Below are 85,645 nucleotides of genomic sequence, written 5' to 3'. Positions count from 1 at the left end.
AACGGCGTTGGCGGTTCTCCGCTATTTATCGAACGAGCAGACGGTCCACTGATTTTTGATGCCGATGGTAAAGCGTATATTGATTACGTTGGCTCTTGGGGTCCAATGATTCTTGGCCACAACCACGCGGTTATCCGAGAAGCAGTAATTGATGCAGCGCAACGCGGTCTTAGCTTCGGTGCGCCAACAGAACTTGAAATCGCGATGGCAGAATTAGTTTCTGAGCTTGTTCCATCAATGGAGCAAATCCGCATGGTAAGCTCTGGTACTGAAGCTACGATGAGCGCGATTCGTCTTGCACGTGGCTTCACCGGTCGCGACAAGATCATGAAATTTGAAGGTTGTTACCACGGCCACGCTGACAGCTTGCTAGTAAAAGCAGGTTCTGGTGCACTAACACTAGGTCAACCAAGCTCTCCTGGCGTTCCTGCAGATTTTGCTAAGCACACGCTAACAGCAACATTCAACGACCTAGATTCTGTACGCGAGCTATTTGCTGCTAACAAAGGCGAAATTGCTTGTATCATCGTTGAGCCAGTAGCTGGCAATATGAACTGTATTCCACCAGTGGAAGGCTTCCACGAAGGGCTACGTGAAATCTGTGATCAAGAAGGCGCGCTACTAATTTTTGATGAAGTAATGACAGGCTTCCGTGTTGCTCTAGGCGGCGCGCAAGCACACTACAACATCAAACCCGACCTAACGACACTGGGTAAAGTAATTGGTGGCGGTATGCCAGTAGGTGCTTTCGGTGGCCGTAAAGAAGTGATGCAATACGTTGCACCTACAGGCCCAGTTTACCAAGCTGGTACCCTTTCCGGTAACCCTGTCGCAATGGCAGCAGGCTACGCATGTTTGAACCTTCTAAAAGAAGAAGGCAACGAAAAGCGCCTAACTTCTAAAACGAAACAACTTGCTGAAGGTTTTAAGTCTCTAGCAGAAAAACACGGTATTCCGCTAGTTGTTAACCAAGTGGGCGGTATGTTCGGCTTCTTCTTCACTGACCAAGAAAAAGTAACTTGCTACGAAGACGTAACGAAGTGCGATGTAGAACGCTTCAAGCGTTTCTTCCACTTAATGCTAAAACACGGTGTCTACCTTGCGCCATCTGCGTTTGAAGCGAGCTTTACTTCACTCGCTCATGGTTCAAAAGAGATTGATGCCACACTAGAAGCTGCTGACCGCTGTTTTGCTGTTCTTGCAGAAGAAGCGAAATAATCGCTAAAAACGGCGATAACGCATTTAGAAAAGGACCGTAACGGTCCTTTTTTATTGCCAATTCAAAATAACCAATATCGCTAATACCCCAACGACAATGCCAAACCACGGTATTCGCTTAGCTTTTTTCTCGGTTTGACACTTTTTATCACCGTTGCAACAACCCATAGCTCATCTCTTGATTGATAACCGACTGATTTGTAGTCATTATAGCAAGGTACATCGCCCTGCTCTAATTCGGCATTGTCATAAGCTTGAAAGAGTTAAGAGTGCAAAGTAATAAAGGTTACACGCCATATTGAAGGCATAAACCGTAAACGTCACCTGTAAGTTGGACTAATACCATGCCAAATAATGTAAAAATAACGTCGAGTCACCGAGTACTAATGATTGCTTTACTCGCCGCTGCTTTTGCTTGCTACTTATTGGTTGAGCCATATATCAATTCCATTGTGATGGCTTTTATCATTTCTTTGCTCATGTTTCCGATACACGAATGGTTTGAGCAGAAAATTCCCAAGCACCCAAATATGGCAGCACTGCTGTCATGTGTCGTCTTGACGTTTATTATTGTTATCCCGCTTTTATTTGTGTTTGCCGCCATTGTTCAGCAAGGCTCTGTTTTCTCACAAAATACATATAATTGGGTTACTAATGGTGGTATCCAAGATATATTCCAACATCCTTTCGTTATCAAAGGCTTAGCGATTGTTAATGAGTACTTACCTTTTGATAAAATCGAGCCCAAAGCCATCGCTGAGAAAATTGGGCAATTTGCCACATCGTTTGGCTCTAACTTAGTCGCTATCAGCGCAAAGATTTTAGGAGACGCAACCAACTTCCTAATGAACTTCTTCCTAATGCTGTTTGTGCTGTTTTTTCTGCTTCGTGACCACGACAAAATTATCTCTGCGATTCGTCATATCCTGCCACTCTCACGTAGCCAAGAAGACCGCATATTGACAGAGATAGAGCAAGTTTCTAAATCAGCCGTAATGGGCTCATTCATGACAGCGATTGCTCAAGGTCTGGCTGGCGGTATCGGTATGTGGCTAGCAGGCTTCCCTGGGTTATTTTGGGGAACAATGATGGGCTTTGCATCATTCATTCCAGTGGTAGGAACCGCGCTAATCTGGATTCCTGCAGCAGCGTACTTGTTCTTAACAGGCGATATGACTTGGGCTATCTTCTTGACGGTGTGGAGTGTAGTTATCGTTGGCTCTATAGATAACCTATTACGTCCGTTGCTAATGCAAGGCAGCGCCGGCATGAATACCCTTATGATTTTCTTCTCATTACTGGGTGGTCTGCATCTGTTTGGTTTGATTGGTCTTATCTACGGCCCACTTATTTTTGCCGTGACCATGGTACTGTTTAATATCTACGAGGAAGAATTCAAAGACTTCCTTAACCAACAAGACAACAGCTAGTCACCGCTTAATCACTTCAAGCTTGGGGCAGATTGTGCGAAAATCTGCCCCAAATTATTTCTGATGAACCAAATTTATGTCTGCTTATATCGCTCCTAGCCAAATAGCTCAGCGCCAACTTGAATACTTCAACGGAAAACACGTTTTAGTCGCTGGTGAAGTTGAAGACCTATTTCCTCTTGAGTTAGTGGCTCATTGTGAGTCTGTTGAAGTGTTTACTTCCAACTATAGCTACTACCGCCAAATTCAAACCTCTGACAAAGTGAAAAGTCATTTTGGCTCTGTGTTTGATGTTGAAACAAAAGCAGACATGGTCCTTTTATACTGGCCAAAAGCAAAAGCCGAAGCAGAATACTTGCTGGCGATGTTGATGGCGAAACTGGGCATTAACACCGAAATCGTCATCGTTGGTGAAAACCGCTCCGGCATCAAGAGCATCGAGAAGATGTTCCAAGAATACGGCCCTGTGAACAAGTACGACTCTGCTCGTCGCTGCTCATTTTACTGGGGTAATTGCCTCAATGAACCAAAACCTTTCAACCAAGCAGATTGGTTTAAGTCTTACACTGTTACACTCGGTGAGCAGTCGCTAGCGGTTAAGAGCCTACCTGGCGTATTCAGCCATGGCGAGTTCGACTTAGGTAGCCGATTGCTGCTTGAAACCTTACCTAAGCTGTCGGGCAAAGTGCTCGACTTTGGTTGTGGTGCAGGTGTGCTCGGTGCGTTTATGGCGAAAGCGAATCCAGAGATCGCGATTGAGATGTGTGACATTAATGCTTATGCGATCACTTCTAGCCAAGCCACATTAGAAGCGAATGGTTTATCCGGACGCGTATTTGCATCAGATATATACTCGGATACCGCAAAAGACTACCGCTTTATCGTCAGCAACCCGCCATTCCACAGTGGTTTAGACACAAATTACAACGCAGCGGAAACCTTGTTGGGCCAGGCACCACAATATCTAACCAAAGACGGTGAAATGGTGATTGTCGCGAATAGCTTCTTAAAATACCCACCAATTATCGAGCGGGCGTTTAATAATTGCGAGACGCTAAATAAGACCAATAAATTTTCTATCTACTACGCGAAAAAATCATAACTTCCCCCCGCGCAGGCACAAACCTGCGCGATTTTTTCTCATAAATTCAACACTCATAAGAAAAACTGCGTCACCCTGCACGCTTTACAACTAACTTTCTTGTCAAAGAAAAAAAACTCGTTAATTTTGTTAATTCTATCTAGTTGAACATCTTATCCGTTTTTAACGAGAACCTCGGCAGCGAAGTATGTTTTAGAACTGCCCATTATGAGTTGTAATCTTATCCATGTTTAAATTCTACAAAAAACAGAAATTTAAGCGCCTTCAGAGTACACTGATGACCGCATTTCTGGTGCTCAGTATCACACCTCTTACCATTACTGCGATCTTTTTCTTGCAGTCCCACAGTAAAGATCTGCAAGAACAAAGCACCTCGCACTTACTGTCTGTTCGAGATACAAAACAGCAGCAAATCATCGACTACTTTGAGGCACGAGAAACCGAAGTCATGGGCTTTGTGCGCTCAGAGTTGGCTTACGCCAGTGGTGGCCGATTCTACGGTCTCGTCAATGCTTTTAGTCGTTTAGGCAATGATATTGAAGAGTCTCGTAAAAACGCCCAACAGCGCTACATCGAGGGCAGCGGAGACCAAATCAAAACCTCAACGTTACCCGAGTCATCCAACTATGTAGGAAGTGAACGTTACCGGCTTTTGCATAAACGCTATCATTGGGCCTACTTGGAGCTCCTCAAGCGCTCTGATTTTAATGACATTTTGCTGGTCGACATCAATGGTAACGTCACCTACTCGATCAACAAAGACGATAACTACGGAACGAACTTGTTATCAGGCCCCTACAAAGACTCGGCACTTGGCAAAACTTTCAAGCGTCTCGCCGATGATGTGACTGAACGTCGAAAAGTAAACGAAGACTACACTCCTGTGATTGTGTCTGACTTCGAGCTGGAAGGGGGTAAATCAGTCGCTTGGCTAGGTGCACCAATTGTTCAGCAAGGTTATCTACACAGCTATGCCATGTTCCGCTTGCCAAATAATGGCATCACTAAGTTAGCCGCAGACGCTAATCGAGAGTCATCCATTAACACCCTGCTGGTTGGAAATGATCACCAACCTCGCACAATTAACACGAAACAAGACGACATTAAGAACAGTTTAGAAGTGATCGATAAAGCACTCTCTGGTGCATTTGGTGTCGGCACTTACACAAACGGTTTAGGTGAAGAGATCATCGCGGCTTATGCACCGATTGAAACTCGTGGTGTGATTTGGGCGCTCGTCGTACAGTTACCAGAAAACGAAGCTTTCGCTCGTATCCATCAACTCGAAAAACTATTCGTTATCGCTATGTTGATCGCCATTATCCTTGTGGTGATCGCTTCTCACTATTTATCAAACTTTATCACTTCTCCGTTGCTGAAATTGACTTGGGTTGCCGAAAAGGTCTCTGCAGGGGATCTTGATGACACGTCTTTTAATACGGTTCGTAAAGATGAAATTGGTCGGCTTGCGTTAAGCTTTGAACGAATGCAACGCTCTATTCGAGAGAAGATTCAAACCATTAAGAAGCAAAATGAAGAACTAGAAAGCAGCATACAGATCATTCAAAAACAGAATGAAGAACTGCAATTGGCCGATAAATTAAAAGATGAATTCTTAGCCACGACTTCTCATGAACTTCGTACACCGTTACACGGCATGGTCGGGATTGCTGAAACCTTAGCGTCCGGCGCCAATGGTGCGATCCCCGCTAGCCAGAAATATCAGCTTGATATCATCATTAAAAGTGGTCAGCGTCTCGCTAATCTAGTCGATGACTTGTTGGATTATCATAAAATGCGTTATGGAAGCATGGATATCCAGAAATCAGCAGTGAGTTTGGGCAGTGCAACACGATTGGTTTTAGAGCTTTCTAGCCATTTACTCGGAAGTAAAACCATCCGCATCATCAACCAAGTCCCAGCGGATTTAAAAGCAGTGTCAGCTGACCCGCAACGCCTTGAACAAGTGCTATATAACCTGATTGGCAATGCGATTAAATACACCTCAGAAGGTAAAATTGTTATCTCCGCTAATGTGGTAGATGATCATGTACGCGTACAAGTCGTGGATACTGGACAAGGAATTCCCGCAGAACAACTTGAACATATTTTTGAACCACTTATCCAAGCAGGGCAAGACGCGAGCCGTTATCGTCAAGGTGCAGGGCTTGGGCTCTCCATTAGCCGTCAATTGATCGAATTAATGGGAGGCTCGTTATACGTCAGTAGCCAACCAATGGTCGGAACTACCTTCAGTTTCACTTTACCGCTCGCCAGTGAAGAAGAAATCCAAGCAACCCAGACTCTAGCTGCGCACGGACACTTCCAAATCCCTGAAGTTAATGTAGAGAACAGTGAAGACTTATCACTTCCAGAGAACCCAGACGGCCCGTTACTGTATGTTGCTGACGATGAACCAGTAAACTTACGCGTGCTTGAAAGCTTTTTACGTTTAGAGGGCTATCGTGTGCGTACCGTCTCCGATGGGCCAGAAACGTTAGCGCTCGTCGAGCAAGAGAAGCCGGAACTTCTGTTATTGGATATCATGATGCCAGGCATGAGCGGCTACCAAGTTTGTAGTGAACTACGTGAAACCTATGATCATGCCGAGTTGCCAATCATTATGCTCACCGCACTCAGTCAAACAGAAGATCGTGTAAGAGGTTTTGAGGCAGGAGCCAACGACTATTTATCGAAACCATTTAATAAACAAGAGTTGGCGGCACGTATCCAAGCGCATTTAACGGCAAGTAAAGCAGAAATGCGCCATATGGAAAACAAAGTGCTAGAGTCTGAACTTAGACAGCGTGCAGTCGTTGAAGCAAGCTTACTTGAGACTCAAGGTCGTTTGTTGGAACAGCTAGAATCGGCTCCTGAAGCTATCATCTGTCTACGTGAAGACAAGCGTATTCGCTTTGCTAACGAAGCTGCTTGTAAGCTATTCAAGCGCAGCTTAGAACAGCTAAAGCGCTCATCTGCTGATGAGCTGATTGCCCCTAAATATCTGACCGTCAAACAACCTCATTACTGTGGCAAGATTGATATCTATATTGAAGATATTCGTCAGAACATCGAAGCAGACATTCTTAAGCTCCCTGAAGGTTCAGGGTTAGATATCATGTACATCTTTAATGTCGGCGGTGGAGCCAGTGCCGCTCGCATACATAATCTAGAAACCGCCGTAGAAGTGCTTTCAAGTTATGCATTTGATGGTGACAAAGACCAATTGCAAAAGCTAAAAGAGCTTGGCGGAGAATTTACGCGCCTTGCAGACAAAGCGCTCGGTAATAAAAAAGACAAGCAAGAACTTATGCGAGAAGTTCTAGTAGACGCAATGACACATGCTTTAGAGTATTGGGAATCTGTAACGGGTGAAAGTAAGTTCGCATTTGCAGAGCAAAGTGGCTTGTGGCGCGTTTATCTAGACCGTAGTACTTTGCAAACACGCACTTTAGATAAATACATGCGCATAGAAACATTACCCAAAACACCACGTTGGAGAACGGTGCTAAGCTCGATAGAGTTCATTCTCGAACACTGCAAAGAACAGAGCCCCGAGAGAGCATACATAGAGGCACAACGAGATAAACTACAGCGACTATTGACCAGCTAATATTTATCAAAAAAACTAGCCCAGCGTGCATGCTGGGCTTTTTTGTTATTCGAGTATTCCCTTCCTAGAGATAAAAGAGACCGCCTCTTCCTACCCCATTAACATATTTCCAATAACGAACATTCGGTTAGACATCGCTATCTATTGTTGGTCTTCAAAACGTACGATCTTATCCATTTAACTGGCCTTAATTAGGTAAGTTCGAGCAACCAAAAAACTTCATTCATACAATAAAAAAAGGACGACAAACGGAAGAAAACTGTCGATAAAAAAGGCCATTTTTCAGATAACAAGCGGATTTTGACGAACTATTGATAGAGATTGCGAACTTAATCACAACAGAACGGCAGATTAATTTTTAGCTGATTAATTAACACCATTTCTGCATGTGAGCGAGATCTCCGAACCTAGAAAACAAGCAGGAAACGTATATTTAAAAAGGACCAGCAGGTTAGTAATCACCAACACTCATTATTAACAAGGATATAAACTGCGACGCATATCAACGTTTATTTTTTGTCCCTCTACTGGTTAAAATTAGCCAAAATAACGTTTATAACGGAGAGCTCAGAGATTTTAACGTTTTTAACGGGAATCAAGTTTGATTATTTTATGGATAAGGTGTTTTCTTACTCCTGCCTAAGGCCTACAGGCCACTCTTGGCGAAACTCAATGTTGTAATGAGTAAGGCATGTACAAGAGGTAGGTCTTAGAGAGTGTTTATCAATTGATGACATTCAATTCCATTTAGTGAAATGAAAGCAAATAGTAAGGAACAGCTATGCTTGCCAATATTAAAAAAACAGCACTAGCAACAGCAATTATTGCAACGGCTACTACAGGTTTTGCATCGGTAGCTACTGCGGCTGAACGCAGTGAACTGACTATCCACCCTAAAGAGTTTACAACTTTCGTTCGTAACTTTAACCCTTTCTTGGGTGCAACTAACCTGCACACAACAACCGACTTTATTTACGAGCCGCTCGTTGTTTTTAACGAAATGCACGGTAACACGCCTGTATTTCGTCTAGCAGAAAACTTTACCATGGCTGATGACCTGATGAGCGTAACCTTCGATATCCGTAAGGGCGTAAAATGGTCTGATGGCAAAGCGTTTACCGCTGATGACGTTGTTTATTCTTTCAACCTAGTGAAAGAGAAGCCAGAGCTAGACCAGTCTGGTATCAACTCTTGGGTGACTGGCGTAGAAAAAGTTAACGACTACCAAGTTAAATTCCGTCTAAGCGAAGCAAACTCAAACGTTCCTTACGAAATTGCGAAAGTACCCGTCGTACCGAAGCACGTATGGAGCAAAGTAAAAGATCCAGCAACATTCACAAACGAAAATCCAGTAGGCAGTGGTCCATTTACCGAAATCGACACTTTCACACCGCAGCTATATATCCAGTGTGAGAACCCGAATTATTGGGATGCAGACAACCTAGATGTAGACTGTCTGCGTGTGCCGCAAATCGCGAACAACGACCAATTCTTGGGCAAAATCGTTAACGGCGAAATGGACTGGACGTCTTCATTCGTACCAGACATCGACCGTACGTACGCTGCAGCAAGTCCGAATCACCACTACTGGTACCCACCAGCGGGTACTCAAGCATTTGTAGTGAACTTCAAAAACCCAGACGCTGCGAAAAACGAAGCACTAACTAACGTTGACTTCCGTCGTGCGTTCTCTATGGCGCTAGACCGTCAAACTATCATTGATATCGCTTTCTACGGCGGCGGTACAGTGAACGACTTCGCATCTGGCCTTGGCTACGCATTCGAAGCTTGGTCTGATGAAGAGACGCACAACAAGTACAAGGGCTACAACACATACAACGCGGAAGGTGCGAAAAAGCTTCTAGCTAAAGCTGGCTTCAAAGATGTAAACAAAGATGGCTTTGTGGATACACCATCTGGCAAGTCTTTCGAGCTCCTAATTCAATCACCAAACGGTTGGACTGACTTCAACAACACAGTACAACTAGCCGTTGAGCAACTAGCAGAAGTGGGCATTAAAGCTCGTGCTCGTACACCGGACTTCTCGGTATACAACCAAGCAATGCTAGAAGGTACTTACGACGTTGCTTACACCAACTACTTCCACGGTGCAGATCCACACTTGTACTGGGATAGTGGCTACAACTCGAAGCTACAAGCTGGTGACGGCATGCCTCGCTTTGCAATGCACTTCTACAAGAACGATAAGCTAGATGGTCTTCTTAACAGCTTCTACAAGACAGCAGATAAGCAAGAACAGCTAGAGATCGCTCATGGCATTCAGAAGATCATTGCTCAGGACCAAGTAACTATTCCTGTGCTATCTGGCGCGTACATGTACCAATACAACACAACTCGCTTCACTGGTTGGTGGAACGAAGAAAACCCTAAGGGCCGTCCAAACATTTGGGCAGGTATCCCAGAGCGTCTACTTCACGTACTGGACCTAAAACCAGTTAAATAAGTAGAAGTTCATTTCAAGCGGCATACATCCCGTGTGCCGCCGATAAAAATCCCTTGTTAACGAAACCAATATGTGGCGCTCGTCGTCAGGGGATTTTTCGCTCTAAATTTCGCTAGGAGCGACCTGAAACCAGAAACAGGGAAAAAATCTGGGTGAGTAAGGTGTGAGTTATGGGTTATTTTTTAAGACGTTTGTCGTTCTATCTTGTCGCGCTCTTAGTTGCAGCGACGTTAAACTTTATTATTCCGCGAGCAATGCCTGGTGACCCAGTTACCATGATGTTTGCTAATGCTTCAGTACAGGTGACTCCAGAACGAATCGCAGCAATGAAAGAACTGCTCGGTTTCGTTGATGGGCCAATTTACATTCAGTACTTCTCGTACATTAAAAATATTCTAAGTTGGGAATTGGGCACCTCAATCCAGTTCTACCCACTTTCAGTTAATTCTTTACTAGGTAGTGCATTTGGCTGGTCACTATTTCTAGCTGGTACTGCGGTTGTACTTTCTTTCTCCATCGCTTCTGTCCTTGGTATTTTTGCCGCCTGGAAGCGCGGTAGTAAGTACGATGCATTCGTAACGCCTGGCACATTGATCATTCAAGCTATTCCACAAATGGTTATCGCAATGTTAGCGCTGTTTACCTTTGCGATTGGCCTGAAATGGTTCCCATCTGGCTATGCTTACACGCCAGGTACTATTCCTGATTGGACAAGCTGGGAGTTCATCAAGAACGTGGGTTACCACGCTGTACTACCTCTATTCTGTGCAACCATCGTTCAAATTGGTGGCTTCCTAGTTAACATGCGTAACAACATGATCAACCTTCTCGCCGAAGACTACATCACGATGGCTAAAGGTAAAGGGCTGAGTGAAAACCGCGTCGTCTTTAATTACGCCGCACGTAACGCACTACTTCCAAGTGTTACCGCACTGTCTATGTCTTTAGGTATGGCCATTGGAGGTCAATTAATCATCGAGATGATTTTCAACTACCCAGGCCTAGGTACTGTTCTATTGAACGCAATTCACGCTCGTGACTACCAAGTACTTCAAGGTCAGTTAATTATCATGACGATGTTCATGCTGTGCTTCAACTTAATGGCTGACATGCTGTACATGATTCTAGACCCTCGCCTACGTACGGGAGGCAAATAATCATGAAAGAACTATTCAAACTTATTTTAGGTAACGCATTTGCTCGCATTGGTCTTGGCATTGTTACGCTGTTCGTGTTCGTTGCGATTGCCGCTCCTTTACTTACAAAGCATGCGCCAGACAAGCGAACCGGTAACCCACACGAATACCCAAGCTTTGTTGTAAAACAGGCACAAAACAATCCTGATGGTTGGGTCGCTAAAAACCTAGCAGACGATCGTCGTACGCTGATTATGTCTAAAAAGGCCGACCACGTATTAGGTACTAGCCGAATGGGTCGCGATATCTGGTCGCAAGTGGCTTACGGTGCACGAGTATCACTGGGTGTAGGCTTTGGCGCTGGCATCATCGTGTGCTTCTTAGCAACAGTCATTGGTATATCGGCAGGTTACTTCGGCGGCAAAGTGGATGACGTATTGAGTGCCGCGATGAACATCATGTTAGTAATTCCGCAGTATCCATTGCTATTCGTGTTGGCGGCCTTTATCGGTGAAGCAGGCCCACTCACCATTGCCTTGATTATCGCTGGTACTTCTTGGGCATGGGGTGCACGTGTTGTCCGCTCTCAAACTATGGCACTACGCGAGAAAGAGTTCGTTAAAGCTGCCGAAGTATTGGGAGAGTCTTCATTCCGCATCATCTTCGTTGAGATTTTACCAAACCTTATCCCAATTGTCGGTGCGAGCTTCATTGGCTCAGTAATGCTCGCGATCAACACTGAAGCGGTCATTTCGTTCCTAGGTTTGGGTGATGCCAACACGATCAGTTGGGGCATCATGCTTTACAACGTGCAAACCTCATCAGCCATGCTGATTGGCGCATGGTGGGAAGTACTAGCACCTTGTATTGCCCTAACACTACTGGTTACTGGTCTTGCTCTGTTGAACTTTGCCGTTGACGAAATTGCGAACCCTCAACTTCGTTCTCACAAAGGCATGAAACGCTGGAAAAAACTAGCAGCAAAAGACAAGAAAGAGCGTGAGCCTGAACTGGCACCACAAAATGCACTATGGAGCGGAGATAAATAATCATGACTGCACCACTAATTTCCATCCGTAACCTATGCGTAGACTACATCACAGACGCGGGCGATGTCCGCGCCTGTAACAACGTGAGCTTCGACATTGCACCAGGTGAAGTATTCGGTCTGGCTGGTGAATCTGGCTGTGGCAAATCCACTGTTGCCTTCTCACTAATGCGCCTTCATAAGCCGCCAGCGTTTATCACAGGTGGTGAGGTGATCTTCAACGGTGAAGATATCCTTCAGTACAGCGATGATCGCATGCAAGCGTTCCGCTGGAGTGAAATGTCGATGGTATTCCAGAGTGCGATGAACGCTTTGAACCCTGTTCTAACCATGGAAGAGCAGTTCTGTGACGTCATCATGCGTCATACCAATATGACTCGCGCTCAAGCAAAAACACGTGCTGAAGGTCTGCTGGAAATCGTTGATATCCACCCTAGCCGATTGAGTGATTACCCGCACCAGTTCTCTGGTGGTATGCGTCAACGTCTAGTAATCGCAATCGCTTTGGCTCTGAACCCAAAAATGATCATCATGGACGAACCGACTACCGCATTGGATGTAGTGGTTCAACGTGAAATTCTACAAAAAATTTACGCGCTTAAAGAAGAGTTTGGTTTCTCAATTCTGTTCATCACACATGACTTGTCATTGATGGTCGAGTTCTCGGATCGTATCGGCATCATGTACTCAGGTGAGTTGATTGAAGTCGCGCCTTCTAAGCAAATTCTGGAAAGTCCTTACCACCCTTACACCAAAGGTTTGGGTAGCTCTTTCCCTCCACTAACTGGACCAAAGACCAAATTGACTGGCATTCCAGGTAACCCGTTGAACTTGCTAGAAGTACCACGGGGCTGCCGCTTCCAAGCTCGTTGCGATCGCGTACATGAAGCATGTACACGTGTACCAACCCAATTACGTCAAATTGAACCAGGTCGCCTCTCAAATTGCCATTTGTACGGCGACACCATTGCTCAAGCTAAGGTTTAACAACAAAAAAAACGCTAGCTAAGAACAAAAATTACACTGGAGAGAATTATGAGCAAACAATTCGGCGAACTGCTGATTGAGGGTAAAAATGTCGTTAAGGACTTCCCTTTAAACAGTAACTCAATCAAACAATCTAAGATGCGCGCAATCAACGACGTCTCTTTCAAAATGTACAAGAGCCGCGGCTTGTCAGTGGTAGGTGAATCTGGTTCAGGTAAGTCTACTACTGCAAAAATGATTGCAAAAATGTACGCACCAACCGATGGCATCATTGAATACAAAGGTCGTGATATCCAAGACATCACCTCTCGTCACGATTTAATGGCCTACCGTGAAGGTGTACAAATGGTGTGGCAAGACCCGTTTGGCTCGCTAAACCCAACGCACAATATCTTCCACCATATTGCGCGCCCGCTGCTGATTCATAAGAAAGTAGCACCGGGCAACAAGAAAGAACTGGAAGAGCGTGTGTACGACCTACTTGAACAAGTTGGTCTTATTCCACCAAAAGAAACGGCGCAAAAGTTCCCGCACCAGCTATCTGGCGGTCAGCGTCAGCGTGTCAACCTGGCTCGTAACATCGCGGTTGGAGCTGAAGTAGTCTTGGCGGATGAGCCAACATCCATGCTCGATGTATCGATCCGCGCTGGCGTTTTGAACTTGATGGAAGAGATGAAGTTCGAGAAACAAATGTCTCTGCTCTACATCACTCACGACATCGCAACAGCGCGTTACATTGCCGAAGATCTTGCGGTCATGTACGTAGGTCACATGGTTGAATGGGGCGATACTGAAGAAATCATTCACGACCCTCAACACCCATATACACAACTGTTGGTATCTGCGGTTCCAGATCCATCGAAGTCTATTCACGAGAAACTGAAAGGCAACAAAGGGGAAATCCCACTTTGGACACCAGAATCTGTCGGCTGTCCATTTGCTGGGCGTTGTGTACACGCTACCGACAAATGTCGCGAACGACTACCGGGCGTCACTCAACTGTCCGACAACCACTTTGTCCGCTGTTACTTATTTGAAGATTAATCATAACGAGGGTCAGGTTCAGCCTGGCCCATTCCTGTTTTTATCGTTTCCCGGAGACATTGAATGCTGCTACTGACTAACCACATTGGTTATGAACGTCTGGGCCCAAAGAAAGCCATTATCCAGACCGAACAACCACACTTGTCTTCTTACACTGCTCAATTGATTTGTGCCACTAGCGAGCAAACCGTGGCAACTTTTGCGGTTGAAGAACAAGGTAAAGTGGCGAACTGGCATCAGGGCTATTTCTACCTCATCGACTTTTCCTCTTTCACAACGTCAGGTGACTATTTCTTGCAAGTAGAAGATACGCGCTCTTCCTCTTTCATCGTTGGCGAACACATTCTGTTGGATCAAACTTTGTCAGATGTGATCCACTACTTCAAATCGCAACGTTGCGGCGGGATCTTCGATCAACAAGATCGACAACTTCCAGTACTAAACTCCAATAAAAAGGTTGATGTACACGGCGGCTGGTACGACGCATCAGGAGACGTTAGCAAGTATTTAAGTCACCTTTCATACGCGAATTATTTGAATCCTCAACAAACCCCAATGGTGGTTTGGAACATCCTAAAAGGGGTTTCGTTGCTTGAAGGAAGCGAAGACATTGCAGCTTTCACACGTACACGTCTGATTGAAGAAGCCCTGTTCGGTGCAGACTTTCTTGTGCGTATGCAAAACGAAAAAGGCTTTTTCTACATGACGGTCTTTGACAAGTGGAGCAAAGATACTGCGCAACGCGAGATTTGCGCGTACGAAACTCAACTTGGTCACAAATTTGACGACTATCAAGCAGGCTTTCGACAAGGTGGCGGTGTCGCCATTGCAGCGCTAGCGGCAGCATCGCGTTTAAGTGTTCACGGTGAATACGATCAACAAAAATACCGCAACGCTGCCGAAAATGGTTACTGGCACTTAAAAGAGCACAATACGCAGTACCTCAATGATGGGGAAGAAAACATTATCGACGAATACTGTGCGCTACTGGCTTGTGTAGAACTGTTTAAAGCAACCAAAGAAACTCGCTACTTGGAAGAGAGCCGTTTGTGGGCGCAACGTTTAGTTGCACGCCAAATGAGCGACGAACAGATTCAACACTTTTGGTCAGCAAACCAAGACGGCAGCCGTCCATATTTTCACGCAGCCGAAGCTGGTCTACCAGTTATTGCCCTATGCGAATATCTATCAATTGAAGACGACTTAGCACGAGCGGAATCGGTAAAACGTATCGTAAACCTAGCGTGTGAGTTTGAGATCACAATATCGAATAGAGTGATCAACCCATTCGGTTACCCTCGCCAATATGTTAAAGGCGTAAATGAGTCAAAACGCGAGGCATTTTTTGTCGCGCACAACAATGAATCCGGCTATTGGTGGCAAGGCGAGAATGCTCGACTGGGCTCACTCGCGACCATGGCGTACCTTGCTCAACCGCATATAGCGTCGCAAGAAGTACAGCAACAACTTTCTGTGTTTGCTCAAGATGCATTGAACTGGGTTGTAGGCTTAAACCCATACGACATGTGCATGCTAGATGGCCATGGTCGTAACAACCCTGATTACCTCCCTCAATATGGTTTCTTCAACGCAAAAGGTGGCGTGTGTAACGGAATCACTGGCGGCTTTGAAGACGAGGAAGACATTGCATTTAACCCACCAGCACAAAAAGAAGACGTGTTACAAAACTGGCGCTGGGGCGAACAATGGATCCCGCATGGCGCTTGGTACTTACTCGCGATAATGAGTCAAGCTCAGCATGTTTCTCAGTTGGCGACCTCTAAAAATATGAAGGAAGAATAATCATGGGAATGTATTTTGTCGGTATCGATGGTGGCGGCACGTCATGTCGAGCCAGGATTAAAGATTCACAAGGTAATTTTCTTGGCGAGGCCAAAAGCGGCAGTGCCAACATCATGCTAGGTGCTGAAATAGCAATGGCTTCGATTCTTGAATCCATCACTTCGGCTACCGAGCAAGGCGGTCTGACACAACAAGATTTCGCGTCGATGCACGTCGGCTTAGCCCTTGCTGGCGCAGAGCACAAAGCATCTTGGCAAGCCTTCATGTCTCTTCCTCATCCATTTGCCAGTATGACTCTGAATACCGATGCTTACGGTGCGTGCGTTGGTGCGCACAATGGCGAAGATGGCGCAATCATGATTGCGGGAACCGGTTCTTGTGGCATCTACCTTAACGGATTGGAGCAACATGTTGTCGGTGGTCGTGAGTTCCCTATTTCGGATCAAGGTGGCGGCGCAGTGATGGGGCTACGCCTAGTTCAGCAAGTTTTGTTAGCTGAAGATGGCATCAGAGAAAAAACGCCCCTAGCACAACACGTTATGACGCATTTCGGAAATGAGGTCGACAACGTGGTGGCGTGGTCAAAACAGGCGCTTCCTCGTGATTATGGGCAGTTTTCTCCGGCTATTTTCCAACATGCGGAACAAGGCGATGCACTGGCCATTGAAATGCTGAAGCAAACCGCAGCGGATATAGAAATGTTTCTCGTGGCATTAAACAAGCGCGGCGCAACACGTATTTGTTTAATGGGCAGCATAGCTGAACGCATTGTACGTTGGCTTTCACCACCAGTTCAGCAATGGATTGTTGAGCCACAGTTTGACGCGATTGAAGGCGCAATTATGTTTGCTGGCAAACCAGAACATAACCTTTACTCGCTCAGTGCGGCGTAGGAGTAGATATGGAATATCGTGTTGATCTCGTAGTCCTTTCTGAGCAGAAACAAAACTGCCGCTTTGGCCTCACCTTTCATAACTTGAGCGACCAAGACCTAAACAGCTGGAGCTTAACTTTCGCTTTCGATCGTTACATTCTTCCAGACAGCGTTTCAAATGGTCAACTGACTCAAATTGGTAGTTTTTGCACACTTAAGCCAGAAGGGCTGGTACTGGCTGCCAACCATCACTATTACTGTGAATTCAGTATTGGTTCGAACCCATTCCGTTATTACTCGGATGGCTTTAACGAAGCGATGATCAACTTTGTCGTTGATGGAAACCCACAGCGCGCACAAGTGGATGTCACGCCTATCGTATTAGCTTCACCATACCGTGAACGCAGTGAGATTCCTGCAAGTTTAACCCATGCACAACCCTTGCTGCCAAAACCAAACCATATTGAGGTCAGCGATCACTATTTTAGCTTTGATCATCATGCTGGCGTCGCGGTTTATTCAAGCCTGGCCAATTCAGCTAAAGAATGGCTACTTGAAGAGCTTAAGCGCATTCACCAATTTGAGTTCGCATCAGACAATGGCAGTCAGATCATCTTCAAAGGCAACCCAACCTTGGATGAAGGCGCTTACAAACTGAAAGTAGCCGAAGAGTCAATCAAAATTGAAGCAGGATCTTCGTCTGGTTTTACCCATGCTTGTGCAACGTTATTACAACTAATCAAAGTTGGCGATCAACCTAACTCAATGGAAGTAGTTTGCTGTTCAATCAAGGATAGGCCACGCTTTCGTTACCGCGGTATGATGCTGGATTGTGCTCGTCATTTTCACTCCGTTGAGCAAGTCAAACGCTTGATCAACCAACTGGCTCATTACAAGTTCAATACGTTCCATTGGCATCTTACCGACGATGAGGGTTGGCGAATTGAAATCAAATCACTGCCTCAACTAACCGATATTGGTGCTTGGCGCGGATTGGATGAGATCAATGAACCACAGTACACGCACTTTGATGAACGTTACGGCGGCTTCTACACACAAGAAGACATCAAAGACGTTATCGAATTTGCATCGCAACGCGGCATCACCATCATTCCTGAAATTGATGTACCTGGTCATTGCCGAGCCGCCATCAAGTCGTTACCACACCTATTGGTAGAAGCGGAAGATACCACCGAATACCGCAGTATTCAGCATTACAACGACAACGTCATTAACCCTGCTCTGCCGGGGAGTTATGAATTTATCGACAAAGTGCTAGAAGAAGTCTCTGCGCTTTTTCCTGCGCCTTACGTTCATATTGGTGCCGACGAAGTACCTAACGGCGTATGGTCAAAAAGCCCAGCATGCCAAGCACTAATGGAACAACTGGGTTACAGCGACTACAAAGATTTGCAAGGACACTTCTTGCGTTATGCCGAAGACAAACTTCGTAAATTGGGCAAACGCATGCTGGGCTGGGAAGAGGCTCAACACGGCGACAAAGTCAGTAAAGATACGGTGATCTACTCATGGCTAAGCGAAGAAGCGGCATTGAACTGTGCTCGCCAAGGCTTTGATGTGGTGCTGCAACCAGCACAAACCACTTACCTAGATATGACCCAAGACTACGCACCTGAAGAACCGGGCGTGGACTGGGCAAACCCACTGCCACTAGAAAAAGCTTACAACTACGAGCCGCTCGCTGAAGTGCCTGCTGACGACCCAATACGTAAGCGCATTTGGGGCATTCAAACAGCATTATGGTGCGAAATTATCAATAACCAACCTCGCATGGACTACATGATCTTCCCTCGTTTAACTGCAATGGCAGAAGCATGTTGGACAGACAAACAACACCGAGATTGGACCGACTATTTATCACGCTTGAAAGGCCATCTACCTCTGCTTGATTTGCAGGGAGTGAATTACCGTAAACCGTGGAAGTAATACAAAACTGATGTCGAAACATCACGCTTGAAGAGTTTTTAAATTTTGGCTGCTGATGCAGCTTCGTAAAAAGGAAAGACACAAATGAAATACGGCTATTTCGATAACGAGAATCGCGAATACGTCATCACTCGCCCTGACGTACCAGCACCATGGACCAACTACCTAGGTACTGAGAAGTTCTGTACGGTTATCTCGCACAACGCGGGTGGCTACTCGTTCTACAACTCTCCAGAATACAACCGTGTTACTAAATTTCGTCCAAATGCGACATTCGATCGCCCAGGACACTACGTTTACTTGCGTGATGATGAGACAGGTGATTACTGGTCAATCTCTTGGCAACCAGTTGCGAAGAGCCTAGACGAAGCAAACTACGAAGTTCGTCACGGCTTGTCTTACTCTAAGTTCAAATGTGAATACAGCGGTATTACCGCAACAAAAACTCTGTTCGTGCCAAAAGGCGAAGACGCTGAAATCTGGGATGTAGTGATTAAAAACACCTCTGACAAACCACGTACGATCAGTGCATTCTCATTTGTTGAGTTCTCATTCAGCCACATTCAATCTGATAACCAAAACCATCAGATGTCTCTGTACTCAGCAGGTACGGCTTACAATGAAGGCGTGATTGAGTACGACCTGTACTACAACACCAACGATTTCGAAGGTTTCTACTACCTAGCTTCAACATTTGATCCAGATTCATACGACGGTCAACGTGACAGCTTCCTTGGCCTATACCGTGACGAAGCAAACCCGCTAGCGGTAGAACAAGGTAAGTGTTTCAACACAGCACAAACGTGTTACAACCACTGTGGCTCTCTGCACAAGCAATTCACTATCCAGCCGGGTGAAGAAGTTCGCTTTGCTTACATTCTAGGTATCGGTAAAGGCAATGGTGACCGTCTACGTGCTAAGTACCAAGACCTTGCAGAAGTCGACAATGCATTTGCGGGTATCAAAGCACACTGGGATGAGCGTTGTGGCAAGTTCCAAGTGAAATCACCAAACGAAGGTCTAGATACCATGATCAACGCTTGGACGTTATACCAAGCGGAAACGTGTGTGGTGTGGTCTCGCTTTGCTTCATTCATCGAGGTGGGAGGCCGTACTGGTCTTGGTTACCGCGATACAGCGCAAGATGCAATCTCAGTTCCTCACGCTAACCCAGCAATGACGCGCAAACGTATCGTTGACCTACTGCGCGGCCAAGTAAAAGCGGGCTACGGTCTACACCTATTCGATCCAGATTGGTTTGATCCAGAAAAAGCGGATGTTAAACCATCGAAATCCCCAACCGTAGTTCCAACACCTTCTGATGAAGACAAGATTCACGGCATCGAAGACACTTGTTCCGATGACCATCTATGGCTAGTTCCAACCATCTGTAAGTACGTGATGGAAACCGGTGAGCACAGCTTCTTCGACGAAGTGATCCCTTACGCCGACGGTGGCGATGCAACGGTTTATGACCACATGAAAGCCGCGCTAGACTTCTCGGCTGAATACGTAGGTCAAACCGGTATCTGTAAAGGTCTGCGTGCAGACTGGAACGACTGTCTGAACCTAGGTGGCGGCGAATCGTCAATGGTGTCGTTCCTACATTTCTGGGCACTGCAGGAGTTCATCGACCTAGCTAAATACCTAGGCAAAGAAGCCGACGTTGAAAAATACACGGTGATGGCAGCAAACGTTCGTGAAGCGTGTGAAACCCACCTTTGGGATGACGAAGGCGGTTGGTACATCCGTGGTCTGACGAAGAATGGCGACAAGATCGGTACTGCGCAACAATCGGAAGGCCGAGTACACCTAGAGTCAAACACACTTGCGGTACTTTCTGGTGCGGTATCTCAAGAGCGCGGCGAAAAAGCGATGGACGCTGTCGATGAGAACCTATTCTCTGAATACGGCCTCCACCTAAACTCACCATCTTTTGCAACACCGAATGATGATATCGGCTTCGTAACTCGTGTTTACCAAGGCGTAAAAGAGAACGGTGCGATCTTCTCGCATCCAAATCCATGGGCTTGGGTAGCTGAGGCGAAACTGGGTCGTGGTGATCGTGCAATGAAGTTCTACGATGCGCTAAACCCATACAACCAGAACGACATCATCGAAAAACGTATTGCAGAACCATACTCATACGTACAGTTCATCATGGGTCGTGACCACCAAGACCACGGTCGTGCAAACCACCCATGGTTAACAGGTACGTCAGGCTGGGCTTACTTCGCTGTTACCAACTTTATCCTTGGTGTGCGTACAGGCTTCGATGGCCTAACTATCGATCCATGTATCCCAACGAACTGGCCTGGTTTCGAAGTGACTCGTCAATGGCTAGGTGCAACGTACAACATCAAAGTCGTTAACCCAGACTCAGTAAGCAAAGGCGTTAAGTCGATTACTGTGAACGGTGAAGCAGTGAATGGTGCCTCTGTCCCAGTTCAAGCGGAAGGTTCAGTAAACGAAGTTATCGTTACTCTAGGTTAATCATCTTTTAGGGGAGAGCTTTTCTCCTTTTGATTTATACGATGCACTTGAGTTTGAGAAGTGCATCGGTTCGCTAGCAAAGATTTAAGAGGCGGTGGAATGCCGCTCTTATCGAGGTTCGAATCATGATCAAATTTGGTACAGGCGGTTGGCGTGCATTTATCGGTGAGGAGTTCACCAAAGATAATGTACGTTTGGTCGCTCAAGCAGTTGCAAACATCACGAATAACGAATCGGTTGCTGACCGCGGTTTTGTGATTGGCTATGACCGTCGTTTTCTTTCCGATAAAGCAGGTCGTTGGTTCGCTGAAGTTCTAGCAGCAAACGGCATTATGGTTAGCTTTATCGACAAATTTGTCCCAACACCTATCGTAATGTTTAAAGCGAAAGAAATGGGCTGCGCATACTCGGCATGTATTACCGCATCACACAACCCTGCCGATTACAACGGCATTAAAGTCTTCATTGAAGGCGGTCGTGACGCAGATGAAATCATCACCCAAAAAATCGAATCACAAATAGACGCGCTCACTGCGCAAGATGTAAAAAGCGTCGACTTTGAACAAGCGGTTGAAGATAAGCTGATTGAAATCATCAATCCGATGAACGAATTCGTTGACTCAATCATCGACTTTATCGACATCGAAGCGATCAAGAAGGCGAATTTACGTGTTTTGATCGACCCAATGTTTGGTGTCGCGAAAAACGCACTGCAAACCGTATTAATCAACGGCCGCTGTGACGTTGATGTGATTAACGATGGCAAAAACCCAGATTTCGGTGGGTTAATGCCTTCGCCAAGCGCTGCAACACTCTACCGTTTGATGCACCTAGTGAAAGAGCAAGGTTACGATATTGGCATCGGTACTGATGGCGATGCGGACCGTCTTGGTATTATCGACGAAAAAGGTAACTTCATTCATCCAAATGAAGTGCTACTGCTGCTTTACTACTACCTACTTGAATACAAAGGCTGGAAAGGCTCCGTGGTACGTAACATCGCAACCACACACCTTCTCGATAAAGTCGCCGAAGATCATGGCGAAAAATGCTTTGAGGTTCCTGTAGGCTTTAAGCACATCAGTTCCAAAATGGAAGCGGATGACTCACTGATTGGCGGGGAAAGCTCTGGCGGCCTAACCATTCGCGGCCACATCAAAGGTAAAGACGGCGTATTCGCATCAAGTCTATTGGTAGAAATGATTTCAGTAACCGGCAAGAAGCTGTCTGAGTTGCTGGATGAAATCTACAGCAAGTACGGCTATGCCTACATGGCAGAAGGCGATTGTAAGTTCAAACCAGCGCAAAAGGACATTCTGTTCAACAAAATTTATGTTGAAAAACAGTTGCCTGAGTTTGAGTTTGAAATCGAAAAAGTCAGCTATGAAGATGGTGCGAAAGTCTACTTCAAAAACGGCGGTTGGATCATCGCTCGCTTCTCTGGCACTGAGCCACTGCTACGAATTTTTGCAGAGATGCAAGATAAGGACACTGCGGAACGTGTTCTTCAACAGTTTAAAGACTTCTTGTCTTTATAACTGAACCTTGTGCCCGCTTCGAGCACTATGATGAGAGTCAACACTGTCTGAAAAGGCGCTCATCAACAGGAGAAGAGCACTTGCCCGGCCCCACTGCCGGGCTTTTTTATTGTATGTTGGAAAGTCGTAAACGAGATAGCAAAGATACTCAGGAGCGTTAAGCAAATGCCAGGACGCCTTGCGTTTCAATTTTTACCGCGACGGACTCACCTATATTTAATGCTTGCGAAGCTGTAGCTAACAAACGATCACCATTCGCGTTAATCACATAACGACAGTGATCACCCATAAAATGCTGTTCCAATACGGTTACCGAACTATCTTCATCGGATTGAATTTGCACATGCTGCGGTCTTAGCAGTAAAGAGCACTCCGCCTGTACTGGAATATCTTGTTGAGCCGTGGCTTCAACCACGCCCAAGTGGGTTTCATATTCTGAATTCGAAACCCGTTTAGCAGCAAGGTAACTGCCACCACCTAAGAAATCAGCGACAAATTTACTTGAAGGCTGGTAGTAAAGCTCAGATGCTGTGCCATATTGCTCGATGACTCCATTGTTCATCACTGCCATTTTATCGGCGAAAGCAAAAGCCTCTTCACGGCTATGCGTAACAAAAATGGCAGTCACACCTTGGGCCTTAAAAATCTTACGGATCTCACTTATCAACTCATGGCGAACTTGCGTATCAATATTAGAAAACGGTTCATCCAGTAACAGTAAGTCTGGGCTGTAAGCTAATGAGCGAGCAATCGCAACACGCTGCTGCTGTCCACCAGACAATTGATGAGGATAACGATCGCCATAACCTTGAAGATGCACGAGTTCTAACATTTCTTGAACTTTGGCATTTTTCTCTTTTGTCGAGCACTGCTTTAAGCCAAAGGCAATGTTTTGCTCCACCGTCAAGTGAGGAAAAAGTGCGTAATCTTGGAAAATCATCCCTATATTACGCTGTTCTGGCGGCAACCAGTTTTCCCCATCATCAATTGTGACGCAATTTAGACTCATTTCGCCTGAGGTTAACGGCAATAATCCCGCAACGGCCTTTAATAGTGTTGTTTTCCCACAACCACTTGCTCCTAGCAAACAGACAATCTGCCCTTGTTCTACCTCAAGAGACAATGATTCGAGTACGGTTTGATCGTCATATTGGCACGTTAGGTTTTTAATTGATAATGCACAGCTCATCAGTGATTTTGCTCCAGTGAACGGTTAACAACAACAAGCGGGATCAACCCAACAAGAACCAACAGAACCGCTGGCAAAGCGGCCAATTCTAAATGCTCATCCGAGGCGAAGTTATAAACGTATGTGGCTAGTGTTTCAAAGTTAAACGGACGAAGTAACAAAGCCGCATTGAGCTCTTTCATTGACTCGATAAACACTAATAAAGCCGCAATCAGTGCACCGCGCTTAACCAGCGGCAAGTGCACGCGCCACAGCATGGCATTGGGCTTACAACCCATAGTGCGCGATGCCATATCTAACGACGGAGAAATTTTATTTAAATTACTTTCGATACTACCAATCGCTACCGCGGAAAAGCGCACAACCATGGCAAATACTAGTGCGAACATGGAACCAGAAAAGATAAGTCCCGGCCTTCCCCACTCCATGGCTTTAGCAACGTCGTTGACACGATGATCCATAAACAGCACAGCGACCATCACACCGATGGCTAGTACCGTTCCTGGTACTGCATAGCCCATAGAAGAAAGACGCATAAATGCCAAGCTTTCTCGTTTACCATTGACTCGATGGGTAAAGTTCACGATCAGTGCGACAGCAACACCAATAATCGCAGCAATAACAGACACAACTAAGCTATTCCATGCGTATTCACGAAACTCTGAGGTCCAACTCTGCGCAAAATAAGTGATCGCATAATCAATCAGCTGTAGTAGCGGCAAAATAAACGCGACCGAAACCAAGCCCCAGCACCAAACTAGTGCGGTCCACTTTTTCCAGCCCGTCAACTCGTAACGAAAATCTTCGTGACTGTTAAATTGGCTTTGAAAAAGCTTTTGTTTACGGCGGCTGTATCGTTCTGCACTAAGAAGCAGTACTACAATGACGAGCATCATGGCAGAAATCTTGGCTGCCGCATTAAGATTAGAGTACCCCAACCAAGTATCGTAGACCGCTGTGGTTAACGTATTCACCGCGAAGTAACTTACCGTACCAAAGTCACCGATGGTCTCCATTGCGACCAATGATAAACCCACTGCGATAGAGGGTCTTACTAACGGCATCGAGATGCGCCAAAAGCTTTCCCATGGAGAGCACTTGAGCAAACGCGCGCTTTGCAATAAAGATACATTTTGCTCCATAAACGCAGCCCGGCACAATAAATACACGTAAGGATACAACACCAAAGCCAACACAAAGGTCGCACCAGGCAACGTACGAATATCAGGGAACCAATACTCGCCAGGTCCCCATCCGGTTACATCACGCAAAAAGATCTGAATCGGGCCTGCAAAATCAAACCAATCAGTAAAAATATAACCAATGATATAACCTGGCATTGCAAGAGGTAGCACCAATGCCCACTGCAACCATTTTTCGGTCGGCAGTTTACACATGGCCATTATCCAAGCGCTTGGAATACCAAGAATTAAGGACAGCACCATTACGCCAACAGTTAGCGCAACCGTGTTAAAAATATAAGTCGGCATGACCGTTGCCATTAAATGAGCAAACAAATCATCCGTTTCACCAATTGCGGTGTAGAAGATCGCTAAGATCGGCAAAACCAGTAGCAGAGTTATTACCCCACTACTGGTTTTCCATAAAGAGTGTTTATCTTTCATCGCCTAATTACTGCAAGGCTGTATGAAATACAAATGCTGTTGCAAATACATCTCATATCCTTTAATCAAATGGGGGTACTGTTATACCCCCACAAGGAATTAAAGGTCAAATTTCACTTCGTCTAATAGCTTAATTGCCGCTTCGTGGTTGGCTGCAATATCGTCTAGAGAAAGCTTGTCTGCTTTAAAGTCACCCCAAGATTCCACAAGCTCAGAACGCTTCACGCCTTCTTTAACTGGGTACTCATAGTTAACTTCTGCGTACATTTGCTGCGCTTTGTCACCCGTTAGGAATTCCATTAGCTTCACAGCATTGTCTTTGTTTGGAGAGTACTTCGCCATCGCCATACCAGAGATATTCACGTGAGTGCCTGTAGTCTCTTGGTTAGGGAAGTTGATGTAAACTGCATCAGCCCAAGCCTTTTGCTCTTTGTCGTTAACCATTTTACCTAGGTAGTAGCTGTTACCCAGAGAAACATCACATAGGCCTTCTTTGATCGCTTTAACTTGTGCACGATCGTTGCCTTGTGGTTTGCGAGCAAGGTTTGCTTTCACGCCTTCCAACCACTCTTTGGTTTCTGCTTCGCCATTGTGAGCAATCATTGCTGAAACTAGAGAAACGTTGTACGGGTGCTTACCGCTACGAGTACAAATTTTACCTTTGAACTCTGGCTTAGCTAAGTCTGCGTAGTTGAAATCTGCGCCTAGTTTACCAACGCGATCACGTGATGAATAAACACTACGAGAACGTAGAGTTAGAGCAAACCACTCATTCTCTTTATCTTGGTATTGAGCAGGTACGTTTTCTTCAATGATTTTGCTATCGACTTTCTGAACTAAACCTTTGTTTGTCAGTTCAGCTAGACGGCTGATGTCTGTCGTAAGAATAACGTCAGCAGGGCTGTACTCACCTTCTTGAGCTAGCTTTTCTGCTAAGCCTTTTTTAGCAAATTTTACGTTTACTTTGATACCAGTTTCTTTAGTGAACTCATTGAACATAGGTTCAACTAGGAAAGGTTGACGGTAAGAGTAGACGTTCACTTCTTCAGCAGCCATTGCTGTTGGAGCTAGAGTAGCGCAAGTTAGTGCTGAAAGAGTTAGCAGTTTTTTCATTGTTTAATCCTTTACCATGCTAATGATAACGTTTATCAGTTGCGTTATTATATGTATGTTCAATAAGAAGACAATGACGAATATTAAAAAACCTGCTCATCGGAGCAGGTTTTATTGTGTTAAGTATGTAACCATTTATTACAAGCTAATGATTATTTCACCGTAACAAACTCTGGGTAAGCACCAACACCACAATCATGCATGTCCATACCTTCCATTTCTTCATCTTCTGTAACGCGAATCCCGACGGTTGCTTTCAAGATTGCCCACACAACTAGGCTGGCACCAAATACCCAAGCAAAGATAACTACGGCACCTAAAAGCTGTGCACCAAACGTTGCATCACCGTTGCTCAGTGGCACTACCATTAGGCCGAAGAAACCACACACACCGTGAACTGAGATAGCACCTACTGGATCGTCAATTTTAAGTTTATCTAGAGCAATGATACTGAATACAACTAGTGCACCCGACACTGCACCAATCGCAACCGCGTACAGTGGTGATGGCGATAGAGGGTCTGCAGTGATGGCAACCAAGCCAGCTAGCGCGCCATTGAGAATCATCGTTAAATCGGCTTTACCCCAAGTAGTTTTACAAACGAATAGCGCCGCAATTGCACCGGCAGCCGCTGCTGCGTTAGTGTTTAGAAAGATCTGACCAACCGCTGTAGCATTCTCAAAATCTGAAACCATCAACTGAGAACCACCGTTAAATCCAAACCAGCCAAACCAAAGGATAAAAGTACCCAACGTTGCCAAAGGCATGTTAGAACCTGGAATCGGATAGATTTCACCATTTTTACCGTACTTACCCTTACGCGCGCCAAGCAGTAACACACCAGCAAGAGCAGCAGAAGCACCTGCCATATGTACGATACCAGAACCCGCAAAGTCACTAAATCCAGCTTCTGCTAGGAAGCCTCCACCCCATGTCCAGTAACCTTCCATTGGATAGATAAACGCAGTTAAAATCGCAGAGAAAATCAAGAAAGACCAAAGCTTCATGCGCTCAGCTACCGCACCAGAAACGACGGACATGGCAGTTGCAACGAAGACAACTTGGAAGAAGAAGTCAGACTCTAAAGAGTGGTCGGCCCCTTCACCTTGAGTACCAATTAGCGTACCAAATGAAGGTAACCAGCCTCCTTCTCCATTATCGACATACATGATGTTATAACCGACAATCAGAAACATCGTACATGCGATGGCGTACAAACAGATGTTCTTCGTAAGAATTTCTGTTGTGTTTTTAGAGCGCACAAGGCCAGCCTCTAGCATCGCAAAGCCTGCTGCCATCCACATTACCAACGCACCGGAAATGAGGAAGAAAAAGGTGTCAAGTGCGTAACGTAACTCGGTTACTGTTGTTGCTAATTCCATAATAAGTATCTCCAATCCTTTGAATTCTTAAAGTGCTTCTGCGTCCATTTCGCCAGTTCGGATACGCACCGCTTGGTTCAGATCGTAAACAAAAATTTTACCGTCGCCGATTTTTCCGGTTTGCGCAGCTTTTGTAATTGCTTCAACAACGCGATCTACATTGTCTGCGTGAGTCGCGATTTCAATTTTCACCTTTGGTAGAAAATCGACTTGATACTCTGCACCGCGGTACAATTCCGTGTGACCTTTTTGACGACCGAACCCTTTAACTTCTGATACTGTCATCCCTTCGATACCGACATCAGCCAATGCTTCTCGTACATCGTCTAATTTAAACGGCTTAATAATGGCATTGATTATTTTCATTGAGTTATCTCCGAAGCTTTCATCCTGAAACACTTCTTATAATCCAATCTACGTGCCAAGTTTTTAAGTTATTGAATAATAAAAACTAACCTCAATTTACATATCTATAAACAAAAAGGGCGCACCATATCGGTGCGCCCTTTTCACAAATTTAAAGCAACGGCAGAGAAGTTACCCAAAACTGTGCATTAAATGTTCAAAAAGTCTTTCCACTGTTCGATAAGTGCCATGAAATCCTCTATCCCACAACTTGCTGTACTTTCTGCATTGTAGAAGTCGAACTCACTTTCCATCTCGACATCATATTCATGGGCTAATGCGTTTTCTTGTACAAGAACTTCGTCGCCCTGAATCATCAAGCTAATTTCCGTGCCTGTTAGGTTATGCTCCTGAGAAGGCGCTAAAAATGACCGCTCAATTAGCTTTTCAACCTGTGCAATCTTCATCGGATCTTTGCCAATTTCTTCTTGCAACCAGCGCCCTACAATCTCATGTCCCATGCTACATTTTACGTAGTACTCGCCCATCAACGTGTTACGAATGAATTCAAATTCCACCGAGATTGCCTATTTCGTATCAATTTGGTGCGAGTATAGCGAATTGCTCCCATAAAAAAAGCACCTCATGTGAGGTGCTTTTGAATTGTGCATTTCTGATTATGCCGGCTCTTGGAAGATCACTTCGTCCGCTTTCTTGGTGTATTGATCCATTTTATGGAAGTTCAAGTAGCGGTACGTATCCGTTGCCGTAGCGTCGATTTGCTTCGCGTATTCTAGGTATTCTTCTTTGGTTGGAATCTTACCTAGAATTGCACCTACTGCAGCTAGCTCAGCTGACGACAGGTAAACATTCGCACCAGTACCCAGACGGTTCGGGAAGTTACGCGTTGAAGTCGACATTACTGTTGATTTATCTGCAACACGCGCTTGGTTACCCATACAAAGTGAACACCCTGGCGTTTCAATACGAACCCCTGCACGTCCGAAGATACCGTAGTAGCCTTCTTCAATCAGTTGGTCTTTATCCATCTTTGTTGGTGGCGCTACCCAAAGGCGCGTTGCTAACTGGCCATTGAACTTATCAAGCAATTTACCTGCTGCGCGGAAGTGACCGATGTTCGTCATACAAGAGCCGATGAACACTTCATCAATCGCTGTGCCTTGTACTTCAGACAACAAACGAGCGTCATCTGGGTCATTCGGTGCACATAGTACTGGCTCATTGATTTCAGCCATATCGATTTCAATCACATGTGCGTATTCAGCGTCTTTATCTGCTTGCATCAGCTCAGGGTTTGCTAGCCACTCTTGCATTGCAGTAATGCGGCGCTCGATAGTACGGCGATCACCGTAGCCTTCAGAGATCATCCACTTCAGCATCACGATGTTAGAGTTTAAGTACTCTTCGATCGACTCTTGAGACAATTTCACAGTACAACCTGCCGCAGAACGCTCTGCAGATGCATCAGAAAGCTCAAATGCTTGCTCAACCGTTAGCGTTTCTAGGCCTTCAATCTCAAGGATACGGCCAGAAAATTCGTTGATCTTGCCCGCTTTTTCTACCGTTAGTAGACCTTGCTGAATCGCGTAGTAAGGGATGGCATGAACAAGATCACGTAATGTGATACCCGGTTGCATTTCACCTTTAAAACGAACCAAGATTGACTCTGGCATGTCTAGCGGCATAACGCCTGTCGCAGCTGCAAAGGCAACCAAGCCCGAGCCAGCTGGGAATGAAATACCCAGAGGGAAACGAGTATGTGAGTCACCACCCGTACCGACAGTATCCGGTAGTAGCATACGGTTTAGCCATGAGTGGATAATACCGTCACCAGGACGAAGGGATACACCTCCGCGGTTCATAATAAAGTCCGGAAGTGTATGGTGAGTGTTAACGTCTACTGGTTTTGGATAAGCCGATGTGTGACAGAAAGACTGCATGACAAGATCAGCAGAGAAGCCGAGACACGCCAAGTCTTTAAGTTCATCACGAGTCATAGGGCCAGTAGTATCTTGCGAGCCTACTGTCGTCATCTTCGGCTCACAGTAGGTTCCAGGACGGATGCCTTCTACGCCACATGCTTTACCAACCATTTTCTGTGCAAGCGTGTAACCCTTGCCAGAATCTGCGATTTCACCAGGTTTACGGAATACATCCGAAGGCTCAAGACCTAGCGATTGACGCGCTTTGTCTGTCAAACCACGACCGATGATCAATGGGATACGACCACCAGCACGAACTTCATCAATCAGTACTTCTGTTTTTAGCGAGAACTCAGCTAGAACCTCACCAGTTTCGTGGTTGCAAACTTTACCTTCATATGGGTAAACATCGATAACATCGCCCATGTTGAGCTTAGTTACGTCAACTTCGATTGGTAGTGCGCCAGCATCTTCCATTGTGTTAAAGAAGATAGGGGCAATTTTGCCACCAAGCACATACCCACCAGCTCGTTTGTTTGGAACGTAAGGGATATCATCACCCATAAACCAAAGCACTGAGTTTGTTGCCGATTTACGTGAAGAGCCAGTACCAACAACATCACCAACGTAAACCAATTGATGACCTTTGTCTTTTAACTCTTCAATTTGCTTGATCGGGCCAATAGTACCCGGTTGATCAGGGTTTATTCCTTCACGCTCGTTTTTAAGCATCGCCAGTGCGTGTACTGGAATATCAGGGCGAGACCAAGCGTCAGGTGCAGGTGAAAGGTCATCCGTGTTCGTTTCACCTGTTACTTTAAATACGGTTAGAGTGACTTTTTCTTCAAGCTTAGGCTTAGAAAGGAACCACTCAGCATCAGCCCATGATTGAAGTACTTTCTGTGCATGCGCATTGCCAGCTTTCGCTTTCTCTTCTACGTCATAGAAAGCATCAAACATTAGCAGCGTATGAGACAGCGCTTTTACTGCGATCTCTGCCAGTGCTTCATCATCCAATAGCTCAACTAGCGGTTCGATGTTGTAACCACCTTGCATAGTGCCTAGCAGTTCAGCCGCTTTTTCACGACTCACTAATGGTGATTTAACTTCACCTTTTGCTACTGCTGTTAGGAAACCCGCTTTTACATAAGCAGCTTCATCAACACCTGGAGGGATACGGTTTTCAAGTAGGTCAAGAATGACTTCTTCTTCACCTTGCGGGGGATTTTTCAGAAGTTCTACAAGTCCAGCAACTTGTTCTGCGTCTAGCGGTTTAGGAACAACTCCTTCAGCAGCACGCTCTTCGACGTGTTTACGGTAGGCTTCAAGCACGACTTTTTCCTCTCATTGCGGTTCCTCCTCTATTATTACTATTGTTAAAGTAAAGGAGTGAACATCCTTGGAAACTTGGCTCTCCATTGCCCTTGTTTTCATTCAATTATGATTGAGAAACAGCGCCGTAGAGGCCAAACTGTGGGCAAAATAATAGCAAATTTAACCTTAAATTAAAATCTTATCATTTTGACCAACATAGCAACTTACGACTAAAGTTCTGCTAATTTTGACCAAATATGCCAAGTTTTTGCTTTCTCATACCCGGTTAATTAAACGATGTTCCTACGATCAAATACACAGCATCCAAATCTTGCTCGGTACGACCGTATGCCAACATTATTGGTCCTATTGGTGAGTCAACACCAAAGAAGATGGAACCAGCATTGTAAAGCGGCGCTTCGTTTAGTTTCAGATCATTATCAGACCAAACACCGCCATATTCGACCGATGCGCCCAGGTAGACTGGAGCTTCAAACAATCCGAAATCATTATCAAACCACTTATATCGGTACACCAAACTGCTGAAAAATAAGTTCTGTCCGATCAGGCTATTTCTTGGGATTCCCGATAGGCTTAAGAAGCCGCCCAACTCTCTGGGATCAAGCGGTAAAGATGAGTTTTTACTCTCTACAAAACTATATTCAGCATGTCCGACTAAAGTATGACGCTGATGACTCACTGCACCTTTAAATCGTGCAGAGATTTCATAAACGGTATCTTCAATAATTTTGTCAGTTTCTAAAAGGCTAACGCCCTGAGGACTTTGATCATGAGACACTAAATATTCGAGATCGACTAAAAGCCCACGAGTCGGAAATGCGAAATCATCAAGTGTATCTAGGCGATAATTGGCAAACAGACCACGACGTTCAAAATCCAATTTACCAGCAGAAGCCAAAGTAGAAAGCTCAATATCTCCGGTAGAGTAGCGAGCGCCAAATCGAAGTTCTTGCCACAATGTGGGTTGGATACCTATCGCTAACTCTGTTGTAAAATCATCGTAAGTGACCGGAAAAAAGTCATTTACTGACTCTAAATCTGGTGCTTGAGGCTCTGTTAAAGGTAAGTTTCGGCTCTCACTGCCATAGGAAATTCGCCCCGATACAAAAAGTTCTTGGCTAGATAAAACAGGGGAATACAACTCAGCTTCAATCAGCTTATCCGTGCCCATTTCTACGTTGAACGCCAACTCCGCGCCATGAGAGTTCAAGTTGGTAAAGTTGGTCGATATTCCTATGCCGTACTGGCTATCTGTATCGAAGTCATCTTCAAGAAAAAATCGGAAGTTGAGATAATTAGGCCCCCACGACTTCTCGTTAACATCAAAAACCAACAATGTCTCACCATCCACCTCTTCAAAGTGATAAGTGATGAGCTCGAACCGATCTAACGCGTAGAGGTTTTCAACGGCTTTCTCAATTTCGGCCGTTGAAATACGACGTCCGGTTTCTAATTCAATACGATTCGTCAACAACACATCGCTGTAGTGCGTGTTATTAACAATCACTATGTCATCAACCACACGCTGATCGCCATAAATCAAAGTTTTACGAACTTCTTGTTTGCGATCGATGTATTTTTGATAGTCCGCGTTGGACAAGCGTAACTCTTTCAGCTTGTCTTTTAATTGCTTGGTAATATCGTACCCAGCTTGAAAAGCCCAAGGCATTTTGTCGAACTCGACGGTTTCCATGGTGCCCACATTGGGACGAATATAGATATCTTGAGGTTCAAGCTCGTCCACTTGCTGTTGTGTACTACGACGAACGAGATAGTTAGAGAGTTGGTCCGCGACAGTAAACAGCCCCGTAAATTCATCTTCGGTTTTGTAATCGGTGCTAATATCGACGGCAATAACGACATCAGCCCCCATGGCGCGAGCCACATCGACAGGCATGTTATTGACGACGCCGCCATCAACAAGCATATGGCCATTGAGCTTATAAGGAGGAAGCGCTCCTGGTACAGACATGCTAGCCATCATTGCATCAACAAGGTAACCATTGCCCAGTACGACTTCTTCTAGGGCAAGAATATCTGTCGCAACAGAACGATAGGGAATGGCAAGATCATCAAAAGAATCGAATCGCCCTAAGTTCCCTGTAGTCTCACGCAATACTCGCAACATGTTCTGGCCTTGCACCACACCCGTTGGTGCTCGTACCTCACCGAATCTTAAGCCGAGGTCGGTATTAATTTGATAGCGGTCTTCATACTCTTTGTCACGAACTCTACGTTGGCTACGGTCAACACGATCTCGATAACCGCTGCCCCAATCGACGGTGTAGATAAAACTCTCGATTTCATCAGCACTCATCCCCGTGGCATAAAGCCCACCCACATAGGCGCCCATACTGGTACCGGTCACAATATCCACAGGAATCTGCATTTCTTCCAATGCTTTTAAAACTCCAATGTGTGCCGCCCCTTTCGCTCCGCCACCAGCGAGCACAACCGCCACCTTTGGTCGAGGTTCCAAGTCATCCGTTTTTGTTAGAGAGTTTGCGAGGGAAACAGAAGGAGTGATCATCAAAAAGGTACTAACCCAAAGCGCAAAGTTGCGAACCGATGGGCTTGATAACAGCTTTTTGAACATTCACTTCTTCCTTTATTGAATATCTGATCAAGTAGGGCGTGCTAGCAGTACTGTACTAACACGCCCTAATATGTACTAAGAATTAATCAGATAAACAAGCTAATGTTGTTGATTTGGCGATGCTACCAATCAAATATGCTATTTAACCAGTTTGATTTCTTCTCACACTGTTGCTTTATCTGACCGGTTTTATCCCAAACCGGCAGTTTGTAATCACTACGGCAGTTCATTTCTAAACCTCCATTAGATGTAGGCTTGAACCCTAATGTGGTGATTTCTCTTGGCCATGGGAGCTCTAAACGCTCAGGAATACGCTGCTTCAAGTACTCTGCGTATACTCGTAATGCACCACTCGACCCCGTTAGATTCACGGGTTTATTATCGTCGCGGCCTAGCCAAATTGTCGTCACCTCACGACCATCAACACCGACAAACCAACTATCGCGGTTATCATTACTGGTACCCGTTTTTCCTGCCAATGCAGCCCAACCAAACTGGCTTTGTAAGAAACGGCCAGTGCCTTGAGCAACCCCTTGTTTCATCGCGTAGGTCGTTAGCCATGCTGCTTGTTCATCCACGGCTCTTGATGAACGAGGCAAGGATTGATACAGCACATTACCTTCCATATCCATGACTGAGCGCAGAGCGGTCAGTTTTGCACGCTTACCTGAATTCGTCAGAGTCTGATACATCTGTGCGACTTCGAATGGCGTCAAAGAAAACGAACCCAAAAACATCGAAGGCACTGGGCGAATTTCGTCTTTGTTCACGCCCAAACGCTCTAAAGTATTGGAGACTTCAGGAATGCCAAGTGCCATACCTAAGCGCACGGTTGGTACGTTAAGTGATTTCGCTAAAGCAATGTAAAGTGGCACATCACCACGATATTTTCTATCGTAGTTGCGCGGCGTCCACACGTTACCTTTACTGCTCTTCAGACTTAACGGCGTGTCGTGTAGCGTCGTGCCTAGGTTGTATTTATCCGGTTGTTCTAGAGCCGTTAAGTAAATCGCTGGTTTCACTAAAGAACCAATTGGACGACTGGCATTGAGCGCGCGGTTAAAGCCTTCATAACCGACACGTTTACCACCAACCATCGCACGGATTTCACCACTATGGCGATCAACGGCCACAGCAGCGGCTTCTAACTCTTTACCACCCCGTTTAGCTAGTTCTGGGATCTTTTTCGCGATAGCTTGTTCCATTTTGCTTTGCGATACTGGGTCCAGAGACGTAAATACGCGCAGTCCGGTCTCTGCTTTAAATCGCTCCCCAACTTTTTCTTTTAATTCAATGCTCAATTGTTGGAAATAAGCTGGCTGACGGCTCGCAATACGTGGCTTGCTTTGCGTATCGAGTGGACGACTTACAGCTTGTTCATACTGCTCTGAAGTCAACATGTTTTGCTGCATTAACAGGCGCAGAACGAGATCACGACGCTCTTTCGTTCTCTCAGGGTAACGAATTGGGTTGTAGTAAGACGGTCCTTTTACCATCCCAACTAACATCGCCAGTTGATCGATTCGCAACTCCTGAATTGGCTGCCCAAAATAGTAACGCGACGCCAAGCCAAACCCGTGGATCGCTTCACCTCCACTTTGACCTAGGTACACTTCGTTTAGGTAGGCTTCTAAGATACGATCTTTGCTGTAACGGTAATCCAAAATTAGCGCGATATACGCTTCTCGAACTTTACGCCACAGTGTTTTATCACGAGTCAAAAACAGGTTTTTTGCCAATTGCTGAGTCAGCGTACTACCACCTTGAACAGTACGACCCGCCTTAATGTTCGCAACCAATGCACGTGCAATCGCGAGCGGTGACACCCCGTCATGTTGATAAAAATCCCGGTCTTCGGTCGCAAGCAGTGCATCCACCAAAATTTCAGGGAACTGATCACGACGTAAGAAAAGGCGCTGTTCATCACGGTCTTTCTCCAGCATGCCCAACATCTTCGGTTCTAGGCGCAAGTAACCAAGGTCTCCTCGAGATTCTAAAGACTGAATACGTTGCAAACCGGAATCAGAGAAATGCAGCATAATGTGACGATCCGGCTCGGGACCATCGGCAAACTCGAATGGACGACGAATCAATTCAATCCGAGTGGAAGAAGAGGAATATTCGCCTGGGTAACGAGGTTGACTCACTTTACGGTAATTCAACACATCTAGCTCGTTGCGCAGTTCTTGGATGGTGATATTCTCACCAGGGCTTAGATTCAAGATACGGGCATAAACCACCGTTGGCAGCTCAAACAGCTGGCCTTCAAAGCGTTCTTTCACCACACTATCTAAGTAAATCCCAACAAACAGCAAAACAGCGGCAAGTGCAACGCCAGCTTTCCAGCTAAACGACCACAGAACTTTCAACCACGAACGTTTCTCGTTAGTCGGCTTTTTACTCGGCGTACGTCGAGTCTGTTTTGCGGCTCCTTTATTGGTTGTACTTTTCTTCGCTGGCGCTTTTTTCGCGCTAGGCTTCTTGCTGTCAGTCATTATTCAATTGTCTTTTTGTTTTCGTTGTTGCTACATGATTGGCAGGATCATCTGGCCAAACGTGTTTTGGGTAGCGCCCTTTCATCTCTTTTTGAACGTCTTTGTAGCTTCCGTTCCAGAAAGCCGCCAAGTCCGACGTTACTTGCAATGGACGTTGTGCCGGTGAAAGCAGTTCAAGCACCAAACGCTTGCGGCCAAGAGCCACCGTTGGGGAACCACTCTCCCCAAATACTTCTTGCATACGCACCGATAATATCGGCTCATGGCCATATTGGTAACGGATACGCTTCTTTGAACCTGTGGGCAGTTGGTAATGCTCAGGTAACCATTCATCCAGTTGTTGATTGAGTGGCCAACCTAATCGAGCATTAAGCGCTTCGACCAAGTTTATCTTGCTCAGGTCTTTAACCGAACTGACAGACGTCATGTATGGTTCTAACCACTCCTCTAATGAATCCAGCAAACTGACTTCATCAAACATTGGCCATGACTGCTCAGGTAACCATTCCACCGCACAACGAATCCGAGCTAACAAGCTCTCCGCTGCCGGTGTCCAGTTTAGACTCTGTAAGCCCTGGCGGCGGACATACGTGAGTAAAGCTTGTGTCATTTTTTCTTTGCCAGGGCTTGGCAACAGCTCGCTTTCAACGACCAGCAGACCGAGTTTTGTTTGTCGCTCAGCTATTAGACGGCCTCTTTTTTCATCCCAGTCCACTACTTCTTCAGACGAAAATAGCGTATCAAAGGTCGTTCGCAATATATTGACATCCAATTCACATGCCGAATGAATTTGACTTGAATTAGAATGAGAACGCATTAAGTCAACGGCAACCAAATACTCACAGCCACCTAGCATGTCTTCCTGACGACATTCTGCACCATGACCATTAGCCAAAGTAAATCGCCCAAATTGATTTGTGCGCTGCTGTGCAATGCGATCTGGAAATGCCAAACTTAACACCAGCGGTAATGCATCTTCATCCACGCCTTTCAGGTCAAATACCGTATCCAATTTGTACGCCAGAGATTGAGCACGCTTGAACAACATCGACTTTTTTGGATGAGTACCAACAAGCCAACGATGCAAGCTATAAGCGATATTGGTAACATTTCTCTCTGGCTCTTCAATCAGTGCGACCGCCGCCAAAGCAGCATTTAACATCTTATCACTGTAAGATTGCGCTTTAATTAGCATCGCAGCCGCACGAGGCTCAACGCCTAGTTCATGCGCCTGTTTTCCTTCGGACGTTAATTGCCCTTTTTCCGTCAGTAGTCCCAATGACACCAATAGCTGCTTCGCTTGTTCCAATGACGCATTAGCGGGAACATCAAGCCACTTTAGATCGTGGATATCACTCGCTCCCCAAAAGGCAAGCTCCATAACTAAACTAGCTAAATCGGAATGCAAAATTTCGGGTTGGGGAACCAGCGGTTGCTGCTTGAACTGGTTTTCAGAATAAAGACGAACACAAATGCCCTCTTCTATTCGTCCCGCTCGTCCTGTACGCTGAATCGCTGAAGACTGTGCAATGCGTGTTTGCTCTAAGCGTGTTAAACCGTTTTTCAAATCAAAGCGGGCAATACGCTCTAACCCAGAATCAACGACGAGGCGAATGCCTTCAATCGTTAGTGAAGTTTCTGCAATGTTGGTCGCTAGAACGACTTTACGCTTACCTTGTTCTGCTGGCGTAATCGCTTTTTGTTGATCTGCAAAGCTCAGTTGACCATAAAGTGGGCATACGTCGATATCATCCGCTAAATGAGACAACCGCTCTTCAACTTGTTTTATGGCACCAACACCCGGTAGGAAAGCTAACAAAGATCCAGACTCTTTGTTCATAAGACTTTCTATTGTTTTTGCCATACTCGTAGGTAAATGCTCGTTCACACCTAACGGCTGGTAGCGCATTGCCACATCAAAGCTGCGCCCTTCAGATTCAATGTAACTGGCTTCCGGCAACAACGATTGTAATGCTTGTTGGTCAAGCGTTGCCGACATTACCACCAGCTTGAGATCGTCTCGCAATGCCTCTTGAACTTCTAAACTGAATGCCAAAGCGGTATCGGCATGAATGCTGCGTTCATGAAACTCATCAAAGATCAGTAGATCAACCCCATCCAGTTCAGGGTCAGTTTGGATCATCCTGGTCATGATCCCTTCGGTCACGATCTCCAGCTGCGTTGCAGAACTTACCTTTGCCTCGCCACGAACTCGATAACCCACGCGTTGACCAACTTGTTCTCCCAATTGCTCAGCAAGATAACGGGCAATGTTACGCGCCGCGAGTCGTCTTGGCTCAAGCATGATGATTTTTCCAGCAACCGAATGATTTAAGAGTAACTGCAAAGGGAAGTAAGTCGACTTACCGGCACCAGGCGCCGCTTTTAAGATCACTTGATGTTGATTTTTGACCGCCGTCAGCAACTCAGGCATCACGGCTTCAATCGGCAATTGTGACAAAGGAAATACCTTATGGTGTAATGGTGGCAACATTGTACATAAAAAATTTTTTGTCTAAATAAGCAAATGCATTTCACACCCGCTTTAGAGTCCGCCACTCTACTCAAACGTTATAAACGCTTTCTTGCCGATATCGAGCTCGATACTGGTGAAATCCGTACAATCCACTGCGCAAATACAGGTGCAATGACGGGTTGTGCAACGCCCGGAAACAAAGTTTGGTTTTCTACTTCCGACAACCCGAAACGAAAATACCCCAATAGTTGGGAGTTGAGTGAGACCGAACAAGGCCACCGTATTTGTATCAACACCGCGCGTGCCAATCAATTAGCCGTAGAGGCTATTGAAAATAATGTCATTTCAGAGCTTTATGGTTATGACACACTTCAAACTGAGGTGAAATACGGCAATGAAAATAGCCGAATTGATATCTTGCTCAGCGCAGACGACAAGCCAAAGTGCTATATAGAAGTGAAAAGCGTCACTCTTCTTGATGAGACCGACTCTACTGGACAAGGATACTTCCCAGATGCGGTCACGACTCGGGGACAAAAACACCTGAGAGAGCTCACAGAAATGGCACAAAATGGAAGTAGAGCCATACTTTTATTCACTGTTTTACATTCAGGTATTGAAAAAGTATCCGCGGCGCACCATATAGACGCGAAATATTCACTATTACTCAAACAAGCACAAGACGCTGGAGTGGAAGTTCTCTGCTACAAAGCTGAACTGAGCGATACTGGAATGAAGCTGATTTCCGCTATTGATTTTATCAATTAAGAGAAAAAATGATGTCGTCTTCACATTGACGATAACTTTGCGATTCAGTATTTGCTTGCACCGCCTCTTTTTGCTATAGATACCCGCCTTAAATTGACTGCGTAGCAGTTGACTAGGTGTAAGTAGGAGATGCTGTATGCCAGAATCAAAGAAGAAAACGATAGGCATCCTAGCCATTGCCGGCGTGGAGCCATATCAGGAAAAACCTGGTGAAGAGTACATGTCACCAGAGCAGGTTGAACACTTTACGAAAATCTTAACAGCTTGGCGCGACCAGCTAAGAGCTGAAGTGGATCGTACTGTTCACCACATGCAGGACGAAGCAGCAAACTTCCCAGATCCAGTTGACCGCGCCTCTCAAGAGGAAGAGTTCAGCCTAGAACTGCGTAACCGTGACCGCGAACGCCGTTTGATCAAGAAGATTGAAAAGACTTTGGATAAAATCAAAGAAGACGATTTTGGCTTCTGTGAGTCTTGTGGCGTAGAGATTGGCGTTCGCCGTCTTGAAGCACGTCCAACCGCTGACCTTTGTATTGACTGTAAAACACTTGCAGAAATCAAAGAGAAGCAAATGCAAGGTTAATCACCCAGCATTATGATTGTTGAAGGGAGCTCAGGCTCCCTTTTTGTTTTGGCTATCTTCGCACCCTATTTGTTTACTAAATTCGAGATACACGCATGACACGCTATGTAGGTCGATTCGCCCCATCTCCTTCTGGTCCACTGCATTTTGGTTCACTGATTGCCGCTCTTGGCAGTTATTTTCAAGCGAAAGCACAAAACGGAGCTTGGTTAGTACGTATTGAGGACTTAGACCCACCAAGAGAAATGCCAGGTGCAGCGCAACTTATCCTAGAGGCACTCAAGGCCTATCAGCTGCATTGGGATGGAGAAGTGGTATACCAGAGCGAACGTCACGACCTTTACCAAGCTCAAATAAACAAATGGCTCGAAAATGGGGAAGCCTATTATTGCCAATGTACTCGTAAGCAAATTAAAGAGCATGGCGGTTTTTATCCTGGCACTTGCCGCGATAAAAACTTGAAAGACGGCGCGATTCGCCTAAAAATGACCAAGCCTGTCGCTCATTTCCTCGACCAAAAGCGGGGAACCATTACTATTCCAGAGCAACTCGTTAATGAAGATTTCATTATTAAACGTCGAGATGGATTATTTGCTTATAATCTTGCGGTAGTATTGGACGACATCGACCAAGGCGTCACAGAAGTCGTGCGAGGTGCAGACTTAATCGAGCCGACAGGGCGTCAAATTAGCCTGTACCAAATACTTGGTCAGCCTGAAGTTAGCTACTTGCATTTACCATTGGCGATGGACAACAACGGCAATAAATTGTCGAAACAAAATCACGCGACGGCTATTGATATAGATACACCAAAACCTACTCTATTGCGCGCCATGACATTTTTAGGTTTCGAGATACCTGAAACCGTAAGGGCGGCCAACATAGAAGATATTCTTCGTTGGGGCTGCGAAAACTGGCGCTTGGAACAGCTTCCAGCAGAGATCGAGATCACACCGTGATTCTCAAATGGCATTGTGTAGGCTATCATTAGCCGCAAATTAGGCCCTAGAGGCGTATAAAACTAACCAAAGCAAGATTGGATTAAACCCAGTTATTGCCAGATGCACATGAATACAAACGACTATACACCAAGCGAACCTGCCACAATTCCAGAGCTCGCTCTCAATGTAATAACTCGTGAAGAGCACAACATTTCGCGTAAGCAGATCAGTGATAATGCGCTGAAGGTACTGTACCGCCTAAATGGTGCTGGTTTCGATGCTTTTCTTGTGGGTGGCGGGGTTCGAGACTTACTGCTTGGACAAAAACCAAAAGATTTTGACATTGCGACCAACGCAACGCCGGAACAGATCAAACAGCTATTTCGTAACTGCCGTTTGATTGGTCGCCGCTTCCGCTTGGCTCATATTATGTTTGGCCGAGACATCATTGAGGTTGCGACATTCCGTGGTCACCACCAAGAGCAAAAGAATAAGAGCATTTCTCAGCAATCAAAAGAGGGTATGCTGCTGCGTGACAACGTCTACGGCACCATCGATGAAGATGCTGAGCGCCGTGATTTCACGATTAACTCGATGTACTACAACATCGCAGATTACTCGATTCACGACTACGCACGTGGTATTGAAGATTTAGAAGATCGCCTAATTCGACTGATTGGTGATCCAGAAACACGCTACCGTGAAGACCCTGTGCGCATGCTGCGTGCGGTTCGTTTCGCGGTAAAACTAGACTTTGATATTGAAGAAGACACCGCAGCGCCAATCGAACACATGGCACCGTTGCTCGGTGACATTCCGTCAGCGCGTCTTTTTGAAGAGTCACTCAAATTATTGCAATCCGGTCATGGCTTAGAAACCTACCACCTACTGCGTGAGTACAACCTATTCCAGCAACTATTCCCGACGATTGCAGCGCACTTTACAGAAGATTACTCCTCTCACACTGAGCAGATGTTGGATCTTGTCCTAGATTCTACCGACATGCGCATCGAAGATGGGAAACGCATCAATCCAGCATTTATGTTTGCTGCAATGCTGTGGTACCCACTGTGTGCGAAAGCCGATGAACTGATGGAAGAGCGCAACTTAGGCCATTACGACGCCATTATGGAAGCGAGCAACATCATTCTTGACGAGCAAGTTCGCACAATTGCCATTCCAAGACGCCACACCGCAACCATTCGCGAGATTTGGCAGTTACAGCTTCGTCTTCCACGACGTAACGGTAAACGTGCATTCCGTCTTATGGAGCTCAATAAATTTAGAGCTGGCTTTGATTTTCTTGAAATGCGCGGTGAAATTGAAGGTGGTGACACTCAGAAGCTTGCCAAGTGGTGGGAAACTTTTCAAAATGCAGGCCGAGAAATGCGTCAAGCAATGGCTGCCGACTTAGACGGTCAATCACCGAAAACAGGCCAGCGCCGCCGTAAAACTTATCGCAAGAAAAAGAGTAAGCCCAAATCATGATTACAGCGTACATTGCGGTAGGCAGTAACTTGGCTGATCCTGTCAGCCAAGCAAAGCAAGCGATTGAAGCATTAAAAACGCTGCCTAAATCAGAGTTTGTTCAAGCTTCTTCGCTATACAGCAGCACGCCAATGGGGCCACAAAACCAACCGGATTACATCAATGCGGTTGTGTCTATTAACACCAGTTTGACGCCTATTGAATTGCTCAATTGCACACAAGCTATAGAGCAAGAACAAGGTCGTGTCCGTAAAGACGAACGCTGGGGACCAAGAACCTTGGACCTCGACATTGTGCTTTATGGCAATGAGGTGATTAATTCCGAGAGGCTGATCGTTCCTCATTATGGAATGAAAGAGCGTGAATTCGTACTCTACCCTCTTGCGGAAATTGCACCAAGTTTACAACTCCCTGATGGGACCGAGGTCTCTGAACTACTGGAACAAGTAGATAGAAACGGCCTCAGTATCTGGCAGTCATAGCCAACTCCTAGTAAGGATAAAACCATGAAAAAAATGACCATCAACGACCTAATCAAGTGGAAGCAAGAAGGTCGTAAATTTGCTACTTCAACCGCTTATGATGCGAGCTTTGCCCAACTGTTTGAAAGCCAAGAAATGCCAGTACTTCTTGTTGGTGATTCTCTAGGTATGGTTTTGCAAGGTCACAACGATACTCTGCCAGTAACGGTCGATGATATCGCTTACCATACTCGTTGCGTACGTGCTGGTAGCCCAAATTGTTTGTTGATGGCAGACATGCCATTCATGAGCTACACCACGCCAGAGCAAGCTTGCGAAAATGCGGCTAAACTGATGCGTGCTGGTGCCAATATGGTAAAAATTGAAGGTGGTGACTGGCTTGTCGACACGGTGAAAATGCTCACTGAACGATCAGTTCCAGTTTGTGCTCATCTTGGTTTAACTCCTCAAGCTGTTAATATTTTTGGTGGTTACAAAATCCAAGGTCGCGATCAAGAAAAAGCAGACCGCATGGTAAAAGACGCATTAGCGCTGCAAGAAGCAGGCGCTCAAATCGTCTTACTAGAATGCGTACCAGCTGAGCTTGCTGAACGTATTACGCAAGTGCTTGACGTTCCTGTTATCGGTATTGGTGCAGGTAACGTAACAGATGGTCAAATTCTCGTAATGCATGATATGTTTGGTATTTCTGCCAACTACATGCCGAAATTCTCCAAAAACTTTCTTGCTGAAACAGGTGATATGCGCAAAGCCGTTACTAAATACATTGAAGATGTAGCCAACGGTGTATTCCCAGACGACGCTCATACCATTGCCTAGAGGATAAATGCATGCAAACTTTTGCGGAAATCTCAGCAGTTCGTGAACACCTTAAAACCTTTAAACGTGAAGGTCGTAAAGTGGCGTTTGTCCCTACCATGGGCAACCTTCACGAAGGCCACTTAACTTTAGTGCGTAAAGCACGCGAATACGCTGATATCGTTGTCGTAAGCATCTTTGTTAATCCGATGCAATTTGATCGTGCTGACGATTTAAATAATTACCCACGCACGCTAGAGGAAGACTTAAGCAAGTTAACCTCTGAAGGGGTCGATGTGGTATTTACGCCAACACCAGAAGTTATCTACCCAGAAGGTCTGGATAAGCAAACCTTCGTCGATGTCCCTGGCCTATCAACAATTCTCGAAGGCGCGTCTCGACCAGGTCATTTCCGTGGCGTGACGACGATTGTGAATAAGCTGTTTAACATCGTACAACCGGATGTCGCGTGCTTCGGCGAGAAGGACTTCCAACAACTTGCTGTTATCCGCAAGATGGTTGATGACCTAGCAATGGACATTGAAATCATCGGTGTACCAACCGTACGTGAAATGGACGGTTTAGCAATGAGTTCACGCAATGGCTTGCTTACGCTGGACGAGCGTCAACGTGCGCCTGTACTTGCTCGTACAATGCGTTGGATCAGTAGTGCCATTCGCGGTGGCCGCGATGACTACGCATCGATCATCGAAGATGCAAGCGACCAACTTCGAGCTGCAGGTCTGCACCCTGATGAGATCTTCATTCGTGATGCTCGTACATTACAAGTGATCACACCAGAAACGACACAAGCTGTCATTCTGATGTCTGCGTTCCTAGGCAAGGCTCGTCTTATCGATAACCAAACGGTAGATATGGTTGTCGAAGCGAAGGAAGAAGCTGAATCTAACAATACAAACTCAGAGAGCGCAGAGTAAGCTCTGAGTCATAAAAGTAAAAAGGTCGACTCTTAGTCGACCTTTTTTATACTCTACGTATAGACGCAATCTAACCCTTCAGGGCGAGTTTTAAACCGCTTGTGCAGCCACATCCACGCTGGAATATCACGTTTTATCATTTTCTCAAGCTCTTGGTTCAAGATGCTTGCCGCTTTAACCGCATTACGTCTCTCGAAACGCTCGCTAATGTCTTTTCCAATGTACAGCGTGTAATGGTGATTTTTACTCACTGTAACGCCAGATATAACCGCGCACTTTGTTGCATCAATGAGAACACTAGACCCGACGGTACTCGCCGCTTGTTCAACAGCAAAAAACGGCGCAAAAACAGAATGGCTAACGCCATAATCATGGTCGGGCAAATACCAAAGTCGATGACCATTTTTCAGAACTTTGAGCATTGATTTCACGTCTTTTCGATCAATCATTTGATGTCCAAAACGAGTTCGACCTCGATGTTGAATAAACTCATAAGCAGGATTCGAATTTGGGCGATAAACGCCATAACCTTGGGCAAACTGGCTAAAAATACGAGCGGTTATCTCCAAGTTTAAATGGTGACTGCACACCACCAACACACCACGTCCATTCTTTTCCTCAGCGAGTAAACGATCTTTTCCAACAATAGAGGTTATCCGACGTATCCGCCAATCTGGCCAAAACCAAGCGATACCGGTTTCGATGATCGCCATTCCAGTATATTGAAAGTTTTTTCGTACTACGTCCTTACATTGCCAATCCGTAAAATCAGGGAAACACAGCTGGAGATTACGCAGAGCGATCTTGTGTCGGCGCTTCATTACATGCATCGCAATACAGCCGATGCTTCTACCTAAGATTCGCAATACTACGTATGGCAGTACATTAACAAGAATCGCTAAAGATCCAAATGCCAACCATACAGGCCAATATTTGGGCTTAAGTAACTGATAGGAGAAAGGCGGCGGCGGGACAATATTCATAGGATCACTCATTTATTACAAATGATTGAAACCTACCATGATAAAAACCGAAAAATTGTATGGGTATGTATTGTTATGCACGCGAAAGAGCAGCGTGAATCGCCGCTCTTTGCTTTATGAGAATGGCTTAGCTTCTTAGCCCAATCCCTTTGGTTACTAGATAATGCGCAATGGCATACAGTGCAACAACAAACACTGCAAGTACACTAAATGAAGTGACAATGCCCACATCCGAGACACCTAAAAAGCCGTAGCGGAACGCATTCACCATGTACACAATTGGGTTGATCTTAGAAACGCCTTGCCAAAATTCAGGCAGCAGACTGATCGAATAAAAGACTCCTCCCAAGTAAGTTAAAGGAGTCAATACAAACGTAGGGATGATCGAAATATCGTCAAACGTTTTTGCGTAAACCGCATTGATCAAGCCACCGAGAGCAAATACAACCGACGTCATGAAGACAGTCGCGACAATAATGCCCCAGTGCTCCACTTGCAAATCAACGAACAAAAGTGACACACAGGTAACAATTGCACCGACCAACAAACCTCGAGTCACGCCGCCCATCACATAGCCAGCAATAATCACATAGTTTGGTACCGGTGCCACCAGCAGTTCTTCAATATTCTTCTGTAGCTTTGCACTAAAGAATGACGACGCCACGTTCGAGTATGAGTTGGTGATCACCGACATCATGATCAAACCTGGAACAATGTACTCCATGTAACTAAAGCCGCTCATCTCACCAATTCGAGAGCCAATAAGATTACCGAAAATGATGAAGTACAACGTCATCGTAATGGCTGGCGGCACTAAGGTTTGCACCCAAATACGTGTAAAACGAGTGACTTCTTTGCTCAGCAAGCTGCGAAATGCCGTCCAATATAAACCGTACATTTAATTACTCCCCTCTCTTACAATGCTGACAAACAACTCTTCAAGTCGGTTGGCTTTGTTACGCATTGAGAGAACTTTAATGCCATGCTCGGTTAACTGACTGAATACCGAATTCAATCCTTGGCTTTTATCTAGTTCTATCTCTAAAGAGCCATCAACAATACTTTGTCGATTAACACCTTCAAGCTCAGGCACCTCGACTTCTGACTCAACATCCAAGATAAATGTTTCGACGCGTAGCTTACCTAGTAACGCCTTCATGGTGGTGTTTTCAATCAGCTCACCACGATTAATGATGCCGATATTTCGACACAGCATCTCTGCTTCTTCTAGGTAGTGTGTCGTTAAAATAATCGTAATTCCTTGCTCTTGGTTGATCTCTTTCAGAAACCCCCACATTGAGCGGCGTAGTTCAATATCCACTCCAGCCGTTGGTTCATCTAAAATGAGTAATTGCGGCTCGTGCATCAAAGCTCTTGCGATCATTAAACGACGCTTCATCCCACCGGATAGGTTACGAGCACGCTCTTGGCGTTTTTCCCATAAATCCAATTTTTTCAGGTATTTTTCTGCTCTTTCTTTGGCTAATACTTTAGACACACCGTAATAGCCTGCTTGCTGCATCACAATTTGCTCAACGGTTTCAAACTGGTTGAAGTTGAACTCTTGTGGCACCAAGCCTAAATTCTGCTTGGCCAATTCGAGGTCGGTATCAATGTCATAACCGAAAACTTTCGTCGTTCCGGAGGTTTTATTCACTAAGGAGGAAATGATGCCAATCGTGGTCGATTTTCCTGCACCATTGGGACCCAGAAGCGCGTAGAAGTCACCCTTTTTCACTTGGAGACTTATACCTTTTAACGCCTCAAAGCCACCTGCATACGTCTTGCGCAGTTGTTCAATTTCTAATGCGTACATAAGGTCTTGATTGCCGTTTGTTTGTGATTACTAATACCGACTCATATTTATCAGCGGTTTACTACAAAATCGCCTTGGGTATCGTACTGGAGGTCCATCAGTTTATCGTTGAATAACGATGATTACAAATGAACCTTTCGATAATATTGGAAATATAACCCTTACCTCGTAAAGGTTATCTCTAAGTAAGACAAAATAGAGCATAAAAAAACGCAACAGGAAACTGTTGCGTTTTTAACTGTCAGAATGATTACGCCGTTATGCGCTGATACTGGTCTGCCTCAACATGTGCCACCGCCGCATTCAATGCTTCGTAACGGAATTGGTACATATTTTCATCAGGCACAAGGTCAATCACATGGAATTTCTCTAGCTGTTCTCGTGTCCGCTCATTCGGGCATAATAAATACACGGCACAATTGGCATCGAGAGCATCCTTAATCGCATTCTCTAACGCCAAACCGACGGTCACATCAATCATTGGTACATCCGTAAGATCGAGAATCATCACGTCATAGTCCGAAATACTAGAGTGCTGACGTGAAATGGCTTTAGAAACACTAAAGATCATCGGACCGGAAAGATAAAAGAACAGCACTTTACCATTAGCACGATCCAACAAACCACGCTCGCTGTCAGTCAGCGGCACATCATCTTCATCCGCGTCGCTGATCGCTTTTACTTGTCGCGCCTGCTCTCGGCTCAAACGCTCGATGATGATAATGTTCGAGATAAAGACGCCTAAACCCACCGCAACGATAAGATCAACGAATACTGTAAGCAACATAACGCCATACATCACCGCCATTCCGGAAAAGCTTACCTTATGTGCCCTCTGAATAAAGCTCCAGTCTAGGATGTTAAAGCCAACATACACCGCAATGCCTGCTAACACAGCCATCGGGATTGGCTCTGTTAACCCGCCAGCAACCAGTACAACCAACGCCAACATTAGTGCACGAATCACACCAGATAATGGCGAACGAGCCCCAACTTGGATATTCGTTACCGTCCCCATGGTAGCTCCCGCCCCCGGCAGCGCACCAAACAAGCCAGAGATCATGTTAGCTAACCCTTGACCTCGCAGCTCTTTATCTGAGTCGTGTTCTTTACGAGTTAATGAGTCACCGATAACCGCCGTTAACAAAGTATCAATACAACCTAACGTGCCGAGCACTAATGCATCAATGACCATCTCGACAAACATATCTGTGTCAATATAAGGGGCGACGAGAGAAGGTAACCCAGCAGGAATTTCACCGATACGACGAATATCTTCTGTATCAAAGAGAATCACAGACAATAACGTTACCGCGACCAATGCCACGAGCTGTGCAGGAACGTATTTACGATATTGCTTAGGGAAGAAAAAAAGAATCCCCAAAGTCAGTAGTCCCAAAAACAACTCACTGAACTTAAGGTTAGAAATGGTCTCCGGCAAAGCAGATAACGTTCCGAGTACTCCCCCTGAAGGCGCAGCATGTCCCATCAAAGGCGATAACTGCAGAATGATAAGAATCACACCAATGCCAGACATAAACCCGGAAATAACGCTGTAAGGCATCAAGGTAACATATTTACCCAGTTTTAACGTCCCCAATAGGATTTGGAACGCGCCAGCCATCATGACAACCGTGAAAGTCATAGCCATGCCCGTTTCTGGGTATTTCGCCATCATACTGGTTAATACTGCGGTCATGATTACCGTCATTGGCCCTGTCGGTTCTGATATTAACGTATTAGAACCACCAAATAACGAGGCAAACAAACCGACCATTATTGCCCCCCAAAGGCCGGCCTCAGCACCGGCTCCGGATGCAACACCAAACGCTAACGCCAGAGGGAGAGAGATAATCGCCGTGGTTACCCCGCCAAATACATCCCCTTTGAAATTGATATCTTCAAAACGACTACCGAACACTGCTGATTTTCCCTGCATTCAATTTTAAAAAGTAAAATATCACTACTTTAACGAGCTAGGCGAAAATTTAAACCATAAATAGATTAAGGCTAAATTCACACCACAAATAGTTTCACCAGATTTTACTTTTTTCTTAATGAAAACTAGTCAGATGAGTCCTATCTGACGAATATTTAACGAGATCGAAATTGTAACATTGTGTATAGTTACAACACTGATCGCTTGCATGTGCACACAAACAGCGGCAGCGATTTTGTCTTTTAAGGGAAGTAGTTTGCAAAATGCCGGAAATAAAACAGTTATTTGAAAACAATTCGAAATGGTCTCAAGAGATCAAATCTGATCGACCTGAATACTTCGCAAAACTCGCTGAGGGGCAAAAGCCTGATTTTCTTTGGATTGGCTGCTCTGATAGCCGCGTTCCTGCCGAGCGACTAACCGGGCTATACTCAGGTGAACTCTTTGTTCATCGGAATGTTGCAAACCAAGTTATCCATACTGATCTCAACTGTCTATCTGTCGTCCAGTACGCCGTAGACGTGCTTAAGGTTAAACACATCATTGTCTGTGGACACTATGGATGTGGTGGCGTAAACGCAGCCATTGATAACCCTAAGCTAGGTCTTATTAATAATTGGCTGTTACATATCAGAGATATCTATTTCAAACACCGCACTTACCTAGATCAAATGCCGCAACAAGATCGAGCGGATAAACTAGGCGAGCTTAATGTTGCAGAGCAAGTGTACAACTTGGGTAACTCAACCATCCTGCAAAACGCTTGGGAGCGTGGGCAAGATGTTGAAATTCATGGTGTGGTATACGGAATTGAAGATGGTCGCTTAGAGTACTTAGGCATTCGTTCTAACTCTAAGGAAACCGTAGAAGCGTCTTACCAGAAAGCTCTTTCGACGATTCTAAATACAGACAACAAGCTCCTTTGTCGCTAAGTCACATCTAAAAGTTGAACGAAAAACGCCCATCTTAGATGGGCGTTTTTTTATATTTTTAATGCTGAACTCAATAATTATTCTTGAGGTACAACTTTACCGATGTATGGTAAGTGGCGGTATTTCTGCGCGTAATCAATACCCACCCCAACGACAAACTCATCTGGGATTTCGAAACCAATCCAATCCACAGGAACATTCACTTCACGACGAGATGGTTTATCTAGGAGCGTACAAATCGCGATAGACTTCGGCTCACGCAGTGATAAGATCTCACGGATTTTATTTAGTGTGTTACCTGTATCAATGATGTCTTCAACAAGCAAAATGTCTTTGCCTTTGATGTCATCATCCAAATCTTTCAAGATACGAACGTCACGTGAGCTTTCCATCGTATTGCCGTAGCTTGACGCAGTCATAAAATCAACTTGGTGAGTCAGTTCGATAGCACGTGCCAAGTCTGCCATAAATACAAATGAGCCTCGCAATAAGCCTACCAACACAAGATCTTCACTACCTTGATAACGCTCTGTAATTTGTTTGCCTAATTCACGAACTCGCTCCTGAACTTCTTGCTCAGAAATCATGACTTCTATTGTATGTTTCATACTGTGCTCAATCTAAATTTGTGGGTTGAGGTAAGTCGCACGCAAACGATCACCTAATCTTACGGCGTGTAGTGTATCACCACGTTCATTGGGTTGAAAGTCGCATCCTGTTGCCAAAAAATCTTGGAAGAAGGTCTTAGTTTTATAAAGTTCATAGCTAAATTTATCAATAATAATGACATTACTGTATATAAATTGTTCTACAGATGTTGACCTTGTGCATATGCACCATTACACTCATCACTGCTTTAAGCAACTATTAAAATAATCAATTAGGGGGTTACCCCCAATATCAACTCAAATGGCAAGGAAAATGGATATGGACTCAATTGCAAAGAGACCTAGAACTAGGCTTTCTCCAATTAAGCGTAAGCAACAGTTAATGGAAATCGCATTGGAAGTATTTGCGCGCCGCGGCATCGGTCGTGGTGGTCACGCAGATATCGCAGAAATTGCTCAAGTTTCTGTAGCGACTGTTTTTAACTACTTCCCTACACGCGAAGACTTGGTGGATGAAGTTCTCAATCACGTCGTACGTCAGTTCTCAAACTTCCTATCGGATAACATAGACCTAGACTTACATGCACGTGAAAACATCGCCAATATTACTAATGCGATGATCGAGCTTGTCAGCCAAGATTGTCACTGGCTAAAAGTATGGTTCGAGTGGAGTGCTTCAACACGTGATGAAGTATGGCCATTGTTTGTTTCAACTAACCGTACTAACCAGTTGCTGGTACAAAACATGTTCATTAAAGCAATTGAACGCGGTGAGGTGTGTGACCAGCACGATTCAGAACACTTGGCAAACCTGTTCCACGGTATTTGTTACTCACTGTTTGTCCAAGCGAACCGCGCTAAAGGTGAAGCGGAACTGAAACATCTAGTGAATTCATACTTAGATATGCTTTGCATTTACAACCGTGAACACTAAAGCTTAACTAGTAATATATGTCAGCCCACCGTTTGGTGGGCTTTTTATTGTCTGCTGTCAGATCAGCACACATTTATATTTCTATATAACAAGCATAAAAAAACCGCTGCACTGCAGCGGCTTCTATCATTCAGTCAGAAAAAAACTTACTTCTTCTTAACTGCTTTTTTGTTTGGCAGGTCAGTGATTGAACCTTCAAATACTTCAGCAGCTAGACCTACAGACTCGTGTAGAGTTGGGTGAGCGTGGATAGTCAGAGCGATATCTTCTGCATCACAGCCCATCTCAATTGCAAGGCCAATTTCACCAAGTAGTTCACCACCGTTAGTACCAACGATAGCACCACCGATTACGCGGTGAGTTTCTTTGTCGAAGATTAGCTTAGTCATACCGTCTGCACAGTCAGATGCGATTGCACGACCTGATGCTGCCCATGGGAATGTTGCTACTTCGTACTTGATGCCTTCTTCTTTCGCTTCTTTTTCAGTCTTACCAACCCAAGCCACTTCTGGCTCAGTGTACGCAATTGAAGGGATAACTTTAGGGTCGAAGTAGTGCTTCTTACCAGAGATAACTTCAGCAGCTACGTGACCTTCATGCACACCTTTGTGAGCAAGCATTGGTTGACCAACGATATCACCGATCGCGAAGATGTGAGGAACGTTAGTACGCATTTGCTTATCAACGTTGATGAAGCCGCGCTCGTCAATTTCTAGACCCGCTTTTTCACCGTCGATTAGCTTACCATTTGGTACACGACCGATAGCAACTAGAACCGCATCGTAACGCTCAGCTTCAGCTGGCGCTTTCTTGCCTTCCATTGAAACGTAGATACCGTCTTCTTTTGCTTCAACTGCTGTTACTTTCGTTTCTAGCATTAGCTTGAACTTGTCTTTGATACGCTTAGTAAATACTTTCACGATATCTTTGTCTGCTGCAGGAATTACCTGGTCAAACATTTCAACAACTTCAACTTTAGAACCTAGAGAGTGGTAAACCGTACCCATTTCTAGACCGATGATACCACCGCCCATGATAAGCAGTTTTTCTGGCACTTCTTTTAGTTCAAGAGCGTCAGTAGAGTCCCAAATACGTGGGTCTTCATGCGGGATAAATGGCAGTTTGATTGGACGAGAACCAGCCGCAACGATTGCGTTGTCAAAGTTAACAACTGTTGGCTCACCTTCGCCTTCTACAAGGATAGAGTTAGGGCCAGTGAACTTACCGTAACCGTTAACTACTGTTACGTTACGCATCTTAGCCATACCGCTTAGGCCGCCAGTTAGTTGGTTAACAACTTTTTCTTTCCAGATGCGGATTTTGCTGATGTCTGTTTGAGGCTCACCGAACACAACGCCGTGGTCAGCCATCGCTTTCGCTTCTTCAATTACTTTAGAAACGTGAAGCAGTGCTTTAGATGGGATACAACCCACGTTCAGACATACACCGCCAAGCGTGCTGTAACGTTCAACTAGTACAGTTTCAAGACCTAAGTCCGCACAACGGAATGCAGCGGAGTAACCAGCAGGACCAGAACCAAGTACAACAACTTGGGCTTTAATTTCTTTGCTCATTTTGACCTCTTGTAGTCATTATCCCTAACAGGCTGAGTGGGTATCGATTTTTTATGTTTAAGAGAGATTTGTTTTAAACAGTTATTTTCAGACCGCTAACAGTTTACAGAGATGTTAATGGTGTGAAAAGTAAATCAATTTAGCCTGTGAGCTAGACAACAATTCGATTGTGAAAACCCTGAACGAAGCAAGGCTGATAACCAAATTGTCGGTAATTATGATTAGCAGAGGCGGCTAAGTTGCCGCCTCTCATTCATCTAATTTCTATTACAGAACTAGACGACGAATGTCAGATAGACATGAGTTTAGGTAAGTGATGAAGCGCGCACCTTCAGCACCATCGATCACACGGTGGTCGTATGATAGAGACAGTGGAAGTTGTAGACGCGGTTCGAACTCTTTACCGTTCCATACCGGTTTCATTTCTGACTTAGACACACCTAGGATACCAACTTCTGGCGCGTTTACGATTGGAGTAAACGCCGTACCACCGATACCGCCTAGGCTAGAGATAGTGAAACAGCCACCTTGCATGTCAGCAGCTGTTAGCTTGCCTGCACGTGCTTTCTTAGAAACCGCCATTAGCTCTTCAGATAGCTCGTAGATGCCTTTCTTGTTCACGTCTTTAAATACAGGAACAACTAGACCGTTTGGTGTATCTACCGCGATACCAACATTCACGTATTTCTTCAGAATTAGGCTCTCACCGTCTTCTGATAGAGAAGAGTTGAACGCTGGGAACGCTTCAAGCGCTTTAGCTACCGCTTTCATGATGAACACAAGTGGTGTGATCTTCATGCCAGTGTCTTTCTTCGCTTCAATCGCGTTTTGCTCTTTACGGAATGCTTCAAGAGCCGTGATGTCTGCGTTATCCCACTGTGTAACGTGCGGGATCATTACCCAGTTACGGTGTAGGTTTGCGCCAGAGATCTTCTTAATGCGAGATAGCGGTTGAACTTCTGTCTCACCAAACTTGCTGAAGTCCACTTTTGGCCATGGTAGTAGACCAAGAGCCGCGCCGTCGCCTTTGCCAGATGCTGCTGCACCTGCGCCAGACTCAAGACGCTTAAGTGCATCTTTCACGTAAGCTTGAACGTCTTCTTTTAGGATACGGCTCTTACGACCAGAACCTTTAACCTTAGAAAGATTAACGCCAAATTCACGCGCTAGACGACGAACAACTGGAGACGCGTGAGCGTACTCATCGTTTTCTTTGAAATCGCCAGTCGCTGCTGGAGCTGCTGCCGCTGGAGCTTCTGCTTTAGGAGCCGGAGCTGCAGGTGCTGCCGCTTGAGCTGGAGCTGGAGCTGCTGCAGGAGCAGGTGCTGCACCCGCCACTTCGAATACCATGATTAGTGAGCCAGTAGACACTTTGTCGCCAGCTGCAATCTTGATTTCTTTAACTGTGCCAGCGAATGGTGCAGGAACTTCCATAGAAGCTTTGTCACCTTCAACAGTGATTAGAGATTGCTCTTCTTCCACTGTGTCGCCAACCGCAACCATGATCTCAGTAACTTCAACTTCGTCGCCGCCGATATCTGGAACGTTCACTTCTTTTGCCGCAGACGCTGCTGGAGCTGCTGCCGCAGGAGCTTCAGCTGCCGCTGGTGCTGCTGGAGCGCCTGAACCTGCTGTTTCGAATACCATGATAAGTGAGCCAGTCGATACTTTATCGCCTGCTGCAACTTTGATCTCTTTTAGAGTACCTGCGAATGGCGCTGGAACTTCCATAGAAGCTTTGTCGCCTTCAACAGTTAGAAGAGATTGCTCTTCTTCGATGCTGTCGCCAACGGCAACCATGATTTCAGTAACTTCTACTTCATCACCACCGATGTCTGGTACGTGAACTTCTTTTAGTTCTGCCGCTGCTGCTGGAGCTGGAGCTGCTGCTGGAGCTGCTTCTGCCGCAGGAGCAGGTGCAGCGTCAGCTGCACCCTCGGCTTCGAAAATCATGATTAGAGAACCAGTAGAAACCTTGTCGCCTTCTGCAACTTTGATTTCTTTAACGATACCCGCTTGAGAAGCAGGAACTTCCATAGAAGCTTTATCGCCTTCAACTGTGATCAGAGACTGCTCTTCTTCAACCTTGTCGCCAACGCTTACAAGAATCTCAGTAACTTCAACCTCATCCGCACCGATGTCTGGTACATTAATTTCGATTGCCATTTCTTATCTACCTTCTTAATTAAGCGTATAGCGGGTTTGTTTTCTCTGTGTCGATGTCGAATTTCTTAATTGCTTCTGCAACTACAGATTTCTCAACTTCGCCACGTTTCGCTAGTTCAGTTAGCGCTGCTACTACTACGTAACCTGCGTTCACTTCGAAGTGACGACGTAGGTTTTCACGGCTGTCTGAACGACCGAAGCCATCAGTACCAAGAACTTTGAAAGACTCAGCAGGAATATATGCACGAACCTGCTCTGCGTAGTTCTTCATGTAGTCAGTTGCTGCGATAGCAGGTTCAGTACCCATTACTGTTTGGATGTAAGGTACTTTCGCTTCCGCTTCTGGGTGAAGCATGTTGAAACGCTCTGCATCTTGGCCATCGCGAGTTAGTTCGTTGAATGACGTTACAGAGTAAACATCAGAAGCAACACCATAATCTTCGCTTAGGATTTGAGCTGCTTTACGTACTTCATTCATGATAGTACCAGAGCTCATTAGCTGAACTTTCGCTTTGTCGCCCGTGTAAGTTTCTAGCTTGTAGATACCTTTACGGATGCCTTCTTCAGCGCCTTCTGGCATTGCTGGCATTGCGTAGTTTTCGTTCATTAGCGTTAGGTAGTAGAACACGTTTTCTTGTTCTGGACCGTACATGCGACGGATACCGTCTTGCATGATTACTGCTACTTCGTACGCGAATGTTGGGTCGTAAGAAATACAGTTAGGAACCGTACCCGCCAAAATGTGCGAGTGGCCGTCTTCGTGCTGTAGACCTTCACCGTTCAACGTTGTACGACCCGCAGTTGCACCTAGTAGGAAACCACGTGCTTGTTGGTCACCAGCCATCCACGCCATGTCGCCAACACGTTGGAAGCCGAACATTGAGTAGTAGATGTAGAACGGGATCATTGGTAGGTCGTTTGTCGAGTATGAAGTCGCAGCAGCAACCCATGAAGACATAGCACCTAGCTCGTTGATACCTTCTTGTAGAACCTGACCTGAAGTCGCTTCTTTGTAGTAAGAAACAACGCCACGGTCTTCTGGTGTGTAAGTTTGACCGTGCGGGTTGTAGATACCGATTTGACGGAACAGACCTTCCATACCGAATGTACGAGCTTCGTCAGCAATGATAGGAACGATGTTCTTACCAATGTTCTTGTTCTTAAGTAGAACGTTTAGTGCACGTACGAATGCCATAGTAGAAGAGATATCACGCTTCTGTTCTTCTAGTAGTGGCTTGAATTCTTCTAGCTCAGGAACGATGAATTCTTGAGTGAATTTTGGTAGACGCTGTGGCGTGTAGCCGTGTAGCGCTTTACGACGAGCGTGTAGGTATTCGTACTCTTTTGAACCTTCTTCAAGTTTCAGGTACGGAAGTTCTTTCACTGCTTCGTCAGTTAGGATGTCTTGAAGACCTAGACGGTCACGTAGGTGTAGTACGTGAGTCATGTCCATCTTCTTAACTTGGTGCGCGATGTTCTTACCTTCAGCCGCTTCACCCATGCCGTAACCTTTAACAGTCTTAGCTAGGATTACTGTTGGACGACCTTTAGTTTCTGCCGCGTTTTTGTATGCCGCGTATAGCTTAGAAGACTCGTGACCACCACGCTTAAGTGCGAAGATTTCGTCATCAGTCATGTCAGCAACAAGTGCAGCTGTCTCTGGGTACTTACCAAAGAAGTGCTCACGTACGTACGCGCCATCTTTAGATTTGAATGTTTGGTAGTCGCCGTCGATCGTTTCATTCATAAGCTGTAGAAGCTTACCAGTCGTATCTTTAGCTAGTAGTGAATCCCAGTTGTTACCCCAGATTACCTTCACTACGTTCCAACCAGCACCTTTGAACAGACCTTCAAGTTCTTGAATGATCTTACCGTTACCCATTACAGGGCCATCTAGACGCTGTAGGTTACAGTTGATTAGGAAACATAGGTTGTCTAGTTTCTCACGCGCAGCGAAAGAGATAGCACCACGTGATTCTGGCTCATCCATCTCACCGTCACCTAGGAACGCGTAAACGCGCTGCTCTGAAGTATCTTTAAGACCACGGCCTTCTAGGTACTTAAGGAAACGAGCTTGGTAGATAGAAGCGATTGGACCTAGGCCCATCGATACTGTCGGGAACTGCCAGAATTCAGGCATCAGTTTAGGGTGCGGGTATGAAGGAATACCTTTTCCGTCTACTTCTTGACGGAAGTTGTCTAGCTGCTCTTCAGTTAGACGACCTTCAACGAATGCACGTGAGTAGATACCTGGTGAAATGTGACCTTGGTAGTAAACTAGGTCGCCACCATCCTTCTCGTTTGGTGCACGGAAGAAGTGGTTGAAACATGTCTCGTAGAACGCAGCAGAAGACTGGAAAGACGCCATGTGGCCGCCTAGCTCTAGGTCTTTCTTAGATGCACGTAGAACGATCATGATAGCGTTCCAACGAATAATTGAGCGAATACGACGCTCAAGTGTTGTGTCACCTGGGTATGCTGGTTCTTGGTCTGCAGGAATCGTGTTGATGTAGTTAGTTGTGATACCTGTTGGCATATCAACACCGTCTAGACGTGCTTTATCTAGAACTTGCTCTAATAGGAATTGAGCACGCTCTAGACCTTCTTCACGTACAACTGACTCAAGCGCTTGTAGCCATTCTTGAGTTTCCAGTGCATCTACGTCATGCTTCATATCAGACATGGCGATCTATCCTTCTGTTGGTTGGATCTACTTATTTAAGTAACGCTCTTACGAGTCATTACCCTGCTGAATTCGACGTAGAGAACGCTCTCGTCGAGACTCTTCTCGAGTCAAATCCAACAATGTTTCTTCGATGTAAGCCAAGTGCGAGTGGGACATTTCTCGCGCCTTTTCAGGCTGACCAGAAACAATCGCATCCACGATATTGGCTCGGTGTTTACTGACTTTCTCGACCGCTTCTGGGCGGCGACGTAGTAATTTAAAATTTTGTAGAATATTTTGCTCAAGCAAAGGTGCTAAGCTTCGAACAATGTGCAACAAAACCACGTTGTGCGCGGCTTCTGTCAAAGCGATCAAAAATTGCATCACTTCCGCAGATTCAGCTTCGATATCGTTGTTTGCTTGCTCTTGGCTAATGCGCTCAAGGCAACCTTGAATACGCGCAAAATCTTCTTCGGTACCACGTAAAGCTGCAAAGTAGGCTGAAATTCCTTCCATCGCATGACGAGACTCAAGCACATCAAGCTGGGTTTCAGAATGACTAGACAACAAATTCAACAAGGGATCTGAAAAGCTCTTCCAGATATTCTCACTTACGAATGTTCCGCCACCTTGGCGACGAGTCAACAAACGCTTCGCTTCCAAGCGTTGAATGGCTTCTCGGACTGAAGGACGAGACACATCGAACTGTTTTGCCAGTTCACGCTCTGGAGGCAGTTGTTGCCCCGGAGACAATGTTCCTTCCACTATCAACCTTTCTAACTCTTGTTCTATAACATCAGAGAGTTTTGGCTGACGAATCCTTTGATAAGCCATAATTTATTGTTCTTCTACTCTTGCAGGTAATTGGTAATACCAATTTTAAGTTGGTGCAGAAATTAACATAATTAAAACGCCACTGTCCAGCCGAAAATTGACCTAAATCATAGAACGAGCTTACTTCCAACACTCTGATAACAATCGACTGTTAAAACAGCAATAGAATTGGTATGACCAATTACATAAAGCATACAAATGGGAAGTCGACGTGCTAGCAGTTTTGGAAAAGAAATACAGAAAATGACAAAATTATCAGTCTATTTATTCACCAAAACGGCATGTACGAGCGTAAAAATGTAGTTAACTTTTAACAATCATTAATATTTCTGGTATCAAAAAAAGGCATACCTGATCGTATGCCTTATTTATTTCGCTTTTTTGAATTTACACTTTCGCTACAAATCAACGCTGTATAAGCAGTCTATATTTCACCCAATCAAAGCTTAGACCAGGATCGCTTTTTCTCAAGGGCGCAATATATTGATGACCGGTAATTCGTGGCGGGGTGATTTGAGGATAAGATTGCATAATCACCTCAGTGATCTCTGCAAGTGATTGATATTGCGCTTCTGTGTAGGCAGTAAATTCTGTCCCTTCAAGCTCGATACCAATGGAATAGTCATTACAACGCTCCCTGCCCGCGAAACTGGATTGACCGGCATGCCATGCTCTATCGAGAAAAGAAACAAATTGAACAACCTCGCCGTTTCTCTTAATCAAGCAATGTGCAGAAACGCCCATTTTGTGAATAACTTCAAAAAATGGATGTTCATTTGGGTCTAGCTTGCCAGTGAAGAAGTCCTCTATATATGGTCCACCAAACTGCCCAGGAGGCAAACTGATGTTGTGTACCACCAGCAGAGAGATGTCGTTTATATCAGAGCGGGCATCAAAAAATGGTGACGGAACATGCTTTGCTTGTGTCAGCCAGCCATTCTCGATAATTGGGCGCATATCAACCTCTCTACTTTGCAAATTAACTGCTGAAATTATTGACACCGGAGAGTATCATTCGTTGCCATCTCCCTTTCAAGACAAGATTTGCGATGAAGAACACACACAACATTCAAGAACGCCTAGAATACCTTAAACAACAACTCCCTTTAGAGATCACTCGCTCTGTCGCTGATACCTTAAAAGAAGATCTAGGTGGCAGTGTCGACGCAGATAACGACATTACTGCATCTTTGATCCCTGCCGATGCGGTTAATACCGCAACGATTATTACTCGCGAATATGGTGTGTTCTGTGGTCAAGCATGGGCTGATGAAGTTTTTAAACAGCTCGGTGGCAAGGTCAGCATTGAATGGCACGTAAAGGACGGCGATAAAGTCGAACCTAACCAAACCCTTTGCACGCTGACAGGCCCTGCTCGTGACCTGTTGACTGGTGAGCGTAACGCAATGAATTTCATCCAAACGTTGTCTGGCTGCGCAACAGTTACCGCAGAGTACGCTGAAAAGATCGCGCATACTGAGTGTCGTCTACTAGACACACGCAAAACCATTCCTGGTCTGCGTAGCGCACTAAAATACGCCGTGACGTGTGGTGGTGGCTTTAACCATCGCATCGGCGTGTTCGACGCTTACCTCATTAAAGAAAACCACATTATTGCTTGTGGTGGCATCACTCAAGCCATCCAGAAAGCGAAAGAGCTTAACCCAGGCAAACCGGTAGAAGTAGAAACGGAAAGCTTAGAAGAGTTGAAACAAGCGATAGACGCCGGTGCCGACATCATCATGCTAGATAACTTCACAAAAGAAATGATGCGTGAAGCCGTAGCGATTAACGCAGGTCGTGCCGCTTTAGAAAACTCCGGCAACATTACGCTAGAGACCATCGCAGAATACGCAGAAACCGGTGTCGATTACATTTCGGTAGGCGCGTTGACTAAGCATCTAAAAGCGATGGATCTTTCGATGCGCTTCAAATAATAAAAGCAACACAATCTCAATTACTTCAACTAACTCAGTGAGTTGTGAGTAACTAATCATTTAAAAGGGCCAATTGGCCCTTTCTTTTTATCCACTAAAAAATAGTACTACTCGCAAAACTCTGCATGCGATATGCAACTTTTCACCAAAGAGTTTTATCTCACTCGAGAGCCCATATCTTCCCCATTTTCAACCTTTATGAAGTCTCCATAATCCTTCGCTAATGCAAGGGCATTATTTATTTCATTAAGAAGGAAAGAAAATGAAACACAGTAAACAGAAAAAACAGCAAGGCTTTACGTTAATTGAATTGATGATTGTGGTAGCAATTATTGGTGTGTTATCAGCAGTCGCAATCCCTGCATATAAAGACTATGTCGCAAAGTCAGCTGTAACCTCTGCTGTGGGTACTTTAAAGTCATTACTTACTAATGCTGATTTATATACTCAGAACAACACCACAGCTACTTCCGACTTAGGAGACATCGGTGGGAACGCTACTATGAACGCCCTTGGCAATATTACCGCATCAATTGAAGGTGCTGGAGCAGCCTCAAACGCAAAATCTACACTCAAATTTGTATTTAATACTGGCAATGCTGCAGCAGGTGACATCGAATATGCTAGGACACCAAACACACCCTGGGGCTGTACAAATAATACTAACCCAAAAGTATCTATTGATAGCTGCCCATAATGCAAACCAACCTCTCCACGATTCTTCGTCAAAAAGGACTATTGGCTTTTTCCCAAGAAGAATCGTTGCTTGAGCAAGTCAAAGCTTCTGGCATTTCGATGCCGGAAGCTTTGCTCAGTTCAGGGTTATTTACATCACGCGAACTCACTGAACATTTAAATTCTATTTTTGGATTAAATCAGCCCGAGTTATCTCAGTACGAGTACGCCTCGCTTTGTCAGCAACTTGGCCTTAGGGAATTAATCACACGGCATAACGCACTCCCACTCCAGCGTACACCTTCAACGTTATTATTAGCCGTTGCCGACCCCACGAACCAACAAGCAGAAGACGATTTCCGCTTTGCCACTGGTTTACAGATTGAATTGGTGTTGGCGGATTTTCGTCAACTCAGCGCGGCAATTCGACGCTTATATGGTCGTTCATTGAGTCATGAGAAGTCCGGGTTAAAAGAGATCAACCAAGAAGAGTTAGCCAATCTGGTTGATGTGGGCGTAGATGAAATCGACAACATTGAAGACTTGAGCCAAGATGAGTCTCCTGTTAGCCGTTACATCAACCAAATTCTGTTGGACGCTGTGCGCAAAGGCGCATCCGATATCCACTTTGAGCCTTATGAAAAGATGTACCGCGTGCGCCTGCGCTGTGATGGAATCTTAATTGAAACACAGCAGCCACCAAGCCACTTGAGTCGCCGCTTATCCGCTCGTATCAAAATCCTCTCTAAGCTTGATATTGCAGAGCGACGTTTACCACAAGATGGGCGTATAAAGCTCAAGTTGAATCAAGACACCGCGATTGATATGCGTGTATCCACACTACCGACTCTATTCGGAGAGAAAATTGTATTACGACTGCTCGACAGCAGCTCTGCGTCACTGGATATCGACAAGCTTGGTTATAGCGAACAACAAAAACAATTGTACTTGGATGCGCTCCGTCGCCCACAAGGCATGATTCTGATGACAGGCCCAACTGGGAGCGGGAAAACCGTTTCTCTGTACACTGGGCTGAGTATTCTCAATAAACCAGAAATCAACATTTCCACGGCAGAAGACCCAGTAGAAATTAACTTATCGGGCATTAACCAAGTTCAAGTTCAGCCTAAGATTGGTTTTGGTTTTGCCGAAGCCCTGCGCTCTTTCTTACGTCAAGACCCCGATGTAGTAATGGTCGGTGAGATTCGTGATTTAGATACCGCCGAAATCGCTATAAAAGCATCGCAAACCGGTCACTTAGTACTTTCAACCTTGCATACCAATTCTGCAGCTGAAACGGTGATTCGTTTATCAAACATGGGCGTAGAAAGCTTTAACTTGGCCTCCTCTCTTAGTTTGATTATTGCCCAGCGCTTAGCCCGTAAACTGTGCTCGGTCTGCAAGCAACCACAAGAGCTTACCGTTCAGTTGCAACATCTCGGTATTCAAGCAAGCGACAACATTTTTAAAGCCAATCCCGATGGATGCAATGAGTGTACCCATGGTTATTCCGGCCGAACGGGGATTTATGAAGTGATGCGCTTTGATGAATTTCTTTCCGAAGCGCTTATTAAAGGCGCCTCTGTACATGAACTAGAAAAACTCGCCATCGCAAATGGTATGAGCACGTTACAAATGTCGGGCATAGAAAAACTCAAACAAGGGATCACAAGTTTTAGTGAACTACAGCGCGTACTTTATTTTTAATCCTTTAATCAGCAGTCACATCCATGAAAAGCACTACACCACAACTTAAAAACTTCCGCTGGAAAGGCATCAACAGTTCAGGCAAAAAGACATCTGGGCAAACCCTCGCGATGACAGAAATTGAAGTACGCGAGCGTCTAGACGCACAGCACATCAAGATCAAGAAGTTAAAGAAAAGCAGTATCTCGTTTCTCACTAAACTCAGCCATCGCGTGAAAGGCAGAGACATCACGGTGTTTACCCGTCAGATTTCGACGATGTTGATAACCGGTGTGCCCTTGGTTCAGGCTTTAAAATTGGTATCAGAGAATCACAAAAAAGCAGAGATGAAATCCATTTTGATGAGCGTGACACGCGCCGTTGAAGCAGGGACGCCCATGTCAAAAGCCATGCGCACTGCAAGTGAACACTTTGACCCACTCTATACCGATCTTATCGCCACAGGTGAGCAATCCGGTAACTTAGCAGAAGTGTTCGAGCGCTTAGCCACCTACCGAGAAAAAAATGAACAACTCCGTGCGAAAGTGATCAAAGCACTGATCTACCCAGCCATGGTAGTGCTAGTAGCGTTAGGCGTGTCGTTTATCATGCTCACCAAAGTCATTCCCGAGTTTGAAAAAATGTTTGTTGGTTTTGGTGCTGACTTACCGTGGTTTACCAGGCAAGTATTAGATCTTTCCGCCTGGACACAAAACTGGAGTCCGTTTATCGCACTAGGCTCCATTAGTTTATTCATTTCGGCGAGAATCCTCTCTAAGCGTTCAGATTCTTTTCGCTTAATGCTCAACCGCTCTGTGCTTAAATTTCCTGTCCTGGGCCCTGTATTATCAAAAGCCGCTATCGCCAAATTTAGTCGAACACTCGCCACAAGCTTTACAGCGGGTATTCCAATTCTAACCAGTTTAAAAACCACATCAAAAACCTCAGGAAACTTACACTATCAACTCGCCATAGAAGAAGTTTACCGTGATACCGCCGCAGGTATGCCAATGTATGTTGCCATGCGTAACTGTAATGTGTTCCCTGAATTAGTGTTACAAATGGTCATGATCGGTGAAGAGTCTGGTCGACTTGACGATATGCTCAATAAAGTTGCAACGATCTACGAGTTTGAAGTCGACAACACCGTCGACAACCTTAGTAAAATTCTAGAGCCGCTAATTATCGTATTTTTAGGTATCGTTGTTGGCGGATTAGTGACAGCAATGTACTTGCCAATCTTTAACTTAATGAGTGTATTGGGCTAGAATGAGCTGTTAACTCCTTTAAAACAGCATCTTGCTGATTTCACTCATCGCTCAAGAGACAAATATGGAAGTATTCCAGTACTACCCTTGGCTATTCGTTGTGTTTGCCACCATCTTCGGTCTGATCGTGGGTAGCTTCCTCAATGTGGTTATTTATCGACTACCTAAAATCATGGAACTAGAATGGCGACGCGAATGTGCCGAGTCATTTCCTGAATACAAAATAGAACCTCCTAAAGAAGTGCTGACCTTGAGCGTCCCACGCTCCTCCTGCCAGAAATGCGCAACACCGATACGTATTCGCGACAACATTCCTGTGATTAGCTGGCTGCTTTTAAAAGGCAAATGTCACAACTGTCAGACAACCATTAGCACACGCTATCCACTGATTGAACTGCTCACTGCATTCTGCTCAGGCTTTGTCGCTTACCACTTTGGTTTTAGTTACTTTACCGTTGCCCTACTCTTTTTCACTTTTATCTTAATCGCTGCAACATTTATCGATCTCGATACTATGTTGTTACCTGACCAATTAACATTACCATTAACTTGGGCTGGCATTGCCTTAGCATTAGTCGAAATAAGTCCTGTTACTCTACAAGATTCTGTCATTGGTGCTATTGCTGGTTACCTATGTCTCTGGTCCGTTTACTGGGGCTTTAAGCTACTTACTGGTAAAGAAGGAATGGGATATGGTGATTTTAAACTACTAGCAGCACTAGGGGCTTGGCTAGGTTGGCAGTCACTGCCGATGATCATTCTACTTTCTTCTGTGGTTGGCATCGTATTTGGCATCATTCAACTACGCTTGCAAAAACAGGGAATTGAAAAAGCTTTCCCTTTCGGTCCTTACTTAGCAATTGCTGGTTGGATAAGCTTAATTTGGGGCGAGCAGATTTTAAACTGGTACTTTACTTCAGTTCTAGGAGTGTAAATGGCTTTGGTTATTGGTTTAACAGGTGGTATCGCTAGTGGAAAAACAACCGTCGCGAATCTGTTCAAACAACAATTTAAAATCGATATCGTCGATGCCGACATTGTAGCAAGAGAAGTTGTCGAGCCAGGTACTCCCGGCCTAAACGCGATTATTGAACACTTTGGTCACGATATCGTTCGTGAAGACCAAACTTTAGATCGCGCAAAGCTGAGAGAAAAAATCTTTTCGAATTCAGATGAAAAAGCATGGCTCAACGCACTGTTGCACCCGATAATTCGTGAAAAGATGATCGAAGATTTGCAGCAAGTCACTTCAGAGTATGCGTTACTTGTGGTGCCGTTGCTCGTAGAAAACAAGCTAGATAGTTTGTGTGATCGCGTTCTTGTCGTCGATGTAGAACCGAATACACAGATATCTCGCACGATGAAACGAGACAATGTGAGTGAAGATCAAGTTCGCGCCATCCTTGCCTCTCAAGCATCAAGAGAGCAAAGGCTCGCGCTTGCAGACGATGTGGTTAAGAATAATCCAAGTGACCCTGATCTTTTGCTTCAAATCACAGATTTGCACGAAAAGTACCTAGCCATGTGTAAGAAAAATCTGCGAAAATAGGAACGAAACTCACAAAGGCTTATGTCGATGACCACGCACAAATTTGAACATCCGTTAAATGAGAAAACTCGTATTTATCTAAGAGTGGAGTCTCTGCTGCGTCAGGCTCACTTGGCCTCTGGGTTTAGCGAAAATCACCAGTACCAACTGTTTTTCCGTGCGTTATTCGATATGGTTGAGATCTTCGAACAAATCCAACTGAAAAGTGAACTGGCTAAAGATCTTGAGAAGCAGCGGCTGTCGTACCGCCATTGGCTCAATGTTGATGGTGTCGATCAAGACGCATTAAATACCCTACTACAAGAGATAGATGTCGTTCATAGCCAACTAATGGGTGCTGAACGTTTTGGCCAAGCATTAAAAGAAGATCGCTTCCTAAGCTCTATCCGTCAACGCTTTAATCTACCGGGTGGTTCATGCTGTTTTGATCTGCCAGCATTACACTACTGGCTTCATCTACCTATTGAACGTAAAAAGCGTGATGCACAACAGTGGCAAGCAAGCTTAAAGCCCTTATCTGATGCGCTTTCGTTATGGTTAAAGCTCACTAGAGAGACCGGACATTTCAAAGCTCAAATCGGTCGTGCAGGTTTCTTCCAAAGTGACGCTGATGAAGCCAACATTCTAAGACTTCACATCCCAATGGAATATGGCGTGTATCCTATGATTTCAGGCCATAAAAACCGCTTTGCGATCAAGTTCATGTCGTTTGAAAACGGTCAAGCGTGCACACAAGATATTGAATTTGAACTTGCTGTGTGCAGCTAAGACGACACTACGCCTCGCCTCCATAATCTAAAATTCAACGCTTTATTGCGCTTATATTTGATAAAATTTCGTAGCAGCAATAGCGCGTTGAATAAGCCATCTTTAATTCGTTTAGGTATACTACCCTTTAACACCAATTAGTAATGGGACGCTCAACTATGTCTAAAGTTACCATCGTTCAATGTCCACAATGTGGCGCCGACGTAGAATGGGGAGAACAAAGTCCTCATCGCCCTTTCTGCAGTAAACAATGCCAAATGATTGATTTTGGTGAATGGGCAGATGAAGAAAACACCATCCCAGGCGCACCCGATATGTCCGATAGTGATGGCTGGTCTGAAGATCAGTACTAAATTAAGACCTAGGGTAAAGGAAGATCCTAGGTTCCTTCTTGGGGAATCTGAATCACGCTCCTTCGTCGCTGTCCAGAATGACGAATTTTAACCACGGTACTCTATAATCTTTGACCATCATTTCCTGTCATTCCGAGGAGCCATAGCGGCATCAGGAATCTACTCATAGCAAGGATGAAGCTAACAACTTAAACAATTGCATGCTCGACTAGTAGATTCTGAATCACGGTCCTTCGTCGCTATCCAGAATGACGAATTTTAACCACAGTACCCAGTAATATTTGATCATCATTTCCCGTCATTCCGAGGAGCCATAGCGACATCAGGAATCTATTCACAGCAAGGCAGAGGCGTGGAGTGTACATCAGTGCATGAGCATCGACAGTTCAGGTCGGGTGAAAAGAAACGAGCAAGCTAATTACACAAATAAAAAAACGGAGCCCTAAAAGGACTCCGTTTAAGATGAGAACGCTAGTTATAGCATTACTTCTTAGCAAGTTTCTCTTTGATACGAGCAGACTTACCAGAACGCTCACGTAGGTAGTACAACTTGGCACGACGTACTGCACCACGGCGTTTAACTTCGATGCTATCAACGATTGGAGAGTGTGTTTGGAACGTACGCTCAACACCTTCACCGTTAGAGATCTTACGTACAGTGAAAGCAGAGTGTAGACCACGGTTACGGATTGCGATTACAACGCCTTCGAAAGCCTGTAGACGCTCACGGTCACCTTCTTTTACCTTAACTTGAACTACAACAGTGTCACCTGGTGCAAATTTAGGTAGGTCTGATTTCATTTGCTCTTCTTCAAGAGCTTTGATGATGTTACTCATTTTTTAAATTCCTAGAATAAACTGATACTAAATAAATTAGGTTACTTTGCGTTATGTTCTTTAATGGCTTTATGCTCATTAACAAACTCAGCAAGTAATTGTTCCTGTTCGTCAGTCAGAGCTAGGTTTTCCAGGAGCTCTGGTCTTCTTAGCCAAGTACGGCCCAACGACTGCTTGAGTCGCCATTGACGAATGTCCTTGTGATTGCCTGACATCAGTACAGCTGGTACCTCTTTGTCATCCAATACTTCTGGACGCGTATAGTGAGGGCAATCTAACAAGCCATTTGCAAAAGAGTCTTCTTCTGCTGACGCGAAATCCCCTAGTACACCCGGAACAAACCGAGAGACAGAGTCGATTAACGTCATGGCTGGTATCTCACCACCCGTCATCACAAAATCACCAATCGACCATTCTTCGTCGACTTCAGATTGAATGATGCGCTCATCTACCCCTTCATAACGACCACAAATCAGAAGCAAGTTCTCATTCGTTGCCAGTTCTTCGACCCCTTTCTGGTCGAGCTTGCGACCTTGAGGAGAAAGGTAGATGACTTTCGTCTTGCCCGGTGAGGCTGCTTTCGCGGTATGAATGGCATCGCGCAAAGGCTGAACCATCATTAACATACCAGGGCCACCACCGTAAGGTCGGTCATCGACTGTGCGATGTTTGTCGTGAGTGAAATCTCTAGGATTCCAAGTCTCAATCGACAAAAGACCTTTTTTAACCGCTTGACCTGTTACTCCAAAATCAGTAACAGAACGGAACATTTCTGGAAAAAGGCTAATAACGCCAACCCACATGTTTATCTCGCTCTGTAATTTTGGAGATTAGAATCCAGGATCCCAGTCAACTTCGATCCGTTGAGCTTCGCGATCAACATTAATGATCACTTGCTCTTCAAGGAACGGGATTAATCGTTCCTTCTGCCCGAAAGCATCTTTAAGATTTGCTTTAACAACCAGAACATCGTTTGAGCCAGTTTCTAGCATGTCAGTAACGACACCTAGATCGTAACCTTTAGTAGTTACAACTTGCATCCCAAACAATTCGCGCCAGTAGAACTCATCTTCTGACAATTCAGGAAGTACCGCAGGGTCAATAGCAATTTCAAAGTTCGTCATTAGATGCGCGTCTTCACGAACATCCATGCCTTCCAGCTTAGCCACCATACCTTTGTTATGGCGCTTCCAGCTTTCTACTTTGTACTCAACCCACTTGCCCTTTTGGTTAATGTACCAAGGGCTGTAATCGAAAATGCTTTCAGCATTGTCTGTGTAGGAAAAAACCTTAAGCCAACCACGAATGCCGTAAGTAGCACCAAACTTGCCTACAACAATCTTTTCGTTGCTCATTGTTTCTTTACCTTTCATCGACATAAACTAGTTTCTACTTTTCAAGTAAAAAATTAAGCCGCTTTTTGAGCGTCTTTAACTAGCTTAGCAACACGGTCAGATACTGACGCGCCTTGACCAACCCAGTGGTTAACGCGGTCTAGGTCTAGACGTAGACCTTCTTCTTGACCTTTAGCAGTTGGGTTGAAGAAACCAACTTTCTCGATGAAACGGCCAGTTGCAGCGTTGCGGCTGTCCGCTACTACGATTTGATAAAATGGACGCTTTTTAGCGCCGTGACGTGCCAAACGAATGGTTACCATGTCGTCCTCTTTGCTTTCTCAAAAATAAAATTAACCCCAAAAACCATTCAAGAAATTAAACAGTTTGGGGTCTCGTGCCAAAATAAAGCTCCGGAATTTTACTCTTCTCCCGGAGCAATGCAAGGAGTTTAGTTACTTTTTCACCAACATAAATTGAATTTAAAGTTTGTGACGTACCTAACACCCTGAATCTATGCGTGATCGATTAATTAACGACCAAATGGGTTGAAGCCACCGCCACCACCCATGCCGCCCATCATGCCTTGCATGTTGCGCATCATGCCTTTCATGCCACCTTTTTGCATCTTTTTCATCATTTTCTGCATTTGGGTGAACTGTTTTAGTAAGCGGTTTACATCTTGAACCTGCACACCAGAACCAGCCGCGATACGCTTCTTGCGCGAGCCCTTGATAATTTCTGGGCGTTGACGTTCTTTCATTGTCATGGAGCTGATGATCGCTTCCATCTGTTTGAACATCTTGTCATCGACTTTATCTTTCACATTGTCTGGTAGCTGGGACATTCCTGGAAGCTTATCCATCATCCCCATCATGCCGCCCATGTTTTGCATCTGGCCGAGCTGTTCACGGAAATCTTCAAGGTCGAAACCTTTCTTCTCTTTGAACTTCTTCGCTAACTTTTCTGCCTTTTCTTGGTCAACGTTGCGTTGTAGGTCTTCAATCAAAGACAGAACATCACCCATGCCAAGAATACGTGAAGCAACACGATCTGGGTGGAACGGTTCTAGCGCGTCAGTTTTTTCACCGACACCCAAGAATTTGATTGGTTTGCCCGTGACATGGCGTACTGAAAGTGCCGCACCACCACGAGCATCACCATCAACCTTAGTTAGAACTACACCGGTAAGAGGTAGCGCATCGCCAAAGGCTTTTGCTGTATTTGCTGCGTCTTGACCCGTCATGGCGTCAACAACAAATAGCGTTTCTACTGGGTTGATAGCTGCGTGAAGATCTTTGATCTCCCCCATCATCTCTTCATCAATTGCCAAACGACCTGCGGTATCGACAATAAGTACGTCGTAGAACTTTTTCTTCGCATGGTCAATCGCTGCATTGGCGATATCAATAGGCTTTTGGTCTGGTGATGATGGGAAGAAGTCAACACCGATGTCTGATGCCAGTGTTTCAAGCTGCTTGATTGCCGCAGGACGGTAAACGTCGGCAGACACAACCAAGACTTTCTTCTTGTCGCGTTCTTTTAGAAGCTTAGATAACTTACCTACCGATGTGGTTTTACCCGCACCTTGTAGACCAGCCATAAGAAGCACAGCAGGTGGTTGAGCGGCAAGGTTTAGCGCCTCATTCGACTCCCCCATTACGGCTTCAAGTTCTGTTTGAACGATCTTGATAAATTCCTGACCTGGAGTCAGAGATTTAGAAACTTCTACGCCCACCGCTTTTTCTTTAACGCGGTTCACAAATTCACGAACGACCGGAAGCGCAACGTCAGCTTCAAGTAGAGCCATTCGGACTTCACGTAGGGTTTCTTTAATGTTGTCTTCGGTCAGACGACCTTTGCCACTGATATTTTTCAGCGTTTTGGATAATCGATCCGTTAAATTCTCAAACATCTTTGTCTCTTCGCTAAAATGGCGATTAATTAGTGTGAGTATACATTAGCCAAGGTCTGAGTCATACCCGTACCGCTGTCCTATTCTTGTCTCTATTTATATATGGTGCGGTAACTTATTAATTTCAATATCTCATCTCTCACGATTGATGTCGGATATAACGTAGCCCCAAAGTGTAATGCAAGGTATAATTTCTCCATCGTGCACAATAATATTTAGGATTCATGGATAGCTTAATAGCCATCGCGGCCGCCATACTTTATGTCTTGGCGATTGCGACCATCATACCCGGACTCTCACAACAGTCAGGAATCAAAGCAAAAACAGTGTTTGCTAGTGCTGCCTGTGCGCTTGTTTTTCATGCGTGGATTTTGAGTGATCTGATTTTTGATGGTTCAGGTCAAAACCTGAGTATTCTCAACGTGGCTTCTTTGATCAGTTTTATTATTTCTCTGGTCATGAGCCTTGCTATGTTGAAAAACCGACTGTGGTTTTTATTGCCTGTCGTTTATAGCTTTGCTGCCATCAATTTATCTGCTGCCACATTTTTGCCAAGCACGTTTATAAAGCACCTAGAGAATGACCCTAAGCTACTCATTCATATTTCATTTGCGCTCTTCTCATACGCGACTTTAACTATCGGGGCACTCTATGCGCTTCAGTTGGCTTGGCTGGATCACAAACTGAAAGCAAAAAAATCTTTGGCGATTAACCCAAACCTGCCGCCTCTATTAATGGTGGAGCGTCAACTCTTCAAAATTATTTTGATCGGTAACTTATTGTTAACTGCCACGCTCATTACTGGCTTTGTCTTTGTGCAGGATATGTTTGCCCAAGGTAAGGCACATAAGGGCATTCTTTCTTTCATCGCTTGGGTGGTGTACTCAATACTACTTTGGGGTCACTATCAAAAAGGCTGGCGTGGTAGAAAAGTCACATGGTTCGCTGTTGCAGGAGCAACACTGTTGACTCTGGCATATTTTGGCAGTCGCTTTGTAAAAGAAATCATCTTGAATTAAGGAGCTCTAGGGCTCCTATCCTTTATATTTTAGGCTAGATAAAATACAGTACGCCTTAACTCTTTGACTTAACGGACTTACTCAACCGTTATATAACCCAATACTTACAAGGAACAGCAACGTTTTGGACGACATCTCTACGGGTATCTTGTTTGCGCTACTCGCGTGTCTTATCGTCATATCAGGTTACTTTTCCGGTTCAGAAACAGGGATGATGTCTCTGAATCGTTATCGCTTAAAACACTTAGCCAAAAACGGGCATAAGGGTGCTAAGCGAGTCGAAAGACTATTAGACCGTCCAGATCGTTTGATTGGTCTTATTCTTATCGGCAACAACCTCGTTAATATTCTCGCGTCTGCTATCGCGACCATTATTGGTATGCGTTTGTATGGTGATTTAGGTGTCGCTATCGCAACCGGTGCACTAACTATGGTTGTACTGGTTTTTGCCGAGGTTACCCCTAAAACAATTGCAGCGCTTTACCCTGAACGCGTGTCCTACGCGAGCAGTATATTATTGACCATACTGATGAAGTTACTGTCGCCTTTAGTGATGCTTGTTAACTTTATTACGAATGGCTTTATCCGCTTACTTGGCGTAAGAGCGGATCACTCAGCAGAAGATCATCTTAGCTCCGATGAGCTGCGTACGGTGGTAAATGAAGCTGGCGGTTTGATTCCTCGCCGACACCAAGACATGCTGGTGTCGATTTTGGATCTTGAGCACGTCACCGTGAACGACATTATGGTCCCACGCAATGAAATTACTGGTATCGATATTAACGACGACTGGAAATCCATTGTTCGCCAGCTAACCCACTCGCCACATGGACGCATAGTTTTCTATCGTGACCAAATTGATGAAGTGGTTGGCATGCTGCGCTTGCGCGAGGCTTATCGTCTGATGTTGGAAAAGAACGAATTCAACAAAGAAACGCTATTACGTGCTGCTGATGAGGTCTATTACATCCCAGAAGGCACACCACTGAACGTGCAAATGTTGAAATTCCAACGTAACAAGCAACGTATCGGTCTGATCGTGGATGAGTACGGTGATATCATCGGTCTAATCACTCTTGAAGATATTCTGGAAGAGATCATTGGTGAGTTCACGACGTCCATTTCTCCAAGCCTCTCTGATGAAATCAGTCCTCAAGGTGACGGAAGCTTTCTTATTGAAGGCAGCACCAATATTCGAGATATTAACAAAGGCCTGAAATGGGATTTACCAACGGATGGCCCAAGAACGTTAAACGGTCTTATTTTGGAGCACCTGGAAGATATTCCAGAGAGCCATTTAAGCGTGAGAGTAGCGGGTCACCCAATGGAACTTGTTGAGATTGAAGAGAACCGAATCAAGCTCGTTCGTGTTTATCCGAAGAAGAAAAAATCGACATCCAAATAACCAAAAGAAAAGCCTGACTCATGTCAGGCTTTTTTTTACTTATTGGGGCAATATGCTTCTTAATGAGCACCTAGTCGATACGCAACTCTTTTAACATCGACTCAGGCAAAGCAAGTTCATCATTTTTGTTCACCGAAACACCAGCATCCAAAATGTTCTTTGCGATCTGTTGTGCTTCTTTTAAAGAGTGCATTGCTGCCGTGCCGCATTGGTATTCGTTAAGTTCAGGGATCTTATTCTGACTTTCTACCTTCAGCACATCTTCCATTGCTGCAATCCAAGCATCTGCGACTTGCCGCTCTGATGGTGTGCCAATCAGGCTCATGTAAAAACCTGTGCGGCAACCCATAGGCGAAATATCGATGATCTCAACAGAATCACCGTTTAGGTGATTACGCATAAAGCCTGCATAAAGGTGCTCTAGGGTGTGAATACCTTTTTCAGAAAGAATGTCTTTGTTTGGCGCAGTAAAGCGTAAGTCGAAAACAGTAATCGTATCCCCTTTTGGGGTCTGCATGGTTTTCGCCACTCGTACAGCGGGTGCATTCATACGAGTGTGGTCCACGGTAAAACTATCGAGTAAAGGCATTACATCTCTCCTGATTGTAACTCCAGTACCTTTCGGTAATGGATAAATGTCATTCATCCCTACAGCACATGAACTGACTGTGGGCTAAAAGAACCAGCTGCTGTTGTCTTCTAATTCCTGACGACATTGCTTCAGCTGCCAGCCATAAGTTTTCGCTGTTTGTTCAACACGTCGAGCGACTTTGATTAAACTAGGTTTTCGATTATAAGTGCCTCGCTTATACCCACCTCGCCCTTCATGATAAGCCAGATACTGGTTATAGGGATCCCATAATGAAATCCCTAGCTGACGCCGTGTTTCATGAGTGTACCAACCGACAAACATCATAGAATCATCGAAGTTGGTACGAGAGCCACCCTGACCTGTCGCATCTTGGAAGTCTTCCCAAGCAGGGTCTTGAGCTTGAGCGTAACCATACGCACTGCTGACTCGTCCCCAAGGAATAAACCCTAGCAAATAATCTTTAGGTGGTTTTGCATCGTGCCGAAAGCTGCTTTCTTGTTTAATGATGGCCATAGCGACATGAATAGGGGTCCCCCATTCAGCTTCCATATCTTTGGCATCATCGTACCAACCGGATTTCTCTCGGAATATCTCGCATAAGTTATTCTGCTGCTTTGGCGGTGCCGTAGCACAACCTGCAAGTAACACGCTTCCAAGTACCGCTACTACTAACGACTTAATGTTCAACCCCACCAATCCTTAGTTAGTCATTACTGCTTCAGGTAAGCAAAGTAATCTTCCAAAAAATCATCAAAAGAAAGCGTGTCACTCTGCTCTGCTTGCTTTTGTTTTTCCACGGACGACGCTACTTCCGTTTCCATCGTATCTTGTGAATAGTACTGATAACCGTGAGCTAGGTTTTCATCACGGTACTTCATACCAAGAGTACAACCAACTTTACCTAGCCCACCCAGCTCTTTCGTTAGCTCTAATAGTTGACCAGAGATCGTTAGTTCTGGGTTATCAATCCATGTCTCGAGTTGATTACACACATCTTGGTATGCACTGCCACCAGCGGTCATATCCATTTGCTGTGCTATTTGACGTAACTCGACGAAAACTCGGTGTGCCCAATCTTGTAGAGATAGACGCTCACCTTGGCAACCAATTTGCAGCATTAGACCTTTTTCACGGCCAGAAACAATGACTTTATTCCAGTTATCGCGCCAACACTCTAATTCACAGTTATCCATAGGGTCTGAGTCTGACAAGGCCGCCCAGGTAAGGAAGAGATCCAAGAATCGTACTTGCTCTTCATTTAAGCCCACTGCGCTGAATGGGTTAACATCTAGAGAACGAACTTCAATGTATTCGACACCACCGCGTCGTAACGCATCTGAAGGCTTCTCACCACTTTTCGATACACGTTTTGGACGAATCGGAGCGTACAGTTCATTCTCAATTTGTAAGATATTGGAATTAAGCTGGCGGTATTCACCATCAACTTTTACCCCAATTTTCGCAAACTCTTCTGATGGGTGGCGAATCGCATCACTCAAACCATCGAGGTATTGGTCAATGCTGTTAAAACCAATTTTCAGCACACTTTGAGCACTATTGGTATAGCCAAGATCGCTCAAACGCAAAGACGTCGACTTCGGCAAATATAATGTCCCGCCAATCTTCTCGAATGGCAGATCGGTTTCACGACCTTGAATAAAAGAGCCACATAACGCTGGTGATGCACCAAAGAAGTAGGGAATCATCCAGCCAAAGCGGTAGTAATTACGGATCAACGCAAAGTACGCATCAGACTTAGCATCTTGGCGGGCTTGTTCATCTTGCTCGCCATAGAGCGCATCCCAAAATGTTTCAGGAAACGAGAAGTTAAAATGGACACCTGAAATAATTTGCATCAGGCTGCCATAGCGACGCTTTAGGCCTTCTCGGTACAGCGTTTTCATTTTCGCTGCATTCGAAGAGCCATACTGGGCTAACTGAATATCATCCTCTGAGCCGACGTAGCAAGGCATTGATAGTGGCCACATTTTCTCTTCACCCATTTTGGTTTGAGTGAAATGATGGATATCTTTCAGCTGTGCCATCAGTTCTGGAATTTCATGTGACACAGGCGTAATGAACTCTAACAATGATTCCGAAAAATCCGTTGTGATCCATTGATTTGTGAACGCAGAGCCTAACCCTTCAGGATGAGGAGTTGTAGCTAGATGTCCATCCTGACGATAGCGCAAAGTTTCTCGCTCAACACCGCGTCCAAACTGCTTAAATACTTCGGGGTTTGATGCAACTTTTTTTAGTCGCGCAGCAAAATCAGTCAAAATGAGGTTCGCTTATATTGGGAGCAGGACACTTGTCACATAACACAAGTGTAAGCTAAGTTATTGATAGTTAATGCATCTAGATAAATAACCCACGAAAAGTTGCTTATCTAGATGAATAGCGGAGAAACGTTTCTCCGCTATTAAATGTGTACTCTATCGAATGATTTCAAGCTCTTCTACGTCTTTCCCCAACTTTTCTAATTGAGGACGCAACGATTTAGCATCACCAACGACGATAATTTGATAGTCATTTGGATCAAACCATTTCTGAGCCAGCGCATTCAACGTCTGCTTATCGACTTTTTCTACGATAGCGTTTCTTTGCTGCAAGTAATCATGATCGAGGTTGTACTTAAGAATATCACTGATGAGCTCCGCTTTTTGTGTTGGCGTTTCATATTTCAGTGCATCTTTTTGACCGACCGCTTGACGCATAAATTTCATCTCTTCATCAGTAATACCTGACTGCGAGTATTCATTTAGCTCATTTTCCATCTCAATGATCGAAGCAACCGTTGCATCCGCTCGTACTTGCGCGGTGAAAACCACCGAGCCTGTTTCTGGATTACCAGAGAAGTATCCGTAAGCACCGTATGTGTAACCCTTGTCTTCACGTAGATTTTGGTTAATGCGGCTATTGAAGTTCCCAGCTAAGTTGAAGTTTGCCAGTTGGCTTAGGTAAAAATCGCCCGTTGCGTCGTAAGGCATACCTTGACGAACCATCATGACCACACTTTGCGGCGCTCCTGGTTTATCAACAAGATGGATCTTTTGCTCACCTAATGCAGCAATGCTTTGCGGTGCATACAATGGCGCAGCTTCATCTTGCCAGTTTTTCCAGAACGTCAGTTGCTGCTCAATTTCCTGTTTATTGATGTCACCAACAACGACGATTTGCGCACTTTGTGGCGTGTAATGCTTCGAGTAGAATTCACGGACATCATCCAACGTTAATGCACTGACACCTGCTTGCGTGCCGTCTTTTGGTCGAGCAAAAACCGAATCCCCATAGAGCACCTGGCGACTCGCTTGTGACGCCATCCAACTTGGATTTTGGTGCTCATATACCAGGCCTTCTAGCGCTTGCATTTTTACACGCTCGAAATCATCTTGATTAAATGCAGGAGACAGCAACATCTCTTCGACAATTTTTAACGTCGGCTCTAAGTTCTTTTCTAGAGCAGAAACACTGATGTTTGTTGTATAACCTGTGGCATTAACAGAGATAACACTACCCAGTTTATCAAGCTCAGCTTGAATCTCTTCGACACTGCGTTTCGTTGTACCTTCTTGCAACATCGCAGCGGTCAATTGGGCAAGACCTTCTTTACCCTTTTCAACAAAACGTGTCCCTGCAGGTAGACTAAATTGCATCATCACCGTCGGCGTTTCGTCGCTAACTGCACCAAGCAGCTCTGAGCCATTCTTGAAATGTAACTCGTACAGCTCTGGCATCGTCGCTTTCACTGGTTCTCCTACTGGCGGTTGCACTGAGCGATCGAAGTTATCGGTCGCACGACGATACGCCAATTGGTCATCGGAAATCTTCTCATATTCTGGCAGCGTACGTTTTGGCGTCACAAAAGTCGCAGGTTTTACGACAAGGTCTGTTTTTCCTTTTGGGACCACGCTTAGGGTCACTTTGTTCTTACCTTGGATAAAGTCCGTATACGCTTTTTCTACCGAAGTCGGCGTAACTGCACGGATTTGTTCAAGCTGTTGCTCAAGACGATCAGGATCGCCGAAAAATGTCTCGTTGGAAGCCAACTGAGTCACTTTACCTTTAACGCTTTCTAGCGCAAAAATAGCATCCGCTTCCGCTTTACCCTTCAACTGCTCAAGGCGATCTTCTGTCACGCCTTTTTCCGCAAACTGATTTAGTGATTGTAAAAGCTCGTCGTACAGTTTTGATAGGTCGCCTTTGTCTCCAGAATCACCCATTGCGTAAACGTAAAAGTTACACGCCAGTTCAGCACAGTCATGGAATGAACCAGCATCGACCGCTTTTTGAGTCTTCACTAGGTCTTGATAGAGCACGCTGTTGGTACCGCCACCCAATACTTCTGATAATGTATCGAGAGACGCTTGGCTTTCTTCGCCGTTGTAGGTTGTTGGCCACGCGATCATCACCATAGGTTGTTGAATACGATCTTCTAGAGTGATGTATTTGTCTTCTTGCAGTTTTGCAGGTTGTTTCGGCGCATTTTCAACCTCAGGACCACGAGGAATCGAACCGAAGTACTTATTTACCCACTCTAGAGTTTGTTCAACGTCTAAGTCACCACCGATCGTGATAGTCGCATTGTTTGGGCCATACCAACGCAAGAAAAACGCTTTGAGATCGTTCACATCAACACGATCAAGATCTTCAACATAACCAATGGTTTGCCACGAATACGGATGACCTTCAGGATATAGCGCTTCGGACATGCGCTCCCAAATTAAGCCATAAGGACGATTATCGTAACGCTGAGCTCGCTCATTTTTTACAGTCGAACGCTGAATTTCAAATTTGCGTTGAGAAACCGCATCCAACAAAAAGCCCATACGGTCAGACTCTAACCACAGCATTTTCTCGAGCTGGTTAGCAGGGACAGTTTCAAAGTAGTTAGTACGATCGCGGTTTGTTGTACCATTTAACGTGCCGCCAGCCTCTGTGATGATCCTGAAGTGCTCTTGGTCACCAACGTTCTCTGAACCTTGGAACATCATGTGCTCAAAGAAATGCGCAAAACCAGACTTACCCACTTCTTCACGAGCTGAACCAACATGGTAAGTCACATCCACATGGACCAATGGGTCAGAATCTTCAGGAGCTAAGATCACCGTTAAACCATTATCGAGTTTATACTTTTGGTATGGAATCTTAACTTTGCCTTCTTCAGCTTTCGATGACTCAACGAAAGTTACCCCTTTCGGCAGTGATGAAACTGGCGTATTTGATGCACAGCCCGTGATCACCAACAGTGAACACGCGCCAACCCAAAACATCTTCATGTACTTTCCTTAAAATAATCCGAGATAGATGGCCGCAAGTAAGCTATACCTAGCAGCCTTTCCTAAAAATATTAAAATCACGCAAGGCAGAAACTTCATTCTTAGCCACCCTGCGGCTAAACACAGCGGGTCTCCTATTACAGGTAACCAGCTAAAAAATAATCCCCAATAGCCATACTTAGAGAGCCACTTTAATGCGGTATGACCGTGCTTTTCCTCTTGTGCTTTGTTGGGAATCCACAAGCCAAGCCAATAATTTGTTAAGCCACCAAGCGTATTACCGATAGTAGCGACCATAACAATTGAAGAAACGGAGTATTGATTTAATGAGAGAGCGGCAACTAAGCCCGCCTCAGAACCACCAGGCAACAACGTGGCACTGAGAAAACCGGTCATGAAAAGCACCCATAATGCTGAATCTGAAAACCAAAGCGCTAAACTTTCAAAACTCGTGTTAAATGCTTCTAGCATGTCATATCAAGCAACACCTTGCCTCTGGTTCTTCCTGATTCGACCTGCTGGTGAGCACCAATGACATCACTCATAGGATAAACCTGTTGAATTTCAGTCTTCAGTAAGCCAACGCCGACCATGTACAACAAGGTATCTAACTGCGCAGGGTCTGGTTCAACCAACATGCCACTAGCCTCAAAGCCTAGGAGTTTGGCTTTTTCACAAATCAGCTCAGCAGTTATGGTTGGAACGGTGATGACTCTCGCATTGTCTTTCAGGCATTTAAGCGCATCTAACGCAGCATCTCCGCCTACTAAATCAATCAAAACATCAACATCTTCAACACGTTCTGACACTGGTGCAAATTGATAGTTCACTGCATGAGCACCGAGCGTCGCAAGGTAGTCTAGATTTCGTTCACTGCAGGTTGTAAAGACTTCCGCTTTCGTCGCGATCGCAATTTGTACCGCGAGGTGTCCAACACCACCGGCTCCAGCGAGGATAAGTACGCGATCGTTTTCATTCACATTAGCCTTACTGAGAGCTTGTGCCGCAGTTTGTCCCGCCAACGGTAATGCAGCAGCTGCCTCTAAAGTGACAGAGCTAGGAACATGACTTAACTCAGTTTCTGGAACACATATGTATTGACTGTAACCACCGCCTCGAACTGGGAAACCAATAAATCCAGCCACCTCATCACCTTGATTAAAACGTGATACCCCCTCTCCACAAGACATCACTTTTCCTGAGATGTCGTAACCTGGCACCCAAGGTAAATTATCCTTATTCTGCGCTGCCGCCCAACCGAGCCCAGCTCGAGTTTTGACATCAATAGGATTTACGCCTGAAAAAGCGACTTTTACTAAGACTTCACCAGGCTGTGGTGATGGTGTAGAAGCATGTTGAATCGCGAGTACGTTGGCATCACCAAACTCAGTGATAACGATCTGTTTGTGTTCCATAAACCATTCCCTGCAAGAAAACAAAAAGGGATGCGAAAGCATCCCTTTGACTATAAACCATTTTGTTAACCTAAGTTAATCGTGATTTTGTAAATTGGTTGATCATTCCATTTTCAATAATGTCTAACCAACAAGTGCTAACAATATACCAGCCGCAACGGCTGAACCCAGCACACCAGCAACGTTTGGTCCCATCGCATGCATTAACAAGAAGTTTTGCGGGTTAGCTTGTAAACCAACTTTGTTTACGACTCGCGCGGCCATTGGTACCGCAGAAACGCCAGCCGCACCAATAAGTGGGTTGATGTCTTCTTTCGAGAACTTGTTAAGCAGTTTCGCCATCAGGACGCCCGCACCAGTACCGATACTAAATGCAACTGCGCCTAACCCCAAGATACCTAACGTTTCTAGGTTCAAGAACTGCTCAGCTTGCAGCTTAGAACCAACACCAAGACCTAAAAAGATAGTCACTATGTTGATCAATTCATTTTGAGCAGTTTTCGATAAACGATCGACCACACCAGCTTCACGCATCAAGTTACCCAAACAGAACATACCAACCAATGGCGTAGCTGAAGGTAAGAACAGAATCGTCATCAGTAATACAGCAAGCGGGAAGATGACTTTCTCCCATTTACCAACATGACGAAGCTGAGCCATCTTGATTTGACGCTCTTCCTTGGTTGTCAGTGCTTTCATGATTGGTGGCTGGATGATCGGCACCAATGCCATATAGCTGTATGCCGCGACTGCAATCGCACCTAGCAGATCTGGAGAGAGCTTACTCGCTAAGAAAATCGCTGTTGGCCCATCAGCACCACCGATGATCGCGATAGACGATGCATCCGCCATGGAAAACTCCATGCCAGGTACATAGTTGAGTAAAATAGCGCCAAACAGTGTTGCAAAAATACCAAACTGCGCAGCCGCACCTAACCACAACGTTTTTGGGTTTGCGATCAAAGCACCAAAGTCGGTCATCGCGCCCACACCCATGAAGATCAATAGCGGGAACACACCCGATTCAATCCCAATGTAGTAAACGTAGTAGAGCAAGCCACCAGGCTCAGTAAAGCCAGCATTTGGAATATTAGCCAAAATAGCACCGAAACCAATCGGCAATAACAGTAAAGGTTCAAATCCTTTTTTAATTGCCAAAAACAGCAAGGTACAACCAACCAGCATCATACAGATTTGGCCGAACTCGAAGTTAGCGATCCCTGTTTCTGCCCAAAGGGTTAACAATCCGTCCATGATACTCCCTTACGCCAGGCTCAACAGAGGCACACCTACTGTGACAGCATCGCCTTCTTTAACGTTCAGCTCTTGAACCACACCACCACGCGCCGCTCGTACTTCAGTTTCCATTTTCATCGCTTCAAGGATGAGCAATACATCGCCTTCAGCTACCTCAGCACCAGGTTGAACATTCACTTTGAAGATGTTACCTGCAAGAGGAGCAGGTACCGCTTCTGCTGAAGCATTAGAAGGTGCGCTAGGTGTAGCCGATTTTGCCGGTGCATTAGAAGGAGCAACAGATGTCAGTTCACCTTGAGGGCCAACTTCCACCTCATACACCTGCCCGTCAACACGTACACTATAAGTTTCTACACCACCAGTTGCTGGTTGAGCTACAGGTACAGCAGGCTTCGCAGCTTCTAGCGTTGGTGCAGGCTCAAATGCTTCTGGGTTTTCACGATTCTTAAGGAACTTAAGCCCAACTTGAGGGAAAAGTGCATAAGTGAGTACGTCATCAACACGCTCACTTGCTAGCTTAATGCCTTCTGATTTCGCTTTCTCCATCAGATCAACCGTAAGCGTCTCCATTTCAGGCTCAAGTAAATCGGCAGGACGACAGGTAATTGGCTCTTTACCATCAAGCACTTTCGCTTGCAGTTCTGCATTTAACTCGGCTGGCGCTTGACCGTACTCACCTTTCAATAGGCCAGCGGTTTCCTTGGTAATACTCTTGTAGCGCTCGCCAGTAAGAACGTTAATCACCGCTTGCGTACCGACGATCTGTGAAGTTGGAGTCACCAATGGAATGAAACCAAGATCTTCACGTACACGAGGGATCTCTTCTAATACTTCATCAATGCGATCCGCAGCGCCCTGCTCTTTCAACTGGCCTTCCATATTGGTCAACATACCACCAGGCACTTGGGCAATCAGGATGCGTGAATCGACTCCTTTTAACTGGCCTTCCCACTTCGCATACTTCTTACGTACCTCACGGAAATATGCGGCGATAGGTTCCAGTTGCTCGAGTTTCAAATTGGTATCTCGCTCGGTGCCTTCTAGCATAGCGACTACCGTTTCAGTCGGTGTATGGCCGTAGGTACAACTCATTGAAGAAATCGCAGTATCGAGAATATCAATACCGGCTTCTACTGCTTTTACCGCTGTTGCTGTAGACAGCCCCGTTGTTGCATGACAATGAAGTGCCAATGGCACATCACAAGACGCTTTGATACGCGTGATAAGCTCTTCCGCTTCATAAGGCTTAAGTAAGCCAGACATATCTTTAATACACAGCGAGTGACAACCTAAATCCTCTAGGCGTTTTGCCAAGTCAACCCAAGTGTCTGCGTTATGCACTGGGCTCGTTGTGTAAGACAACGTACCTTGAGCATGCGCACCAACATCAACCGTTGCTTTAACGGCTTTCTGGAAGTTTCGCACGTCATTCATTGCATCAAAAATACGGAATACATCCATGCCGTTAGCATGCGCGCGTTCCACAAACTTCTCTACTACGTCGTCGGCATAATGGCGGTATCCTAAAAGGTTTTGACCACGCAGTAGCATTTGCATTGGTGTATTAGGCATCGCTTTTTTTAGTTCACGTAAACGCTCCCAAGGGTCTTCCCCTAAGAATCGAATACAAGAATCAAATGTTGCACCACCCCAAGTCTCTAGAGACCAGTAACCAACCTTATCCAACTCAGCTGCGATAGGCAGCATATCCTCAATACGCATACGCGTAGCAAATAGTGATTGATGGGCATCACGAAGGACCACATCAGTAATAGCTAGTGGTTTAGACATGCTCTTAAACTCCTTTTTAATCCTAGTTCGGCTACTTCGCGAATGAGGCGCGATGTTTATGAATCGCAGCCGAGATCGCCGCCACTACTTGTGGACTAACAGCTGAAGAGGTTGATTGAATATTAGTGTTTGTTTTTGGTGCTGCGATCGGCTCTGGTACTTCTTCTGGTACCAATTTCGACATTAACCGAACGAGATAAACAAGAATAGTGAGGAAAATAAATACGACCGCCATCCCCGTTAGCATCAGGGTGGCCGCATCTACTAGCAGGCTTCCTATATTAGTCATGTTGCTTCCTTTCTTTGTCATCCTGACAACGTGCAGGACTTTAATAGTGTCAAATCCCGACCCATGGATTATCTCGATTGGTTAAATTTTGTCAATTTTGTTTAAGGAAGGTTTGTAGTAATCCTGATAAATGATTATTTATTCACTACCCAGATCACAGTTCATGACAAAATAATCACTTCAAATCGCTATCACCTTACGAACAGAGTAAAGGAGGACATAAATAAAAACTGCGATTTAGATTTCAAAATCAAATCGGGATTCACGCAGTAAAAACCAACAAAAACAAAAAGATGAACAAGATTAACAATAAATAAACAAATAACAAACAAAGTGACTACATGAGAGTGATTGAAATGAAAAATGGAAGTCAGTGTATAGGAGGGATAATCAGGATGATTTCACACGATGCGACAGAAGCTTGATAGCAAATTGCTTAGATACGCACATATTCGCTTTTAAAAAAGAGGAACATAGGCTCTTCTAGTGATCCTACGCCATATTTCAGATGTCTAGATACAAAAAAGCCTCGCAATTGCGAGGCTGTTTCAATGAGTGGCGCGTCCTGGAGGATTCGAACCTCCGACCGCCTGGTTCGTAGCCAGGTACTCTATCCAGCTGAGCTAAGGAC

At 45.1% G+C, this 85,645-nt stretch carries 67 protein-coding genes; 33 read left to right on the top strand and 34 right to left on the bottom strand.

Going from position 1 to position 85,645, the window contains the following annotated elements:
• From hemL to R7E42_RS18710, 14 genes are all read left to right on the top strand, one after another.
• A partial coding sequence (gene hemL, locus R7E42_RS18775) for a glutamate-1-semialdehyde 2,1-aminomutase (RefSeq protein WP_318072918.1) occupies positions 1 to 1,218 on the top strand: 1,218 nt, incomplete at its 5' end.
• A 344-nt stretch (positions 1,219 to 1,562) separates the two neighbouring features.
• On the top strand, positions 1,563 to 2,648 hold the full coding sequence (locus R7E42_RS18770) for an AI-2E family transporter (RefSeq protein ID WP_318072917.1): 1,086 nt from the start codon (positions 1,563 to 1,565) through the stop codon (positions 2,646 to 2,648).
• A 76-nt stretch (positions 2,649 to 2,724) separates the two neighbouring features.
• Positions 2,725 to 3,750, top strand: a complete 1,026-nt coding sequence (gene rsmC / locus R7E42_RS18765) for a 16S rRNA (guanine(1207)-N(2))-methyltransferase RsmC (RefSeq protein ID WP_017820412.1) — start codon at positions 2,725 to 2,727, stop codon at positions 3,748 to 3,750.
• Positions 3,751 to 3,976: 226 nt separating this feature from the next.
• The gene (locus R7E42_RS18760; RefSeq protein WP_064368747.1) at positions 3,977 to 7,363 is read left to right on the top strand and encodes a response regulator; all 3,387 of its coding nucleotides are present in this window, start codon (positions 3,977 to 3,979) and stop codon (positions 7,361 to 7,363) included.
• A 781-nt stretch (positions 7,364 to 8,144) separates the two neighbouring features.
• Entirely contained in the window at positions 8,145 to 9,827 is a 1,683-nt protein-coding gene (locus R7E42_RS18755; RefSeq protein ID WP_005380037.1) for an ABC transporter substrate-binding protein, read from the top strand.
• 170 nt (positions 9,828 to 9,997) lie between these two features.
• Positions 9,998 to 10,984, top strand: a complete 987-nt coding sequence (locus tag R7E42_RS18750) for an ABC transporter permease (RefSeq protein WP_005380038.1) — start codon at positions 9,998 to 10,000, stop codon at positions 10,982 to 10,984.
• Between the two features lie 2 nt (positions 10,985 to 10,986).
• Entirely contained in the window at positions 10,987 to 12,012 is a 1,026-nt protein-coding gene (locus R7E42_RS18745; protein WP_025768199.1) for an ABC transporter permease, read from the top strand.
• A gap of 2 nt (positions 12,013 to 12,014) precedes the next feature.
• On the top strand, positions 12,015 to 12,998 hold the full coding sequence (locus tag R7E42_RS18740; RefSeq protein WP_005380040.1) for an ABC transporter ATP-binding protein: 984 nt from the start codon (positions 12,015 to 12,017) through the stop codon (positions 12,996 to 12,998).
• Positions 12,999 to 13,046: 48 nt separating this feature from the next.
• A complete protein-coding gene (locus R7E42_RS18735) occupies positions 13,047 to 14,042 on the top strand; it encodes an ABC transporter ATP-binding protein (protein WP_318071128.1) in 996 nt (331 codons plus the stop codon).
• 63 nt (positions 14,043 to 14,105) lie between these two features.
• Positions 14,106 to 15,845 (top strand): glycoside hydrolase family 9 protein, encoded by a 1,740-nt coding sequence (locus R7E42_RS18730; RefSeq protein WP_318072916.1) that lies wholly within the window; start codon positions 14,106 to 14,108, stop codon positions 15,843 to 15,845.
• A gap of 2 nt (positions 15,846 to 15,847) precedes the next feature.
• Positions 15,848 to 16,738 (top strand): N-acetylglucosamine kinase, encoded by an 891-nt coding sequence (locus R7E42_RS18725; RefSeq protein ID WP_086047028.1) that lies wholly within the window; start codon positions 15,848 to 15,850, stop codon positions 16,736 to 16,738.
• Between the two features lie 8 nt (positions 16,739 to 16,746).
• Entirely contained in the window at positions 16,747 to 18,666 is a 1,920-nt protein-coding gene (locus tag R7E42_RS18720) for a beta-N-acetylhexosaminidase (protein WP_025768196.1), read from the top strand.
• A gap of 84 nt (positions 18,667 to 18,750) precedes the next feature.
• A complete protein-coding gene (locus R7E42_RS18715) occupies positions 18,751 to 21,159 on the top strand; it encodes a GH36-type glycosyl hydrolase domain-containing protein (RefSeq protein WP_086047029.1) in 2,409 nt (802 codons plus the stop codon).
• A gap of 125 nt (positions 21,160 to 21,284) precedes the next feature.
• Positions 21,285 to 22,697, top strand: a complete 1,413-nt coding sequence (locus R7E42_RS18710) for a phosphoglucomutase/phosphomannomutase family protein (RefSeq protein ID WP_239931996.1) — start codon at positions 21,285 to 21,287, stop codon at positions 22,695 to 22,697.
• Positions 22,698 to 22,854: 157 nt separating this feature from the next.
• On the opposite strand, the gene R7E42_RS18705 is transcribed toward R7E42_RS18710, so the two are convergent.
• The 10 genes from R7E42_RS18705 to hrpB all read right to left on the bottom strand — a co-directional run bounded on the left by R7E42_RS18705 (position 22,855) and on the right by hrpB (position 39,181).
• Positions 22,855 to 23,886 carry an ABC transporter ATP-binding protein gene (locus R7E42_RS18705; protein WP_005380055.1) on the bottom strand — a complete coding sequence of 344 codons (1,032 nt, stop codon included), beginning with the start codon at positions 23,884 to 23,886 and terminating at the stop codon, positions 22,855 to 22,857.
• On the bottom strand, positions 23,886 to 25,511 hold the full coding sequence (locus R7E42_RS18700) for an ABC transporter permease (RefSeq protein WP_258515245.1): 1,626 nt from the start codon (positions 25,509 to 25,511) through the stop codon (positions 23,886 to 23,888). Before R7E42_RS18700 ends, R7E42_RS18705 begins: the two co-directional genes overlap by 1 nt.
• A gap of 99 nt (positions 25,512 to 25,610) precedes the next feature.
• On the bottom strand, positions 25,611 to 26,624 hold the full coding sequence (locus tag R7E42_RS18695) for a Fe(3+) ABC transporter substrate-binding protein (protein WP_005386566.1): 1,014 nt from the start codon (positions 26,622 to 26,624) through the stop codon (positions 25,611 to 25,613).
• A gap of 152 nt (positions 26,625 to 26,776) precedes the next feature.
• Entirely contained in the window at positions 26,777 to 28,006 is a 1,230-nt protein-coding gene (locus R7E42_RS18690; RefSeq protein ID WP_047102648.1) for an ammonium transporter, read from the bottom strand.
• Between the two features lie 27 nt (positions 28,007 to 28,033).
• Entirely contained in the window at positions 28,034 to 28,372 is a 339-nt protein-coding gene (locus R7E42_RS18685) for a P-II family nitrogen regulator (RefSeq protein WP_005386570.1), read from the bottom strand.
• A 188-nt stretch (positions 28,373 to 28,560) separates the two neighbouring features.
• On the bottom strand, positions 28,561 to 28,929 hold the full coding sequence (locus tag R7E42_RS18680; RefSeq protein WP_054579081.1) for a YacL family protein: 369 nt from the start codon (positions 28,927 to 28,929) through the stop codon (positions 28,561 to 28,563).
• Positions 28,930 to 29,028: 99 nt separating this feature from the next.
• Positions 29,029 to 31,626, bottom strand: a complete 2,598-nt coding sequence (acnB, locus tag R7E42_RS18675; protein ID WP_005380009.1) for a bifunctional aconitate hydratase 2/2-methylisocitrate dehydratase — start codon at positions 31,624 to 31,626, stop codon at positions 29,029 to 29,031.
• Between the two features lie 268 nt (positions 31,627 to 31,894).
• Entirely contained in the window at positions 31,895 to 34,225 is a 2,331-nt protein-coding gene (locus tag R7E42_RS18670) for a patatin-like phospholipase family protein (protein WP_047102650.1), read from the bottom strand.
• 122 nt (positions 34,226 to 34,347) lie between these two features.
• Positions 34,348 to 36,720, bottom strand: a complete 2,373-nt coding sequence (gene mrcB, locus R7E42_RS18665; RefSeq protein ID WP_318072915.1) for a penicillin-binding protein 1B — start codon at positions 36,718 to 36,720, stop codon at positions 34,348 to 34,350.
• On the bottom strand, positions 36,713 to 39,181 hold the full coding sequence (gene hrpB, locus R7E42_RS18660) for an ATP-dependent helicase HrpB (protein WP_318072914.1): 2,469 nt from the start codon (positions 39,179 to 39,181) through the stop codon (positions 36,713 to 36,715). The genes mrcB and hrpB overlap by 8 nt, the downstream gene beginning before the upstream one ends.
• Before the next feature lie 66 nt (positions 39,182 to 39,247).
• On the opposite strand from hrpB, the gene sfsA reads away from it, so the two are divergent.
• The 7 genes from sfsA to panC all read left to right on the top strand — a co-directional run bounded on the left by sfsA (position 39,248) and on the right by panC (position 45,194).
• Positions 39,248 to 39,964, top strand: coding sequence for a DNA/RNA nuclease SfsA (sfsA, locus tag R7E42_RS18655; protein WP_005380023.1), 717 nt, complete (start codon positions 39,248 to 39,250; stop codon positions 39,962 to 39,964).
• 136 nt (positions 39,965 to 40,100) lie between these two features.
• Entirely contained in the window at positions 40,101 to 40,547 is a 447-nt protein-coding gene (gene dksA / locus R7E42_RS18650) for an RNA polymerase-binding protein DksA (RefSeq protein ID WP_005386584.1), read from the top strand.
• 95 nt (positions 40,548 to 40,642) lie between these two features.
• On the top strand, positions 40,643 to 41,506 hold the full coding sequence (gluQRS, locus tag R7E42_RS18645; RefSeq protein ID WP_005386586.1) for a tRNA glutamyl-Q(34) synthetase GluQRS: 864 nt from the start codon (positions 40,643 to 40,645) through the stop codon (positions 41,504 to 41,506).
• A 102-nt stretch (positions 41,507 to 41,608) separates the two neighbouring features.
• Positions 41,609 to 42,976 (top strand): polynucleotide adenylyltransferase PcnB, encoded by a 1,368-nt coding sequence (gene pcnB / locus R7E42_RS18640; protein ID WP_005386589.1) that lies wholly within the window; start codon positions 41,609 to 41,611, stop codon positions 42,974 to 42,976.
• Complete coding sequence (gene folK / locus R7E42_RS18635) at positions 42,973 to 43,458, top strand: 2-amino-4-hydroxy-6-hydroxymethyldihydropteridine diphosphokinase (RefSeq protein ID WP_017635910.1); 486 nt, start codon at positions 42,973 to 42,975, stop codon at positions 43,456 to 43,458. The genes pcnB and folK overlap by 4 nt, the downstream gene beginning before the upstream one ends.
• A 24-nt stretch (positions 43,459 to 43,482) precedes the next feature.
• Complete coding sequence (gene panB / locus R7E42_RS18630) at positions 43,483 to 44,277, top strand: 3-methyl-2-oxobutanoate hydroxymethyltransferase (protein WP_005386592.1); 795 nt, start codon at positions 43,483 to 43,485, stop codon at positions 44,275 to 44,277.
• A gap of 11 nt (positions 44,278 to 44,288) precedes the next feature.
• Complete coding sequence (gene panC / locus R7E42_RS18625; RefSeq protein ID WP_005380005.1) at positions 44,289 to 45,194, top strand: pantoate--beta-alanine ligase; 906 nt, start codon at positions 44,289 to 44,291, stop codon at positions 45,192 to 45,194.
• 53 nt (positions 45,195 to 45,247) lie between these two features.
• Here the strand turns inward: panC and R7E42_RS18620 are convergent, their stop codons facing one another.
• From R7E42_RS18620 to R7E42_RS18605, 4 genes are all read right to left on the bottom strand, one after another.
• Entirely contained in the window at positions 45,248 to 46,177 is a 930-nt protein-coding gene (locus tag R7E42_RS18620) for a Kdo(2)-lipid IV(A) acyltransferase (RefSeq protein WP_318072913.1), read from the bottom strand.
• A gap of 127 nt (positions 46,178 to 46,304) precedes the next feature.
• The gene (locus R7E42_RS18615; protein WP_005386598.1) at positions 46,305 to 47,075 is read right to left on the bottom strand and encodes an ABC transporter permease; all 771 of its coding nucleotides are present in this window, start codon (positions 47,073 to 47,075) and stop codon (positions 46,305 to 46,307) included.
• Positions 47,076 to 47,993 carry an ABC transporter ATP-binding protein gene (locus tag R7E42_RS18610; protein ID WP_206954813.1) on the bottom strand — a complete coding sequence of 306 codons (918 nt, stop codon included), beginning with the start codon at positions 47,991 to 47,993 and terminating at the stop codon, positions 47,076 to 47,078.
• A gap of 250 nt (positions 47,994 to 48,243) precedes the next feature.
• Entirely contained in the window at positions 48,244 to 49,914 is a 1,671-nt protein-coding gene (locus R7E42_RS18605; RefSeq protein ID WP_005379997.1) for a SulP family inorganic anion transporter, read from the bottom strand.
• Positions 49,915 to 50,195: 281 nt separating this feature from the next.
• Here R7E42_RS18605 and can point away from each other — a divergent pair, with 281 nt between their 5' ends.
• The gene (gene can, locus R7E42_RS18600) at positions 50,196 to 50,864 is read left to right on the top strand and encodes a carbonate dehydratase (protein ID WP_005379996.1); all 669 of its coding nucleotides are present in this window, start codon (positions 50,196 to 50,198) and stop codon (positions 50,862 to 50,864) included.
• A gap of 77 nt (positions 50,865 to 50,941) precedes the next feature.
• Here can and hpt read toward each other — a convergent pair whose 3' ends face one another.
• Positions 50,942 to 51,472, bottom strand: a complete 531-nt coding sequence (gene hpt / locus R7E42_RS18595) for a hypoxanthine phosphoribosyltransferase (RefSeq protein ID WP_005379995.1) — start codon at positions 51,470 to 51,472, stop codon at positions 50,942 to 50,944.
• Between the two features lie 319 nt (positions 51,473 to 51,791).
• Between hpt and opaR the strand changes: the two genes are divergently transcribed.
• Positions 51,792 to 52,406, top strand: coding sequence for a transcriptional regulator OpaR (opaR, locus tag R7E42_RS18590; protein WP_005379994.1), 615 nt, complete (start codon positions 51,792 to 51,794; stop codon positions 52,404 to 52,406).
• Between the two features lie 146 nt (positions 52,407 to 52,552).
• Here opaR and lpdA read toward each other — a convergent pair whose 3' ends face one another.
• The 5 genes from lpdA to ampD all read right to left on the bottom strand — a co-directional run bounded on the left by lpdA (position 52,553) and on the right by ampD (position 60,602).
• Complete coding sequence (gene lpdA, locus R7E42_RS18585) at positions 52,553 to 53,980, bottom strand: dihydrolipoyl dehydrogenase (protein ID WP_005379993.1); 1,428 nt, start codon at positions 53,978 to 53,980, stop codon at positions 52,553 to 52,555.
• A gap of 267 nt (positions 53,981 to 54,247) precedes the next feature.
• Positions 54,248 to 56,146 (bottom strand): pyruvate dehydrogenase complex dihydrolipoyllysine-residue acetyltransferase, encoded by a 1,899-nt coding sequence (gene aceF, locus R7E42_RS18580; RefSeq protein ID WP_005386611.1) that lies wholly within the window; start codon positions 56,144 to 56,146, stop codon positions 54,248 to 54,250.
• A gap of 19 nt (positions 56,147 to 56,165) precedes the next feature.
• Positions 56,166 to 58,829: a pyruvate dehydrogenase (acetyl-transferring), homodimeric type gene (aceE, locus tag R7E42_RS18575; RefSeq protein WP_005386612.1), complete on the bottom strand. Its 2,664-nt coding sequence runs from the start codon at positions 58,827 to 58,829 to the stop codon at positions 56,166 to 56,168.
• Positions 58,830 to 58,877: 48 nt separating this feature from the next.
• A complete protein-coding gene (pdhR, locus tag R7E42_RS18570) occupies positions 58,878 to 59,645 on the bottom strand; it encodes a pyruvate dehydrogenase complex transcriptional repressor PdhR (RefSeq protein ID WP_005379989.1) in 768 nt (255 codons plus the stop codon).
• A gap of 405 nt (positions 59,646 to 60,050) precedes the next feature.
• Positions 60,051 to 60,602 (bottom strand): 1,6-anhydro-N-acetylmuramyl-L-alanine amidase AmpD, encoded by a 552-nt coding sequence (gene ampD, locus R7E42_RS18565; RefSeq protein ID WP_042521337.1) that lies wholly within the window; start codon positions 60,600 to 60,602, stop codon positions 60,051 to 60,053.
• Positions 60,603 to 60,694: 92 nt separating this feature from the next.
• On the opposite strand from ampD, the gene nadC reads away from it, so the two are divergent.
• The 8 genes from nadC (at position 60,695) to yacG (ending at position 67,881) form a co-directional block, all read left to right on the top strand.
• A complete protein-coding gene (gene nadC / locus R7E42_RS18560; protein ID WP_137282353.1) occupies positions 60,695 to 61,582 on the top strand; it encodes a carboxylating nicotinate-nucleotide diphosphorylase in 888 nt (295 codons plus the stop codon).
• Positions 61,583 to 61,844: 262 nt separating this feature from the next.
• Positions 61,845 to 62,279, top strand: coding sequence for a type IV pilin protein (locus tag R7E42_RS18555; protein ID WP_029803401.1), 435 nt, complete (start codon positions 61,845 to 61,847; stop codon positions 62,277 to 62,279).
• Positions 62,279 to 63,964 carry a type IV-A pilus assembly ATPase PilB gene (gene pilB / locus R7E42_RS18550; RefSeq protein WP_318072912.1) on the top strand — a complete coding sequence of 562 codons (1,686 nt, stop codon included), beginning with the start codon at positions 62,279 to 62,281 and terminating at the stop codon, positions 63,962 to 63,964. Before R7E42_RS18555 ends, pilB begins: the two co-directional genes overlap by 1 nt.
• Positions 63,965 to 63,987: 23 nt before the next feature.
• Positions 63,988 to 65,211: a type II secretion system F family protein gene (locus R7E42_RS18545; protein ID WP_017635918.1), complete on the top strand. Its 1,224-nt coding sequence runs from the start codon at positions 63,988 to 63,990 to the stop codon at positions 65,209 to 65,211.
• Between the two features lie 64 nt (positions 65,212 to 65,275).
• Entirely contained in the window at positions 65,276 to 66,145 is an 870-nt protein-coding gene (locus R7E42_RS18540) for a prepilin peptidase (protein ID WP_025768182.1), read from the top strand.
• The gene (coaE, locus tag R7E42_RS18535; RefSeq protein ID WP_017635920.1) at positions 66,146 to 66,760 is read left to right on the top strand and encodes a dephospho-CoA kinase; all 615 of its coding nucleotides are present in this window, start codon (positions 66,146 to 66,148) and stop codon (positions 66,758 to 66,760) included.
• 27 nt (positions 66,761 to 66,787) lie between these two features.
• The gene (gene zapD / locus R7E42_RS18530; RefSeq protein WP_005373086.1) at positions 66,788 to 67,528 is read left to right on the top strand and encodes a cell division protein ZapD; all 741 of its coding nucleotides are present in this window, start codon (positions 66,788 to 66,790) and stop codon (positions 67,526 to 67,528) included.
• 158 nt (positions 67,529 to 67,686) lie between these two features.
• Positions 67,687 to 67,881 (top strand): DNA gyrase inhibitor YacG, encoded by a 195-nt coding sequence (gene yacG / locus R7E42_RS18525; RefSeq protein WP_017635922.1) that lies wholly within the window; start codon positions 67,687 to 67,689, stop codon positions 67,879 to 67,881.
• A 483-nt stretch (positions 67,882 to 68,364) separates the two neighbouring features.
• Here the strand turns inward: yacG and rplS are convergent, their stop codons facing one another.
• The 5 genes from rplS to ffh form a co-directional block, all read right to left on the bottom strand.
• Positions 68,365 to 68,718 (bottom strand): 50S ribosomal protein L19, encoded by a 354-nt coding sequence (rplS, locus tag R7E42_RS18520; protein WP_005379971.1) that lies wholly within the window; start codon positions 68,716 to 68,718, stop codon positions 68,365 to 68,367.
• 41 nt (positions 68,719 to 68,759) lie between these two features.
• Positions 68,760 to 69,521, bottom strand: coding sequence for a tRNA (guanosine(37)-N1)-methyltransferase TrmD (gene trmD / locus R7E42_RS18515; RefSeq protein WP_005385420.1), 762 nt, complete (start codon positions 69,519 to 69,521; stop codon positions 68,760 to 68,762).
• A gap of 27 nt (positions 69,522 to 69,548) precedes the next feature.
• Positions 69,549 to 70,097: a ribosome maturation factor RimM gene (rimM, locus tag R7E42_RS18510; protein ID WP_005379964.1), complete on the bottom strand. Its 549-nt coding sequence runs from the start codon at positions 70,095 to 70,097 to the stop codon at positions 69,549 to 69,551.
• A gap of 29 nt (positions 70,098 to 70,126) precedes the next feature.
• Positions 70,127 to 70,375 (bottom strand): 30S ribosomal protein S16, encoded by a 249-nt coding sequence (gene rpsP / locus R7E42_RS18505; RefSeq protein WP_005379962.1) that lies wholly within the window; start codon positions 70,373 to 70,375, stop codon positions 70,127 to 70,129.
• 209 nt (positions 70,376 to 70,584) lie between these two features.
• The gene (gene ffh, locus R7E42_RS18500; RefSeq protein WP_005385423.1) at positions 70,585 to 71,967 is read right to left on the bottom strand and encodes a signal recognition particle protein; all 1,383 of its coding nucleotides are present in this window, start codon (positions 71,965 to 71,967) and stop codon (positions 70,585 to 70,587) included.
• Between the two features lie 224 nt (positions 71,968 to 72,191).
• Between ffh and R7E42_RS18495 the strand changes: the two genes are divergently transcribed.
• Positions 72,192 to 72,986, top strand: a complete 795-nt coding sequence (locus R7E42_RS18495; protein WP_005379950.1) for an inner membrane protein YpjD — start codon at positions 72,192 to 72,194, stop codon at positions 72,984 to 72,986.
• A gap of 124 nt (positions 72,987 to 73,110) precedes the next feature.
• Entirely contained in the window at positions 73,111 to 74,391 is a 1,281-nt protein-coding gene (locus R7E42_RS18490) for an HlyC/CorC family transporter (protein ID WP_005379948.1), read from the top strand.
• A 70-nt stretch (positions 74,392 to 74,461) separates the two neighbouring features.
• Here R7E42_RS18490 and luxS read toward each other — a convergent pair whose 3' ends face one another.
• The 9 genes from luxS to R7E42_RS18445 form a co-directional block, all read right to left on the bottom strand.
• The gene (luxS, locus tag R7E42_RS18485) at positions 74,462 to 74,980 is read right to left on the bottom strand and encodes an S-ribosylhomocysteine lyase (protein ID WP_054574813.1); all 519 of its coding nucleotides are present in this window, start codon (positions 74,978 to 74,980) and stop codon (positions 74,462 to 74,464) included.
• Positions 74,981 to 75,064: 84 nt separating this feature from the next.
• Positions 75,065 to 75,670 (bottom strand): hypothetical protein, encoded by a 606-nt coding sequence (locus R7E42_RS18480; protein WP_169644374.1) that lies wholly within the window; start codon positions 75,668 to 75,670, stop codon positions 75,065 to 75,067.
• Between the two features lie 23 nt (positions 75,671 to 75,693).
• The gene (gene gshA / locus R7E42_RS18475; protein ID WP_005385430.1) at positions 75,694 to 77,262 is read right to left on the bottom strand and encodes a glutamate--cysteine ligase; all 1,569 of its coding nucleotides are present in this window, start codon (positions 77,260 to 77,262) and stop codon (positions 75,694 to 75,696) included.
• Positions 77,263 to 77,418: 156 nt separating this feature from the next.
• Entirely contained in the window at positions 77,419 to 80,262 is a 2,844-nt protein-coding gene (locus tag R7E42_RS18470) for a M16 family metallopeptidase (protein ID WP_017820389.1), read from the bottom strand.
• A gap of 9 nt (positions 80,263 to 80,271) precedes the next feature.
• Complete coding sequence (locus R7E42_RS18465; protein WP_318072911.1) at positions 80,272 to 80,733, bottom strand: YqaA family protein; 462 nt, start codon at positions 80,731 to 80,733, stop codon at positions 80,272 to 80,274.
• Entirely contained in the window at positions 80,727 to 81,677 is a 951-nt protein-coding gene (locus tag R7E42_RS18460) for an NADP-dependent oxidoreductase (protein ID WP_318072910.1), read from the bottom strand. Before R7E42_RS18460 ends, R7E42_RS18465 begins: the two co-directional genes overlap by 7 nt.
• A gap of 123 nt (positions 81,678 to 81,800) precedes the next feature.
• A complete protein-coding gene (locus R7E42_RS18455) occupies positions 81,801 to 82,931 on the bottom strand; it encodes a sodium ion-translocating decarboxylase subunit beta (protein ID WP_005379935.1) in 1,131 nt (376 codons plus the stop codon).
• Positions 82,932 to 82,940: 9 nt separating this feature from the next.
• On the bottom strand, positions 82,941 to 84,725 hold the full coding sequence (gene oadA / locus R7E42_RS18450) for a sodium-extruding oxaloacetate decarboxylase subunit alpha (protein WP_318072909.1): 1,785 nt from the start codon (positions 84,723 to 84,725) through the stop codon (positions 82,941 to 82,943).
• 31 nt (positions 84,726 to 84,756) lie between these two features.
• Entirely contained in the window at positions 84,757 to 85,014 is a 258-nt protein-coding gene (locus tag R7E42_RS18445) for an oxaloacetate decarboxylase subunit gamma (RefSeq protein ID WP_005379932.1), read from the bottom strand.
• Positions 85,015 to 85,645: the final 631 nt, after the last annotated feature.

It is taken from the genome of Vibrio sp. Vb1337 (genome assembly GCF_033338715.1).
GTDB classification, from domain to species: Bacteria; Pseudomonadota; Gammaproteobacteria; order Enterobacterales; family Vibrionaceae; genus Vibrio; species Vibrio alginolyticus.
The sequence above is the reverse complement of the archived record's forward strand: the minus strand, read 5'-3'. Positions and strand labels throughout refer to the sequence as shown.

What these genes read in the sequence shown, in the direction of transcription:
- R7E42_RS18540 (WP_025768182.1), top strand. Translation starts at nt 65,276, where the DNA reads ATGGAAGTATTCCAGTACTACCCTTGGCTATTCGTTGTGTTTGCCACC.
- R7E42_RS18670 (WP_047102650.1), bottom strand. Translation starts at nt 34,225, where the DNA reads ATGTTCAAAAAGCTGTTATCAAGCCCATCGGTTCGCAACTTTGCGCTT.
- mrcB (WP_318072915.1), bottom strand. Translation starts at nt 36,720, where the DNA reads ATGACTGACAGCAAGAAGCCTAGCGCGAAAAAAGCGCCAGCGAAGAAA.
- zapD (WP_005373086.1), top strand. Translation starts at nt 66,788, where the DNA reads ATGACCACGCACAAATTTGAACATCCGTTAAATGAGAAAACTCGTATT.
- R7E42_RS18770 (WP_318072917.1), top strand. Translation starts at nt 1,563, where the DNA reads ATGCCAAATAATGTAAAAATAACGTCGAGTCACCGAGTACTAATGATT.
- folK (WP_017635910.1), top strand. Translation starts at nt 42,973, where the DNA reads ATGATTACAGCGTACATTGCGGTAGGCAGTAACTTGGCTGATCCTGTC.
- R7E42_RS18555 (WP_029803401.1), top strand. Translation starts at nt 61,845, where the DNA reads ATGAAACACAGTAAACAGAAAAAACAGCAAGGCTTTACGTTAATTGAA.
- R7E42_RS18740 (WP_005380040.1), top strand. Translation starts at nt 12,015, where the DNA reads ATGACTGCACCACTAATTTCCATCCGTAACCTATGCGTAGACTACATC.
- can (WP_005379996.1), top strand. Translation starts at nt 50,196, where the DNA reads ATGCCGGAAATAAAACAGTTATTTGAAAACAATTCGAAATGGTCTCAA.
- R7E42_RS18455 (WP_005379935.1), bottom strand. Translation starts at nt 82,931, where the DNA reads ATGGACGGATTGTTAACCCTTTGGGCAGAAACAGGGATCGCTAACTTC.
- R7E42_RS18700 (WP_258515245.1), bottom strand. Translation starts at nt 25,511, where the DNA reads ATGAAAGATAAACACTCTTTATGGAAAACCAGTAGTGGGGTAATAACT.
- gluQRS (WP_005386586.1), top strand. Translation starts at nt 40,643, where the DNA reads ATGACACGCTATGTAGGTCGATTCGCCCCATCTCCTTCTGGTCCACTG.
- R7E42_RS18615 (WP_005386598.1), bottom strand. Translation starts at nt 47,075, where the DNA reads ATGTACGGTTTATATTGGACGGCATTTCGCAGCTTGCTGAGCAAAGAA.
- R7E42_RS18495 (WP_005379950.1), top strand. Translation starts at nt 72,192, where the DNA reads ATGGATAGCTTAATAGCCATCGCGGCCGCCATACTTTATGTCTTGGCG.
- oadA (WP_318072909.1), bottom strand. Translation starts at nt 84,725, where the DNA reads ATGTCTAAACCACTAGCTATTACTGATGTGGTCCTTCGTGATGCCCAT.
- luxS (WP_054574813.1), bottom strand. Translation starts at nt 74,980, where the DNA reads ATGCCTTTACTCGATAGTTTTACCGTGGACCACACTCGTATGAATGCA.
- R7E42_RS18460 (WP_318072910.1), bottom strand. Translation starts at nt 81,677, where the DNA reads ATGGAACACAAACAGATCGTTATCACTGAGTTTGGTGATGCCAACGTA.
- R7E42_RS18750 (WP_005380038.1), top strand. Translation starts at nt 9,998, where the DNA reads ATGGGTTATTTTTTAAGACGTTTGTCGTTCTATCTTGTCGCGCTCTTA.
- aceE (WP_005386612.1), bottom strand. Translation starts at nt 58,829, where the DNA reads ATGTCTGATATGAAGCATGACGTAGATGCACTGGAAACTCAAGAATGG.
- R7E42_RS18620 (WP_318072913.1), bottom strand. Translation starts at nt 46,177, where the DNA reads ATGAATATTGTCCCGCCGCCGCCTTTCTCCTATCAGTTACTTAAGCCC.
- rsmC (WP_017820412.1), top strand. Translation starts at nt 2,725, where the DNA reads ATGTCTGCTTATATCGCTCCTAGCCAAATAGCTCAGCGCCAACTTGAA.
- coaE (WP_017635920.1), top strand. Translation starts at nt 66,146, where the DNA reads ATGGCTTTGGTTATTGGTTTAACAGGTGGTATCGCTAGTGGAAAAACA.
- R7E42_RS18470 (WP_017820389.1), bottom strand. Translation starts at nt 80,262, where the DNA reads ATGAAGATGTTTTGGGTTGGCGCGTGTTCACTGTTGGTGATCACGGGC.
- R7E42_RS18685 (WP_005386570.1), bottom strand. Translation starts at nt 28,372, where the DNA reads ATGAAAATAATCAATGCCATTATTAAGCCGTTTAAATTAGACGATGTA.
- dksA (WP_005386584.1), top strand. Translation starts at nt 40,101, where the DNA reads ATGCCAGAATCAAAGAAGAAAACGATAGGCATCCTAGCCATTGCCGGC.
- ffh (WP_005385423.1), bottom strand. Translation starts at nt 71,967, where the DNA reads ATGTTTGAGAATTTAACGGATCGATTATCCAAAACGCTGAAAAATATC.
- R7E42_RS18445 (WP_005379932.1), bottom strand. Translation starts at nt 85,014, where the DNA reads ATGACTAATATAGGAAGCCTGCTAGTAGATGCGGCCACCCTGATGCTA.
- lpdA (WP_005379993.1), bottom strand. Translation starts at nt 53,980, where the DNA reads ATGAGCAAAGAAATTAAAGCCCAAGTTGTTGTACTTGGTTCTGGTCCT.
- nadC (WP_137282353.1), top strand. Translation starts at nt 60,695, where the DNA reads ATGAAGAACACACACAACATTCAAGAACGCCTAGAATACCTTAAACAA.
- R7E42_RS18760 (WP_064368747.1), top strand. Translation starts at nt 3,977, where the DNA reads ATGTTTAAATTCTACAAAAAACAGAAATTTAAGCGCCTTCAGAGTACA.
- R7E42_RS18755 (WP_005380037.1), top strand. Translation starts at nt 8,145, where the DNA reads ATGCTTGCCAATATTAAAAAAACAGCACTAGCAACAGCAATTATTGCA.
- rimM (WP_005379964.1), bottom strand. Translation starts at nt 70,097, where the DNA reads ATGTCGATGAAAGGTAAAGAAACAATGAGCAACGAAAAGATTGTTGTA.
- panC (WP_005380005.1), top strand. Translation starts at nt 44,289, where the DNA reads ATGCAAACTTTTGCGGAAATCTCAGCAGTTCGTGAACACCTTAAAACC.
- R7E42_RS18725 (WP_086047028.1), top strand. Translation starts at nt 15,848, where the DNA reads ATGGGAATGTATTTTGTCGGTATCGATGGTGGCGGCACGTCATGTCGA.
- yacG (WP_017635922.1), top strand. Translation starts at nt 67,687, where the DNA reads ATGTCTAAAGTTACCATCGTTCAATGTCCACAATGTGGCGCCGACGTA.
- R7E42_RS18545 (WP_017635918.1), top strand. Translation starts at nt 63,988, where the DNA reads ATGAAAAGCACTACACCACAACTTAAAAACTTCCGCTGGAAAGGCATC.
- trmD (WP_005385420.1), bottom strand. Translation starts at nt 69,521, where the DNA reads ATGTGGGTTGGCGTTATTAGCCTTTTTCCAGAAATGTTCCGTTCTGTT.
- sfsA (WP_005380023.1), top strand. Translation starts at nt 39,248, where the DNA reads ATGCATTTCACACCCGCTTTAGAGTCCGCCACTCTACTCAAACGTTAT.
- R7E42_RS18695 (WP_005386566.1), bottom strand. Translation starts at nt 26,624, where the DNA reads ATGAAAAAACTGCTAACTCTTTCAGCACTAACTTGCGCTACTCTAGCT.
- R7E42_RS18715 (WP_086047029.1), top strand. Translation starts at nt 18,751, where the DNA reads ATGAAATACGGCTATTTCGATAACGAGAATCGCGAATACGTCATCACT.
- pdhR (WP_005379989.1), bottom strand. Translation starts at nt 59,645, where the DNA reads ATGGCTTATCAAAGGATTCGTCAGCCAAAACTCTCTGATGTTATAGAA.
- R7E42_RS18730 (WP_318072916.1), top strand. Translation starts at nt 14,106, where the DNA reads ATGCTGCTACTGACTAACCACATTGGTTATGAACGTCTGGGCCCAAAG.
- hpt (WP_005379995.1), bottom strand. Translation starts at nt 51,472, where the DNA reads ATGAAACATACAATAGAAGTCATGATTTCTGAGCAAGAAGTTCAGGAG.
- R7E42_RS18690 (WP_047102648.1), bottom strand. Translation starts at nt 28,006, where the DNA reads ATGGAATTAGCAACAACAGTAACCGAGTTACGTTACGCACTTGACACC.
- panB (WP_005386592.1), top strand. Translation starts at nt 43,483, where the DNA reads ATGAAAAAAATGACCATCAACGACCTAATCAAGTGGAAGCAAGAAGGT.
- R7E42_RS18465 (WP_318072911.1), bottom strand. Translation starts at nt 80,733, where the DNA reads ATGCTAGAAGCATTTAACACGAGTTTTGAAAGTTTAGCGCTTTGGTTT.
- R7E42_RS18720 (WP_025768196.1), top strand. Translation starts at nt 16,747, where the DNA reads ATGGAATATCGTGTTGATCTCGTAGTCCTTTCTGAGCAGAAACAAAAC.
- rplS (WP_005379971.1), bottom strand. Translation starts at nt 68,718, where the DNA reads ATGAGTAACATCATCAAAGCTCTTGAAGAAGAGCAAATGAAATCAGAC.
- R7E42_RS18745 (WP_025768199.1), top strand. Translation starts at nt 10,987, where the DNA reads ATGAAAGAACTATTCAAACTTATTTTAGGTAACGCATTTGCTCGCATT.
- opaR (WP_005379994.1), top strand. Translation starts at nt 51,792, where the DNA reads ATGGACTCAATTGCAAAGAGACCTAGAACTAGGCTTTCTCCAATTAAG.
- aceF (WP_005386611.1), bottom strand. Translation starts at nt 56,146, where the DNA reads ATGGCAATCGAAATTAATGTACCAGACATCGGTGCGGATGAGGTTGAA.
- pilB (WP_318072912.1), top strand. Translation starts at nt 62,279, where the DNA reads ATGCAAACCAACCTCTCCACGATTCTTCGTCAAAAAGGACTATTGGCT.
- rpsP (WP_005379962.1), bottom strand. Translation starts at nt 70,375, where the DNA reads ATGGTAACCATTCGTTTGGCACGTCACGGCGCTAAAAAGCGTCCATTT.
- R7E42_RS18735 (WP_318071128.1), top strand. Translation starts at nt 13,047, where the DNA reads ATGAGCAAACAATTCGGCGAACTGCTGATTGAGGGTAAAAATGTCGTT.
- R7E42_RS18705 (WP_005380055.1), bottom strand. Translation starts at nt 23,886, where the DNA reads ATGAGCTGTGCATTATCAATTAAAAACCTAACGTGCCAATATGACGAT.
- ampD (WP_042521337.1), bottom strand. Translation starts at nt 60,602, where the DNA reads ATGCGCCCAATTATCGAGAATGGCTGGCTGACACAAGCAAAGCATGTT.
- R7E42_RS18710 (WP_239931996.1), top strand. Translation starts at nt 21,285, where the DNA reads ATGATCAAATTTGGTACAGGCGGTTGGCGTGCATTTATCGGTGAGGAG.
- pcnB (WP_005386589.1), top strand. Translation starts at nt 41,609, where the DNA reads ATGCACATGAATACAAACGACTATACACCAAGCGAACCTGCCACAATT.
- R7E42_RS18610 (WP_206954813.1), bottom strand. Translation starts at nt 47,993, where the DNA reads ATGTACGCATTAGAAATTGAACAACTGCGCAAGACGTATGCAGGTGGC.